Origin of the sequence: Acinetobacter sp. TUM15071 (assembly GCF_008980925.1) — a bacterium.
GTDB lineage: Bacteria > Pseudomonadota > Gammaproteobacteria > Pseudomonadales > Moraxellaceae > Acinetobacter > Acinetobacter dispersus.
In genome coordinates this window covers 57,672-173,014 of record NZ_BKGB01000008.1, presented here as the reverse complement: position 1 = coordinate 173,014, position 115,343 = coordinate 57,672, and the positions used below count along the sequence as shown (strand labels likewise).

Sequence of the window (115,343 nt, the reverse complement as noted above, 5' to 3'; positions counted from 1 at the left end):
GATAAAGTCACCATCATTACTTATGCCAGTGGTGAAAAATTGGTGTTAGAACCGACTGCTGGCGACCAAAAAGATAAGATATTGGCTGTGATTAATGCATTACAGGCAAGTGGGGCAACTGCAGGTGAACAAGCCATTCAACTGGCTTATAAGCAAGCTGAAAAAGCCTTTGTGAAAAATGGCATTAACCGTATTTTACTGGCGACGGACGGTGACTTTAATGTCGGTATTACTGATTTTAGTACCTTAAAAGGCATGGTGGCGGAGAAACGCAAAAGTGGTATTTCTTTAACGACATTAGGTTTTGGTACAGGAAACTACAATGAGCAGTTGATGGAACAACTGGCGGATGCAGGCGATGGCAATTACAGCTATATCGACAATAAAAATGAAGCGAAAAAAGTGGTACAACGTCAGCTTTCTTCAACGCTTGCAACCGTTGCTCAGGATGTCAAAATTCAGGTCGAATTTAATCCAGCGACAGTGAAAGAATATCGCTTAGTCGGTTATGAAAATCGGATGTTGAAACAAGAAGATTTTAATAATGACAAGGTTGATGCAGGAGATATTGGGGCAGGTCATAATGTCACAGCAATTTATGAAATCATTCCAGTCGGTCAGCAAGGTTGGCTCAATGATTCACGTTATCAGCAGTCTTCGAAAACAGATACAGCGAAAAAGTCTGAATATGCCTTTGTAAATTTACGCTATAAATTACCAAATCAAGAAAAAAGCATTCTTTTAAACCAAGCTGTAAGAGCTGAAAGTAAGCCCCTTGCTCAAGCCAATAATGATACACGTTTTGCGATCGCAGTTGCTTCTTATGCCCAGCAGTTAAAAGGCGGGCAGTACAATGGCGCAATGGGATGGGATCAAATTATCCAATTGGCACAACAATCAGCAAAACCAGATCCTTATCAAATGCGTGAGGAGTTCGTAGAGCTGGCGAAGATTGCCAAAAGCTTGAGTGCTAAAAAAGATTAAACATTGTTTTTGAGAAATGGTCGGAAAGCATAATGTTACCGACCATTAGATCAGACTGATTTCAATAATAGAAGAAATGATAATTAAGATGAAAACACCACTAATTCGATCAAGTCAGTTAAGTGAACTAAATAATTGCAATGTTTGGTTGAAAATGGAATCTGCTCAGCCTACAGGCTCATTTAAGCAGCGTAGTATTGGTAATGCCTGTTTAAAATATGCTGAAAAAGGCGCAAAGAAATTTGTGAGCTCTTCTGGTGGCAATGCTGGGATCTCTGTTGCGTATATGGGCAAGCTGTTAGGCATTGCAGTGACGGTCGTTGTCCCGAAAACAACGTCACAAAAAGCAATTGATTTAATGCGGCAGGAAGCTGCTGACGTGATTGTACATGGTGATTCTTGGATTGAAGCCAATGAACTCGCGCTCTCTTTTGTCAGTGAGGAAGCTATTTATATTCACCCTTTTGATGGTCAATATCTGTGGGATGGCGTCGCTTGTATTATTGATGAAGTGATTGCTGAGGGAGTATGGCCTTCAGCAGTAGTTTTATCTGTTGGTGGGGGGAGTTTACTTTCTGGTATTGCTCAAGGTTTGCTAACGCATCAGCTGGACATTCCTATTTATGCAATCGAAACAGAAGGCACAGCATCTTTAAATACCTCAATGCAACTTGGGCAGCATATTAGCTTAGACCGTGTCACAGGTATTGCAACCACACTTGCAGCAAAACGGGTCTGTGAGCAAGCATTTAAGATCGCTCAACAGCAAAATGTTCAGGGAATAACGGTTACTGATTCAGATACAGTAAGCGCATGTTTAAAATTCTTAGATGACCACCGTACCTTGGTCGAACCTGCCTGTGGGGCAACTTTGTCCATTTTATATGATCAAAAAGTTAACTTTAGTCCATCTGATGATGTATTGGTGATTGTTTGTGGTGGTGCATCGATCACTTATGAGCAGCTTTCCAAATATGCTCAGCAATTTGCTGAACCAGTAAGGATTTAGATCTATTGGTTATGCATCATAACCTTTCTCATAACTCATATTTAAAAGAGTGTAGAGGGGCTACTCATTTCTAAAAAGCGGTCGGAAAAACCGCTTTTTTTATGTCTTAATATCGTGATTTTGGTTGGATTATGTTATAAGCATGGCGTTTTATTGGCATATTATTTTTTTATGTTTGAAGATTTGCTCCTCCCCATGTTTGACGATGAATATTATCCCGATATTCTCGTTGCTGAAGTGAAACAACATATCCATCGATTTTCGAAAAAGGTGAGTCGTACCGATTTATCTGAAACGGAAATTTATCGTTATGCGAATCAGACCTTGATTGAAATCAACGAAATGAAACCACAATTTGAAGATCTGGACTCCAGTTTAGATGACACGGCCGCAGATTATATTGCCGAAGCCATGATGATGGTGGTGCAAGATGTCGGTTACTTCGACATTGAAATGGAAGAATTGATTGCCAATCGAGAGTGGTAAACTTCACTCTCATTGGCTTTTTATAATAAGAATAACTATTTCGCAGGGGTTTCATCCCAAAGTTTAGGCAAAACAATTTGCCCTGAAATCCATGCTTCAATTTTAGCTTGTTTTATTCGCTGATAATATTGGCTTTCACTCTTGATCAGCAGACCCAAAGTATCACCCACTTTGAGCTGTCCATAAACACTGGGTAGTTCGATGGTTTGTGCTTCTCCAATTTGATCATTTAAGCCCAATCGAATCTGGTCATAGCTTATTTTTTTGGTTGGGTTAAATGGGGCAGTTTGATCATTCAAAATTGCATATTTCCCTGTCGCTTTTGATTTCACTGCAACTGAGATAAATAAGGTCGCATCTGCATATTCAGGTGCTGTTTGCATGCTGAGGGTGAGTAGGGGCGCGCCTGTCATTGAGACCGATTGATGCGCTGTATGAATGGGGACAAATACCGCTTGAGCTTTAGTCGGAGCAATCCAAGTTTTATTCAGGTTATATGCTGTTACTGGCTTAAGATCAGTAAGCTGATTCACTGGACTCTGATCTATACATAATTCAGGTAAAGATTCGCTTAGTGTTTGGTCTTTTAACTTTTGATTAAACCAAGCCAAAATGGTTTTTTGTAGATCATAGTGCTGTTGATTACCGCAGCGAACAGATTTACCAATATACCAAAACGGCGTACTTCCTAATGGAGAATGTTGAGTAAAGGGTTGTAAATGACCACCCTGTACGCCAATCAAATGTACCTCGCGTTGAGCTTGTTGGATACATTGAGCAGCTTTGACACCCTCATTAAAAGGGAATAACACATCCCTGAATCCTTGAATAATTAAGGCATCTGCCTGTGGAGTTTGGTTGTTGCTACAAAACCAGCTGGCCTGATGTGTTTTAAGAAAATCGTAGGTAGATTGCTTTAGTTGTCCATGTTGTGTATCCAGATAAGCCTGTTTGAGTTCAGGATCAAACTTATTCCAGTTCCACCAGTCGCCAATCAGATTGAGGAAACCAATCCAGTTACTTTTAGGGATGCCATTCGGTGCGAGACTATGCACAATGTCATACCATGTGGTAATCGGTACAATCGCCTGTAAGCGTGGATCTAATGCTGAAGCCAGATATTGCACCCCGCCTGCATAAGATTCACCAATCATACCCGTACGCACACCATGCTGATTTTTTGCCAGTTGCGGCAAGTTTTTTTCAGCCCAGTTCATGATGGTGATGACATCCTGAGCCTCCTTTTCAGGATCTGTTAGCCGAATTTTCCCCTGACTGTCGCCATGTCCGCGTTGATCGTAGCTGATTACCCAATAGCCATTCTGCCAAGCTGTTTTTGCAACCTGTCCTGTGGGCAACAGAAATCCATACAAGCTGAGTTCAGGCCGTTTCATTCGAGAAAGACCAAAGCCATGCGTATGTAAAAGTAATGGAGCAGTTTGACTGGATGTTAAATGGGGTTGATAAACCGTAAAGGCGAGAACAGTTCCATCTTGAGCTGTTGTTTTCGCTTGATAATAGCGTTGTTTTAGTTCAATTGTTTTAGCTGTGATTGATATCGGTTGTGTTGTGGCGTGTACACAACCTTGCAAAACAAACATCAGACTGAAGCAGAGCCATAAGACGTAAGAACGCATAGATTATTTCATCCTTGAACAAATCTTTGAGAAGTCACGCGGTGCGTTGCTACAGTTTACTTGAGCTAATTGCTAGATACTATCACTGATAGATCATGTTGTTTGACCTATCAGTTTTTATTGTTATAACAGACGCGGTTTTTTGCGGTAGGCATATAAGAATAGGCCTAAACATAGGAACATTAGCCCAAAAACCAGCTGTGAACTTAGAGGTTCATGGTTGAGCCATACTCCCCAAAATGTAGCCAGTACTGGAGTTAGAATAGTAATCAGCATTACCGTTGTTGGGTTCAATTTCTGAATCAGGTGAAAATAAAAAATCATCGCTAGTACAGATGAGAATAATGCGCTATAGAGCAGTGCCAAACTGGTTTGTAGGTTGGGTAATTGATTAGGCATTTCAGATAAGAAAAAAGGCAGCAAGCACAGATAACCTATCCATGAAACCATAGTTGAGCCTGTGGTTTGAATGATTGGATGAATTTCTGCGCCTACTTTTGCAACGACAAACATTGAAACTACGTAAAGTAAAACAGCAATGATTTCATAACCCACACCAAGCAAATCGAGTTGGATATGTTCAGCGCCTATACCGAGTGTGAGGGATAAACCAAAAATAGCCAGTCCGAGTCCATACCATTGGCGTTTTAAAAAGTGTTCTCGCTTTAGGAGAAATACTGCAATCAGACCAGACCACAACGGCGCAGTGCCATAAATAATGGAAATCATGCCAGATGAAACACGGGTCGCTCCCATATAACAAAAGGTCATTGAACCAAATAAGCCAATCGCACCTGCCGCATAGCTGATGAAGGCTGTATAAGTGAAGTCGAGTTTGAGCCGAAAATAAAGCAAGCACATACAAGCCAAAGGAATGGCCAAACTGAACCGAAAAAATAATCCCCACGCCCAATGAATTTCATGCACCGTCAAGACTGCGGCCAATGGAGTCAATGACCAAATCAGCACGACTGCAATGAACTGACCGACTGTAGCAAGGCGAGGGTGATGAGGGGCTACAGTCGGTTGGATCTGTGTGTTGGGTATAAAATTCTTTTCTGGAAACTGTGTCATGGCAATGCTCCTGTTATAAAAACGGTAGAAGTTTAAAATCTATAAATTTAGGCAATAAAAAAGGTCGCTGTTGAGGCGACCTTTGTTTTCATATGATGTTTTTTTTAATTTATCATCGGATGAAGTTGTTTAAAGTCTCCTCGCATAAAGATGCAGACACGTCGCCATGCAGCATTGACAGAAATGCAATGCGAAATGGTAATCAGACGTGTAGAAGGAGCTTTTTGGATCAACATATCAAAAATTCTAAATGGGATTGGATTTTTATAGCATAAGGCCTGAGTGAAAAATAGTCGTTTTCTCAAATAAAGATAAAAATATAAGCCAGCTAAATAAATAATTTGGCATTGCTTAAATTGCAGATTTTTCCATAATGTTGCCATCAAATCTTAAAAGAAGTTTGCTCTTGTCTGCTTTAGAAATCGTTGCAGTGATTATTAGTCTTATTGGTGTGACCTTAACCATCCGACGCAATATGTGGTGTTGGTGGTTTAATTTTCTTGCTTGTGGATTATATGCCTATTTTTTCTTTACCATAAAATTGTATGGTGAAACGATTTTGCAATTTTTCTTTATCCTGATGAATGTTTATGGATTTTATTATTGGCTGAAAGGTAAACGCCAAGACCATGAGATCCGAATTGAGCCAATTGCCAAGACTGTTGTACTCGCACAAATGTGTTTGGCTATAGTTTTTGGTTTGATCTTTGGCATGATTCTTAAACACTTTACCGATGCTGCTGTACCCATGCTGGACTCACAGTTGGTGGCATTTAGTCTACTTGCGACTTATTGGACCAGCCGTAAGCATATTGCGACATGGATCCTCTGGATTTTTGTCAATATTATCTATGTGGGGATGTTCAGTTATAAAGAGGTTTTCCTTACAGCTGGCTTATATGCTGCTTTTGTGGGATTGGCAGCATATGGTTGGTGGCAATGGGAACAGGTCAAGCAGAAGCAAATGACACATTCATAAACAAGGGCAGCTGAGCTGCCCTTGTTTTTTACGCCTCAATGATCATTTAGTTGTGGCTTGATAGCTTTGTACGGCTTGACGGCCTAAAGCGGGATCATCGGTAAACAGACCATCAATTCCAGCTTTGAGATAGAGCTGCATTTCTTTGAGCGATCCTGTAGGGCAACGTTCAGCTGCTTTAGCTGGATCAATGCTACATTTAAAGTTGGTTGGTAGATGGTTATTTTCAGGGCGGAAAGTATAAGGATGTACTTTTAAATTGACCTTATGTGCATCAGCAACAAAAGTCGTTGTCTCACCCGATGCTACATCTTTGAAAATATAAGTCTTTGATGGGCCGACGCCGTTGGCGTAAGTAGCAACATCTTTAAGGCCCTGTGCAGTCGCTAGATCAGCATAGGTTTTAGGATTGTTTTGATCGACATAGTCCGCTGGTTTTGCACCTGGAGCATCATAGAGCTGAATTAATTGTGCGTGTTTAACACTCTTATGTAAATCCAGTTGGTTTTTCAAATATTTTAAATTGCCAACTTCGAAAGATTGTAGATAAATTGGTGCAATATCGCGAGTGTATTGATATTTAGACAGCGTTTTAAGTAGTGTGTCTTCCATCGCCAAATTTTGTTTTTGGAAATAGGTCGGATGTTTAGTTTCAATATATAAGCCAATAATCTTGCCTGTTTTTTTATAATGTGCATCAGCAAGTTCAATGATCTGCTCTAAAGTCGGAACAGGATAGAGATCATTGTATTTTTGATTGTCTGGTCGAAATTGCGGAATACGTTCACGTGCTTTCAGTTGTTGTAATTCGTTTAAAGTAAAGTCTTCCGTAAACCAACCGTTATCAAAACGTGTCCCATCAATCACTTTGTTTTTTTTACGATCCGCAAATTGAGATAGGGTCGAAACATTGGTGGTGCCGCCAATTTCATTTTCATGACGAGCGACCAAAACACCATCTTTAGTTGAAACTAAATCTGGTTCGATGAAGTCAGCACCATCATCAATGGCTTTTTGATAAGACGCAAGCGTATGTTCTGGTCGAAGTGCACTGGCACCGCGATGTCCAATCACTAAAATTTTTGGCAGTTGATATTCAGGTTGCGTGGTATTACTTTGATTATTATTGTCATCATTACAGCCTGCAAGACTGATCAGGCAGAGACAAAGCGCAGCTTTTTTAAACATGAATAAACTCATCAGTTTTTATCTAAGCGGCTAGTTTGAAATCTAAAGTTATCAAATCAATGACAGTTGTATGATGCTTTTATGAAAATATGAAGAACTCTAAAGTTGCACCCAGATAAGCAAAAACTCCAGTTTAGATGAAGGAACTAAACTGGAGTTTTTTATTGGTTCTGATTAAGACTTATGCTTCCAATATGGCCAATTGATTTCTGGTGTGAATTGATAATTTTCATCTTGCCAATAGGATCGTTTTGGCGATGATTTATCTTTAAGCCCCATGATATACATGAGATTGTTATCGAGTTCGGCAGTATTTAAGGTCTTGTCTTTGTTTACCCCAGTCGCCAGCATTTTATCAGACCACATAATTACAGGAACTTGATAGCCAGCTTTGGTATTGGGACTATGGCCTGCATAATCGATTTCATGTCCAACTTCATTGCCATGATCAGATACAACGGTGAACGATCTAAAGTCTGGTACTGCATCCGCTCTTAAATCATCTAGAAACTTAGCCAGTAAGGAGTCTTCGTATAAAACTGCATTATCATAATCATTGCGTAGCGAGCGAATCCATGGGTCAATATCTCGACTTTTAAGTTCGAGTTCGACCTGATCATTACTGGTGCTAGTAAATTTATTGAATGTATCTGGGTAACGTTCTTTATAATTTGGATGCGCACCAATTAGATGAAGAATGATTAACTTTTTCGGATCTGGATCTGCAAGTGCTTGCTGATAATCAGGAATTAAGCTTTCATCCAAAGAGGTACTACTGCGCCCAGAACGGGTATTTTTATATACGGCTTTATCGGCATAGGAACCAAACAGAGAGGACAAATAGGTATCATCTTGGTTGCTGAGCCAATAAATTTTATATCCGGCAGCGCGCGCGTAAGCGAGTACACTTTCGGATGAATACTTATCATGTTCTGCGGCAGGACTTTCGGTCAATAAAACACGCAGTGCATTGATAGTAGACGGTGCAGGAGAAAAGGCGTTACAGAAGACTTTAATCTCAGCGAGTCGCTTTGTCATTTCAGGTGTGGTATCTCGTGGATAATCGCATACGCCTAAGTTTAGACTGGTGAGACTTTCTGAAAGGACCAAGACATGGGTCTGTTTTCCTTTGGCTTGGTCAGTCAGTACTAAATTATTTTTTGCACTGAGATCCCACTGATGATGCACATCTTTATGCTGCTTAATTCTATTTTTAAAATCTTGAATTTTAGTTTGGAACTCAGACCAAAAGATAACAGGATGTACCTTCCGAGAAGGTTTCATTAAATAGCTGGTAGCGGCTAACAAGATCAGTAGAATAATGCAACCACGATATACACGACTCTGCCAAAGTTGACTGAAATGAAGCGGTTTAACCAGTTTGAATACCGCAAAACTATAGAGCGTGAGCGCGCTGAGTAAACTAAATACTACCGCTGCAATAGTAACGAGGTGAAGCTGGATAAATCCCCAGATCTCTTGCTGATTGGTATTGGCAATTGCTTCAATAATAAAATAGGCTTCATTATCACTGTTGAATAAAAACCATGTACTGGAACGAAGTAGGGCATCGAGCCATGCGATGAACCACCAAGCAATTGTGAGAACATACCAATAGATTTTTTGTCGCGTGATTGCCAGATAGATAAAAAAAACGCCCGGTAAAGATAAAAAGCCAAGCCTTAAACCATCAGACAAATTACCTGCACTAATCAGCAAACCTCCAGTAATGAATGCTGGAAGCAGGATAAGCAACAGGATATTAAAGTTTTTTAAGCTGGCCTTCATATACGACTAATAAAATGGGGGAGAGTTACCGAGCGTGCTAATATCGGTTTAAGTGGGGAGTGTGTCAATTCTAAATTAAGAAGTATTTGATTGCACAGTAAATTAAATTAATTACACAGCTAAACTGTTGAGTTGTTAACAAGGGCTAGCTCCTTCGGTTATTGATACAGCGCAAAATCCATTATTTCTCCTCAATTCTCGCTTTTTGAAATGATATGTTAATAGGGATGGTGTTTGCTTTAAAGCTCGGTAATGATCGTAGATTGAAAGTGCTAAAATTCTCTATCTTTTTGAAAAATTGACTGTTTCAACAATGGAATGAACAGCCATGTTATCTAAGTTTTTTATTCATCGTCCCATTTTTGCTGGTGTACTGGCAATCATTGTCATGGCTGTTGGTCTCTTCTCCATTTTGAATTTACCGGTAGAGCGTTATCCCGATATTGCACCACCGCGAATTACGGTTGCGGCAAACTATAGTGGTGCAGATGCTCAAGCGGTTGAAGATAGCGTTACCCAAGTTTTAGAACAACAAATTAAAGGCATTGACCACCTGTTGTATTTCAGCTCCAGTAGTGATGCCAGCGGGAATAGCCGAATTAGTTTGTTCTTTGACCAAGGGACGGATCCTGATCAAGCACAAGTGCAGGTACAAAATGCCGTAAATGGTGCGATCAACCGTCTCCCAGAAGATGTACAGCGCCAAGGTGTCAATGTCCGTAAATCTTTGAGTGATTCCTTTATGGTCATCGGGCTTGGAGACAAGTCAGGGCGTTCAAGCAATCTCGATATTTCAGACTATCTAACTAATAATTTTGAGTTGAACCTGAGCCGAATTGAAGGTGTCGGTGAGGTCAGTGTATTTGGATCACAATATGCCATGCGTATATGGTTGGATCCACAGCGCTTGGAACGCTATCAATTACAAGTCAGTGATGTACGTTCCGCGATTGAAAATCAAAACACCCAAGTAGCTGCTGGTGCAATTGGTGATTTACCCGCAGCCGACAATCAGTATTTAAATGCCAAGGTCACTTCTGGCTCACTGCTGCGTACGCCTGAACAGTTTGAAAATATCATTGTTAAAGCCAACAGTGATGGCAGCTTTGTCTATTTAAAAGATGTGGCAAGAGTTGAGGTTGGTGCGGAAAACTATCAGGTGTTTAACCGTCTGAATGGCTATCCTGCTTCAGGGCTTTCACTGTCATTAACTGTCGGCGCCAATGTCATGCAGGTGGCCGATGCTGTTTATAAAGAAGTCGCTCGTTTAGAAAAAACCTTACCTGATGGTTATTTTGTGGTTTATCCACGCGATGATACGCCGTTTGTAAAAGAGTCGATGTCGCAAGTGGTTTCGACCCTGATCGAAGCGATTGGACTGGTTGTGCTGGTGATGTTTATCTTCCTGCAAAACTGGCGTGCGACACTCATTCCAGCAGTTACAGTCCCTGTGGTGATCCTCGGCACCTTTGCTGTTTTAGCGGTTCTCGGGATGAGCATTAATACACTGACCTTATTTGCGATGGTATTGGCGATTGGACTGTTGGTTGATGATGCGATTGTCGTGGTTGAGAACGTTGAACGACTGATGCATGAGCAGCAACTCAGTGCCAAGCAAGCGTCAATCCAATCCATGCAGGAGATCAGTGGGGCTTTGGTCGGGATTACTTTGGTCCTGACAGCAGTTTTTATTCCCATGTCTTTCTTTAGTGGTGCAACAGGGATTATTTATCGACAGTTCTCGATTACCTTGGTTGTGGCAATGGGGCTTTCGTTGTTAGTGGCTTTGATTCTGACACCAGCCTTATGTGCAATTTTATTGAAACCTCAACAGAAGCAGGCACGTTGGGCAGTCTGGTTTAATCAATGTTTGGATGCAATTAAAACACGTTATCTCAATGTTTCCAAAAAAGTGATTGCAGTAAAAGCGGTGTCCTTGATTGGTATTGTCGTACTGATTGCGAGTTTTATCTGGGTGTATCGTGATTTGCCGACTAGTTTCTTACCGCAAGAAGATCAAGGGATTTTGGGTGTTCAATTTCGGTTACCAGAAGGTACGCCGATGAGTAAGACCGAAGAAGTCGGCAAACAGATCTCTGATTACTTCCTTGAGCATGAAAAAGCCAATTTGAATGGTGTGATGGTGATTCATGGGCGTAATTTTTCAGGGACAGGACAGAATTTGGGTCAAGCCTTTGTATCGTTAAAACATTGGGATGATCGTAAAGGCACAGAAAACAGTGCACAAGAAATTCGTGCACGTGCAATGAAGTATTTTTCAAAAAATAATCAGGCACGCATTATGGTGTTGATGCCTTCGGTGATTCGTGGCTTAGGTAACTCCGATAAAATGGAGTTTTGGCTGCAAGATACCCAAGGCTTGGGCAGACAAAGCTTGGTGAATTCTTTCCAGCAGTTGCAACAGCAAGGTAATGCACTTGATTCTGTCGAAAATGTCGATAAGAAGAGTAATGATGATCAGGCGGTATTAAATATCAAGATTGATCATAAGGCCGCCATGATCCATGGGCTGAATGTCAGTGAAATTAATCGCACCTTATCGACTGCGTGGAGCGGAAGTTATATCAATGACTTTATCGACCGTGGCCGAATTAAGCGAGTGTATTTACAAGGCGATGCACCGTATCGTTCCAAACCTGAAGATTTAAACTATTGGTATGTCAAAAATGCCAATGGTCAAATGGTGCCATTTTCACAGTTTAGTCAGATTACTTGGCAAGGTGCTCCACCGATGCTTGAGCGTTTTATGGGCTATCCTTCCATGAGTATGGAAGCGGATGCGTCAAAAGGCTTTAGTAGTGGACAAGGTATGCAAGCAATTGCTGGTTTGGTTGATCAAATGCCAAATGTGGGTCTTGCGTGGAGTGGTTTGTCTTATCAGGAACAGCAATCCAGTAATCAGGCGATTTGGTTATATCTGATTTCTGTTGCCTTTATTTTCCTCTGTCTTGCTGCACTTTATGAAAGCTGGTCAATTCCAACAGTGGTGATGGCAGCCATTCCACTCGGCATTGGGGGAACTATTTTATTCAGTTACTGGTTTGGTTTCGCCAATGATATTTATTTCCAGATTGCACTACTAACGACAATTGGTTTGTCCTGTAAGAATGCGATTTTGATGGTCGAGTTCGCTGCGAGTTTGCAGCAACAAGGCCGTAGCGCATTAGAAGCCGCTCTAGAGGCAGCTGGACTTCGCCTCAGACCGATTCTGATGACTTCAATTGCATTTGGTGCAGGCGTGATTCCGTTGATGTTCTCAAGTGGTGCAGGGGCCTTAAGTCGGCAGGCGATTGGTTATAGTGTGTTTGGTGGTGTCGTTTTCGGCACGATTCTGGTTCTGATCTTTATTCCATTTATGTATGTATTGGTAAGAAGCACCTTTAAACCCAAAACAAAAGTTGAAGCTGCTTAAGGTCAGTTAAAATGACGAGCAGAAATGAACAATTCATTAAACAGAATAGGACTCGAATTGTTCATTTTTGTTGTCTAAGTTGAGAATATAAAAAAATATTTGTAGTATTGCCGTGCCGTATAAGCGGCCTAATGAGGTTTGATTCCCTAAATGGACACGCAGAGTTGTAGTTTATTTCAAATTACACATTTTTATATTAATCAAAATCTGAATGAAGTTTTCTATTCGATCGTAAAATAATACGCTGCGTTTAGTCCTTCATTGCAGATACTTTGTAGTGAAGAGGCGATTATGAGCTACAACAACTTTTTATATTTATTAAGCGACGCACTTAAAAATAATCATATTGAACTAGCACTTGCATCAGTTGAAACATTTCAAGCGGTCGATATTGCCGATGTTTTGACACAGCTTTCGGCTGAACAAAGCCAATTGCTGCTCACGCATTTACCTGATCGTGCCTATGTCTTTTCATATCTTCCACCCAATGAACAAGTCAAACTCGCCCAAGCGATGCCCAGAAATGTTCTAGCAGAGATTATCGGGGAAATGTCATCGGATAAACGCGCTGACGTCTTTAAGTGTTTAGATGAAGAACAACAAAATGCGTTATTACCAGCCCTAGCACAGGCAGAGAGAGAAGATATCCGTCAACTGTCATCCTATTTAGAGGGAACCGCAGGTGCGATCATGAGCTCGGAATATGCGACTTTAAAACCGAATATGACGGTCAATGATGCGATTAAAATGCTGCGTCTCGAAGCTCCTGATACCGAAATGATTTATTTCGCTTATGTATTGGATGAAGCACGCAAAATTCTCGGGGTTTTATCTTTAAAGCAACTGATACTTGCGCCTGAAGAGCAAAATATTAATGAGCTCATGGAAACCAATGTCTTAACCGCTTTTGTAGATACCGACCAAGATGAAGTGGCAAAAACCATTGCACGTTATGATTTATTAGCGCTGCCGATTATCGATCATCAAAACATGATGGTCGGGATTGTGACCTATGATGATGCGATGGACGTGGCCAGCGAAGAAGCAACAGAAGACTTCTTAAAAGTCGGTGCGGTCAATGCATCATCTAAACTGAGTATTAAGTCGGCACCCATTTTGCAGCTTTATCAGAAGCGTGTTTTTTGGCTGGTTTTCTTGGTGTTTGGTAGCTTGTTGTCAGGGATTGGTATTGCCCACTATGAAGATGTAATTGCGAAAAATCTGGTATTGGTTTTCTTTTTGCCATTATTGGTGGGAAGTGGCGGCAATGCAGGTTCTCAGTCTTCAACATTGATGGTCCGTGCTTTAGCAACGGGTGATGTGCAATTTAAAGACTGGTTTTATTTACTCGGGCGTGAAAGTTTAGTTGCACTGTGCTTAGGTGGCACTATGGCGGTTGCTGTGTCATTACTGGGTTATTTCCGTGGTGATGAAATGGTGGCTTTGGTACTGGCGCTGAGCATGATGGGCATTGTATTGATGGGCTGTTTGATCGGAATGAGTTTACCGTTTATTTTAAACAAAGCTGGACTTGATCCTGCCAGTGCTTCCGCGCCGTTGGTCACTTCGATTTGTGATGCGACAGGTGTATTGGTGTATTTATTCATCGCCTCGATGATTTTATTCTAATTGGTAATAATAATCGTACCGACAAAACGGAAAATCTGCTTTATTCTCAAGCATAAACATGGTTTTTAGGTTGCGTGAATGACGTCTCCAACACAACAAAAAAAATTAACTCAGCAGCAAGCGATTGCTGTCGAACGTGATTTAGCAAAATTTGCCAACACCATGGACAGTTTGGTTCGAATTCCTTTCACCAAACAAGGTGTCGGAGCCGATGCTGCACTGAGTACCATTCCTTTTGCAGGTGATATCGCAGGCTTTATTTTAACCCTGTATGCATTTAAAAAGGCGAGGGAGGTCGGTGTACCACAGCATAAACTGAAGGATGTAGTCAAACTGGCAATTATGGATATGTTGGTCGGTTTTGTACCGATTGTCGGCACCTTATTTGATGTATTTATTCGTCCGAGTCGCAAGACGCTTGAAATTGTACATGAGCATATCCGTGAGGAATATCAAGTGCATAGTGATATTCATGTGGTTCATCCATTCTTACATGAATCACTTGAGCAGAAGCAAAAAAGCTCGGCATTTTGGCGTAATCCGATCGTGAGCTGGATTTGGTTACGTATCCCAGATTTATTGGGAATTGCAGTCCTTATCTTATTGGTTGTCGCGGTTTGGGCAGGTTTCAGTTATCTGTGGCAGTTCTATCAATCTTTCCAAGCACATTAGATTTTAAGCAAAAATAAAGCCTCCGTGATGGAGGCTTTATCGTTTATCTGATACTGATTATTGAACATTTAATTGCTGTAATGCAGCAACACGTTGTTCAATGGTTGGGTGAGTTTGGAATAAAGCAGCTAAGCTAAAGCCTTGTTCCTTACCTTCCGCAATCGCAAATGCTTTCATTTCTTTCGGCATTTGATCTGGCATTTCTGATTCTGCTTGTAGACGAAGTAAAGCAGAGATCATCGCTTGTTTACCTGCTAAACGTGCGCCGGCTTCGTCTGCGCGATATTCACGTTGACGAGAGAACCACATCACGATGGCAGAAGCCATAATACCGAATACGATATCGAGTACGATCGTAATGGCAAAATAAGCAAGGCCTGGTGCTTCACCTTCTTCACGACCAAATACATTACGGTCGATGAAATCACCAGCAATACGTGCAAAGAACATGACAAAGGCGTTAACCACACCTTGAATCAGCGCAAGGGTAACCATGTCACCATTTGCAACGTGACCGATTTCGTGCGCGAGTACTGCACGAAGTTCATCTTTGTTCATACGCTCTAATAGCCCTGTTGAAACAGCTACTAATGCGTCATTTTTATTCCAACCTGTCGCAAATGCATTGGATTGGTAAGAAGGGAAAATACCCACTTCAGGCATGTTAATACCTGCACGTTGAGATAATTGCGCCACTTCTTGTAATAACCAAGCTTCTGCTTGACTACGGGGTGCATTTGGGTCAATTAATTCAGTCCCAGTGGTTTTTTTAGCCATCCACTTCGACATGAACAGGGAAATAATAGAACCCACCATACCAAAGACAAAACAGACGACTAAAAGGTTGCCTAGATTCAAGCCCCCTGCGCCATGGTAACTACCGACACCGAAGAGTGACAAGATAATGCCAGCTACAACCAGTACCGCGAGGTTGGTTAGCAAGAACAAACCAATCCGCATCATTGAGAAAACCCTCTTATAGAGAAAAAGTGATCTGATTTATAAATTATAAATCATAACGCTAATATGCAGGGCGAATTGTAAAAATTCAAGCAAAAAATAGGCATAGATACATTTAGCCTATAAAACGATGAACTGGCTGATAAACAGTGACTTAAAACAATTTTTGTATGAAAACAATCAGCTAAAATCACGCTGTGAGAATAGCATTCTTAAATTGTTAATCACTTAGACGGATTCGAGCAGATGCTGTGGCATTTGTGGTGGTATAGGTACCTGATGGTGCATCGGTAAAGGTGCCGTCTGCAAGGGTAATGATCTGACGATTATATTGTTTCGGGGCTGGTGCAACTTCTACAGCTTCGGTTGATGGCGTGGTGTAATTGGTCGATTGTGCAATCACCTGTGCATTTGAGCTCGATGATGAACCGATGCTTGATGCATATAGGTTTTGATAACGGCTAGTGACACGACGGACATAATCTTGGGTTTCACGAAACGGGGGAATGCCTCCATATTTATCGACATTACCTTCACCTGCGTTATATGCCGCGATTGCAAGTCGGGTATCACCATTAAATCGCTTAAGTAACCAACTTAAATATTTTGCACCAGCAAAAATATTTTGTTGTGGGTCGTAGGCATTATTCACATTAAAGCGGCGTGCAGTTGCTGGCATCAGTTGCATTAAGCCTTGGGCACCAACTGGAGAGCGGGCATTGATATTAAAGCCTGATTCAGTGTGCATGACCGCTTTAATTAATCCCTCAGAGACGCCATGTTGCTGTGCTGCTTGGCGAATCAAAGAGTCAAATGCATTTTTATTACGGCTATAGCTTGGAAGCACTGAAGCCTCGCTCGCACCCCAGTTACTATAACTATGGATATTACTGTCTGGATAATAGGTCGCTTTCACTACTTTTAAATGACTATATTCTGCTTTTTTCTTATTGGTCAGCAGCGTTGTACCATTGTTGTCTTTAAATTGATAAATCGTCTGCCCAGCATAGCTTGGAGCTACGCCATTAAAAAAACCGATTGTCCCCAAGCAAAGGGTAAAAAAATATGTTGTTTTGTTCATCATTATAATATTCACGAAAGGATGAGCATAAGTTCTTCACAGCAGTGTAACAAAAAAAAGTAAAAAAAGAACTTTCGCTACAATTTTTTTATTTTCGACTGTTAGACAAAAATCAAGTCATTTTGTTCGAATGTTCAGCAAAAAAAATTAAAATATTTTTTTTAAAAACTAAGTCTTGACTTATCTAAGTCATTGATTTTGTTTTCATAAAATCATTGGTTAAAAAATGATCAATCTAATCGGAAGCCTTATTTTAAGATAAAAAGAGTTTGTCAATAGCGAAGAAATCCACAAATTTATCCACAGCTTTTGTGGACAACTGTGGAAAAGTTTGAAATATAAGCAATCCAGCCGAATCTAAATTTTTTTGATCAGAATTTTACCAGTATGAAACTCAAATATGACGATTGGAAGAAATTGAAAAATTCTTTAGATGCGCATTTTTTCTGAATGAGATAAAATCTTGCGGGTATTTTTGTTTATGAGTAAATCACGTCTATGTACGCGCCAGTGGAATCCAACCAAGGATTTAATTTCAAGCCAGAACTTCCGACAAGTTCAGCGTATTATCGCTTGTTGAAAAAGCTTCGTCGTCAGGTTGGGCATGCAATTCGTGATTACAATATGATCGAAGATGGTGATAAGGTCATGGTTTGTGTGTCTGGTGGTAAAGACAGCTATACCTTATTGGATATCTTGTTGCAGTTTAAACGGATTGCACCCATCAATTTTGATGTTGTGGCTGTGAATCTGGATCAAAAGCAACCTGGCTTCCCCGAAGATATCTTGCCGCGCTATATGGAAGAGAACAATATTCCATATTACATCCTTGAAAAAGATACTTACACCATTACCAAGCGTTTAACACCTGAAGGCAAAACCTACTGCGCAGTATGCTCTCGTTTACGCCGTGGTTCGCTGTATGGCTTCGCTCAAGAAATTGGTGCAACTAAGGTTGCATTAGGTCATCACCGTGATGACATCATGGCAACATTCTTCTTGAACTTGTTCCATGGTGGTAGTTTAAAGGCGATGCCACCAAAACTACTTTCATCGGATAAAAAGAATATCCTGATTCGTCCTTTGGCTTATGTCGAAGAGAAAGACATTATCAAATATGCGGATTTACGCCAGTTCCCGATTATTCCGTGTAACTTGTGTGGCTCACAAGAAAACTTACAACGTGCCATTATTAATGACATGTTGCGTGAATGGGATAAGCAGCATCCAAAGCGTTTACACAGTATTTTTGGTGCCTTACAAAATGTGTCTCCATCACAATTGGCGGACCGTGAGCTATTCGATTTTGAAGCGTTGGATGCTCAACGTGAGTTTGATATGAAAGACCCAGAAGAGTTGAAAAATCGCTTAGATGTGGTCAATCTCAGTTTTGCTGCTGAGTAAAGTGTAAAAGTTTTTGAAAAGGTACTTGTTAAGTACCTTTTTTTTATCAAAATTTTAAAAATTGAATCACGCGTACAAAAAATCATAGCCTAAAATAAAAATTACATGCTATAACAGGGCACGAGCAAATTGCTTCATGAGATGTCGTCTGGATAGATGGCACAAGAAATTGAACAAATACATTTGAGGAATAATCATGGCTGCATTTTTAACTGATGATTGGTTTGCAACTGTTGAAAAACTTACTGCTGAAGCAGGTGATTTAAACTTGCCACCAGCACTTGCGAATTTAGCGATTAACTTGGTTGTAACAGATGCAGCTGGTAATACAGAGTTGGCTTTAGATGCGGGTAAAATCCAAAAGGGTTTATCTTCAAATGCTAAAACAACTTTGAACATGGATGCTGAAACTTTACGTAAAGTATTCTTGGAATTTGATATGGCTGCTGCGATGCAAGCATTCATGACTGGTAAAATCAAAGTTCAAGGCGATATGTCTCAGCTTATGGCTTTACAAACAGCTAAGCCAAGCCAAGAGCAAAAAGATTTATTCAAGAAAGTACTTGAGCTTACTGCTTAATTCTTTCTGAATAAAAAAAGCTTACCCAAAGGTAAGCTTTTTTTATGTCTATTCAGTTATACATCAATACGGCTATTGGTTTTAAGATGTTCTAAATAGGTACGAATACGCGTCACATATTGTACAGCTTGTTTATATCGACCATTTCGTGCTTGGTTACGCTGTAAATAGTCATATAAATTGACCCACTGATTCGGATCTTTGCCTTGTGCACGGATACGTTTCTGAATCTGGCTGACTGCACCAGGACCCATATTGTATGCAACCAAAGCATACCAGTTACGGTCTGGATAAGGCACATTGCCAAATTGATCTAACATCAGATCAAAGTACTTTGCACCACCTTGAATACTTTGCAGTGGATCTGAGCGATTGCTTACGCCCATCGCTTTGGCTGTGCTGTTGGTCAACATCATTAAACCACGTACGCCAGTGGGAGAAACTGAGCTCGGTTTAAGATAAGACTCTTGATAGCCAATTGCTGCGAGTAAGTGCCAATCTAAATTGTATTTAGATGCGCTTTGTTTAAAACTTGCCTTATAAATCGGTAAGCGTTGATTCAAATCTCTTTGAATCGTAGACCAAGACTCTGGTTTAACCACATTGCGGTTATAGAATGAAGCCAATTGCTGGGTTGTACCCGACTGCTTACTTTGACAGATATAACCACTCGCCGTGAGGGTGAGGGGATCATCAGCTTGTTTAAACACCCAGTTTAACTGAGGATTTAAACCATTTTTGCTTAAGCTTGCTTGATCACCACAACTTGCTGAAAATGAAACCAGTTGTTTATTTTCAATCGCAGCCAGATTGGCTGTGGTCATGGCAATGTTTGCTTTACCTTGAGCAACCCATTTCAATGCCGTGGCATTGTCAGGAACGGTTTTGAAATCAAGCTTTACGTTTAAGCTTTGTGCGTAATTACGCACTAGGTCATAACCAAAACCATGTTGGAATTGACCGTCTTTAAAGACCGTAGTTGGACTTTCAACTGCAACGACAGTTAAAACGTTGGTATTCACAACCGTATTGTATTGATGTGATTTTTCAGCATTCAAGCTATTGAACGGAAGGATTGCGGCTCCTAACGCTAAAACTTGAAAAGGTCGTTTGGAAGATAAAGAGTTAAGGCTAGGCCTCGACCCAGAACTTGAATTACTGTGCATGTTGTCTCCGCTACAGGTAATTTATGCCCAAAAAGTTCAGCAAAACACTGCCTTAACTTTTAAAAGTTGATAAATTCAATAAGGGTGGGCAAGTCATGAACGTCATTCAGTAATGACATTGAGTTAAAGGAAAACATGGTGCAAATGTTTCACAACATTTACAAAGTGTATAAAAAATAAACAAAAACAAACTTAGGGGCGCATATTAAGCGGCAAAAACAAGAATGTCAAATTTTGCACAATAAAAAATTGAGAATTACATCACAAACCTATGATTTGGAAAAGAATAAAATTTATACACTTTAGTGGTGGTGAAATAAGGAATACAATGCAAAAACTTGTAAATGGACTGTTGTATTAACGTATTTGGGCTTATGAAATCGAATTTAATTACACGTACTGGACATGACCTTTTGGTTGCTGAGCTAAAAAAGCTTTGGCATGACGAACGCCCTGAAATCACTAAAAAAGTAAATTGGGCGGCAAGCCTTGGTGATCGTTCGGAAAATGCTGATTATCAATACAATAAACAAATACTTAGGAAGATAGATCGTCGAGTTCGCTATTTAGGAAAACGGTTAGAAGAATTAAAAATTGTCGATTATGTGCCTGAGCAAGAGGGAAAGGTCTACTTTGGTGCTTGGGTTGAAATCGAAAATGATGCAGGGGAGCTAAAAAAATTGCGTCTCGTGGGTGTCGATGAAATCTATGATCACCATCCGCAACATATTTCGATTGAGTCACCTATGGCGCGAGCTTTACTGGGTAAACAAGTGGATGATGAAGTTGAGGTGCATACACCGTTGGGCAAAAAACTGTGGTATATCAACTCAATTCGCTATGAAAAACCTGAAAATGCTTAAAATTACAGGGTGTTGATTTTATTTTGAGCGGTTGATGCATTATTTTGAATAAAAGATTTGCCAAGTTGAACTTTTATTTATATGATAGCCGCCATTGGAAGCGTGGCAGAGCGGTTTAATGCACCGGTCTTGAAAACCGACGAGGGTGTGAGTCCTCCGTGAGTTCGAATCTCACCGCTTCCGCCAAATACAAAAAAGCCCTTATGAAAATAAGGGCTTTTTTATTTCTCTGTGTTTTAGATTAACAACTTTGTTGCAATCGCCCACATCATCAGTCCAACAACAACATCTAGAATTCTCCATGAACTGGCCTTTTTAAACCAAGGCAATAAAACTCTTGCGCCATAGCCTAAAGCGAAAAAGAAGATCCATGAAGAAAGTATGGTCCCAGCTGCAAATAAATACAGATGATCTGCAAACTGAACTGAAATCGAACCAACCAGAATCACGGTGTCTAGATAGACATGTGGATTCAGCCAGGTGAAGGCCAAGCACATACCAATAATTTTAAATAGCGAGTCTTTTTCAATTTCACTGGGGTTGAGTGATGAGCTATTGTTAATAGCGGAGTAAAAATTTCTAAGCCCGTATAAAAATAAAAAAGCAGCACCAAAGTATTTGGCAATGGTGACGATCAAGGGGAAGTCAATCACGATTTTTGAAAAGCCCATGACCCCTAAATAAATCAAGATAGAATCCGAAAGTGCACAGATCAAACACACCCAAAAAACATGCTGTTGCTTTAAGCCTTGTTTTAGAACAAAAGCATTCTGCGCGCCAATGGCTAAAATTAAAGAAAAGCCAATACCAAGCCCATAGAAAAATGCAGTCATATTTTGGTTCCTCGATTATATAGGGTGGTCTGTGCTGGTTTTGGCTGGAAAACAACGTGCATATGCTTAGGCAAAGGCAGTTCGTCTAACGCTTAGATCAAGTGTTAGATGCTTTTTTCCATTAAAAATTTACTATTTGCTATTATCTTTTTTTATTTATAAAAGTCAGTAAAATTAAGATTGTTTTGGTTTAGCTAAATTTTTTTAAGGTTTAATCTTGGACACTAAATAAGGTGAAGCATTTTTTGCTGTCGCTGAAAAGGGGCATTTTGAATAGACTGCTATGAGGCATTCAGAGTAAAAGCCAATGGGGTATACCTTAGATTTTAGCGATAGCTTTATTTATCTGAGATGGATATGACTGAATAAGTGTTTAGCGGTCGGGTGATGTAACAAAGCTGCTTAATCTTGTTGTCCGAATTACCCCCCTTATTTTTGAATTTATTGCCCTTATTTTCAGAATTGTTTCAGATCAAAATTAAAAACAATCGACACAGGAAGTGTTCGAGGCAATATCTAAGCACATATTTAAAAATAATGAAGTGAGTCAGGCATGGACCTCAATCATAATATTCAAAGTGTAAACAACCTGATGCTCAGCAAAACCAGAAAAGTGATTGCGCTGGGGTTTGCCACACAAGGCCTTGGCTACGCGACCGTGATGACGGCACTCCCGACAATAAAAGGTCGATTCAGACTTTCAGATGATCAGTTGTCGCTAATTATTCTAGGGGTATGCATTGCAGCGGCACTCGGTTCAATTTTAGCTGATCGTATCGCAGTCAAGCTTGGTTCACGACTTGCCGTTGTGACTGGTTTTATTTTTGAAGCGATAGGAATAGCAATTGCTGCATTTAGTCCAAATGTGATTCTTATGATTGCGAGTTTTTTGCTTTATGGGCTTGGACTAGGTTGTTTAGATGCAGCACTGAATATGCAAGCGGTTATTATGGAGCAACGGCTTGGTAAAAGTGTATTTGGTGGTTTCTTTGCTTGTTACACCGCGGCTGCATTTTTAGGGGCATTGATTATGTCAGCTACTGTTTCAACTGCACTCGGAGCAACGACAGCATTATGCATTGCAGTGGCGATTGCCTTTATCACCTCGCAATTCTCTAGACACTGGTTATTTCAGCAAAAACAATGCTCAGAAATACTTTCGCAAGAGAAAGCAGCGATTCCATATCAACAGCTTCTCATCTTTGGACTGATTATTTTAATTGTGTTTACTGTCGATTCTGCAATCAGTACATGGAGTTCAATTTATCTCAAAGATGTTTTGGCAAGCTCGGCAACCATTGCTCCTTTGGGTTATGCAGCCTATCAAATTGGAATTTTACTCACACGCTTAAGTCTTGATTATTTAATGCAATTTAAAACAGCGACATGGATTGCTTTAGTCACGCTCCTGATCGGGGCATTCGGATGTGTATTGTCTGGAATCAGCCATTCATTAGTGACCGTTATTTTGGGTTTTGCATTGGCTGGTGTTGCTGTAGGTGCTTTGGTGCCACTTACATATTCTGCTGTAGGTCGTTTGGATGAAAGCCGACGAGATGAAATTATTGCTCGTGTTAATATTTTTAATTATGGCGGCGCAGTAGCGGGTGCGGTCATCGTTGGGCTGTTGGCAACACCTTTTGGTTATGCACCGTCCTTTATCGGTTTGGCTTTTGCTTTACTCAGTATCATTTATTTGAGAAAAAGACTGGTTTAATCTTTATCAATCAGGACAAAGCTATTTTGTGCGGGTTATGATCATCTTTTTTTATTTTTAAAATTTAGTAAGATTAAGGTTGTTTGGATTTTGCTAAAATTTTTTAAGGTTTTTATGCTGGACAATAAACAATGTGAAGCCTTCTTTGCAGTTGCGGAACATGGAAGCTTCGAACAAGCAGGTGCCAAGCTCTGTATTACTGCATCAGCGGTGACATTGAGAGTCCAAGCACTTGAAAAAGAATTAGGGCAACTACTGCTGATTCGGGGGCGTCCTTGTGTCTTAACCCAAGTAGGTCAGCAGATCTTCGAACACATACAGCACATTCGACGTTTAGAACAAAACTTACTTCATGGTTTGACTGGTGGAGGAGAATCACATTTTTTCAAGACTGTGATTGGTTCAAATGAAGACTCTTTAGCGACATGGTTGCTTCCTGCATTAAAGGATGTGTTACTCAAAGAAAAGATTGTGATTGAGCTGAGAACAGATGACCAATCTCATACCTATTCATTATTAGAAAAGGGTACGGTAAGTGCCTGTATTTCAATTGAAGATCAACCCATGCGCGGTTGCCGTGCGCAATATTTAGGTTTGATGCGTTATCAAATGATGGCGACAGCGCAATTTAGACGGAAATGGTTTTCAGAAGGCATTCATCGAGAAACTTTACGTGCTGCACCTGCGATTATTTTTAATGAAAAAGACCGTATGCATTTTGATCTTCTGGAAAAACACTATGGATTGATGAAAGGTACTTATCCTTGTCATTTAATTCCATCATCAGAGTCTTTTGTGTCCGCCATTAAATTGGGGTTAGGCTATGGCATGGTGCCCGAGCTGCAACTGAATATTGAAAATAAAGCAGAAGTATTGGTTGGGTTATTGCCTGATATTAGCGTTGATATTCCACTGTATTGGCATCATTGGGATCAACAATCAAAGCCATTGCAGCTTTTGACTGAGCATATTGTAAATCATGCTCGATTAATTTTGGCCTAAGATGAGAAAATAACAATAAAAAATTATTATATCGGGTATAGCATCAGCATTTTAACTACATGTAGTGAACACTGCTTCTAAATCATTTTATTAGCATAATGAAAACTAATAAACTTTTAGAAGCAATGTCAAAGCTAAATCAAGTCTGAATATTTTATTGGACGACAGTGATTAGAAAATCCTAGAACTTCCAATATATTGTTTAGAGACATTATTTAAGGCAGTTAATATACGGTTAGCATTTTTCGTGCTTAATGCTTCATTGAGCTCATGCATATAAGCGACAATTTGTGCTTTTACTTTGTCTGCGAAAACTGGCGTGACAGCTTGATCTTCATAGAGTAGGACATAGTTTTTTGCAAAACCATAAATAAGAAATAAGGCGTTGTGTTCAAGCGGGTGTTCAGCAGTAACAATGGCTTGTTCACATTGATGTTTTAATTGTTGATAGGCATCCGTTCCATTTGGAAGAGTTTGAAACGTTTCAAATATAGATTGGAAATTCATTTGAATTACTCACTCAAAAAGAAAATCTACAGATGATTGAACTAAAAATCAAGAAAAATTTATTATTTTTGATGATGAATTATTTATGCAATGATTCAGATTATTTTTCTTTAAAGAATTAAATATTTATTGGCAGATTTAGTTTTATCCCTGTACAAAAGTTGAATATAGCAGTTGGGTCAAAAAATTATTTAAAGTTTTTTACATTTCCGATACTAGTCATATACATGCTGTACAAATCAAAAAAGGCCTTAATATGGGAAAATAGTAACAATTATTTGATTTTGATCGTTTTAGGTGATGGTTGTGAAGAATATTTTATTACCCGCTATTTTGGTATTTGGTTTGGTTGGCTGTACTTCGATCACAACTATGTCTCCTGCTCAATTTAACCAACTCAGTACAACACAGATTCCATTTTCAGGAAGTTGGACAGGTGAGGTAGGGGCTGCATCAGTCGCATTAAGTCTGAACCGCCAAGGTAATGGGGTGCTGTGTATGGACGACCGTAAGGAAGTCATGTCTTATCAGGTAAAGTTGGTTGATAACACTTTATACAGTGATAAAGGGGTCAAGTTTAAAGTCAAAGCGTTGAATAACAGCAAGGCCAACATTCACATGAGTTTATTGGGATTAGGGGTTAATCTTGATCTGAATAAAGATGATGCGTTAAAGAATGCCACTGTAGGTTGTAAGCAAGCCCTAAATTAATTTTGTATTGTGATTCTAAACCTTGCCTGTGATCGCAGGCATTTAAAATTTTCCGCAGATTAAAGAGACCGTTATGTTTTCTCCTTATATTCATGCGTTTGCATTATTTTTCTCATTGCTCAATCCCTTTCTGATGAGTGTCTACATGGTCGGGATGATCCGTAATACCGATGCAAAGGTATTTAGTAAAGCCTTGATACAGGGCAGTTTGATTGCCTTCGGGGTATTTATTCTATTTGCTTGGGGCGGTGAGAATATTTTTAGTCGCTATTTAAATGTTCGTTTCGAATCTTTTCAAATTTTTGGTGGCTTAATTTTCTTGGTGATTGGTTACCGTTATGTCTTTCAGGGTGCGGAAACGATCGGAGAAATGCGGGGGGCGCCTGAGCATCTGGCGGGTACCATCGCGATGCCATTTATGATCGGTCCAGGCACAATTAGTGCGGCGGTGGTCACTGGGGTGAGTGTACCTTTTACTGGGGCAATAGCTGTTATTGCAATTACTTTGATTTTAACCTGTAGCATTTTGATCCTAATGAAATTTGGTCATGATCATTTACGCTATAAACATGCAAAATATATCGATCGCTATTTTGATATTGTCGGGCGTCTATCTGCTTTGCTGATTGGTACGATCGCAATTGATATGATTGTAAACGGTATCATTGGGCTGATTCGTTCAGCCCATCTGAGTTGAATTGTATAAAGCCCATATTTCTACATCTCAGGTATTTTTTCAAAGATTCTCTTTCTTTTGGGGACGCATTGAATCAAAAATACTTGGGATGTCATTATTTTGAATTAAACAATAACAAGATCATAAAAAGAATTGATGATGTTTTATCATTTTGCGCATATGTTTATACCCATGAATAAACGATAATAATCATGTTGTATTCTCTATGAGCTCTTCCCATGTATCAATTAGATCAAGCAAACCAAGCACCTGACGACCAGTCAGAGCTTACAATGACCGTTTTGATGACACCTGATATGGCCAACTTTTCAGGTAATGTTCATGGTGGAACGATTTTAAAGCTACTTGATCAGGTTGCTTATGCTTGTGCAAGCCGATACTCAGGCAGCTATGTTGTGACTTTATCTGTTGATCGCGTTAATTTCAAAGAACCAATTTATGTTGGTGAGCTAGTGACATTTTTAGCTAGCGTAAATCATGTTGGGCGCACTTCGATGGAAATTGGCATTCGTGTTGAAGCGCAAAATATTCAGAAGCGTACCATTCGTCATACCAATACTTGTTATTTCACTATGGTTGCAGTGGATGAGCAGCGTAAGCCGAAAGAAGTACCACAATTAAATCTAGATACTGAATGGAAGCGTTGTCGCTTTGAGGCCGCAGAGCAGCGTAAGGCGACACGTTTACAAGAAGTTCATCAGCCTTCATGCAGTATGTTTAAGAAAACCACTCAATGCTAATTTTTTAATGCAGAGCTTATTCAAAAAATAAAAGATCGAACCGCAGCATGGTTCGATCTTTTTACATTTGTAATGAAATAAATTTTAAATCATTACAAATGTTGGCCTAAGGGTCTGGAGGAACCTTAAGATCTAATTAGTTTGTTGGTGCAGGTGTAGACGCAGGTGCTTCAGTTGCTGTTGCATCAGTTGCAGCTTGACCTTGAGTTTCAGGTTGCTCTTGAGTTGAAACAACAACTTTATCTTCAGTTTGTTGTTCTACTGGTGCTGCAAATGTAGAAGCTGCAGCAAGAGTAAGTGTAGTCGCAAGAACAGTTTTGATAAATTTCATGTTTGGCATCCTTATTTCATTTAAAATAACAACCGCAATAGGAGGATTCGGTTAATCCCAATCTCTCAATTTCGGCATGAGGTCCATGCTATGTGCCAAACGTATTTGCGGCAATGTTCTTAACAATCTATTACGTCTATCTTAACAATATGAAATATTGAATCGCTTTATGTAGTTGCTGTGTAAAACATCATGGAGAAATTAAGGATTAAAATGTATGGAAATATGTTTTTGTGATTAAAAAGTGATCTATTGTTTTACGTGTTTTAAACACTAGTGTTCTTTTTCTAAAAAGTTATTAATTGAATAAACCATTTATATCTTATTTTTAAATAAGATTTTTAGATTTAATGTGTGATGAAAATCTCTTTATTTTTGTTTAATCGCTTGTAAGTCTAATTATAGGGAAAATCCTTCTTTATTTTATTTCATCAATTTTTCGCTTTAGAATGAAATAAATTTTCAATGCGAGTCGATCGTGAAGGTTATTGCTCCCAAAACAGTTCCCACTCATATTATTTCTGGCTTTTTAGGGGCAGGTAAGACCACATTATTGCAGCATTTGCTCACTCAAAAGCCTGAGCATGAAGTTTGGGCGATTCTGATGAATGAGTTTGGGCAAATTGGGGTTGACCAACAATTAATTACCCAGCAACAAGGTTATGCGGTGAAAGAGTTGCTCGGTGGTTGTTTGTGCTGTAGCAGTCAATTACCGATGCAGATTGCGCTTTCTCGCTTACTCAGTGAAAGCAAACCTGATCGTTTATTTATCGAACCAACGGGTTTAGGGCATCCCGCACAGTTATTAGAGCAACTGACTGAACCGCATTGGCAAACGAGTTTGGCAATGCGTGCTTTAGTGATTGTTGTAGATGGAAGTCGCCTACATGATCAGGATTGGGTCAAACAGAATTTATATACTGATCAATTAAAATCGGCACAAATTGTGGTGTTGTCGCATATCGACTGTATGACCGCAGCAGATCATCAAGCCTATGCGGCTTTAAAACAAGAATATGAAACCTATGTCCAGTATTGGATTGAAGCTGAACATGGGCAGGTGGATATTCAACACTTGGATATTCAGCAGCAACCTGTACAACGTAAGATTCAACCCTTATTAAGGTTGCAGCAAACACAAGCTATTGAACACACGCCAGAAATCAAGCAGCTCCCTTATCATTATGTTGAAACGGCTCAGGGCTATACAGTCGCGGGTTGGAAATTGCCGAAACGCTGGCAATTTAATTTTCATGATTTATTAGATGTGTTGTGTGCGCAACAAGACTGGGTACGAATTAAAGGAATTTTTAATACCGATCAAGGTTGGAAAAGTTTTAATTTTAATCCGCAGCAATTTAACTATAAGTCGGTGGAGGAGAGCATTGATAATCGAATTGAAATCATTTGTCAGTCAACACGTGATTGGTTGGCTTTTGAAACACAATTATTGCAGTGCCGTATCGATCCGATTGATGATCAACTTGATCAAATCGCACATGCTTCTCGGTAAAATAGAGTATGCTTAGCGCCAAATTTGAGAACACTGTATTTAAGAGTTTAGTTTATGGCGTTAAAAGCAACAATATATAAGGCAGACCTCAATATTGCCAATATGGATGAGCATATCTATGCAGATTATCAGCTCACGCTTGCTCAGCATCCTTCTGAAACCATTGAACGTTTAATGGTTCGTATTTTGGCTTATGCACGTTTTGCCGATGAACGGTTAGAGTTCACCAAAGATTTATTTGAAACTGATGAGCCAGCGTTATGGCAAAAAGATCTGACTGGACTGTTAGAGAAATGGATCGAAGTCGGTTGCCCATCTGAAGATAAAGTGAAAAAGGCGAGTGCACGTTGTAAGAATGTTGCAGTTGTGACGTATGGTTCTCAGTCAGATGATTGGTGGCAGAAAAACACCAAGATTAAAACCTTAAGCAATGTGCAAGTGTGGCAATTGGCCCCACAGACTACGCAGGCACTTGAGGGCTTATGCGAACGTACCATGCAATTGCAGCTGAATATTATGGATGGCGAATGGACATTGTTAAGCGACAAAGGTCAGGTCGACATTCAGTGGCAACAATTGCAATAATTTAGCTTGAGTGATTTGGAGAGATAGAAATGAGCGCAGAATTAGAAATTATTGATTTAAAAGTTGGCGAAGGTAAAGAAGCAGTTCGTGGTGCCTTGATTACGACTCACTATACTGGTTGGTTGGAAGATGGAACCAAGTTTGATTCATCATTGGATCGTGGTAACTACTTTGAAACGGTGATTGGTACTGGACGTGTGATTAAAGGCTGGGATCAAGGCATTATGGGTATGCGTGTAGGTGGAAAGCGTAAATTGATTGTCCCTGCACACTTGGCTTATGGCTCACGTAAAATGGGCAAGATCATTCCAGCCAATGCCAATCTGACTTTTGAAATCGAATTGTTTGATGTGAAAACACGCGACGAATAACGATTTTGCTATTCAAAAAAATAAAGCGATTTGGTCTACTTTTAGACGAAATCGCTTTAAAATCATAAGCATAAAATAATATTTATAATCATATAATAAGGTTTTGATTTTTAAAAATATTTCTTTTATCTGAATTTTATTGCAGCCCAAGAAAAAAATATTGATTCTCAATATACAGTCCTGTATATCTTTGAGTTAAAAGAGCAATTTTTCCATTGGCCTTAATTTTTTGAATAACAAGTGTTTATTCTAAGGTCATGAAAGTTTGCTTTTCAGGTGGCTATCAGGTGATCGGGGAATATGTCACTTATAGTTTATCCATTATAAAAATGCGGCAATAAGCAACGATAAAAATTTGAGTGAATAGAGGTCGATATGAATGATTATTTGGATATCACGGCATCGGAATTATTAAAAGAGTTAGATCATTTTTTTTTGATTGATACCCATGATGGTGCACAGACAGGCTTTTGGGTGAATGAAAAAGCGCTGATCGATAAGCATTACTGGATTGATGGTGATTATAAGATTGAAATCCTCAGATCATTACAACCTTCACATCAGTATGCACCGCATGACTATAAAATAACGCGATTAGCAGCCAGTGAAGATGATAGTAATGTTGTACTACTGGAATATGATGGTGTGCATAAAAAGATACTGACTTTCCGCCGTGGTGAATGGGTGAATCGCCTAAATAAATATTTTTATCAAAAAGAGCGTCACTATTTACAGCAGCTTGCAGATCATCCGAATTTCCAGTCAATTGAATACTAATTCTTTTTATTATGATTTAACGCTCCTTATATAGATGTATATGAGGAGCTATTGTTATTAAAAAATATTCAATCAAAGTGTGATTGATTTCATAAAAATTACATTTAAGTTTATTTTCAGCTTTTAAAATTATAAATACAATCCGTACTTCCAGCTGAACATCAAAAACATCTTATTTTTCCATAAAGTTGTAAGATGATGCAGGCATGATCTGCGATCAGTGAATTTCTAATCTTGAGACGATATCTCTATGACAACACGTTTAGTGTCCCCGACGTTAAAAACTTTTTTAGGTCTTGTGTTTGGGGTGGTTGCCAGTACCACAACTTTTGCGGCAAATCCAAAAATCGATGCGACCACATTGACCGTCATTGGGTATCACGAAATTACAGATCGAAAAGATGCACTGATTCCAAGCTATGCGGTCACCGCAAAGCAGTTTGGTGAGCACATCGACTGGCTGAAAAAGAATGGCTATCATTTTATTAATGTTGATCAATTGATCAAAGCACACCAAGGCAAATATAAATTACCAAGTAAACCTATTTTGCTGACGGTTGATGATGGCTATCAGTCATTTTATCAAAATGCCTATCCGATTATTCGTGCGAAAAAGATTCCAGTGGTTTTGGCTGTCGTTGGTTCATGGTTGGAGCCTAAAGCAGGGCAGAAAGTTGATTTTGGTGGTGAGCCAATTGAACGTAATAAAATCTTAAGCTGGGATGAGCTGAAGGAAATGCAAAGCAGTGGTTTGGTTGAAATCGCCAGCCACAGTTATCATTTACATCAAGGGATTAATGGTAATCCACAAGGGAATTTAGAACCTGCTGCGATTACGCGGATTTATGATCCTAAAACCAAGAGTTATGAAAGTGATGCGGTGTATCAAGCCCGTGTTTATCAAGATTTAAAAACCAATAATGATCTTTTAAAAGCACATGGTTTACGTTCACCACGCGTGATGGTCTGGCCTTATGGTCGTTATAATATGCAATTGGTACAAACGGCTAAGCAGCTGGGTATGCCGATTACCATCACTTTGGATGATGGGGCCGATCATGCCAAACAATCGCTACAAAATATGAGTCGTATTTTGATTCAGGGCAATATGTCGACCAGTGCTTTGGCGCAAGAAATCAAAAATCGTGAACTGAATCTAAATGATAACAATCGACCGCAAAAAATTATGCATGTCGATTTAGATTATATTTACGATCAAGATACCAAACAGCAAGAACGTAATCTCGATCATTTGATTGATCGTATTAATGGCATGGGCGTAAATACGGTGTATTTACAGGCCTTTTCTGATCCTGATGCCAATGGTTCTGCCGATATGGTGTATTTCCCAAATCGTCATATCCCAATGCGTGCAGATTTGTTCAATCGCGTGGCTTGGCAGATTCAAACTCGTACTCCAGTGCAGCGTTTATACGCTTGGATGCCACTCTTGGCTTGGGAACTGCCTAAGACTGATCCTGTATCGAAAGATCTAGTGGAAACCCAACAAGCAAAAGCAGGCGAGCATTTGAATATGGGTTATATTCGTCTTAGCCCATTCTCGCCAGAAGCCCGTCAGACCATTAAAGAGATTTATCAAGATCTTGCTAAATCAACACCGTTTGATGGACTGTTGTTCCATGATGATGTGACTTTGTCTGATTATGAAGATGCCAGTCCAGATGCATTGGCGGCTTATGCAAAACAAGGCTTACCAACAGACCTTGCTAAAATTCGTGACAATGATGCTGACTTGCAAAAATGGACGGCTTATAAAACCAATTATTTAGATGACTTTGCGATGGAACTGGCAGGGGAAGTTCGTCAATATCAACCATTTCTGGTGACTGCTCGTAATCTTTACGCACAAGTGGCTTTAAATGCGTATGCAGAAAACTGGTATGCTCAATCCTTAGAACAATCCCTGAATCGTTATGACTTTACAGCGATTATGGCGATGCCTTATATGGAACAATCGGACAATCCAGCCAAGTTCTATTCAGACATTATGAACCGCGTGAAGCAGTACCCAAATGGCATTAAAAAGACGGTGATGGAGTTGCAGGCGGTTAATTGGCGCAATGACCAAAAAGTGCCGTCTGAAGAAATGGCAGCGACGATTAAGTCTTTATATGAGCAAGGTGCAATGCACGTGGCGTATTATCCAGATGATCCGATCAAAGGGCATCCAGATGTAGAAACCATGCATAAGGCTTTTAGTCTAAAATCATCTCAATTAGTACCATAGTCGAGTAATGTAGATGAGTTGGATTGCTTTATTGTGGTCATATGCCATTAAGTTTGTTTTTTACTATCCACTTTTTATGTCGTATTTATGGATGGTTGGGGCAATTATTTTTTACTGGAAAGAGCGTCAAGATCCTCCCTATCAGCAACCCGCAGCTTTGCCAGAATATCCTAAAGTCGCGGTCTTAGTGCCGTGCTTTAATGAGGGGGATAATGCTGAAGAAACGATTAGTCATGCACTCAAATTGGATTATCCGAATTTTGAGGTGATTGCGATTAATGATGGTAGTTCTGACAATACGGGTGAAGTACTAGATCGATTAGCCACGCAGTATGAAAAATTACGTGTAGTGCATTTGGCACAAAACCAAGGCAAAGCCATGGGGTTACAAGCGGGTAGTTTGATGACCGATGCAGAATTTCTGATCGGGATTGATGGCGATGCTCTGCTTGATCCACACGCGGCGAAATGGATGATGCGACATTTCTTGGAAGATCCAACTGTTGCCGCAGTGACGGGTAATCCACGTATCCGGACACGTTCGACCTTACTAGGGCGAATTCAAGTGGGTGAGTTCTCTTCGATTGTTGGTATGATCAAGCGCGCACAACGTACTTTTGGCCGTTTATTTACCGTATCGGGCGTGATTACTGCCTTTCGTAAAAGCGCAGTACATCAAGTTGATTATTGGTCTCCGAATATGTTGACTGAAGATATTGATATCACTTGGAAATTACAACGTGCAGGTTGGGATGTGCGCTTTGAACCAAATGCCTTGGTTTGGATTTTGATGCCTGAAACTTTAAATGGTTTATGGAAGCAACGTTTACGTTGGGCCATGGGTGGGGCACAGGTTCTGGTTAAAAATATTGATGTGTTTTTAAAGCCTAAACTTAATTTTTTATGGCCTTTGATGTTTGAGCTGTGTTTGACACTCATTTGGTCATATTTGATGCTTATTATGGCGGTGATCTGGTTGTTGCACTTTATCTTTGCAATCCCAGCTCTGGCTGTGGTGAGTTCACCATTTTTACCATACGGTAGTGGAATTTTATTGGGTGCGACCTGCTTAATTCAGTTTGCTTTAAGCAAATGGATGGATAGTCGTTATGAGCCAAGCCTAGGGAAAAATTATTATTGGATGATTTGGTACCCGTTTGTGTTTTGGTTGATCACGATTACTGCTACAATCGTCGCCTTTCCAAAGGTGCTGTTGCGTAATGATGAGAAACGTGCCCGTTGGATTAGCCCAGATCGTGGAATTCGTTGAATCGGAAAGATTCATTTTGCTGAGTAATAAGCAATGAAAGCTGACAGTTTAATTATTGATGTACGTCGCCAACTCCCATGGCATAAACGTTATTTTTCAACAACAACCACCGCAATGATGTGGGCGTGCTGGTTGTTGTTATGGCGTCCGTTTATTTTGGTATGGGTGCTGGTTGAATTGCAAAAAACGCATATCGCACAACGTTTAATGTCCGCATTTAGCGACGGCATTGAGCATGGTGTAACCGCATTATTTATGTGTGCAGTTGCATTGTTGTTGTGGAGTTTTTTGCCAGCGAAACGTGTGCATCAAAAGCATGCTGTTGAAAAGACCTTACCTGATTATGCGCGTTATTTCGAATTACCTGAGCAAGAAATTCAGGTTGGGCGTCAGCAGAAGGTTAGCATCGTACATCACGATGAGAACGGTAAAATTATTCGCGTAGAATAATACTTATTGTTCTAAATCAAGAATATCAAATGCCTTAATTAAAAATTAAGGCATTTTTTTATGATCTGGTCTTAAACTTCAGACATAAAAAAACCAGCTTGCGCTGGATTTTTATTTGCACCATATTTCATTAGCTGAAAGATGGTGCCCGAGGCCAGACTCGAACTGGCACGCTTTGTGGGCGGGGGATTTTAAATCCCCTGTGTCTACCGATTTCACCACTCGGGCATGTGCGCAATAATAGAGGACACTTTAAAACTTGGCAAGAGCAAAACTTGCTATTTGCTTTCTTTTCAATCAATTCATGTGCTTATCTGATGAAAATTAAGCACTGTCATATAACTTTCATGATTCTTTCATCAAATTGAGATCAAAGCTTCATCTAAGCCCATTAATTTCAATCATTTACTTAGTAGTGATAAAATTAAGGTAGCTATCCAAATGACAGCAAAAATTTCACGACGGGAACTCATTCAAAAAAGTCTATTCGGTTTCGGGGCATTGTCTTTATCTACGGGGTTTACAGGGTGTAACGACAGTTCGGATCAAGAGACAGCAGTATTACAAGTCAATTTTGAACATGGGGTGGCCAGTGGCGATCCTTTACAAGATCGCGTGATTTTATGGACGCGTTTGACTCCCAATGACAGTAGTGCACGTCTGCAATTAACGTGGGAAATCGCTTTAGATCAGCAATTCAAGCAAATCATTAAAACTGATAAAGTCACGACAACAGCTTCACAAGATTTTACTGTGAAAGTGGATGCTACTGGCTTAAAACCAGATCAGTCTTATTTCTACCGTTTTATCTTCGGGGATAAGACCTCACCTGTCGGGCAAACCAAAACTTTGCCAAGCAGTGCGACAAAAGTCAGCTTTGCAGTGTGTTCATGTTCAAACTATCCAGCAGGTTATTTCTATGTATATCGCGAAATGGCCAAGCAAAATGTCGATGTGGTGATCCATTTAGGTGACTATATTTATGAATATGGCGCGGATGGTTATGCAGCAGAAGATGCAGCTAAATTAGGTCGTACGCTTGCTGCAGACAATAATAAAGAAATTATTAAGTTGGATGATTATCGCAAGCGTTATGCGCTGTATCGTAAAGACAAAGACTTACAGGCCTTGCATCATCGTCATCCATTTATTGTGATTTGGGATGATCATGAGTTAGCCAATGATACATGGCGAGAAGGGGCCGAAAATCATCAACCAAATGAAGGGCCATTCCTTGACCGCAAACTAGCGGCTTTACAGGCCTACTTTGAGTGGATGCCAATTCGTCCTGTCGATGATCAACATACCAAAATTTACCGCCAATTCGATTTTGGCAATCTGGTTCAATTGACGATGTTAGATACGCGAATTATTGCGCGTGATGAACAGTTGGACTATGCAAATTATATGACAGCGAATGGTTTGGATATTGCAAAATTCCAAGCAGATCTCACTAATCCAGCGCGTACTTTAATGGGCTATACCCAACGTGATTGGCTGATTGGAAAACTGCAACAGTCTACAGCAAACTGGAATGTGCTTGGTCAACAAATCCTAATGACCAAAATGTTAGTTCCTGCTGAGCTGCTGCTTGCCTTAGCTGAAATTACCTCAGGGAATCCAAGTACAGATACCTTAAATAAAATGAATGCCCAAATCACTGAATTAGTAAAATTGAAAATTCGATTATTACAAGGTGATCCTAGTTTAACTGCACAAGAAAAAGCGCGTGTTTTGACTGTTGCACCTTATAACCTGGATGCATGGGATGGTTATTTTGCTGAGCGTGAGATTGTGTATGGTGCATTGGCACAGTTAAAGAAAAAAGTAGTGGTACTGGCAGGGGATACTCATAATGCGTGGTCATCGAATTTATACAGTAAAGATGGTGCTTTTGTCGGGGTGGAGTTAGCAACCAGTTCGGTGTCTTCGCCAGGTTTGGAAAAATACTTAAATATTCCATTGGCGCAGTTGCAACAATTTGAATTTGCATTCACAACCTTGATTGATGAGCTGAATTATTGCAATTTAAATCAGCGAGGTTATTTGGTCGTGCAATTTGACGCTGCACAGGTTCAATCACAGTGGATTTATGTCGATTCGATCAAAAAGCCTGTATATGTGATTGATCAAACACGGGGCTATCAATTGAGTTTGGATAAAAATTTATTGCCCGTGAAAACAGGGCAGCAAGTGGCATAAATTTAAAAAGTGAGACAAAAGCCAAGTCGATGTACTTGGCTTTTTTATGATTTTCTAAATTTCAGGCATAAAAAAACCAGCTTACGCTGGGTTTTTATTTGCACCATCTTTCATTAGTTGGAAGATGGTGCCCGAGGCCAGACTCGAACTGGCACGCTTTGTGGGCGGGGGATTTTAAATCCCCTGTGTCTACCGATTTCACCACTCGGGCTTTACCAATGGAGGCGGAGGTCGGAATCGAACCGGCGTACACGGAGTTGCAGTCCGCTGCATGACCACTCTGCCACCCCGCCATCTCTTGGTGATGCACATATTAGCAATCTTTAAAAAAAAAACAATAGTGTTTATAGCGAATATGCACATAAAAACAACATCTAAAAGAATATTGCTCAAATTATCATGTATTATTTACGCAATTGATTCATACCCACTTTGGAGATGCGCTGTGGCATTGGTTTTAGACGGTCGTGCATTAGCAAAACAAATTGAAACGGATTTGTTGGTACGTGTAGAAGCATTAAAAGCAAAATCGGGGCGTACCCCAATCTTGGCAACCATCTTGGTTGGTGATGATGGTGCATCTGCAACTTATGTGCGTATGAAAGGGAATGCTTGCCGCCGTGTTGGCATGGACTCATTGAAAGTTGAACTTCCAAAAGAAACCACAACTGAACAATTATTGGCTGAAATTGAAAAATTAAATGCCAATCCAGATGTACACGGCATCTTGTTGCAACATCCAGTGCCAGAACAAATTGATGAAAGAGCGTGTTTTGATGCAATTTCGTTGGCAAAAGATGTTGATGGCGTGACTTGTTTAGGTTTTGGCCGTATGGCAATGGGTGAGGCTGCGTATGGTTCAGCAACTCCAGCTGGCATCATGACCATTTTGCAAGAAAACAAGATTGAAATCGCGGGTAAGCATGCAGTTGTCGTGGGGCGTTCTGCTATTTTGGGTAAACCAATGGCGATGATGTTATTACAAGCCAATGCAACTGTGACGATTTGCCATTCACGCACTCAAAACTTGCCAGAATTGGTTAAACAAGCAGATATTATTGTCGGTGCAGTCGGTAAAGCTGAATTGATTCAAAAAGACTGGATCAAACAGGGTGCCGTTGTAGTTGATGCAGGTTTCCATCCACGTGATGGTGGTGGTGTTGGTGATATCCAATTGGTTGGTATCGAAGAAATTGCATCTGCTTATACCCCAGTTCCAGGCGGTGTGGGGCCGATGACGATCACGACTTTGATTCGTCAAACTGTAGAAGCTGCTGAAAAAGCATTAGCGTAAAGATTATTGATAACCCCTCGCGAAGAGGGGTTTTTTAGAATTAAACAAATATGAGTTGTACATTTCAATTTGCCAAAGCACCTGAACATTTGTTGCAGGCCTTGCATCAGGTGATTCCCAATACAGATTTGTTGGCACAACAATTACCTGAAACGCCGATTTCACTTTGGTTAATTCCTCCGGTATTTCCGACCGACCGTTTAGATGATGAAGTAATTCGACGGATTTGGAATGAAACGCCATATTGGATCTTTTGCTGGGCATCTGGCCTAGCGATGGCACAATGGTTGTTAGCAGAACCACATCATGTCAAAGATAAGGTGGTGCTGGACTTTGGTGCAGGTTCGGGTGTGGTCGCAATTGCAGCGAAAATGGCAGGCGCTAAACGTGTCATTTGTTGTGATATTGATCCCGTGAGTCTGGCATCATGTCGTGAAAATGCGTTGCTAAATGATGTTGAGCTGGAATATCTAGACGATTTGTATCAGTCCGAACAAGTTGATGTGTTATTGGCAGCAGATGTGTTGTATGACCAATCTAATCGCTTCTTTTTGGATGAATTCCTTAAGTTTGCACCTGAAGTATGGGTAGCAGATAGTCGAGTTAAAAACTTTAGTCATCCTCAATATCTAAAAATTGATGAACGTAGCGCAAGCACTTGGCCAGATTTGGATGAAGCCAAAGAATTTAGAAATGTCAGTTTTTACCGTACCAAATAAAATAAACAGTCTCTAACAAAAACACTCCGTGTTGAGATTATCAAATCTCAACACAATATCCTTACGGCGCGTGCTAAAACATTCAAAATGAAATAAACAGATGGCCTTTGGCTATTCTCTACAATATTGTTTTGATGAAAAGAAGGAAAGTGTATGGGTATTCAGCAGTCTGATGATGGCAAACATGGTGCATTTAAGCTTTTTGAAGGCGAGGTGCTTGCGGGTGAGATGGCCTATACATGGGCGGGTGATAGCATGCTTATTATTGACCATACTGATGTCAATGAAGCATTTCGTGGTCAAGGTGTAGGGCGCAAGCTGTTAGACGAGCTGATTGCGTTTGTCCGTGAGCGCCAAGTAAAGGTGATTCCTTTATGTCCTTTTGCAAAATCCGTATTTGATAAAGACGTATCTATTCACGATGTACTCAAGACCTAAGATCAGTTGGATGTATTCTAAATGATGGAATACATCCATTTTTATTGATTCAGTAAAGAACTTAAGAACAGGTATAACGAACCACTTTGAGTGTAGTCGGGCGAGTTTCAAGCGCCTGACGGGTTGCATAGCCTTCACTGTTATTTAAATCCGGTGAATTAGATAAGCCAAACGTTGCACGGCTATTGCCTAGTTTTACCCCATATTGCTCTTGTTGGGTTGGGTTCATGATTTCATTAACACTAAGTACTGAAAGTTTATAGGTTTTATCTGCACCTAAAATCTGCTTACATGCATGCTGTAATTTTTTCTCATCCAAATCGCTATTACTGCGTGCGGCGAGCGTATAAGCAACAGTTGCAGAAGTGGCGGTTTTATTTTCGATTTGATAACCCGTTGTGCCATTGTATTGATGTGGGCTGCTTTGACAGGCTGCAAGAACAAGAGTACCGCTCATAATTAACAATAAATTGGTTTTTTTCATATCAATGATCCTGTTATTTCTGGTTTCAGTATCGCATAAAATAAGTTTTTTATTGTGAGGAATCTTTAAAACACAGGCTATTCATCGATTTTTAGCTTCAATTTTAAAGAAAGAATTTTCGTTTTCGAACAATTTTGCATATAATCTGCCAAGTTTTTTATTTAATACAGAAGTCATTGCTTTTTTGCAGTATTGGAGCCCGTTTTTTAACGGGCGTTTAATTTATTGCACTATACATAAGCAAGTCTGGATAGGTATGTCATGATCTCTACAGATAGTCAAAAAAAATACGTGGTTGCATTTGACCAAGGTACAACGAGTTCACGTGCGATCGTATTGGATCACGATGCGAATGTCATCAGTATTGCTCAGCGTGAATTTACGCAAATTTACCCACAACCAGGTTGGGTTGAGCATGATCCAATGGAAATCTGGGCGACTCAAAGTGCAGTGTGGGTTGAAGCTTTAGCGCAAGCCAGTATTTCTAGCGAGCAAATCGCAGCGATTGGGATTACCAACCAACGTGAAACCACTGTCATCTGGGATAAAAAGACAGGTAAACCTATTTACAATGCAATTGTATGGCAAAGCCGCCAAAGCAATGAAATTTGTAATCAACTGCGCCAAGATGGCTGGCAAGATTACGTTCATAAAGTAACTGGTTTGGTCCTTGATCCATATTTCTCTGCAACTAAAATTAAGTGGATTCTGGATCGTGTTGAAGGCAGCCGTGAACGTGCGGAACGTGGCGAGCTTTTATTTGGTACCATCGATACGTGGTTGCTTTGGAAATTGACCAATGGTCAAGTTCATGTGACTGACTATACCAATGCATCACGCACCATGTTATTCAATATTGAAACGCTTGAATGGGATGATAAACTGCTTGAAGCGTTAAATATTCCTAAAGCGATGTTGCCTGAAGTTCGTGGTTCTTCTGAAGTTTATGGTTATACACATACCATTAGTGGTCAAGAAATTGGGATTCCAATTGCAGGTATTGCAGGGGATCAACAAGCCGCATTGTTTGGACAAATGTGTGTGGAAGCGGGTCAGGCAAAAAATACTTATGGTACTGGTTGCTTCTTGCTCATGAATACGGGCAAACGCATTGTGCAATCTGATCATGGTTTATTGACGACGATTGCATGTGGCCCACGTGGTGAAGTGAACTATGCCTTGGAAGGTGCAGTGTTCAATGGTGGCTCATGTGTGCAATGGTTGCGTGATGAACTGAAAGCGATTAATGATTCGCATGATTCTGAATACTATGCAACCAAGGTAAAAGACAGTAATGGTGTCTATGTAGTGCCAGCATTTACAGGTTTAGGTGCACCATATTGGGATCCAACAGCACGCGGTGCGATCTTGGGTATTACTCGCGGTGTAAGTATTGAACATATTATTCGTGCCACATTGGAATCGATTGCTTACCAAACGCGTGATGTATTGGATGCCATGCAGCAAGATTCAGGTGAGAAATTGCGTACCTTGCGTGTCGATGGTGGTGTAACCGCCAATAATTTCTTAATGCAATTCCAAGCCGATATCATGGGTACGTCAGTAGAACGTCCTGCAATGAAAGAAACCACAGGCATGGGCGCAGCGTTCTTGGCTGGTTTGGCTGTCGGTTTCTGGTCGGATTTAAACGAATTGAAGAGTAGAATGACCATCGAAAATACCTTTGTGCCAGAGTGCAGTCAGGATGTGACTGAAAAACTCTATAAAGGTTGGTTAAAAGCTGTCGGACGCACTCGTGATTGGGCGGAAGATTAAGCTAAAATAGACCGTTTAGTATGACTTAAAACAACACAGGATGGATGAGCATGAGCTTGATACTACGCCAACAAAAAACCCTCGAACTGGTGAGAGAGCGTGGCTATATCAGTATTGAAGAACTTGCTCAACATTTTGATGTCACCCCGCAAACTATCCGTCGTGATATTAATCAATTGGCGGATGAGGGCTTGCTGAGACGTTATCACGGCGGTGCAGCGCATGATTCAAGTGTGGAAAACACTGAATATACGATGCGTGTCGGCTATATGTTGGAAGAAAAGAGATTGATTGCTGCAGCAGTTGCTGCAGCCGTTCCAGATCATGCTTCTTTGTTTATTAATATTGGGACCACAACTGAAGCAATCGCGCATGCGTTATTGAACCATACGGGTTTGCGGATTATTACCAATAACCTCAATGTTGCCAAAATTCTGAGTACCAAAGAAGACTTTGAGGTACTGATTGCCAGCGGGCGTGTGCGTCCAGATGGTGGCGTGATTGGTCAGGCGACTGCGGATTTCTTTAAGCAGTTTAAGGCAGACTATGCACTGGTAGGCATCAGTGGTATCGAAGAAGACGGGACTTTACTGGATTTTGACTTCCAAGAAGTGTGCGTATCTCAAGAGATTGTTTCGAGTGCCCGTCAAGTTTTCCTTGCTGCGGATAGCAGTAAGTTTGGTCGTAATGCCATGATTCGTTTAGGTTCACTTAAGCAAGTGGATTGTATTTTTACCGATCAACAGCCGAATGATGAGTTTATGAAAACCATTCGCGATTTGGATGTTGGGTTGATTGTTGCCAAGTAAATCTTCATTTCCGAAAAATTGTTACTTTTCTTGAGCTGAGTATTTTGGACTCAAGAATATTTAAATAAGAATAATGCTGTAACCATGAGCAGTCTTTGTATTGCCAGATCATCCTCTTTTTAATCTACACATTTTCAATTTTGACCATTTATCTAAAAATGTCTATAAATTGGCATTTTTTTGACTGTTTTTTATTGTTTATTTTCATTTTGCATGTTTAAATGTTCGTTATTGAACAATAATGAATATTTGCGGTGATTTATGCAAACTTCTCCTCAGTCAAATGACAAAATCTATGACCTTGCTGTCATTGGTGGTGGTATCAACGGTGTTGGTATTGCGGCAGATGCTTCAGGTCGTGGTTTATCTGTATTTCTCTGTGAAAAAGATGATTTGGCCAGCCATACCTCTTCTGCAAGCAGTAAGTTGATCCATGGTGGTTTACGTTATCTTGAACACAAAGAGTTTCGCTTGGTACGTGAAGCCTTAGCTGAACGTGAGGTATTGCTAGCAAAAGCACCGCATATTATCCGTCCCATGCGTTTTATCATGCCGCATCGTCCACACTTACGCCCAGCATGGTTGATTCGTACAGGTTTGTTCTTTTACGATCACTTGGGTAAACGTGAAAAGTTATTAGGTTCGAATAACGTTTATTTTAAAGAAGACAGTCCATTAAATGCTGCAATTACTCGTGGTTTTGAATATTCAGACTGTGCGGTAGATGACTCTCGCTTGGTGGTGTTGAATGCCATGCATGCGCGTGAAAAAGGTGCGGATATTGTGACGCGTACCCGTTGTCTATCTGCACAACGTGAAGGGCAATACTGGATCGTTGATTTGGAAAATGAAAAAGGTCAATTCCAGATTAAGGCCAAGGCTTTGGTGAATGCCGCTGGCCCTTGGGTTGCACAATTCATTAAGCAAGATTTACAGCTTAAATCACCGTATGGCATTCGTTTGATTCAAGGCAGTCATATCATTGTGCCGAAGCTTTATGAAGGCGATAAAGCCTTTATCATGCAGAATGATGACCGTCGTATTGTGTTCGCGATTCCATACTTAGACCAATACACCATGATTGGAACCACGGATCGTGAGTATCAAGGTGATCCTGCGCAAGTGAAAATCACGCAAGAAGAAATTGATTACTTGATTGAGGTCAGTAATGCTCACTTCAAAAATCAGTTAACTCAAGCCGATATTATTTCGACTTTTGCGGGTGTACGTCCATTGTGTGATGATGAATCAGACAATCCATCTGCCATTACCCGTGACTATACTCTAGCTTTATCGCAAGAAGCAGAAGATCAGGCGCCATTACTGTCAGTCTTTGGCGGTAAGTTAACCACGTATCGTAAATTGGCAGAATCTGCAATGCAGCAGCTCAAAGCATTTTTCCCAGAAATGAAAGGCAGTTGGACAGCGACAGAAGCTTTGCCAGGTGGTGAAAATATGGCAACAGCTGAACAATTGGCGAAAGAAATTCGTGCACAAATCACTGATGCATCTGAGGCTTTGGCAAAACGTTGGGCATCTGCTTATGGTTCACGTATTTGGAATATCTTGGGTGAAGCAACTTCGGTTGAGCAGTTAGGTCAGCATTTTGGTCAAGGCTTGTATGCGAAAGAAGTGGATTATTTATGCCGCTTTGAGTGGGTAACGACCAGCCAAGATATTTTATGGAGACGTTCAAAGCTAGGTCTTAATTTTGCGCCAAGTGAAATCGAAAGCTTAGATGTGTATTTAGCAAATAAACCAAATAGCACGGTTGCTGCTTAAAAATTCCTAATAAAAAAGCCCCTTTGAATAAGGGGCTTTTTTATTAGTCTTAATTAGTACTTGAAGCGGAATGCAACGGTGTAATTGGCAGGTGCTCCGTAGAAGGCTTGTCCATCGGTAAAGCTGTTTAAATATTTTTTATCAGTTACGTTGTTAGCATTGGCCTGAATACTAAGATTTGGACTAATGTCATAGCTTGCCATTAAATTGAGCAGCGCATAATCACTTTGTTTAAGGTAAGTGCTATAGCTTGGGTCAAAACGTGTGATTTTACTCTGCCATTTTACACCTGCACCAACTTTTAGTTTGGGTAGTTGAGCAGGGGAATAAGTCGTCAATAGATTAAAGCTTTGTGTTGGGTTGTAAGTTCGTGCAGCCCCACCATTCTTTAGATCTTGCAGGCTAAACTGGGTATAGCCGAGAGAAACATTGACTTGATCTGTTAATTGTCCAGCCAAACCAACTTCTACGCCTTGCGAACGTAAATCACTGATTGCGACTTTGCGATTGATAGCTGGGTTGTCGGTTGAGCGAAGTGGGTAGTTATTTTCCTCGGTTCTAAATACAGCCAGTGTTCCAGTAAGCTTGTTATCTAACCAAGAACTCTTAAAGCCAGCTTCATAACTTTTACCTTCAATTGGATCTGCAACTTTACCTGTTGCTTGGTCAACCGAGGTTTGTGGGCGGAAAATTGAGGTATAACTCATATAACCTGTATATTCAGGGGTGAAGTTATAGGTAATGCCTGCATAAGGTGAAACTTTACTTTCATCATAGGCCATTGGTGCGTCATAGCTCGTACCTTCACTCTTGGCTTGAACGTAGTTTGCACCTAGGGTTAATTTTAAATCGTCATTGAAGTGTAGGCGAGTTGCTGCATAAACCGATTGGTTGCGTTGCGTATAGTCTGCTGTTTCTGCGAATGAACCCCAAGACACATTGTTTGGTGTCCAACTTGCCCAGTCAGTTGTACATTGGGCATCATAGGTATTTGGACTTGTACCACGAACACATGTTCCAATATTGCTGTCTTGAATATCACCGACAATTTGAGCATCATTTTGTTTGCTCTGAGTAAAACTATAGCCAACAATTGCTTCATGTTGCTGACCAAATAATTCAAACTTTCCGTTTAGGTTGAGGTCAACACTGTGTTGTTTATTTTTTTCACTAAAGCCTTTAGCAGTAAGATCGACATCAGCACCATTTGCCGTCGGATAGCCATAATAATATAGCAGTCGGCTGTCACGATTCTTTTCATTATAGTTGTAGCTTAGATTGGCAGACCATGTGTCAGAGAGTTTTTGTTTAAGCTCAAAAAATGCATTACGCGAAGTATTGTCCCAATAGGCCCAATCGGGATTTGGATTATAAGAGCGATCATAATTGATTTGTTTACCCGAAGAATCCATGAGAGGTAAAGCACCCCAGTTATTGGCATTGGGTTTGTTTTTCTCTTGGTTGGCACCAATGGTAAGTAATGTGCTATCTGTAAGGTCTGCCTCTAAGACACCTGCAATGCCATTTTTCTCAGAGCTATAGCGATCTAAGTGTGAATCACCTGTTTGTTGAAAACCAGAAACACGGCCGCGAAGACGACCATCTGATATGAGGCTGCCTGAGGCATCTGCTTCATAGCGTTGAGTATCCCATGAACCATAGCTTAGACCTGCATTGGCTTGGAACTCTTTAGTTGGACGTTTGCGGATGTAGTTAATGGTTGCGCTTGGATCACCAAAAGCATTGGTCAGTGCATCTGCACCTTTAATGACTTCAATGCGGTCATAGAAATAGCTGTCTGGATTGGTGTCATTATAATTCCATTCACCAGAAGGGAAGCCCACGCCATCAACGAGAATGTTTGAGATTTCAAAACCGCGTGCCATATACACCGAACGCTCAGTTTCCAGCGAATTTACGGTCACACCAGGCGTGTTATTTAACACATCTCTAGAGCTGGTAAGACCAAAGTCTTCAATTTGCTGGCGTGTTACCACATTGATGGTCTGTGGAATTTCTTTGGCTTCAATATTTAGTTTGCTTGCGCTTGAACTATTTTTAATACTATATGCTTTGGTTTTCTCACTGATGTCGCTGTCCTGAGTTGCTTGGACTTTGATGGTTGGCAGTTGTTGTGATCCCTCATCAAGTGCATAACTATAAGAACTGATACTGACTAATGTTGAGATAGCTAAAAAGAGTGGCGTGCGTTTAAACAGAGGGGAAGAACTCATACCTACAACCATGTAAATGAGAAATATTATTGTTACAATTATTGTTAATATTCGTTAATTTTGCAATTTATTTTGTCTAAAGCTTAATGGGAATACCTAGAGTGGGGTGGAGAGTTGATAGGAATTTTCGAAATTTGGGCAATAAAAAAGGCCGCCGAAGCGACCTTTTTTAATTTCCTTAAATCCCTCTTTAATAAAGAGGGAAACTAAGGTGATTAAGCAGATTTAACAGCTGCTAATAATTCATTTTGACGATCTTTAAGTGCTTGAGGTAAGCGAGCACCAAGTTTAGTGAATAACTCAGTGTGGCTTTCAAGTTCTTTGATCCATTGATCTTTGTCTTGAGCTGTAACAGTGTTGAATTGCTCTTTAGAGAAATCAATACCATTCCAGTTCAACTGCTCGTAAGTTGGAACATAACCGATTGGTGTTTCAGTCGCTTCAGCACGGCCTTCACAACGATCAATGATCCACTCAAGAACACGCATGTTTTGACCGAAACCAGGCCATACGAAGTTGCCTTCAGCATCACGACGGAACCAGTTTACGTTGAAGATTTTTGGTAATTTATTACCAGCTGCTTCAGCTTTTGCACCAACTTCTTGACCAAGTTGTAACCAGTGACCGAAGTAATCAGCCATGTTATAACCCGCAAATGGAAGCATTGCGAATGGGTCACGACGAACGATACCTTGTTGACCAACCGCTGCTGCAGTTGTTTCAGAACCCATCGTTGCTGCTTTATAAACGCCATCAACCCAGTCAAATGCTTCAGAAACTAAAGGCACTGTATCTGCACGACGACCACCGAAGATGAACGCAGAGATTGGTACGCCTGCTGGATTTTCCCAGTCAGCGTCAATCGAAGGGCATTGACCAGCAGAAACAGTAAAACGTGAGTTTGGATGTGCTGCTTTTTCGCCTTCAACGTATGGTTGGCCTTTCCAAGTGATTAGGTCAGCTGGAACTTCTTTAGTTAGACCTTCCCACCATACTTCGCCACCTTTGGTTACTGCAACGTTGGTGTAAATCACATCTTTATGCATCGTTGCGATACAGTTCGGGTTGGTTTTGGTATTTGTACCAGGCGCAACACCGAAGAAACCAGCTTCTGGATTGATTGCATATAAGCGACCATCTTCACCTGGTTTGATCCAAGCAATATCGTCACCTACAGTTTCAATTTTCCAGCCTTCGTAACCTGCTGGTGGAATTAACATCGCAAAGTTTGTTTTACCACATGCAGAAGGGAATGCTGCTGCGATGTAGTGTTTTTCACCTTGTGGGTTAGTTACACCTAAAATTAGCATGTGTTCAGCTAACCAACCTTGCTCGCGACCCATTGCAGAAGCAATACGTAATGCTAAGCATTTTTTACCAAGCAATGCATTACCGCCGTAACCAGAACCGTAAGACCAGATTTCACGAGTTTCTGGATAGTGAACGATATATTTTTCGTTGTTACATGGCCAAGCAACATCTTTTTGACCATCTTTTAATGGTGCAGCAACAGTGTGTACGCATGGGATAAATTCACCATCTGTACCTAACACGTCATAAACTGCTTTACCCATACGTGCCATTTTAGTCATGCTGACTGCAACGTAAGGTGAATCTGTTAACTCGATACCAATGTGAGCAATGTGGCTTCCTAAAGGACCCATCGAGAAGGGAACCACATACATGGTACGGCCTTCCATTGCACCGTCAAATAATCCATTTAATTTTGCGCGCATTTCTGCAGGAGCAACCCAGTTGTTTGTTGCGCCAGCATCTTCTTCATTTTGCGAGCAGATATAAGTACGGTCTTCAACACGAGCAACGTCAGAAGGATCAGAATTTGCAAGATAAGAACCAGGATGTTTTTCTTGGTTAAGTTTTTGCATGGTGCCGTTAGCGATCATCAAGTCCATGAGACGTTGATATTCTTCTTCGCTACCGTCACACCATTCGATTTTTGCTGGTTTGGTCAATTTTGCAATTTCTTCCACCCATGCAATCAGCTTAGGGTGACGAACGAATTCTGGTGCGTTCACTTGGGTCATGGTGATGCCTTTTTAAAGTGTGTACGACGTACAAATTCTATCCACTGGATGGCAGTGAGACAGATGAAGTAAAAAAAGTGGCTGTATTAAAGCATAAAATCATAAAAAATATAAGACTAAAGAATAGGTAGGTGGATAAGGGTGGAAATGTTGGTTTGTGTTTATATGACTGTTTTTTAATAAATTTATTATTCTATATTTTGTTATTTTGTTTTTTTATATGTAATATTTTTTTTATAAATTTCTTTTTTAATCAGTGGTTTAATTTATTTTTAATTTTTTGAGAATTGTTATTGATTATATGAATAATGTTCATTCAAAATTTACATAAACTTGCTTTTATTTGTTGATTTTGTAAACAAAAATAGGCTTATCTAAAGCCTCAAGGTTGATGCGAATGAGTCGAAATTTACAGCCTTTATCTATTATTTATAATCAAAAATCAGGCTTTCATGCCACGCAGCAAGATGATGAATATGAACGCCTCATGACGTATTGGACACAATATGGGTTTGAAATTCAGGTTTTTGAATTAAATCAGCAGGTTAATTTTGATGAAATGATGCAGGCTGTATTTGCTCGGCATCAACAGGCGGATTCACGTGGAGTGGTTGTTGCCGCTGGGGGAGATGGAACGCTGAATGCCGTTGCAAAGAAGTTGATTCATACCGATATTCCGATGGGAATTATACCGCTGGGTACGTTTAATTATGTCGCGCGGGCGTTGAATATCCCGATTGATGTTGCACAAGCGGCAGAAGTAATCGCAACGGGTAAGATACAGGCAGTACACGTTGCGGGAATAAATGATCAAATTTATCTCAATAATGCCAGTTTAGGGCTGTATCCTTTATTTATAAAAAAACGTGAATTATACAATCAGCGACTTGGACGTTTTCCTTTAAATGCCTATACATCGGGTTTGGATGTGTTACTACGGGAATCTAAATCTTTAAAGTTGGCGGTGACTGTGGATGGTCAAAAGTATCCAGTGGCTACACCGTTGATTTTTTTTGGCAATAATCAATTACAGCTCAGCGATATGAAATTAAGAATTGCCGAGTGTGCTGCCAATGGAAAGCTTGCAGGGGTCGTCGTCGCTAAAAGTGATCGTCTCAGTTTATTAAAAATGTTATGGAAGTTGATTCAGGGAAAAATTGATCAGGCTTCAGATGTGTATTCATTTTGTGCTGAACATATACAGGTCGATTGTAAAAAGCCAAAATTAACAGTTGCCGTAGATGGAGAGCTTATGGAGATGCAAACTCCATTGAAATTTTCAGTGAAAAAGTCAGCGTTAAAAGTGATGGTTCCGAATGTTATTACACCTGTCTGATCTGCATTTTGGAACGGAACGTGACGTCTGTATTGAAGCAATCAAGCAATTTTGCCAGCAACATCGTCCTGAAGCTGTTATCGTGAGTGGTGATCTGACACAACGCGCGCGCTTTAAGCAGTTTTATGCATGTCGACAATTTCTAGATGCGCTCGATCTTCCTTATCTGGTGGTACCAGGTAATCACGATATTCCGCTTTATCATGTATGGAACCGTTTCTTTTCTCCTTTTGTTCGTTATCAAGCATTCTTTGGTCGTTTGGAAACAACACTGGAAACGGAGCATTTTTATATTGTTGGGATGAATAGTATTCGTCGGCGATATCATACAAGAGGGCATATTTCTCTTGAGCAAATTCATGAGGCTTATGAGCAATTAAAAAAAGCGCCATCTCATAAAATCAAACTGGTGGTTTTTCATCAACCCTTTTACACCTTTCCGAATGAGCATGGTGATAAAGATTGTCCTGTGCTAGGGAAAATTGCTTTAGAGCGTTGGGGCGAAACTGGGTTGTTTGGTTTATTGCACGGACATTTACATAAAGTTGCTGTGCATGATTTAAATCAAATTTTTCAATTGGGATTTGATCATCAAATCTTGGATATTCATGCGGGTACAGCAACTTCAAACCGATTACGCTTTGGATTCTCGAATAGTTTTAATGTGATTTTGAATGATGGAACGATTGAGCATTATTGGTTTGATGAGTCGCTTAAAATATTTGTGGAATCCCAAACTGTTGTTTAATTCGGCACCTATAGATTTCGATGTTTAAAAAAACACCTATAAGTAGAATTTTTTTTCATTTTCCCCTTGAAGCTATTTTTTTTAACCCCACAAAAGTGGCATATCAAAATTTTATGTATTGCCATGAATTGGCGATACGAATTAATCAAAAAGACTAAGTCTGATGGAGTTAACTATGAGCAACATTCGTCCATTACATGATCGTGTTGTTATTCGTCGCGTAGAAGAAGAAACTAAAACGGCTGGTGGTATTTTACTTCCAGGTTCTGCTGCTGAAAAACCTTCTCAAGGTGAAGTAATTGCAGTAGGTAATGGTCAAATCACTGACAATGGCGTTCGCGCTTTAGACGTTAAAGTTGGCGATAAAGTATTGTTCGGTACTTATGCAGGTACAACAGTAAAAGTAAGCGGTGAAGAGCTCTTGATCATGAAAGAGTCAGATATCTTAGCTGTACTTGAAGGCTAATTGATCCATAACTCACAAATTAATCAGATACAGTATTTAAAAAGATTCGGAGTTTAACATGTCAGCTAAAGACGTAAAATTTGGTGATTCAGCTCGCTCAAAAATGATTGCAGGTGTAAACGTACTTGCAGATGCAGTAAAAGTTACTTTAGGTCCTAAAGGCCGTAACGTTGTGATCGACCGTTCTTTCGGTGCACCGCACATCACTAAAGATGGTGTAACCGTTGCGAAAGAAATTTCTTTAAAAGACAAGTTTGAAAACATGGGTGCTCAACTTGTTCGTGAAGTTTCTTCTAAAACAAATGACATCGCGGGTGACGGTACAACAACTGCAACTGTACTTGCTCAAGCAATCTTAAATGAAGGGATCAAATCTGTAACTGCGGGTATGAACCCAATGGATTTAAAACGTGGTATCGACATCGCAGTGAAAACTGTAGTTGAAAATATCCGTACCAATGCAAAGCCTGCTGATGATTTCAAAGCAATTGAACAAGTAGGTTCAATCTCTGCGAACTCTGATACGACTGTGGGTAAACTGATCGCTCAAGCGATGGAAAAAGTTGGTAAAGAAGGTGTTATCACTGTAGAAGAAGGTTCTGGCTTTGAAGACGCTTTAGACGTTGTAGAAGGTATGCAGTTCGACCGTGGTTATATCTCTCCATACTTCGCGAACAAGCAAGATACCTTAACTGCTGAACTTGAAAATCCATTCATTCTTCTTGTTGATAAAAAAATCGGCAATATCCGTGAATTGATCGCTGTATTAGAAGCTGTTGCTAAAACAGGTAAACCACTTCTTATCATCGCTGAAGATGTTGAAGGCGAAGCACTTGCAACACTTGTTGTGAACAACATGCGCGGTATTATCAAAGTATGTGCGGTTAAAGCGCCTGGTTTTGGTGATCGTCGTAAAGCAATGCTTCAAGACATCGCGATCTTGACTGGCGCGACCGTGATTTCAGAAGAAGTAGGCATGTCTTTAGAGCAAGCTTCTCTTCAAGATCTAGGTACTGCACACAAAATCACTGTTTCTAAAGAAAACACAGTAATTGTTGATGGTGCTGGTAATGCTGCACAAATCGCTGAACGTGTTCAACAGATCCGTGCTCAAATCGAAGAATCTACTTCTGAATATGACAAAGAAAAACTTCAAGAACGCGTTGCTAAATTAGCTGGCGGTGTTGCAGTTATTAAAATTGGTGCAGCAACTGAAGTTGAAATGAAAGAGAAGAAAGATCGTGTTGACGATGCTCTTCACGCAACTCGTGCAGCTGTAGAAGAAGGTGTTGTTGCTGGTGGTGGTGTTGCACTAGTACGTGCTGTAAACGTATTGGATGGCTTAAAAGGCGCGAACGAAGATCAAACTGCAGGTATCAACATTTTACGTCGTGCGATTGAAGCGCCGCTTCGTCAAATCGTTTCAAACGCAGGTGATGAGCCTTCAGTTGTGATCAATGCAGTTAAAGCGGGTGAAGGTAACTTCGGTTATAACGCTGCAACTGGCGAATATGGCGATATGTTAGAGATGGGTATTCTTGACCCTGCTAAAGTAACGCGTTCTGCACTTGAACATGCAGCTTCTGTTGCTGGTTTGATGTTGACAACTGAATGTATGATTACTGATATCCCAGAAGATAAACCAGCTGGTCCAGATATGGGCGGCATGGGTGGTATGGGCGGCATGATGTAAGCCACTCAATAAAATATTAAATAATTGTAATTAAAAGCAATTTAAATTTAATGTTTTAAGCTTACTCATTGTGTTACCCACATTTGAGTTTGTTAAAAAGGTCGCAAATTTTATTTGTGACCTTTTTAATTCATGGATCACTATTAATTCGATCATATAGTTGACCTTAATTAATTACAAAATCAGATGTGTTTGGAGTCGTTGGAGGATCTTATTGATCAGAGAGTGTAGGGGGCATTTGCATCTACAGTATTAAATGATATCGCTAATAATTGGTCTAGGAATATAGAAAAGATGGAAAAGAAAAAGCGGAGAAAAAAATAATGGGGTCTTATGAGTTAACGAAATATGATCATTTTATAAATCCAGCTTTTATTAAGGTTGTTAAGGGTGAACTTATTTTTTTAATTTTTTCATTGGTCTGTTTGTGGATACTGATACCTGCTGTTTTTGATTCTGATCGATGGGTTGTAATGATTTTTAATTTTAATATTTCATTGTATTATCTTTATCCTGTTTTTGTTGGGTTTCTCTGTTTATTATATGTATTTAGAAGGATTTTTAAATATTATAGTCGTACCGTATTTCATTTTTATTTTAAAGGTGATTTTCTGGTGCTTAATATCTTTGAGTTTAAAAGTGCCCAGCTTGATACATTTAATTTTGTTGTAGGTAAGAATCGTATTGGATACCAGAATGGTTTTAAGAAAGAATATTTTAATTGTGTAGGGATTGAAGGTAATAAAAAAATATATCTCCTTCCTGTTGCTGATGATAAACAAGATGAGCTTGTAAAGCTTTTGCTTGATCATGGTGGCAAGCAACTATAATTTTGAAGATGACAAGAGTAGTGATAGGAATAATATATGTTTGATCAATTGAATACGATTCAGGTTATAAGTATTTTTGTTACGCCTATCATTATTATCCTAGGAGCACTTTTGGGTCCAAAATCATTAAGACGACCTTTGTGGGTTGGGCTCATCATATTATTAACAACTTATTTTATTCGATTGTTTTAATGCAAATTAATTTACTAGTATGCATTGCTTTTTTAAATTTATTTAAAAAAATAAGAAATCTACAACAAAGTCACAAGTTAATAGAGTGGCTTGTGGTTTTTTAGTTATATTGGCAGTTGTACCACGGGAGTAATTTTTTGATTTGTGCTTATTTTTGGTGATTTTTTGCAGGATAGATAACTTATACGCCAATTAATGAATATTCATTGTTCCAAATCGACGTATTTACCTGTTTGTTGTACAGAGTGCTCTATCCAGTTTAAATTGATAAATTCAGAGAAATTTGAGAGGGATGTATTTGTTTGTTGAAACGTGAAATCTAAACTCATAAAAAATGAGCGTATTTATGTACACTCATTTTTACTACATTTTTTTAAGTTTTAGCCTTAACTGTTTAGCATTACTGCATATGCAGGGATTTTTTTATTGACCATTTTTGGGATTTAACGGAATAAAATAATCATCCACGTAAAAAAGATAATCGCCAAGGAAACAAATTGCGCAGCACTGCCCATATCTTTTGCATTCTTAGATAACGGATTCTTTTCCAGCGAAACGCGGTCCACTACAGCTTCAATGGCGGAATTAAACAGCTCTACAATAATTGCTAATAAACAGACAGCAACCATCAGCGCTTGTTCAACGGCTGATACATGTACCAAGAAGCTCATCGGGATCAAGATCACATTCAGTAATAGGATTTGTCGGAAGGCAGCTTCATGACTAAAAGCGGCTTTAAATCCTGCGATTGAATAGCCTGTAGCATTTAAAATCCGCTTAATGCCACTTTTGCCTTTATAGGGAGAGTATTGCGTCATTACGATAGAGGAATGAGAGAAAGGCTTATTATAAGAGCAAAGATGTTGCAGTAAATTGGCAATATGTCGCATGCGTGTACCATGAGCCACAGCTTTCTGCCATTAATCTCTGCAAAGCTTGCATTTATAAATTGTCAATTTGTGCTGTGCTAAGGATAATAAGCACAGAATTATTGAAGGAAAGCGCTGCATGAAAATTATCGCAGATGAAAATTTGGCATTTACCGATTATTTCTTTGCGGAATTTGCAGAAATACAGCACCGAGCAGGGCGTACCCTGACCCATGCGGATGTACAGGATTCCGATGCACTTTTAGTTCGTTCTGTGACCAAAGTAAACCATGCCTTAATTGATCAGAGTAAAATTAAGTTTGTAGGCAGTGCCACTATTGGAACCGATCATCTTGATATTCAAGCCTTAGAACAACAACATATTACCTGGAGTAATGCAGCGGGTTGTAATGCGCAAGCTGTTGCAGAATATGTGATTACCGCGTTATTACATTTAGACATCAATCTTTTAGAAAAAAATAAAGCCTTTACTTTAGCCATTGTTGGTTTAGGGAATGTCGGCAGTCGACTTGCTGTGATGGCACAACTCCTCGGTTGGAATGTAATTGGCTATGATCCTTATGTGCAATTAGACGGTATTGAAAATGTCTCTTTTACTGAGCTATTAAAACGTGCCGATGCAATTTCAATTCATGTGCCTTTGACCTTATCGGGTGATTTCCCGACGCAGCATTTATTTAATACGGCTGCTTTGGCTACAATGAAACCCTCTGCTGTTTTAATCAATAGTGCGCGTGGACCTGTCATTGAACAAGGTGCATTAATGGCAGATATTATCACCACGCAGCGTCAAGTCGTTCTCGATGTATTTGAGTTTGAACCAGAAATTTCTGAGCAACTGTTGGATTTATTGGCCTTAGCAACGCCACATATTGCGGGTTATAGTCTGGAAGGGAAGGCCAGAGGCACACAGATGATCTATCAAGCTTTTTGCGATAAATTCTCTTATGAAGCCTCGAAGCATTTTGAGAGTCAATTGCCTCAGGTGGAACAATATTTCGGGCAGCAGGATTTAAAAGCTGCGCTTCGACAACATCTGACTCAGATTTATGATATTGCTGCTGATGATCAGCAACTACGAGCTTGTGTACAAGCAGGTAAGGTAGAGCAAACAGCATTTGATTTACTCCGTAAAAATTATCCTTTACGCCGTGAATGGGCTGCCCACGGTGGACCAAAAGCATGAGTCAAGATATGAAAAGCTACCAACCGACCTGTTCACTTGAGGCCTTAAAAGCGCGTGCTGAGATGTACAGCAAGATTCGTCAATTCTTTGCACATCGGCAAGTGCTGGAAGTAGAAACACCAATTCTGTCTCAGGCAGGTGTGACCGATGTACATTTGGCTTCTGTGCAAGTACAGCGTCATATTCACGGCAAATTAAATACTCAATATTTACAGACCTCGCCTGAATTTCCAATGAAACGTTTATTGGCCAGTGGCAGTGGGGCAATCTATCAAATTTGCAAAGTGTTCCGTGATGATGAGCATGGGCGTAAGCACAATAGTGAATTTACGATGCTGGAATGGTATCGACCGGGATTAGACTTAAAGGGCTTGATGCATGAAACTGCAGATCTGTTAGAAAGCTGTTTGGCACATCGTTTTGGCGATATTCGTCCAGTTGTTCTCAGTTATAAGCATGCTTTTCAGGATCGTTTGGATATTAATCCTTTGCAAGCGAGTTTGAAAAAACTCAAAGATACAGCCAATCGTGTTGGGCTTAATCTTGATTTGGGTGATGATCGTCTAGCTTATATGGACCTGTTATTCTCGCACTTTGTCGAACCTAGTCTAGGCTTTGATGCACCTGTATTTTTGACCGATTTTCCACCTGAAATGGCATCACTGGCAAAAGTAAAACAGGATGAGGATGGTGAATCCGTTGCAGCTCGCTTTGAAGTTTATATTGAAGGTTTAGAGTTGGCTAATGCCTATGATGAGTTATTAGATGCTGAAATTCTAGCATCTCGTTTTGAGGCAGATAATGCAGAACGTGCAAAGCAAGGGTTGGCGGTGATTCCAACGGATCAGCATTTATTGGCAGCTTTACCCCATATGCCTGAATGTTCTGGTATTGCTTTGGGTATTGATCGTTTACTCATGGTTGCCATGAATCAGGTCAAAATTGATCAGGTCATTGCATTCCCAGCAGAGATTGCCTAGGGTTTTTATTTTCAATTTTTATAAAAGTTGCATTAATAGCTGTATCAACTCACTTTGGCGATGTGTTCGGGTTTTTTTGAAAATTGATTGCAGATGCTTCTTCACCGTATCTGCTTGAATTTCATGTGAAAGAGCAATTTCTTTGGTGGTTTTTCCTTCTAGAAGTTGCTCACATATTTTATGTTCAACAGGTGTAAACATAAACAGCTGGGTACAAATGTCTTTTTGATATTTTGGCTTCTGTTTTAATCCAGAGAAGGTTGCAAGTAAGACTGGGCGAAGGCCAAAAATCTTATGGCTTTTTTCTGGGCTGAGTAAATCTAGCGTTAAGAATAAGTGTTGATCGAGCAGCATGACTTTTGAACGTTTATGATTCGTCTGCTCTGGATTGTTTTTATAATGTCGTTCGAGTTCAATCAGATTCTGGTCAAATTGTTGCTGATGTTGTTCATTCAAAACAAAACGACGCTGTTGGATTTGAATCTGTTGGTGATCTTGTAGTAATTGCTGAGCTTCGGAATTGATCTCTAAAATATCGCCATTAAGGTTAATAATCGCAATGGGTTGGTTCATTTTTTGAATTAACTGTGACCCAAGCAGGGTCATGGTGGAATATTCAAAATGATGACGATATTGCTGAATCTTTTGTTGCACGATCGGCAAAATTTCATATATCGGCTGAAGTTCAGTACAGCTTAGTGCACCACGCTCAGGGCTAGTGAGAAAGGCAAGTAATACACAGACTTTATGATCATAAATGATTTGGATGGCTGAACAGAAGCGTAAATCCAGAGGCTGTAGCACCCGTTGGTATACTTGGGTTTGAATAATTTCATGTTCTTGAAAATGTTGAGTGCAATGCATCCATCCCTTCATTGGTCCCAAAAGCATTTTCTTTAAACGCGGATCATCATCTATGGCCAAGCGGATTTGGGTCAGTGCGGCTTGTTCAAGTTGATTGGAGTCAAAATTCACACCGTGATGGACGCTAAAGGAGAGTGCTTGGACTTCAAGGTCAACAGCCAACAATTGCGAAGCTTGCACATCAAAATAGTGATTCAGTTGCTCTAAGAAAATCATCCAATCATCAGCATGCTGAACTTTATTCAAGATATCCACGACTGGGCTGTGTTGGCTTAGAGTCATCTAAAATCCCATCGAAAAATAGAATATATTCCATATAGTTTATATGGATTTTAACTAAATGAAATTATTAAATTAAAAAAATGTGACTTCTTATGCAATTATCAGATGAAATGAGTATTTAAAGTTAAATCAGCTTTGAACGAAATATGCCTAAACGCAATAGCACGTTTAGGCATATTGGGGTTTAGCAGCGTCCTTTTTTGGCTTGTCCTGGAGGGCAGAAATCACCACGACCATCATGATGGTTGTCTGGATCAACAATTACGCTGCCATGTGGGGTATGTACGGCACAGGCTGATAAGCCGAATGTAAGTAAAGTGCTGAAGCAGAGCAGTATTATTTTCATCCTTGCATCCTATTGTTATTGCTTTCCCTTCTACTGTAAATCGATCAGTAGGTTTCAGCTAGCTGAAGGATGCAGGTTTTTAACATAGATTTGTATCATTCAGCTGTACGTAAAACCGTTCTAAATCCGACATGCGTTGCCGCCAAATCAAATTCTTGCGGATAGCGACTACTATTTCGATAACGGGCGCAAAAGTTAGAAGCACATAGAAAAGAACCGCCTTTAAGTACATATTGCGTTGCGGTGCTGTTTTGTTGACGTAGTTCTGCATAATTGCCCATGTGCTGATCATGTGCGCCGTGATAAACAGATGAGGTCCACTCCCAGACATTGCCAATCATATCGAACAGCTTAAAAGCATTTGCAGGATAACAGCCGACGGGTGCGACACTTTGAAAATGATCTTCAACCGTATTATTGAAAGGAAATTCACCTTGCCAATAATTGGCTTGTGGATGTTGATGGGCATCCTGTGGTGCTTGGTGTAAAGGGGTATCGGTTTTCGAACCAGCCTTGGCTGCGTATTCCCATTCTTGTTCTGTAGGTAAATCCCGTCCCAACCAAACGGCATAGTGTTCAGCATCATTTTGAGTGATATAGCGAACTGGTTCAGAGGGAAGAGGGGCTTGGCCTGCTATACCATTCGGTGTTTTCCATGTGTAATCTGCTTTTAGTTGCCACCATTGATTTGGGTTATTCACATCAGGAGAAAATACTGCAGCTTGTTTCTGTTTTTCCGCATCAGTGACATAGCCTGTTGCTTTAACAAAACTGGAAAACTGGGCAACCGTCACTTCGGTTTGATCGATCCAAAAACCTGCTACTTGGCGTTGTGGTTTGCCAAAATTCAGCTCATCAGGGTAGGCTAAGTTTGAACCCAATTGAAATGAACCTTTAGGAACCCATACCATCCCAGCGGTTTTACTGTTTTGCCATGCTTCGGGTAAACCAGAATACTGTTGGCATTGCTGCAATGAGCCCAGTTGAGTCTCGGTGCTGTTTTGTGTATGTGGATGAGTGGTTGTAGGTTTAACTTTGCTGCAGCCTGTCACAAGGGACAGGCTGCTCAGTGAAACTAAAAAGATAATCCACTTCATTTAAGGAAATATTCCTTAACACCATTTTGTTGGGTGTATTTGTTATAGACATCCACCAGCTCTTGTAACTTGGCAGGATTATCTTGAGCAAGGTTTTGTGTTTCACCTCGATCATTTTTCAAGTTGTATAGTTCCCAGGTTCTTGTACCTAGTTCAGGAGTACCTTGTAAAGCAATTTTCCAGTCTCCTTGACGTGCATATTTACTGCCATGTAATTCATCGGCAAAGCTAAAATTGACTGGGCGAATGGCTTGGGCTTTATTGTCGAGTACGGGTTTCCAAGAATATCCGCTTGGCGTATTGATTTGACGGCCTTTGTATTGACCTTGTGGGACGGCAATATTTGCGTAGTCGAGCACGGTTGGGAACACATCCAAGACTGAGGCAAAACCATGATGAGTTGCTTGGGCCTTGGTTTGGTATGGCAGTTTTACAATGGCAGGTGCGGTGGTTGCACCTTCACCCGCAGTATCTTTCCAGAGATGGAATGGTGCCGCGCTGACTTCCGCCCAACGTGGTCCAACATAGTGATAAGAGCTTGAAGTCCCGACGTTATTAACGCTGTTATCAAAACCTGCTTCGGCACCGTAATTGCCACGAATAAAACCTTCCGCACCATTATCGGAAACAAAGAAAATTAAAGTGTTGTCATATAAGTTATTACGTTTTAGATACTGAATCACTCGACCAATATTGGCATCCAGATTTTCGACCATACCTGCGTAGATTTCCATTCTGCGTGCTTCAAGCGCCTTTTGCTCGGTTGAAAGCTCATTCCACTTGCCATATTTTTGAGGTGCATTTTGCGTGGCGATTGGTTCTGCCGCTTTAAAATTTGCTGGAATTAATCCGAGTTGTTTTTGACGGGCTATGCGTGCATCGCGAATCACATCATAGCCAGCATCGTAAACACCACGATAACGATCACGATATTCAGCAGGTGCTTGTAAAGGCCAATGCGGTGCGGTGTAAGCGGCATAGGCAAAGAACGGTTTACCTGAATTTTTACCTGATTCTAGATAACTGATCAGTTTGTCGGTGAAATAGTTGGTGGAGAAGAAATCGTCAGGTAAGGATGAAATCGGAACTGGTTTACCATCTTCTGTATATGAGGCATTACGCTTGTAGGCGCTCGGTGCTTGTTTGAAATGTAGGTCTAAACCTTGCAATAGCGTAAATGAGTGATCGAATCCTTTGGCATGTGCGTTGGTTGCATCGGTCAAGCCTAAGTGCCATTTACCACTGATATAGGTTCGATAGCCGTTGTCTTTCAGCACTTCTGCAATCGAAAGCGAACGTTCATTTAAATAGCCCTCATAACCTGGTTGATTTTCGAGGTGAGGCTTATCACGTTTAAGCTCCGCCATTGCGCCAATACCTGCTAAATGGTGGTCAGTTCCCGAAATTAATTGTGAGCGGGTCGGTGAGCAGGTCGGGGCAGTATGGTAATCCGTTAAAATGCGACCTGCTCGGGTCAGTTCATCAATATTCGGGGTATGAATTTCCCCACCAAAAGCGCCTAAGTCTGAATAGCCTAAATCATCTGCCATGATGAATAAAATGTTGGGTTGTTTCTTGGTTTCAACCACAGTATTTGAATCATCGGAATCACTATTGCTGCAAGCTGAAATTGAAAGGCTAAAAAGTGCAATGGAGAGTGTGCTAAGAAGGCTATTACGAGACATTAGAATCGACTTAATTTTATAGAAGAATTATGGCGAGTTTAGAGAGATGATTTTTATGATAAAAATAATTAAAATTTAATTATTAATCTTAAAAAAAGAAAAGCCCCAATACAGGGGCTTATTTCCAAGATGATTTAAAATGGGATTTTGGTGAGTTGATTCAAGAAATGTGGAATGACCCGTGGCTCTAAAATGATAGTCACCACCACACCATAGGCAGCACCCCAGAGATGCGCACTATGATTGATATTGCTATTGCCGCGTTTACCTGACCAGATGCTATAAGCCACATATAAAATGGCAAAAATAATCGCAGGAACGGGAATGAAGAACACAAAAATCAAGTTCCAAGGCTGGAACAGGATATAGGCAAACAGTACCGCTGAAACTGCACCAGAAGCACCTAAGCTCGCCCATCGTGCATCATGACGATGTTTCAGATAGCTCGGTAGAATCGCAACAATGAGTCCGCCCAAATAGAACAAAACAAAGCCCATGTCATAGAAAAACTGACGATAGAAGCTTTCGATAATATTGCCGAAGAAAAACAGCGTGATCATATTAAACAATAGATGCGTCCCATCGGCATGAATGAAACCATGCGTGATAAAACGGTCATATTGCCCGCGTTGCATTGCAGGAGGCCAAAAGATCAAACGGTTCATCACCGCCTGATTGGAGAAGGCCAATAAGGAGATTGCAACAGTAATAATGATAAGAGTCACAGTGTGACCAAAGGGTAGATGTAACATATAGGTTTTAAATTGATCAGTGTCTAAGCAATAATGCCATTAAAAACTTAATAAACAATGTTCTTGCATAGAATTCCTACAAAAATGGTTGATTTTTTTTTATTACCCTCCATCTTCGGTTAATATAACGACATCAGCTTGAGGATTATTGTTATGTCGACTGAGAACACCAACACTGCTGTCGCAGAAGAAATTCCAAACCTTTTAATTACTCCATCTGCACAAGAGTATTTAGGTGATTTATTAGCAAAGCAAAATACCCCAGGAATTGGCGTTCGTGTTTTTGTAGAGCATCCAGGTACTCCACGTGCTGAATGTTGTATGGCATATAGCGCACCTGAAGAAGTGGTGCCGACAGACTATAAACAGGATTATCCTAATTTTCCTGCTTATGTTGATGCACCATCAATTCCGTATTTGGTTGACGCCGTAATTGACTACAACAAAGATCGTTTTGGTGGTCAATTAACATTCCGTGCACCAAACTCGAAAGTACCGCGTGTCGGCCCAGATGCTTCAATTGAAGAGCGTATTACTTATGTACTGCAATCTGAAATTAATCCAGGTCTAGAAGGACATGGCGGTAATTGTAGTTTGGTTGAAGTAAATAATGATCCAGAACATGGTTTAACTGCTGTATTGAAATTCGGTGGTGGTTGCCAAGGTTGTTCTGCGATTGATGTTACCTTGAAGCAAGGTGTAGAAACCACTTTAAGACAGCATGTGCCTGAATTACAGCGTGTAGTGGATCAAACCGATCATACACAAGCAGAAGGCGCTTATTTTAAATAATTGCTAGAAATTTACTGTATTTTTTAAAAGCCCTTTCGAGGGCTTTTTTATTTTTTAATCAAAACTGAGATGATTTTTCCTTATTCTATAAATAGATGTATGCAAAACAAAGTGAATTTATAAATAATAATAATTATCATTTTTATTGAGTTTTATTTGTTTTTTGTTAGAATTCTCATGAATTTTTAAGCAAATTTTAAGATTTTTTCTGAATCAGGTGGGAATATGTCCAATACAATCGTACGTCAATCACTACTCACAATTTCTGTGTTGAGCGGTATGATGACCGTTGCACATGCAGCAGAAACTCAAACCAATAAAGATGCAGTGCAATTAGACAAGATTGTTGTGACTGCAAGCGGCTTTGAACAAGATATTAAAAAAGCGGCAGCTTCGATTTCGGTACTGACACAAGAACAAATCAATAAAAAAGCGTATCGTGATGTGACGGATGCGCTTAAAGACGTGCCAGGAGTGGTGGTCACAGGTGGGGGCAGTTCAAGCGATATTAGTATCCGTGGTATGGGCAGTGCTTATACCGTGATTATGGTTGATGGTAAAAAAGTAAATACCCGCTCTGTACGACCAAATAGCGATAATTCGGGGATTGAGCAGGGTTGGTTGCCAAATATTGGTGCGATTGAACGTATTGAAGTGATTCGTGGTCCAATGTCTGGTTTATATGGCTCAGACGCAATGGGTGGTGTGATTAATATCATTACCAAGAAAAACGCTACTGAGTGGACTGGATCAATCAAGCTTGATACCACATTGCAGGAAAATTCTGAATCAGGTAATCAATATCAAACCAATGCGTATATTGCAGGCCCTTTGATCGCCAATCTCTTGTCTTTTAAAGCCAATGGCCTGTATTCGCAGCGTGATGAAGATGAAATCTATGGTGGCTATAGTAAGCAAAAAATTCGTGCGGGCGGGGCTGCATTTAGCCTAACACCGAACGATGATCACACTATTGATTTAGAATATCAACGTTCAATTCAAAATCGAGATGCAACGGTTGGAAAGAGCATTTCTCCAGTACAAACCGGACGAAACAAACCTGCTAATTCGCTTACTGATTATTATCGTACTGAATATAGCTTAACCCATCGTGGCAAGATTGGTGCTGTAGAGACGCATTCATATATTCAACGTGAGGAAAATGAAAATCCATCACGCAATATGGAAGCGACGAACACCACCTTTAATACCATCAATAAAATTAACTTTGATCGTCATAGCTTGAGCTTTGGTGGTATGTATTTAAAAGAAGAATTAGATGATAAAGGCAACCAGTTAAGCGTGGGTGGAGCGAAACCTGTTTCAAACCTTGATCGTTACAGTTGGGCATTATTTGCCGAAAATGCTTGGAACATTGTCGATGATTTCACCCTAACTACATCTCTTCGTTTAGATAAAGATGAAAAATTTGGTGATCACTGGAGTCCGAAAGTATATGGGGTTTGGGGACTCAATGATAATTGGGTGATTAAGGGGGGTGTTTCTACAGGTTATAAAACACCAGCACTTCGTGCCACAGTTGCAGAGTGGGGTCAAGCAACGGGTGGTGGTCAGAGTAAAGGCGTGATTGTAGGGAATCCTGATCTAAAACCTGAGAAAAGTGTTAACTATGAAGTTTCTTTCAACTGGGATGACTTGGATAGCCTGACAGTAGGATTGACGCTGTTTAATAGTGAGTTTAAAGACAAAATCACTGAGGTTAGAACCTGCCAGGGAGCATCTGGATCACTGAGTTGTGATTGGTTGGGTGAGAAGTTCGATTTTGTCAGCTTACGTGAGAACGTTGATAAGGCTAGTATGCGTGGTGCAGAGGCAACCTTTGGTTGGAAAGTCCTCCCTAATGTGAATTTGAGTGCGAACTATACCTTCACTGACACCGAACAAAAGAGTGGTGTGAATAAAGGCAAGCCTTTAAATGAAATGCCAAAACACATGTTTAACACTACGGCAGACTGGGAAATTAATGATCAGTTCTCAAGTTGGGGGCGTGTCAATTATCGTAGTAAAACCTCTGATTACTTGAGTCGTACTGCGATGGCGAAAGGTAAACCTGCGTATACCATGGTGGATGTAGGCGTAAATTATAAGCCAACACAAAATATCGCTGTTGCAGCGGGGATCTATAACTTATTTGATAAAGAGATTGATACAGCAACCTATAATTATGTACTAGATGGTCGCCGTTACAATCTTGGCGTGACGTATAGCTTCTAAATGACAGTAAAGGAAGGATAGGGCAGCAAATGCCTTATCCTTCCTTATTTAAGATTTGATTGACTGCTTCTGAATAATAAAACTTCTCTAAATACGCGCGCGCGCGTTGTCTTAAATAACCAGTTGTAATCACTTGCTGTAAAACAGGGCTAAGTAGATGACTCAGTTCATTTTCAATCAACTCTTCATCGATATTCAGATCACGCAATAACAGGTCAAAAGTTCGTTCCTGATTACGTGCATACCATGCATAGACGCCATCATGCACTTGCTGTTTCAGGTAAGGCGTTTGACGGATATATTCCCAAATTTCATGTCCCATGCCCACGGTCTTAGGCAAATCTTGTACTTCGACATAATTACGCAAAACTGATAAAGGCATGACTTTAATTTTATGCCAGAGATTGGCTTGAAAATGGTAGAGCTTATTGTCATTAAAATGCTGATTTAAGACTTTTTCACTCATTTGACTGATTTTTAAAATATTTTTTTGCAGGTAATGTCCAATTGTTTCATTTAGATTGGAATCAGTCACTGATTCTAAAACCGATTTCCCCATTTTCATAAAATGTCCAACACCTGGAACACGTTTAGACATCATAGAATTATCTAAATAATCTTGAATAGAATGCTGAATCAGTTGGGTAATCAATGCAGAAAAGGCCAGGTTGTTTACCACTGTTTTGATCAAGCGTTGGCGATGTCCACTCTTACTCGCTACATACTGGGCGATTGAGTCGATGGTCAGTACAGGAATAACATCTTCGATAGTGGTTTGATCATTAATGGGGTGAATCAAGGCAAAGCGAATGTGTTCCGCAATTTGTTCAATCAAGAATGCACTGGCAGGTGTGGCTAAAATTTGTTTTTCGATCAGCTCAAAGATTTGTTCAAATGACCAAATATGCTGTAGCTGTTGTAAACGCAACCAATGATAGAACTGTTTAAACTCAAGTTGAATGGTTTCTGCTTGTGCAAACTCAGCGTCAAGAAAATCAAGTTGAGCATCAATCAGTTGTTCTATCATGGGTTGTTTAGACATAAAATCTCAAATTATTCATCAAATTTATGGTGATGGCGCAGTTGCAGGTTTTTGCGCCTGAATCTTGCTTAAAAATGGTAAATATTGCTGAACCACCAATTGATCTGCTTCCAAGATTGGCATATGTCCAACATTATCCAAGATCACAGGTGCTTGCGCATTTTTCATCAGTGATTTTAACTCAGGTGCAACTTCAACATTGATAATTTTATCTTGTTTGCCCCATAAAATGAGCGTTGGCGCATCAATTGATCGCGCCAATAAGGCAAATGAGTCCGGTGTGTAGAGCTTATTCAAGGCAATGATTTGATCAACCATCTTTTGAGTTTGCTCAACCTGACCAATCATCATTTTCTCTTGGGCTTGAGCAATTTCCTTAGGAATGAAAGGTGGTGTATACATGGCTTGTTGCATTAAGAAATTAAAGTCACCTTTCTTACTCACAATCATGTTTTTCAACTGATTTGGATCTTTTAGGTAAGGGGTGGTGGCAGACTTATAAACACCAGCTGCATCAATCAAGAACAAACTTTTGGTTTCAAATGGATATTGACCTGCATACAGCATTGCAATTGAGCCACCCAATGAATGACCTGCAACATGCGCTGGTCCTGTGAGGTTAGCCGCTTCGACAAAACGACGCAATTTTTCTGTCACGTTTGGAACTGAATAATCAAAGTCTTTCGGAACTTGTGTTTCACCGCTGGCTGGCAGATCTGGAATAACCACGTGATAGTTTGCTGTGAGTGCACGTGCGACACGGTTCCAGTTGTCGCGACTCCCTGCTAAACCATGTATCAAAATGACGATAGGTTTTCCTGCTTGCCCACCTTCACTATACGACCATGTGATATCACCCACTTTTAAAGTCTTGGTTTGCAGACCAGCCCATGCACGTTCTTGTTGCAGAACATTCTGAAAGCTCATCTCAATTTCCGCAGCTTGCGTCGTGCTCATCGCAACTGTTGTGAAACTACATGCAAGTAACGCAGCGGTTAAGGTGTTACGAAAGGGGAAGGGAAATCGATTTCTCATGTTCATTGTTCTGTCCTTGATTTATTTTTAAACACATTGATTATTAGGGAAGACGCTACAGGAGTCATTTGCATAATTTACAGATGTATGGAAATTCTTGCCAATGAAATCATCAATTTTCTACGATTTTCTCAATGAAAAGAGTGCGAGTTTGATTGAGAGATTCTGTTTTTGTCAGTGACTTTCAAACAGGCGCACATTAAACTGTTTGCCTAGCTCAATCACAAATGGATACACGCATGCTCACCGCACAAGAAGCATTAGAACGTTTAAAAGCTGGTAATGCCCGTTTTGTAAAAGGAGAAGCAGTTCAACAAAAATTGTTGTCTCACCAAGAACGTGCCGAGATGGCAAGTGATCAAAATCCTTTTGCAATTGTTTTAGGCTGTTCTGATTCACGTGTACCCGCAGAAATGGTGTTTGACCAAGGTTTGGGTGACTTGTTCGTGATTCGTGTTGCAGGAAATATTGTTGCACCTTCACAGGTTGGAAGTGTTGAGTTCGCTGCAGAACGTTATGACTGTGCAGTTGTGGTGGTATTAGGACATAGTCATTGTGGTGCGATTCAGGCCACGATTGATACCTTGATGCACCCTGATCACCCGCCTTCATCTAATTTAATGTCGATTGTGAATCGTGTTCGCCCTTCAGTTGAAATTTTGATGCAAACTGAATTGAAAAATGATTTGAAAAAGCTTTCTGCACATGCAGTTCGTTCCAATGTATTTGCTTCAGTGAATCAACTTCGTCATGGTTCTGCCGTGCTGGAAAGCCTGATTGAAAAAGGTAAAATGATTGTCGTCGGTGCAGAATATTCGCTTGAAACGGGTGAAGTAACTTTTTTTGATTTTTAAAGCTGATGGCGAGTTGAGAAACTCGCCATTATTTTATCATTCATGCTTTATATCCATCGTTGATAAAATGTGGATGTTTCAATCAAAGAGCAGCTTTACTATGAATATTATGCCGATATCTGAATCACAATTATCAGATTGGCTAGCATTAAGAAGCTTACTCTGGCCTGATCATGACGATGTGCATTTATTAGAAATGCATCAGCTACTTAAACAAACCGATACTTTACAGTTATTGGCTTATACCGATAGCCAACAAGCAATTGCAATGTTGGAAGCATCGATTCGGCATGAATATGTGAATGGTACGCAAACCTCACCCGTGGCTTTTCTTGAAGGGATTTATGTATTACCTGAATATCGACGTTCAGGCATCGCGAGCCAGTTAGTTCAGTACGTAGAGGAGTGGGCGAAACAATTTGCGTGTACTGAGTTCGCTTCAGATGCAGCGATTGACAATACGATTAGCCATGCAATGCATCGAGCACTCGGTTTTCATGAAACTGAACGTGTGGTGTATTTTAAGAAAAATATCGGCTAAGCGGCATTAGCTTGTATACAGGCGCTTATAAAGCGCCTTTAATATAAGGATAGGCCACATTCAGCATAATTGGTTGTGCTTTGGCATTGGGGTGGATTTGATCATTCTGGATTAGATGTTTCTGCCCAGCCACACCTTCAAGGAAGAACGGCAACAGTTTCACTTTATATTGCTGGCTTACAATTTTGTAATTATTTTCAAAAGCTGTGCTATAGGCGGTCCCATAATTCGGTGGTATTTTCATACCAAACAGTAAAACATTGGCTTTCTGTTTTTGGCTTAGTTGTACCAATTGAGCGAGATTCTTTTGAATCATTTGTGGCGGTTGACCACGTAATCCATCATTACCGCCAAGCTCAATGACTACTACTTCAGGTTTATAAGTTTGTAATAACTTCGGAAGTCTTGCTAAGGCACCGCTGGTGGTTTCGCCACTGACACTTGCATTGACCACTTTGTGCTGTTTCGGATACTGTTGGTCTAGGCGTTGTTGTAATAATTGAACCCAGCCTTGCTTTACATCGATGCCATAACCTGCGCTCAGGCTATCACCTAAAATTAAAATAGTCTTTGCTGAAACCAGTGTTGGGAGCAATGCAATGGCAATGATTCCAACTGCTTTTGAAACTGACCAGATAACTTTAGATTTTTGCATCGTATTTCAAATTTGTCCTAAAGGATACGTGACATCATGCCACAACCGATTATCTCTGCCCAAAAAGTTACACAAAATATTCAAATCAATCAGCAAAGCCTCAGCATCTTAAAAGATATTAATTTAGACATCTATCAAGGTGAACAAATTGCCATTACAGGACGTTCAGGCTCAGGAAAATCAACCTTATTAGGTATCCTCGCGACATTGGATCGACCGAGTCTGGGCGAGTTATGGGTTTGTGGAGAAGCTGTTCATACGCTTACTGAAGAACAACGTGCCCGTGTCCGTTTAGAGAATATTGGCTTTGTATTTCAATCATTTCAGTTGTTGCCGCAGTTAAGTGCATTGGAAAATGTGATGTTGCCGTTACGTTTGCAACCAGACTTTAATTTCAAACAGGCAGAACAAAAAGCATTGGCATGGTTGGAACGGGTCGGACTGATTCGACAAGCGCAGCAAACGCCGAAAGTACTTTCAGGGGGAGAGCAGCAACGTGTTGCGATTGCACGCGCTTTGATTGCCGAGCCAAAAATCATTTTTGCAGATGAACCTACAGGGAATTTAGATGGACAAACTGCGGAAGAGGTTGAACAACTGTTATTTGATTTAAATAAAGAACTCGGTACAACATTAGTATTGGTCACGCATGATCAAAACTTGGCTGCACTTTGCCAACGCCATGTCAAACTCGCCGATGGTCAAATTCAGGAAATCGTCAAGTTGCAGGAGGGGGTATGAGTTCAGTCTTGAAACCCTTACTGTTACAAAGTTTTCGTACAGGGGGCTTATATCTGCTGATTATTGCATTGTCTTTGGCAATCAGTGCAACCACGGCGCTCAAGTTTAGTAATACTCAAGTCCAAAATGCGGTGGCATTACAAGCTGCCGAAATGCTGGGTGGTGATTTAGTCCTATCAGACAAGGACCCTATTCAGCCGAATTGGCTGCAACAGGCAGATGAACTGAAGTTAAAGCATGCTCCTGTGACTATATTTAGCTCAATGGCACATACCCAAGATCAATTTGTGATGGTGAATGTCAAAGCGGTAGATGCAAATTTTCCCTTGCGTGGTCAGTTGCTGATTCAACCCAAAGCACAGGCGATACAACCAGGAGAAGTCTGGTTAAGTCAGCGAGCGATGGATTTATTGCATGCAAAAATGGGGGAGCCACTCGCAATTGCCGATGGTCAGTTTAAGGTCACGGGCATTATTGAACGAGATTCTAACCAAGAGACAGGATTTTCAGGGTTCTCTCCGACGGTGATTATTCACCAAGCCGATATTGCTAAAACCAATGCGGTTCAGGTTGGAAGCCGAATTGAATATCGATTGCTGCTTGCAGCTGAACCTGAGCCAATCAAGGCCTATAAAAACATATTTAAACAATCTCAGAAAGATGAACAAGGTACTGATCAGGCCGCAGATCAACAGCTTGAAGGTGAGCAAAATTCACTGAAACTCAGAGATGCCAGTCAATCCAATACTCGTTTAATGAAGCCGATTGAAAATCTGGATACCTTCTTGCAGCTGGCTAATCTATTGACCATTTTACTTTGTGGTATCGCGATTGCCTTAACCAGTCAGCGTTATGTACAGCAGAATCAAGATCATATTGCATTGATGCGATGTTTGGGGGCGAGTAAGCGACAAATTTTATTGGCTTATACGGCCTTGCTTGGAATTGTCAGTGCCTTGTCGATTGTGTTAGGTAGTTTGATTGGGATTGCTTTGGGCTATGGTTTACTGCAATTGATGTTGCAACTGATTCCACAACTGCAATTAAGCTTCGCAGTCGTCGATCTACTTTACGCCTTACCGATTGCGATTTTTACCAGTGTAATGGTGTTGATTGGCTTTATTTTGCCAAGTATTTGGGAATTATTAAACACACCACCGATTCGAGTGATTCGCCAGCAAGAGCGTTCACGTAAGTCTTATGTGGCAATGTTTGCGATTGGTATTGTCAGTTTAATCATCTTTAGTTTGGTGCTCAGCGATAACTTACAATTAAGCCTGTTGGTGCTCACAGCAATCTTGTTGCTCTGTGTGATTTTGTATGCGGTGATTTGGTTGCTACTCAAAGCGATTAAACAACTGAAGCATCCTTTAGCGGCTTATGTACGGATTCCACACCAAACTGCTTTGCAGATCACCGCACTGGCTTTAGGCTTAAGCTTGATTACGGTATTGAGTGTATTAAGAACCGATTTACTGCAACGTTGGCAACAGCAATTGCCTGTGGGTACGCCGAACCAATTTGTTTATGGTTTACCACCGTTTGATATGCCTCAGTTTAAGCAACAGATTGAACAAAATGGTTGGCAATCAACGCCACTGTATCCAAATATTCGTGGACGTTTACTGAGTAAAAATGGACATGCCTTTTCGCCTGAGTTGGTCAAACAAAACAACTCATTACGTCGTGAGCTCAATCTGACTCAAGCCAGTCTTTATCCTAAAGACAATGTGATTACCAAAGGGGTTGCAAACTTTAGTAAAGCAGGACAAGTATCTGTAGAGGAAAAAACAGCGCATGAGCTTGGCATTCAAATTGGTGATCAGCTCAGTTTTAGTTTGCCTGAAGGGACCTTAGAAGCAACGGTGGTGAATTTACGGACGGTCGAATGGGAAAGTTTTAGTCCGAATTTTTTCTTCATCTTCTCACCCGAAACGATGGATGAAAATGCTGGCAGTTATTTAGGCAGCTTCTATTTACCACCTGCCGATCAGCCGAAAATGGTGCAATTGATTCAGCAATTCTCCAATACAGTCTTTATTGATGTTGGACGTATTCTTGAGGAAGTGAAGCGCTTGATGAATGTGCTCGTACAGATTATCACGGTACTCGCCGCATTGGTTGGCTTCTCTGGTGTATTGGTATTGATTGCCTGTTTGAATGTGCTGATGGATGAGCGTCGTAAAGAAGTCGCTTTATTACGTTCATTTGGTGTTGCCAAGAATAAGCTCAAACGTATGCTCAGTCTTGAGATTGGTTTTATTGGATTGTTGTCAGGTGTGGTGGCATGTTTGTTTGCAGAGGTGATTAGTGCAATCGCAAGTCACAGGATGCAAATGACAGTGCAATGGCATCCTGAAATTTGGTTGATCTTACCGCTGAGCATGATGATTATTTGTACTTTAATCGGTCGTTATCGCCTGAGCTACTTATGCGATATTCCACCGCTACAAAGTTTAAGAGAAATGAATCAGTCTTAAAATGTTGACTGATTCTGGCGCAGGATTTCATGCCATAATGGATTGATTCCTGTGCTTAAGGCCGTGCAATACCAATAAAATGAAGCAAGTAACAGCAATCCGACACTTAAAGCGATGATCTGGAATAAACCTTTGTTTTGTGTTTTTTGACTGAAATACCATGTTGCAGCTAATAAAGCTCCCATGATCATACCGCCGATATGTGCGGCATTATTAATGCCTGACACAGTAAAACCAAAGATCAGGTTAATGCCCATAATCATCAGTAAGGATTTCTTATCGAGCCAAAAACGCTGTTGTGGCAAAGGCGGAAATAATGAGACCATGGTCAACGCGGCACCAATGCCCATCACTGCGCCTGAGGCCCCAGCACTGATATGTGGAAGCAGTTTAGGATCAAACTGTTGCAACAGTTCATAACCATCACGAATGCTTAAATAACTTGAAAGTACACTTCCCATGAGGCCTGCAAGAAAATACAGACCAATATAGTAGCTTCGTCCAAAGAGTTGTTCGGCAACACTGCCAAAGATATACAGTGCCCACATATTCAGCATTAAATGGATCATGCCAAAGTGGAAAAACATGCTGCTGAATAAACGTTCAGGTTCACCTGTGAAGGTGAGTGGAGTAAAATCTGCACCCCAAGCAATTGCATCTACTGGGGCAGGGTCGGTAATATTCACACCTGAAAGAATTTGCCAGCCAAATAATCCGACATTGACTGCAATCAGTAGCGCAGTAAACCACCATGTTTGTATTTGCAATTTTTGATTGATTTGTGGTGGAGTCGTTTCAGTCATGTGTTTACGCTAGTTATTGATATAAAAAATAGCTTAGCATGAATTTGTTGCACGATGGAGTGATGCACTTTAATGAAAGCCTTTTTAGCACGCGCAGTAATGTTGATTATCGGCGTCATTCTACTGATCCAACTTTGGATCTTTAGTAGTTTGGTCTGGTGGCGGACACACCCTGTTGAAACCACGATGTTTATGCGTTGGGATTATTTAACCGACTTTAAGCCGATTAAACAGGAATGGCGTGACTACGATAATATTAGTGATAATTTCAAACGCGCTATTTTAGCGGGTGAGGATGCCAAATTTATTCATCACCATGGTTTTGATTGGGCTGGAATTCAATTTGCATTGGAACGGAATAGTGAAAAAGGCGAGCTGGTTGCAGGTGGTTCAACCGTTTCGCAACAACTGGCAAAAAACCTATTCTTATATAACAAACGCTCATTCATTCGTAAGGGCCAAGAGGCAGTTGCAACTTGGATGATGGAGCGAATGTGGTCAAAACGCCGCATTTTAGAAGTGTATATGAACTCGGTTGAGTTTGGTCAGAACATCTATGGTGTTGAAGCGGCAGCTCAATTTTATTATGGCAAAAGTTCGAAAAGTTTGACTCGGGAGCAGGCTGCATTTTTGGCTGCATTATTACCAAATCCTAAATATTACCAAGACAACCGCAATGATCGTAAGCTGCAATATCGCAAACGCGTCATCTTGAAATATATGAATGGTATACAACTTCCGCAATAATTCGATGAATTTTAAAAAAAGCCCAAAATTATTGGGCTTTTTTACCAAATTGACATAATTTTGCAGCATACTTAAATCATCACTTGATGAATGATAAAGCGACAAGGTTCGGTATGAATACTGCAGTGACGACAACAGCGCCCATAGAATACAGTTACAACGATCGTTATATTAATCGTGAAATTTCAATTCTCGATTTCCACCTTCGTGTACTTGAGCAGGCCGTCGACCCACTTCACCCCCTTTTAGAACGGATGAACTTCCTGCTGATTTTTTCACGCAATTTAGACGAATTTTTTGAAATTCGCGTTGCGGGAGTGATGGAGCAACTGACTTTAGGTAATGAAAGCCGCACGCCAGATGGTTTAACCCCTAAACAAGTTCTTGATCAAATTTCAAAAACCACGCATGCTGCGATTGAACGTCAATACCGTATTCTCAATGAACAAATCTTGCCAAAACTGCGTGAAGAAGACATTTGCTTCTTACGCCGTGGGGAATTAACGCCAGCACAATCGGCCTGGATTAAAAAGTATTTCCAAGAGCAAGTTGCCCCTGTACTGACTCCAATTAGTCTTGATCCAGCACACCCATTCCCACGCTTAGTCAACAAAAGCTTAAACTTCATTGTAACCTTGGAAGGGAAAGATGCGTTTGGCCGTCAGATTGATCTTGCGGTTGTACCAGCACCACGCTCATTGCCGCGTGTGGTACGTTTACCTGATGAGTTAACCGATGGCAAAGAACATCATGTAATGTTGTCTGCAATCATTCATGAACATGTCTCGGATTTGTTCCCTGGCATGACGGCAACGGGTTGTTATCAATTCCGTGTCACGCGGAATGCCGATTTAGCCTTGAATGAAGATGTAGAAGATTTAGCCAAAGCGCTCAAAGGTGAGTTAAGTTCACGTCGTTTTGGTCGTGCAGTTCGTCTTGAAGTGACACATAACTGTCCAAAGCATATTTATGAATACTTACTGGATGAGTTTGATCTAAACGAAGAGCAGCTCTATCGTGTTGATGGACCAGTGAACTTAGCGCGTTTATTGTCGAACTTTAAACGTCCACATTTACGCTATGACTCACATACCCCTGTCATTCCAAAAGCATTTAAAAAGTCTGAAAGTATTTTTGCTGCCATGCAGAAGCAGGACATTTTATTGCATCATCCGTTTGAATCATTTGCACCCGTGATTCAACTGTTGCGTGAAGCTGCGCGTGATCCGCAAGTACTGGCGATTAAGCAAACCCTTTACCGTAGCGGTGCAGATTCGGAAATCGTGCAAGTACTTGCCGAAGCAGCACGAAATGGGAAGGAAGTCACAGCAGTGATCGAACTGCGTGCCCGTTTTGATGAAGAGTCTAATATCGAAGTAGCCAACGTTCTGCAAGAAGCAGGTGCCGTGGTCGTATACGGTATTGTGGGTTATAAGACCCATGCCAAAATGATTTTGGTGGTGCGTCGTGAAAATAATAAACTGGTGCGCTATGTTCATTTGGGGACTGGGAATTACCATGCCACCAATGCCCGTATTTATACCGACTACGGTTTAATGACCACAGACAAAGACTTGTGTGAAGACGTACACCGTATTTTCCAAGAATTAACCGGTATGGGCAAAATGGCAAAGCCGAAAAAGCTATTGCATGCGCCATTCACTTTACATGCACAACTCATTAATTATATTGATGATGAAATTACCAATGCCAAAGAAGGCAAACCAGCGCAAATTATTATTAAAGTAAATGCCTTAACCGAAGTTCAATTGATCAATAAATTGTATGAAGCTTCGCAGGCAGGTGTGCAGGTTGATCTGATTATTCGTTCCATTTGTTGTTTACGTCCGGGCTTGCCAAATCTGTCGGAAAACATTCGTGTTCGTTCGATTGTTGGACGCTTTTTGGAACATACACGAGTTTATTATTTCAGTAATAATGGTAATCCACGTATTTATGGTTCGAGCGCGGACTGGATGGATCGTAACTTATTCAACCGTGTTGAAGCCTGTTTCCCGATTGAAGACCCTGCGTTGAAGAAGCGTATCTATCAACTCGGTTTATTGAACTATCTAAAAGATAATCAGCAAGCATGGTTGTTACAGGGGGACGGTGTTTGGGATCGTGCACGACCTGTAGAAGGTGAGGCTCCACACAATGCACAGCATACTTTGCTTGATGCGATTAAATAAGCCCAATAAAAAAACCGACCAGCATAGGTCGGTTTTTTTATTTAAAACATTCAGTTGGTTTTGATTTCTAACACCAGTTGATTCACCAGATCAGCTGCTTCCAGTTCTCTGATTTGTCCGACATTGCTACCTGCCCAAAATGCGCCATAACTAAAATCATGTTGTGCGCTTGCAACAGACATGAGTTGTTTCGCCAAATCATAGGTATATGGATAAGCAGGGACTTTGGGGCGATTAGGTGAATCAAGCTGTGTATGCCAAGTCCCCAGTAAGCCGCGGGCTGGTCGACCAGACAGGCTTGCACTGACTTGAGTAATGTTCTGGCTAAATAGAGCTTTACGGTAGGCTGCATTTGCACTTGAACTTTTACATTGTACGAAGGCGGTACCGAGTTGCACAGCGACAGCTCCTAATTTAAGTACGGCTTTCGCTTGATCACCATTCATGATTCCACCTGCTGCAATTACGGGCAATGTGCAATGTTGAGTGATAAGTTGTACTAGATCATAGGTTTTAATTGCAGCATCAAAATGTTGATTGAAAATACCACGATGCCCACCAGCCTCAATGCCTTGCGCAATAATGATATCAATGCCAGCGGCTTCAATGGCTTGAGCTTCAAGCAAATTGGTCGCAGAGACCATCGTAATAATCCCCGCATCTTTTAGTGCTTGAATTTGATGGGGATGTGGAATTCCAAAATGAAAACTCACCGCTTTAGGACGAGTTTCAAGTACCACATGCAGATAGTCATCATTGTCTAAAAAGCTAGGATAAATGCAATTCAGTTGTGTTGGGGGAGTTGCATCAAACTTCTCAAATTGAGGGCGAATATAATCAATCCATTGTTGTGCCGTTTCAGTATTCAATTCTTCTGATTGATGACAAAAGAAATTCACTTGAAAGGGCTGATCTGTCAGTTCTTGGGTTTTTAAAATCTGAGCTTTGGCTGCTTCTGGTGTATTGGCACCAAGACCTAAGGAACCTAATGCACCTTGATTAGAGACTTCTGCGGCAAGTTCTGGTGTCGAAACGCCTGCCATCGGTGCAAGTAAAATCGGATGTTTTATTTCTAATAATTGTAAAATTGACATGATGCTTTACTCATTCCATTTTTAACCACCTTAACGTAAAAACAAAAAGGCTGGCAAATAATAATCGCTATTTACTTATTGAATATAGAGGTTATTTTTATATTAAAAAATTCAGCTTTCTATATAGGTGTGACATTAAAGAGTGAGCCGACCCAACTAGAAAATGCCATAGCCAGCATGCCCCATAAAGTAATACGTAAACTTCCTTTGAGCATGGAGGTACGGGCAAAGTAGCTAGATAATGCACCCAGCAAGGCCAGTGAAATTACCCCAGTAATGAGTACTGAACGTGCTACCCAAGAACTTGGACTGAGTAAAATTGCCAACATCGGCAGAGCTGCTCCACAAGAGAACGACGCTGCTGAGGATAATGCGGCTTGGACTGGATTGGCTGCGGTGTTTTCATGAATACCGATCTCATCACGTGCATGTGCACCAAGTGCATCATGTTCAGTCAGTTGTTTAGCAACCTCATGTGCAAGTTCTGGATTTAGGCCTCGTGAGATATAAATTTGAGTCAATTCTTTGAGTTCAGCATGTGGATTTTTTTCTAGTTCTCTAGCTTCAAATCGGAGATCAGATTTTTCAATGTCTTCTTGAGATTTGACCGAAATGTATTCGCCTGCCGCCATTGAGGTAGCACCAGAAATAAGTCCTGCGATACAAGTAATTAATAAAGTATGTGAACTTGCGCCACTTGCAGCCATTCCCATAATTAGACTGGTGACAGAAATAATGCCATCATTGGCACCCAAAACAGCCGCGCGTAGCCAGCCAGAACGTTGTATCACATGCGGTTCAGCATGTTGAGAGTAGGACATAATGTGCTCTTTGAAATCGGTTGAACTCAATCATTTATAACGTAGTGAATCATCGGTTATTTGTAAAATTTTATTGATGATTCATAAACTTAATCTATTATAAAATAACTTATTTTAACGATAGCATAACGATGATTTGGTTATAATATGTGAATAATTTAACACTTTAACTTTGGGTTACATTGGCTTTTTATGGCCCATATTGTTGATATTTTTAGTTGAGATCTGCGATGAACAATTCGAAAAATAAGCTGCTGAGTCATACACTATTAATTTTAGGTCTTATCTTACCAGTTCAGCATGCATTCAGTGCTGACTCTGATTTTGTCAAAGAAGGGGATGCGGCATATAAACCAGGCAACCCAATTTATGACCGTTGGGACAAGTTTTATAAAATTGAACAAAGCCAGCCTGAACAGGCTGAGAAAATTTTGATTGAGTTAAGTCAACTCACACCACAAGATATCAAGGTTTGGAAAAGTCTGACTTATTTGCAGATTCGCTTAAATAAACAAAATGATGCCATTCAAAGTGTGCGTAAGGCTGAACAGCTTGCACCACAAGATGATCAACTGAAATTACAAGAAGCTTATTTACTGAATCAGCAGAAACGAAATAAAGAAGCTTTAGCACTTTTTAAAGGATTATCGACATCTTCAGATGCTGATATTGCTGAAAAAGCGCAACAAGCAGTGCAAAACTTAAGTGGCTCAACTGTACCCTCGACCTTTAAGGATATTTATTTTGCGCCGTCTTATGAATCACGTTATGACGACTTTATTTTCCCTTTAAAAATGCGTTATGGGAAGAATCTTGATAATGGTCGGGCACAGGTCTATGGCTTTGTAAATCTAAACCGGGACACCAAATCTAAGGGTGGGGTCCGTCCTGAAATTATTGATGAAAATGCAGTGACTGTCGGTATCGGCGCAAACTATCAGCCATGGCAGTCGATCCCTATCCGTGCCTATTTAGAAGTTGGTGGCAGTTATGATCTGATTGATCGTAATCGTGATAAATTCCGTGAAAGTATTGTTGGTGGGGTCACGGGCTACCAAGAGTGGTATGCCAATCCTACTGCAGAACAACGCACAGTATGGAATGATTATTTTACTGACTTGTATGGCAATGTCGCGAGCTATTCACGTGAAGATTATAATGTGATTGCTGATTTGAGATTGCGTTCAGGTTTTAATGTTTATCGTGGTGAAGCGGGAACAGTACAAGCCTATGGCAAGCTACATACCTTAGCGGATTCGGAAGGCGAAAATTACAATAATTTATTTGAATATGGTGCTGGCGTTGCTTGGCAACCATTTAACTATATTCCAGTGAAATTACGTGTTGAGCGTTTATATGGGCATTATTTCAAAGATGCTTTAGCCGATGGAACAGAAAACTATAACAACACCCGTACTGAACTGGTTTTTTATAAGAGCTTTTAACGAGCATTAATGGGTATTTGCTCCATACCTGAGCTTGTACCACAGTGCGACAGTATAAACAGTCATACGGTTCATATAATGTGGACCGTCAAAAATATATACTTTTTGCCCTTCATAGCTTTTAAGTTGTTCAATGATTTCCCAAGGATAGGCGGAACGGAATTTTCCACCTTTCGTTGGGCGGAAAGCTTCTAATACGATGATAATATTATCTTTTCCAAATTCTTTTTGAAGGTCTTCTAAAACGATACGCGCTTGTTGTGGTGAACGGGTTCCGACACCGACACCATCCTGAAAGAATACGCCTGTATGGCTAGGCAACCAGCTTTTTAACCAAGCATCTAAATGCTCTGGTGCTTGTTCACCACTATAGATACTGATCCAAAGTGGTTTTGGTAAAATTCGGATCGCTTTGGCAAGATCATTGACACAGATCCAAGTCGGGTCTGCTTCCACTGGAAAGTAATAACCTTTAAGTGGAATGGATTTAGTATTCTCGATGATTTTTTTAGAATTTTCGGCAAGCTGCAATACATTGGAGCGGGCTAACCTTTCATCATATTCTCCAGCCAAGCCTAAAAGGATATGTTGAGCCCATGGTTTTTGTTGAAGTTGTTTAAGGTTGATGTTTTTATCCCATCTTTGAAAACCCATTTCATGGTCAAACCACGACTTGGATTGCACTACAGACCATTGAGGAACAAAAGTAGAAACACCGAGCAGATTCCAATTCCCTGAAGGTGGTGTAGTGGCTAAGTCAGGTTGCCAAAACAAGCCTTCAATCTGTGGAGGTTGTACATCTGCCTTAAGCTGATGAGTACAACCTCCTAAAAACAATAAGGCTGAGAGGCTTAGCGTGATTAACGTTGTTGATTTAGTCAGCCTTATTTTTAGCATTAGGTCGTTTACGCCAGTACCAGAGCAAAATTGCAAGAATCATGATAGCAGAGATTGTAACGACCAAGATAAAGAATGATGATTGCTTAACGAGAGGTGCTTTTTGATTGCCCACCATAATTTTTTGCAAAACAAAAACTTGACCACTATCTGTGACCAAAATCTTACTGGCATTGTTTGGGATATTTTGTTGGATTTTCTCCCAAAGTTTAGTAAAGTTTTGAGCCCCTTGCATTGAATCAGTAATAATATCAAAACGTTGATCATGGAAACTGACCAGGAAACCATTGGCAGTCGCAGGTGCATAAAGCGTATTTTGATGCATTAACACTTGTTGCCGATAAATATTAGGATTCACTTGTACGTTTAAAAGTTCAGGTTTGTTTGGATCTAATTTCACTAGATTTAAGGGAATTGGATCGTTAGTCATCAGCATTTTCTTGGCGACTTGACTCATGATCATTGCAATTTCTAAACTGCCCGCATTGCCGTCAATGGCAATGGTAGGATGTGTTGCGAAGGTCATTGATAAAGATGCGACACCATTTTTTAATTTATGCGGCAATTTCACCGTCGATTTTTGCGTATCAATCCACAGTGAGCCTTTTGCTGTTGGTAAACACTGTGAATTTACAATCACCGAGTTTTCAAGCTTCAAATTGAAAGTTGTATTGTTTGAAATGGTTTTTGCAAAATAGTTGAATTGTCGATTCACTGGATCGGAATCTAAATTGGCTGTTTTTAAGCTTCCAGCAAAGCCGCCATCAATCCATGTGGTAATGTTGGAACCTTCCAATAAACCACTCTGCACACGGAGTGCAATTTGCCCTTGCAAAATATCAGTAGGTTGCCAAACCGCAGGGAAATTTAAGAATAGATTTTTTTCAGCTTGATTCAAACGGAAATCACTAATGCCTAAGTCCGAAAGAGTATGGATTTGCTTAATCTTGGCCCAGTTTGGTGTTTCCAGTTTATTTGGAAGAAAGGTTGCTGAGGTATTTAATTGTTGTAAATAATTGGGATTGAGTAATCCATTAATCGCAGAGACAAGTTTCTCTGGCTGATCATATTGAATTTGTAGGGTTGGAATATCATTTTCCGTACTGATCTGGACCAAAGTGCCTTTTGGTAACGGCGTTGCTGATTTCTTAATTTCAATATAGAAGTTAGGGGCTTGTTCTGCTGGGGCATTTTGTTCATACCACTGAATTGGTGTAACCGATCCCCATGCGCTGATCAGACGTCCTAGCATACTTGCTTCGTTTACATGGGTTGGATCGTATTTTAAGACACCGACAAAGGGCGTTGGACGGACAACCTGAGGATTAAATAAAGCGTCAGGCAAATCTTTTAAGCGATAAATTGGTCTGTGTCGAATGTAGTCAATTTTAGAATTACTTAAATAAGTGACTTGATCGACATCCTCACTACAGAAGGTAGTTCTGTCAGCGGCAGGTGAGGTATTGGGTGAGTACTGCTGTAAAATAAAGTCTAGGCGATGGAAACCACTTTGGGTTGCTGGTATATCAAAGCTTAATGAGCCATCTCCGTTTAAGGTGGTGTTATAAATCAGCTTGTCGTCAAACTTAACCAATAAAGTGGTGAAATGTTCGGTGGAATAATCACTGGTAAAGCGAATATTTTGCCATTCAGAACCTTTGCCTACATAAAAGAAATGCGGTTCAATCGTATATTTATTGGAGGTATTGATGTTATCAAACGTCCAAGTATTCAAGGTATCTGCCACAGCAAAGACGGGCAAGGAAAGAGCGACACTTGCAACTAATGCTTTTAGAAAATGATGATGTAATGGGTTATTTTTCATTTATTTTTTCTCCTTGCTACGCTCAGTCTTATACCACTGTAATGAATTGCCTTGGATCTTATTTTTAAGCATGTCATATGCAGCTTTAAACACGATAAATAAGAACACTTGTGAATACGTTACGTAAGATAAAACCGCGAAGAAATATAGTTGAGGTTTGGCTCTTTCTAAAGATAAGGTGAACCACATTTGTGCGACATATAAACAGAAGGATAGGCCCCAAAGTAGAGTAAATGGGCCCGGAACGGTAATCCCTGCAATACCCAATAAGCCTAAAGTTAAAGTGATGTGACTCCAGATCAGTGCGGGTACGAATAGCACATAACACATGATGTTGTTAAAAATTTCGATACCGATTGGGAAGGGTTTCCGTAGTGCAATTGGCAAATATTTACTGGTGACGTAGAAATTCCCTTGTGTCCAGCGTGAGCGTTGTTTTACAAACACACTTAGAGAGGGCGGGTCTTGTTGCCAGCCAACCGCGTACGGCACCCATTTAATCCGTCTTTGCCCGAGGAAAATTCTAAAGCTCATCTCGGTATCATCAACCAAAGATTTTTCATCAAAACCACCTAGCGTTTCTAGAGCATCGCGCCAGATTACGTAATTGGTGCCCATTAAGGTCGACAGTTCAAACCGTTGCCAGCGACCACCTTGGAAAATCCATTGGAAGAAAATAAATTCAATCGCAATAAAACGGGTCAAAATACTGTCACGCCAGTTACGGGTACGGACTTTCCCGTTTACCGCCACTAATTTTTTATCGGCCAGTAAGGTTTGGGCCAATAGACGTACACAGTCGGGTTCAGGCGTACTGTCAGCATCATAGACGACGATCAGTTCTCCCGTGGCATGCGGTAAACCGTTGTTGAGTGTACGAGACTTACCTTTACCACCCATGCCTTTCGGTACATTAACAATTTTAATGCAAGGATAAATAGCAGCCATGCGCTCCGCAATTTCTAAAGTATTGTCTTTAGAGCCATCATTAATCAGCAGAACTTCATAGGCATGTGCAGGATAATCCTGTTGTGCAATCGCATGTAAAGTATCTTCGATTACGACACCTTCGTTATAGGCTGGAATCAAGACACTTAATACGGGCCATCGTTCAGGAACAGGAAGGTTTTCCAGCTCCTTTGCTGCATTTTTAGAATATTTCCATGCCTGAAAGCTCAGCCATGCCCAAAAGGCTTGTGGAATCCAGATCCCAAGAAAACCAAATAAGAAAAGAATATCAATTGCGGGCATTTATTCTTCTCCTACGAATGATAGATATAATCAAAATAAGGAGTAATCCGCCGCCAAGTAATAAAGAAATCCAGGAAATAGAACTTCCGAACGTACTGAGTAAACTCGGATAATGCGCTGAATAGATATAGTCGAGCGGAATGACCACTGTACTCAGCCCGATTAAAATATAGCCGAATAAACTGGTTTCAACGCCGTCTGTAGTACTGGTAAATTGGGTGCGATTCAAATCCCATGAGATCCCCAGTTGAGGATATTCAATGGTATTTAAGGGCATACCCAATGGCGGGTTAATCACAACTTGGTAACCTGAACTTTGTGATGGGTCGGTAATTGCTTGATAGAAATAATGTTGATGATGCTGAATTTTGCGGGCAGGGATACGCAGTTCAGTTGGGCTGTCTGATTGGATAATGTAGCTGCCAGCAGGCTGAGCAATCAGGTTTTCATCCCAGCCTGTTTCAATCAATGCCGCTAAAGGACGTAAGCCAATGGCGGTGGAAAAAGTTGCTTTAGCCGCAAAATACTTTGCATGGGCCATTTGATAGAAGGCGACAGGAATTGCACCGTCATTGACGGCTTTTTTAATTTTATAATATTTAATTGCACTAAAATATTCGTTCGGCAGGATTACACCTGGTTTGATGCCTCGTTCAATCAGTTGCTTGAAACTTTCAGAATCTAGTTGGTCTGAAGTGAATACAGGCCACCATGTTGCAGGTTGTGGAAATAGTTGTGCAACGGTTTGAGGTGCTTCAGTCTGCGTAGTTAATTCTGTTTTTGCAGTTTCAATTTTGCAGTGATAATACTGCTGATAAAATTGCTGCAACGTCGTATCAGGAATATTACTGGTTGCGACTAGAACACCACAGATATTGAGTAATACTGACATCAGTGCACCTCTCGACTGGAAGGTGTTAAGTATTCAGTATGTTGCTCAATATGCAGTTTGAGTACAGTGAGTTCTTGAAGATCTTGAATGAAGTGTGGATAGATCTGATGTTCATCAACGCTCGGTTCGTGAATGACAATACTTTTAATTTCACTCAGTTCTTCGTTAATGAAATGGTAAATCACACTCTCTCTTTCATTTGAAAGAATCGCCATAATTTTATTCTGGGTTTCTTTCCAAATGTCTTCGCCCAGCATTTCACGAATCAGTACGGTATTATTGATATGAGTGCTAATAATTTTATAGTGATCTTTATGCGTGAGCTGCAATAGCTTTTTTAATTCGCCTTGGAAATGTTTTAAGGCGGTCAGCGGTAAGATATCGTGTTGATAATTACGATCATAACTTTGGATTGCACGAAAGCTTTTTAAGGCATTTTGAATATTATGACGTATTGCACTTAAAAAGATCGGGGTAATCGGTAGCACGAACAATAATAGCAGTTGACGTTCCACATAGGTTTGATTAGCCAAATCAAGAAAGAAATAGACTGCAACGCCCACAAATGTGATCAAGCCGAGGACTAATGCCATTCCGACATTTAAAAAAGCCCCAGAAATTAACAGAATGAGCAGAAACACCCAACTACCGCGATAACTGGCTGGAAGCCACTCATATGCGACGATGCCCATAAAAATTTGAGCGGAAATAATCCACAAGACGAGTGCTGGAGCTGGATTTTTTTGCATAATAATTTTAGTTTTAATAAATGTCTTTTGTGATCAAGGTAGCATTATTTTACGATTATTACGACAGTTTTTCTGTTGTTCGCTTTGTAAAATAATTTTATAAACAGTAACATACAGTATAGTCTGTATTTCAAAACAATAAAAATTGTCTTATTTTATAATTTTTTTAATTTATGTAAGCCATCCTAAGATGATTTGAATGCCTCGATTGCACGTAAGCGGCTGGCCTTTAAATCCACCATCGGCTCAGGATAATCCACTGTTGAAGGCTGATTTCTAGCATAAGGTTCATGAATCATTTTGTTATCAAGATGGGCCAGTTCTGGAACCCATTGACGGATATATTCACCTTCAGGATCAAACTTCTGTGATTGAGTCGTCGGATTAAACACACGGAAATAAGGAACAGCATCTGTCCCTGTAGAAGCACACCATTGCCATCCACCATTATTGGCAGCCAAGTCACCATCAATCAGGTGCTGCATAAACCATTGTTCACCTTTACGCCAGTCGATGAGTAGGTTCTTGCTTAAGAACATGGCACAGATCATGCGTACCCGATTATGCATCCAACCCGTGGCTAACATTTGCCGCATACCTGCATCTATAATCGGAATCCCTGTTTGCCCTTGTTGCCATTTTTTTAAAGCAATAGGATCTTCGCGCCAGCAGATCTTTTGAGTATGAGATTGAAAAGGATGATGTTTGGAGACTTTGGGGAAATCAAACAAGATGTGTTGATAAAACTCACGCCAAAGTAGTTCATCCAACCATGTTTGTTGGCCTTCGGACTGAATCTCAAAATGTCCATGTTGCTGTCTAAAGAGTGCTTGTATGCATTGGCGAGTCGAAATAATGCCAATATTTAAATAGGCTGAAAGCTGACTGGTGCCAGATAGCGCAGGTAAATCCCGTGCTGTTTTATAGTCAGTTAAGCGTTCATCAATAAATTGATCTAAGAGCATGAGTGCATGTGCTTCTCCAACTTGCCATTGGCTAAAGTTGGTATCTTGGATTTGTTTTATATAGTCGCGTTGTAATGTTTGGATGTCATCTTGTTGAAAGGCGGATATATCCAGCGACAGTGGTTGCTGCTTCGTTGGTGAAGGATAACATTGGGGTAAACCGTGTTGTAAACGTTGATAGCAGGTTTTCTTAAATGCACCAAAAACCTGATAGGGCAAGTTTGATTGATTGCGGATAGAGGCTACTGGAAATAAAGTTCGATCATGGAAAAGGATCAATTCTTTTTTATGTTGATTGAGTTGCTGCTGTACAGTCTGATCTCGTTTGAGTTCATTGATGCCAAGTTCGATATTGGCATATATATTTTCAATATTAAGTTTTTGAATTAAATGTAAAAAGAAGTCAGGAATATCTTTCCAAAACGGAATGGTTTGAACCAGCAGGGGAATATTTAGGTCTGCAAGTTGCTGTTTAAGTTGTTGTAATTGACGTAAATAAAATTCGATTTTAATCGCTGCATCGTCGTGTTGCTGCCACTGCGAAGGGGACAAAATGACAAGTGCAATTGTAGGACCTGCCTGAGTCGCATGCCAAAGCGCTGCATGATCATGGATTCTTAAATCTTGGCGAAACCAAATCAGTTGATAGGTCTGAGACATAGCTGTGGATTAAAATCGAAAGTTGAATAACGTTAAGCGATTTTCCGATTTTGGAAAAGTACTTGGCAATAAAAAAGCAAAGCCGAAGCTTTGCTTTTTCCATCTAATTCAAAAATGAATTAGTGGTGGTGACCACCTGCACCGTGAACGTGACCATGATCTAATTCTTCTTGAGAAGCATCACGGATTTCTACGATTTCTACTTCAAAAGTAAGATCTTGGCCAGCAAGTGGGAAGTTCGCATCAACGATGATGTTGTCGCCTTCAATCGCTTTAACAGTTACGATTTGAACGCCATCATCAGTTTGAGCTTGGAATTGCATACCAGGTTGGATGTTGTCCACACCTTGGAACATTTGAGCTGGAACTTCTTGAACGAGGTCAGGGTTGTATTCGCCATAACCTTCAGCAGCTGGAACGTTTACAGTGAATTTTTCGCCTACAGTTTTACCTGTAAGTGCATTTTCTAAACCAGGAATGATGTTGCCTGCGCCGTGCAAATATGCAAGTGGTTCACCTTGAGATTGATCAAGTGTTTCACCCTCAGCGTTTGTTAAAGTGTAGTGGAATGAAACCACGTGGTTAAGTGCAATAGCAGTCATGTTTTGAATCCATGTCATCAATAGTTTTAGCTGTATATCATAAAGTGAAAAATAGATTTTGTTGACTATTTTCCACTTTTTGAAACGATTTAGTTAAATATTGAGACGAAAAATCAAATTTCAACTCAATACAGTTTAATTTTTGGACGTACGCGACGTGTCAGAAAATCTTTCATGGTGAGCATACCTGCTTGGGTATAGCCATGAATATTGGCTTGATGCAATCGGTATAACGATACATACATGGTTTTTGCAATAAAGCCCTGTACGCTAACATCACCCAACAACTCGCCTACAGCTTGATTATGGCTTAATGACACCAGAGACCCTTTCTCATTAAAGCTAAACATTGGTTGTGGAGAACCTGACAGACGTGCTGCCATTGCATCGACCAGAAATGTTGCTTGCTGACTTGCCACTTGTGCACGTGGACCTAGAGGAGGCTGGCGCGCATCTAATTGACAGTTGGCGCAATCACCAAAGGCAAATACATTGGGGTCAGAATAAGTCTGTAGTGTTGCATACACCATTAAACGATTAATCTTGTCACGTTTGAAATCAGTAAATGACTCTAGAACTTTCGGTGCTTTGACGCCTGCTGCCCAAACCGTAATATCTGAGTGCAAGACACTGCCATTACTAAAATAGACATTTGATTCATCGACTTTTTGCACTTTATGTTGGGTCAGAATTTCAATGCCCATTTTCTTGAGTTGCTTGGCACTATGTGCAGCCGTTTTTTCAGTCAGTGCAGGGAGAATGCGATCAGAAGCTTCAATTAGGGTAATTTTGACCTGCTTCGGATCAATTTTCTTTAAACCGTAACGGTAAAAGTTTTTCGTGGTTTCAATCAGTTCTGCCGCCAGCTCTACACCTGTTGCACCAGCCCCAACGATACCAATATTTAGAGCGCGTTCGGTAGGTTGGTTTTGTGCTTCGATATAAAGATGAAATAAATCTTGTTGGAAGATGTCTGCTTGTTGACGGCTATCAAGGAAATGACAATGTTCGCGCACACCTTCTGTACCAAAGTCATTCGATACCGAACCTACGGCTAGCACAAGTGTATCGTAGCTGAGGTTCTGTGTGAGTGGGGTGTGTTCTTTAGAAAGTTGCGGGGGTGAAAGCGTAATTTGTTTTTGATCTTTGTTTACATCGATTAAGGTTCCAAGTACGAACTCAAAATGATGTTTTTCTGCGTGAGCAAAATAATTGGTTTGTTCTTCGTGAGGATTTAGCGAGCCTGCAGCAATTTCATGTAGGAGAGGCTTCCAAATGTGAGTGAGGTTTTGATCGACTAGCGTAATTCTTGCTTTCTGTCTTTTACCAAAACGTTCACCTAGTTGTGTCGCAAGTTCTAAACCACCTGCGCCACCGCCCACAATCACGATATGATGTAAGGTTTTGCTCATGATTAACCTAATTGTTTTTGTGAAAGGATGGCTGGATTATGCCATCCTTTTTTCAACAATGTATGTGTAATCTTGATAAAAATAGTTGGTTTTTTACCCTTGATTTAATGGATAAAGTTTGGCAGCTTTACTATCACTGGTAGAGAAAAAAGAGAACAAGTTAGAAAACCAAATCATAATTTTCTGGAAAATATTGGCTTCTTCAATTTGGACATCATTCTCAATTTGTAAACTACGAATCAACTGATTATTTTGATAAATCGATACCGTTGCCAAATTCATGACCTGTGTCAAAGGGGCAGTTAAATGTTGTTCATTGAGCTGAATATTGATATGTGTATTGGTGGTTTGTAGCGGTTCAACGGTCGTGATCTGTTGGTTTGCATCGATCAAATGAATACGTTGTGTCAATAAATCAAAGCTATTTAAATCAATTGGTGCTGCTTGGCCGTAAAGTGAGGTGGTCACAATCGTGGGCTGCTGTGTTTCCACTTTAAACATTTTCAAGGTTGATTTAATTACAGGAAGTTCCGCGATTAATCTTTGTTTTGGAATAACTTCTTCATCACGGGTATAGGTATAGGCTAAGTTCATAAGTTTATGCGCCACTTCAGCACGTTTTACTGCGCTAGGTGTACCTAATACCACAACAATCAAACGACGCTTTTCAACATGTGGATTAAACGTCGGACGCTCTGCTGTTAATGCAAGATTGTAGCCTGCTGCTTTGGTATAACCCGTTTTTAGGCCATCTGCTGTTGGATCCATTTTTAATGCAAGATTAGTTGCATGATGGAAGCGTTGGTTATAACTAAAACTTGGCATTTTTGAATAATATAAATATTCAGGCGTTTCCTTCACGATCGCTTTTGCAAGTAGGCTTAAATCTGCAGCTGTTGAATAGTGATCGGTCATGGTAATCCCAGCAGGGTTGCTGAAATGTGTATCTTTCATGCCAAGTGCTTGTGCTTCTTGGTTCATACGAGCAACGAACTGCGGCACACCGCCTGAAATTTTTTCAGCAAGGGTAACCGCCGCATCATTGGCAGACATCACAATTAAACCAGCCAACAGCTGATCCACAGAAATCTGTTCGCCAGCTTTCAGGTACATCTGTGACTCATCCCACATTACTGTGCTGACCACAGGTGTAGCAGTCAGTACTTCTTCTTTACGTAATTTACCAGCTTCGATCTCTTTTAATGCGATATAGGCAACCATCATTTTGGTTAAAGAAGCAGGTGCACGTTGAACGTGGCTATTGTGTTCAGCAATGATTTGTCCTGATTGAGCATCAATCACCGACCATGCTTGTGCTTCAACTGTTTCAGGGGCGATGTTGAGTAAATTTGCATGTGCAAGGTTTGCACAGACGAGACTAAACAACGTAAAGAGGGAGAGGAGAAATTTCACGTGAATACCTTGTATTGCCGATCCGATGGCCCAGAATGCGAGACAAGAATGCTATGACTTTTTTGTTGAAGAATCCAGCAACTTTTGCTGACAATTACGACATCTACGCATGACTTTGTAAAAAAATGCTAAGCTGTGTGAAATTGTTCCTATTTTCATGATTAAAAATTATGTTGCACTACCAAATTGAGTTCGACGATTATCGCCAGCACCTGATTCATGTCACACTTCGTTTTCTTGCAAATCCCAATCAAGAACTTTGGCTACCGACTTGGATTCCCGGTAGTTATTTGATTCGAGAATTTTCAAAACATATTGAATCGGTTAAAGCGTCTGATGAAGCTGGACGTTTACTGACCATTAAAAAAACAGAAAAAAATCGTTGGCGTTTATTCAATACCGATCACGAACTGATTACGGTTGAATACGATGTCTATGCCTATGATTTGTCTGTACGTGGCGCCTATGTCGATCAAACACGGTTATATGTTAATCCTGCATGTGTTTGTTTAGGGCTAATAGATCAAGAACAAGCAGCATGTGAGCTTGAACTATTCTTACCTGATGAATTAAAACATTTTCAAATCGCAACAGGTTTGCCTTCAAAAAGCTTGGTAAAGGGGCGTTTCACCTTAAAAGCAGAAAACTATGATCAACTGATTGATAGTCCATTTGAATTGGCAGAGCAAAGTCGTTTTAGTTTTGACGCAAACGGTATTCCACATGAGTTTGTAATCTCAGGGAAGCACACGACCAATTTGTCGCGTTTAGAGGCAGACATTCAAAAGATCTGCCAGACTGAAATCAATATGTTTGGTTCAGCACCATTCCAAAACTATACCTTTATGACCATGGCCACAGGCAATAGTTATGGCGGTTTGGAACACTGCAACAGTACCAGTTTAATTACACCACGTGATGATTTACCGAAGGCAGATGAAACAGAAGAGCCTTCTAAGGATTATCAACGCTTTTTAGGTCTTTGCAGCCATGAGTATTTTCATTCATGGTTAGTGAAATTTATTCGTCCTGAAAATTTTGCCAATTATGATTTGCATAAAGAAGCATATACCAGCTTACTTTGGATTTTTGAAGGTTTTACTTCTTATTACGATGATTTGATTTTATTGCGCAGTGGTGTGATTTCGCAGAAGTCTTATCTAGAATTACTGAAAGCGCAAATTGATCGTTACTTACAAAATCCAGGACGTTTGATTCAATCGGTTTCAGAGTCGAGTTTTGATGCATGGATTAAGTTCTATCGTCAGGATGAAAACTCAAATAATGCAGGCACCAGTTACTATAACAAAGGCAGTTTAGTGGCACTTTGTCTTGATTTGGGCTTACGTTTGCGTGGATCCAACTTAGATGCTTTGATGCGTCGTTTGTATGAAAATACCCAAAACGGCATTCAGGTCAATGATCGCACCATTTTTGAATTATGTCATGAATTGACAGGTGATAACTGGATCGAGCAAATCAATCATTTGATTAATACCACGGATGAATTACCACTCGATCAACTATTCCCTGAATTTGGTTTAAGTTATAGCGTCAAAGATGATAAGGCTTTGCCTTTTGGCTTAAAAGTCGTTGATAAAGCGGAAGGTGTGGTGGTGCAACAGCTTCGTCGTGACAGTGCCGCAGCTCAAGCGGGCTTGTCGGCGAATGATGTCATTATCGCGATTGATGGTATCAAAGCATCAGAAAAACTTTTAGCGAAGTATGCAAAGCAACAAGGCAGCTTTACGGTTTATGCATTCCGTCGCGATGAGTTATTACAACTGGAACTGCAAGCGGGTGAAAACACACTGACAACAGTTGAGCTCAAAGTTGCAGACCAGCAAAAAGTTGACCGTTGGTTGAAGGGTTAGAACTTGATAAAAAGGACGCTATGAGCGTCCTTTTTATTAGCTGCCTCGATAAGTCGAATAACCATAGGGGCTGAGCAGTAATGGAATGTGATAGTGCGGTAAGGTTCCATCAACTTCAAAAATAACAGGAATTTCAGGAAAAAAGCTGCTTTGCTTTTGCACTTTATACCAGTCACCTGTTTTAAACGTCACTTTATAAATACCCGACTTTAATTGCTGTTGCGTCGGATAAAGGGCAGTAATTCGTCCATTCTGATCAGTTTTGGCCTGATTGATTTCGATCCACTGGTTTTTTTGTTGTGCTTCGAGCACAACGGTGACATCAGCAGCAGGTAGACCATTTTGCTGATTGAGAACATGCACACTCAATGGATTGGGTGCTGCTGCAAACAAGCTGCTTGAAGCCGATAGTGCGGCGATGGCGAATAGATTTTTATACATAACAATATTCCACCTTTCTTGATCAATGTTTTCGTGTGTATTGCCATCAGTTGTGGTGAGGGCAATGCATGGGCATGAGATAGGAGCGCAAAAAAGCACTGTTGATCAGTGCTTTTTTAATGCTGTTTTAGAATGAATATCTTGCGCCTAGATAGAACTCGCTTGAATATAGATGTGCTTTCATTTGCTCATCTTGCAAACTACGCGCATTGGCAAAGTTATTTAACCCGCTATCGGCTTTACCCAAGTCTATATAACGGTAGCCCAAATCAAGCTTAAGGTTATCAATTGCTTTATAACTAGTCCCTGCACCAATGCTATACACCAGTTGGGTTTCGGTATTTGAAAGGTATTGGCGAGAGGAATTACCTTGCCAGCCAGAAGATTCGGTACGTGCAACACCTAATCCAAGATTTCCGTATACAGCGACATTTTGCATGACTTCAAAATCACGATAAGCATTTAACATTAAACGTTGTGTATCGACTTTATGATGATTGAGGCTGGTTGGAAAGTTGCTTGAACCACTGGTAAATTCAGCATTATTTTTAAAGGTATATTCACCTTCAGTACGCCAACCATTGCCAAAGTCATAGCCGAAACCCAATGAGGTATTGGTTAAATCTTTTTTATCTTTACCCGCGATAAATTGACCAATCCCTGGGCGTAAGCTGGTTTCCATATTGTCGGCTTGGAGCTTAGCAGCGGCAACTTTTGCAGAGATATAATAACCTGCATCATTGACGTCCTGAGCGTAACTCAGAGATACAGCAGTCAGTAAAACAGATGAAACCGCGAAACGGATGAGTAGCTTGTCCATATTCAATTTTCCAAAATCAGTAGAGGAATGTTTGGTGATAAAAATCTTTATTTCCTCAGAACATGGTAGGAAGAAAAAAATCTTGGCGTGATGACAATTGGATTACCGATTTGTAATCTTGGCAATGAATAAACAAGGTTAAGATGTGGGATGCATATTTTAATTGTCGAAGATGAATCTAAAATCGCGCAGTTTTTAGCGAAAGGATTAAATGAATCAGGTTATACCTGTGCTATTGCAAAAGATGGCATAGAGGCATTGTCACGTTTGCAACAAGAAGTCTTTGATTTACTGATTTTGGATGTGATGCTGCCACAATTGGACGGTTGGCAAGTTTTGCAAACATTACGCACTTTTTCGAAAATGCCAGTTTTAATGCTAACTGCAAAAGATCATGTTCTAGATCGAGTAAAAGGTTTGGAGCTTGGGGCCGATGATTATTTAATTAAACCATTTTCTTATGTGGAACTCTTGGCAAGGATCAAAAGCCTGTTACGCCGTGTACCGAATGTAGAAAAAGAAATTTATCAAATTTCAAACTTAAGCTTAAACCGACTCAGTCGGGAAGTGTATCGTGCTGATACTAAAATTGATTTAACTGCCAAAGAGTTTGTGTTGTTACAGTTGTTGATTCAACATCGTGGTGAAGTACTGACACGAACGCAAATTGCCTCAATGGTTTGGAATATTAATTTTGATACGGATACCAACGTGGTGGATGTTGCGATACGCCGATTAAGAGCAAAGATTGATGATCATTTTGTTCCCAAGTTAATTTATACCGTCAGGGGCATGGGCTATAAGGTTGATTTAAAAGATGGCAATAATGAATAGACTGTCATTGGCTTCCCGCTTAAGTATTGCCTTTAGCTTAATTTCCTGCGTCGTTTTTATCAGTATTGGCGGTTTGTCTTATCAAAATTTTCGTGAAATGGTCTATACCCAGCAAGATAAGGCCTTGGCTGCTCGGATCAAACGAATGGAAGTTTTTTTGACCGATGCACATACTGTTCAGATATTGGGGAAATATCCTAAGCTTTATGAAAATATGGTGGGGCATGAGGATAGTATTTTTATTGTCAAAGAATCAGCACAGGATCTCATTAGGATTAATCCATTACAGATCAAAATCCCTGAACTGAATTATTCTAATAAAATTCAGTATCGCAATAATACAGTTGAGCATCCTAGTACACGCTTTGCATTTCAATCCATCCAATATGGTCATAAGCAGTATCAATTGATTGCAGGACAACAATGGGATGGGGCGAACCAGATCCTGAGTCAATATTTTTGGAAAGTCTTGTTTTATAGCGGGCTAGGTATTCTATTGTCCAGTCTTCTGGGATTTATGGTGGGACATTATTTATTCCGTTCCATGCGTAGTTTGATTGCCGAGACCAGTAAAATTAATGTGCAAAAACTGAATCATCGTATTGAAGTTGAATCCACCAATATTGAAGTTCAGCAACTGAGTCAGGCGATGAATGAAATGCTGGATAAAATTCAGCAGGATTATCAGAAACTGGCGCAATTTTCAGAAGATATTGCACATGAACTGAGAACACCACTGAATAATTTAATGGGACAAACTCAGATTCTATTGTCACAACCTCGTAAAACAGAAGAATTAGAAAATTTACTATATTCGCATTTGGAAGAGTATGAACGACTCACCAAAATGATCGAAAGCATGCTGTTTATTGCACGTTCTGAACATGATGAACAGGTGCTTGAGAAAAAGTCAGTCAATGTCAAACAGCTGATGAGGAATGTTATTGATTATTTTGATTGTTTGATTGAAGAACATCAGATGACGCTCCAACTGGATGTCATGGATGATTTCAATATTATGGCGAATGAGGCATTAATTCAGCGTGCGATTGCGAATTTAATCAGTAATGCCATTTTACATGGGCGAGAGCACGGTGTGATTGCAGTAGCGGTAAATCAACGTGATTTAAACTGTGTCATGACGATTGTGACAGAAGGCGTTTTTATTGATGAAAAGCATTTGCCTTATTTATTCGACCGGTTTTATCAGGTCGATGAAAGTCGACATCAAAAAGCACAAACAGGTGGTCTGGGTTTGGCTATTGTGAGCTCAATTATGCAGTTACATGCAGGTTCAACTGAGGTCGAAAATCGATTTGAAGGGGTGGCGTTTAAATTAATCTTACCACTAAAGAATTAACGTAATCTTCATCAAGCTCTGTCAAAATAGGGCTCATGCTTAAGCAATTGCATATTTGTTTGCTAAATGATCAATTCAGTGCGTTCATTTAAAGTTGGCAGTGGTTTGTATTTGAAAAGACATAACTTGGCCTCATATATACATACCAGAACGCTACTATTATATCATTTTGTAGTATTTTTTATCGAAATGTCGTTATCACAGGATATTGCGTTGACTAGCATGTGATGAACGCTGATACTCTCAAGTTTGTTCAAGCAAATCGGTTCTAGGAGCTGGGCCACAAGCGCAGTTTTCCATAACTCAATCCAACACAAGGGGCTATATATGGCTGGTGGAAAGTCAAAAATCATTTACACACTGACTGATGAGGCGCCTTTATTAGCGACTTATTCATTACTACCGATCATTGAGACCTTTACAAAACCTGCTGGCATTGAGATTGTTAAAAGTGACATCTCAGTTGCGGTTCGTGTGCTCGCAGAATTTTCAGATTACCTCAAAGATGAGCAAAAGGTAAACAATAACCTTGCGGAGTTAGGTCGTCTTACGCAAGATCCAGATACCAATATCATTAAACTTCCGAACATCAGTGCTTCTGTTGCTCAGTTAGTTTCATGTATTAAAGAGCTCCAGTCGAAGGGCTATGCAATTCCTGATTATCCAGAAAACCCAACCACTGAAGAAGAAAAAGAAATCAAGGCGCGTTATGGTAAATGCCTTGGTTCAGCTGTAAACCCAGTATTGCGTGAAGGTAACTCTGACCGTCGTGCACCAGCTGCGGTAAAAAATTATGCGAAAAAACACCCGCACTCAATGAGCGAGTGGAAGCAGTGGTCACAGACTCACGTTTCTCACATGGATGAAGGCGACTTCTACCATGGCGAAAAATCAATGACTTTAGACCGTGCACGTAATGTGAAAATGGAACTCATCACTAAGTCTGGTGAAACCATTGTGCTTAAGCCAAAAGTTGCACTTCAAGATGGCGAAATCATTGACTCAATGTTTATGAGCAAGAAAGCGCTTTGCGATTTCTATGAAAAAGAACTTGAAGATTGTCGTGAAGCGGGTATTTTGTTCTCATTACACGTGAAAGCAACAATGATGAAAGTGTCACACCCGATCGTATTCGGTCACTGTGTGAAAATCTATTACAAAGATGCTTTTGAAAAACACGGCAAATTGTTTGATGAACTTGGTATTAACGTAAACAACGGTATGGCTGGTCTTTATGAAAAGATCGCAACTTTACCGACGTCTTTACGTGAAGAAATCATTGAGGATTTACATGCTTGCCAAGAACACCGTCCTGCGCTTGCAATGGTTGATTCTGCAAAAGGTATTACCAACTTCCATTCACCAAACGATGTGATTGTCGATGCTTCTATGCCTGCAATGATTCGTGGTGGCGGTAAAATGTGGGGTGCTGACGGCAAACCTTACGACTGTAAGGCAGTCATGCCTGAATCAACTTTCGCACGTATCTACCAAGAAATGATCAATTTCTGTAAGTGGAATGGTAACTTTGACCCACGTACTATGGGGACTGTGCCTAACGTTGGTTTGATGGCGCAAAAAGCAGAAGAATACGGTTCACACGACAAGACTTTCGAAATTTCTGAAGCAGGCGTTGCCAACATTACTGATCTAGACACTGGTGAAGTGTTGATGAGCCAAAATGTGGAAGAAGGCGACATCTGGCGTATGTGTCAGGTGAAAGACGCACCGATTCGTGACTGGGTGAAACTTGCAGTAACACGTGCACGTAACTCAGGTATGCCTGCGATTTTCTGGTTAGACCCATACCGTCCACACGAGAATGAATTGATCAAGAAAGTTGAAAAATACTTGAAAGATCATGACACTACTGGTCTTGATATCCAAATCATGTCACAAGTACGTGCAATGCGTTATACGCTTGAACGTGTAGCACGTGGTTTAGATACGATTTCGGTAACGGGTAACATCTTACGTGATTACTTAACTGACTTGTTCCCAATTATGGAATTGGGTACTTCAGCGAAAATGTTGTCAATCGTGCCGTTAATGGCTGGCGGTGGCATGTACGAAACAGGTGCGGGCGGTTCAGCACCGAAACATGTACAGCAATTAGTTGAAGAAAACCACTTACGTTGGGATTCTCTTGGTGAGTTCCTTGCATTGGCTGTGTCTTTAGAAGAGCTTGGTATTAAAGAAGACAATAACCGTGCGAAATTACTTGCTAAGACACTTGATCAAGCGACAGGAAAATTGTTGGATAACGACAAATCGCCATCACGTCGTACAGGTGAGTTAGATAACCGTGGTAGTCACTACTACTTGGCATTGTATTGGGCTGAAGCATTGGCTGCTCAAGACGAAGATGCTGAGTTAAAAACGAAATTTGCTCCGCTTGCAAAATCACTTGCTGAAAACGAACAGAAGATTGTTGCAGAGCTTGCTCAAGTACAAGGTCAAGCTGCTGATATCGGTGGTTACTATGCAATCGATCCAGCGAAAGTAAATGCGGTAATGCGTCCAAGTGCGACATTTAATACGACACTTGCGTCACTGTAATTGTTGATATATCACCGACAACATTGTCGGTGATATAAAAAAGCCGATATGAAAATATCGGCTTTTTTATGCGCTCAATTTAGATTTTAACGACCGTTACGACTACGTCCGCGTGGTGCTTTGGTATTTGGACGCGTTGTACCATTGGTCTTACGACGTGGTTTATCTGTATCATCAGTTTGCCAAATACGGGTTGTACCACCGCCAGCTTTTTTCTTACCTTTAAATGGTTTTTCACCTCTTTCTTCACGTGCTTTATCTTTGGCACGAGAAAAATGCGGTTTATTATTCGATTTTTTCGCGAAAGAACGACCTTCATAAGGCTTGTCTGCCGGAACGTCTTTAAAGTCTGGATAAAGTAAAGGTTCGATTTCGAGTTGTTCACCTGGCTGTAAACCCAGTTTGACGAGATCAATGCTACCAATTTGCGTACGAATCAGACGTAAAGTCGGGAAACCCACAGCCGCTGTCATACGACGTACTTGACGATTACGACCTTCGCAGATTTGTAGTTCGATCCAAGTCGTTGGAATATTTGCACGATAACGTACTGGTGGGTTACGTTCCCATAGCCATTCAGGTTGTTCAACTTTACGCGCTTTGGCAGGCAAAGTCATACCATCTGCAAGTTCAACGCCCTTTTGCAGTTTTTCAATTGCTTCTTCTGTGACATCACCATCAACTTGAGCAAGATAAGTTTTATATTTCTTATTATCAGGATGGGTGATGAATTGATTTAAACCACCATGATCAGTAAGAAACATTAAACCTTCAGAGTCTAAATCTAGACGTCCTGCAATACGAAGTTCAGGATCTTTAATAAAACTTGAAACTGTTAAATGTTTTTCATCTTCGCGAAACTGTGACAAAACGTCAAAAGGTTTGTTAAATACGACTACTTTCATATGGATATACTACTTTGGCTATGGGCGGCATCATAACAATAAAGGTTTCTATTTAATGGAGAAATGTTGTTATTTCCCGTATAAATCTCAAAAAAAACCTGTTTTGAACTAAACTGTTTCATGCAATAAAAAACGAAAGTATGCCATAGAAGGCATAGAGATAATCGCTAAATACATGAGGGAGAACCTACAAAATGGGTTATCAGAAGATTGTGGTTCCTGCTGATGGAGACAAAATCACAGTAAATGCAGACCTGTCATTGAATGTTCCAAATCGTCCAATCATCCCTTTTATTGAAGGTGATGGTATTGGTGTGGATATTACACCAGCAATGAAGGCAGTAGTAGATGCCGCCGTGCTAAAAGCTTACGGTGGCAAACGTTCAATCGAATGGATGGAAGTCTACTGCGGCGAAAAAGCAGATAAAATTTATGGCAATTATATGCCAGAAGAAACTTTTGATGCTTTACGCGAGTTTATTATATCAATAAAAGGCCCTTTGACTACACCTGTTGGAGGCGGTATTCGTTCTTTGAATGTTGCATTGCGCCAAGAACTCGATCTATATGTCTGTGTGCGTCCAGTACGTTGGTTTGAAGGTGTGCCTTCACCTGTGCAACATCCAGAACTCACGGATATGGTGATTTTCCGTGAAAACTCAGAAGATATCTATGCGGGGATTGAATGGAAGGCCGATTCTCCAGAAGCGAAAAAAGTCATTAAATTTTTGCAAGAAGAAATGGGGGTGACCAAAATCCGATTCCCTAAAGATTGTGGTATCGGCATTAAGCCTGTTTCTAAAGAAGGAACCCAACGTCTGGTGCGTAAAGCCATTCAGTTTGCGATTGATAATGATAAACCTTCTGTGACGCTAGTACACAAAGGCAACATCATGAAATACACCGAAGGTGCATTTAAAGAGTGGGGCTATGAACTTGCGATGGAGCGTTTTGGTGGGCAACTGCTGGATGGTGGGCCTTGGGTAAAAATTAAAAATCCGAAAACGGGTAAAGACATTATTATTAAAGATGTGATTGCCGATGCATTCTTACAGCAAATTTTAATGCGTCCAGCCGATTATTCCGTGATTGCGACACTGAACTTAAATGGTGACTATATTTCTGATGCACTTGCAGCAGAAGTGGGCGGCATAGGGATTGCGCCGGGTGCGAATATTGGTGGTGCAATAGCAGTTTATGAAGCAACACATGGCACTGCACCGAAGTATGCGGGGCAAGATAAGGTCAATCCAGGCTCGATTATTCTCTCTGCCGAAATGATGTTGCGTGATATGGGCTGGGTTGAAGCTGCGGATCTAATTATTCAAGGTGTTTCGGGTGCAATTTCAGCCAAGACCGTGACGTACGACTTTGAGCGTTTAATGCCAAATGCAACCTTATTACGTTGTTCTGAATTCGGACAAGCGATTATTGAACATATGGAATAAGTAAGCTTTATATCTTTATTAAAAGAGTAGCAAAGCTGCTCTTTTAATATTTAAAATTGAGATAAATAGGTCATGAGAAAAATATGTACAAAATTGAATGTATGACATATTTTGATGTGTTCGAAAATAAAAATTGAACATCATGGCGGAAAGAAAATATGGTGCAGCAGCACCGAAAACAACAGAAACCATTACTAGCTTGGATTGGTACGGACAAGTACTCAATAATCAAAAATATGAGCGGACGCTATTTGTAGACTTAGATCTGTCAGAAGCTCAAAGTACAGGTGCGATTTTTAATGAATGTACTTTTCGACGAGCACGTTTTAATGCATCGGTTCATCAGCATAGTGCGTTTTTAAATTGTACTTTCTATTTCTGCAATTTCTTTGATAGCAAATTTACCGACTGCAAGTTGGTTGGTAGCATGTTTAGCGATTGTCAGTTTCACCATATGCGGGTTGAGGACAGTGATTGGGCTTTTGTTGGATTACCAGGCGCGGATTTAGAGAAAGCTTCTTTTTTGAGAACCCGTTTAAGAGAAGCTGATTTGACTGGAGCGCGTTGCCATGGAAGTTCGATTAGAGAGAGTGATCTCTCTGGTGCATGGCTACACCGCGCAGATTTTACCGAGTGTGATTTAAGAGGTAGTGATTTGAGTAATTTAGATCCGAAAGAGACTCAAATTAAAGAGGCGATTATTAATCTTGATCAAACGCTGATGATTGCAGAAAATCTAGGCTTCGATGTCAGAATTGATTGAGTCTGTGAAAAGAGTTTGATCAAAATGAGTGGTTTTAGGCCACTCATTTTTATGGGAGATGGAATAAAGCTTATCTTGTTAAGAAAGATAGAGTCGAATAAAAGGGAGTAATTGTTCACCAATCACGATGCCCAATAAACCCAGTAATGCCACAATGGGCGGTGCAGGAGCTTTAACATCCAGTAGGTAATACAGCACACCGACCAATACGCCAACCGCGAGCGATAATAAATAAATCTTCATATTCAGCCGTTAATCAGCCTGCTTTTACTTTACAAAAGGGATCAATGTTTGGATTGCTATTCCAGATATATTCGGCCTCTTCGGCACAAAGCTGGGCAACTTTTTCACTCTGTGTGTCATGGATGAAGGCAAGGGTCATATCCATACCAGCACTTACACCTGATGAAGTATAGAATTTCCCATCAATTACCCAACGGGCTTGGGCTTGCCACAACACTTGGTCATTGAGTTTTTGTACAAATTCAAATGCCATTTTATTCGATGTTGCCTTAACACCATTTAAAAGACCTGTCGCTGCAAGCAATGAACTGCCTGTACAAATGGTAAGCACGTGTTTACTTTGAGCCGCTAAAGTTTTGAGTTGATCAAGAAACTGTTGATTTTTGATTAATTCAAAAGTCACGATACCGCCTGGAACGAGCAGAATACTTTGGTCATTCACGTGCATTTCGCTAAAGGATTTGGTCTGGATACAAACACCATGTTTATTGGAAACCAGACCGCCATTCAGGCTATAAAACTGGACTTGATAATGTTCGTGCAGCAAGCCAAACAATTCAACAGGACCCATAATGTCGAGGGTTTCAAAATCTTCAAATACGATAGCATTCACAGGAATACGCATGGTTTTTCTCGCTTGTTTAATCTGCGTCATACCATAGTGAGCTTCAGATTTTTTATTGTGAATATTCTGTATGGCTTATTTTGAATTATGCTAAATCATTGGACTTTTAGGCTGATCTGTTAGCAAGCGAAACACATTTTGGGCTTAAATTTTATACATTTAGGCAAGTTAAACAACAAATGCTGTGGTGTATCGTAAATTTAGAAAAATCTGTATCTATACTTTATAGACCAAATGTTCAAAATAATTGAAAAATAGAGAGAGTGCTGTGACATGAAGATGTACCAAGTTGATGCTTTTACAAAAGAATTATTTAAAGGAAATCCCGCGGCTGTAATTGTCGTCGATGAATGGTTAGATGATCGTTTGATGCAGAATATTGCCATGGAAAATAATCTGTCTGAAACGGCTTTTGTAAAAACGATTGATGAAACCAATTATGAGATTCGTTGGTTTTCTCCACTCAATGAGGTTGCGTTTTGTGGGCATGCGACTTTAGCCAGTGCATTTGTTTTATTTAAAGACTTTACCACGGTAGGAACGATCCAGTTCCATGTACGCGATCTGGGTATTTTTATTGTCAGCCAAGATGCTGATGGCAAAATTAAAATGAATTTCCCGATTCGAAAAGCAGAGTTAGTTACTGATTATCCTCAAGTATTACGTGCAGGACTTACCAAGCCATTTAAAGCGGTCTATCGCAATGTCCAAGCCTATATTATTGAATATGAAACGGTGCAAGATGTATTGGATGAACAACCTGATCTGGAAAAGCTAAAACAACTTGGACAAGTTCGTACAGCGATTACTGCTTCTCAACCCGATGTTGCAATTACCGCCAGAGGTGAAGGGCAGTTTGATTGTGTTTCTCGTTATTTTGCACCAGCAATTGGTATTGATGAAGATCCAGTAACAGGTTCAATCCATACTGCAATCGTTCCACTTTGGGCTGAAAAATTGAATCAGACTCGATTAACAGCCTTTCAGGCATCTAAACGCGGTGGGATTTTAGAATGTGTGATTGCATCTAAAGATCGTATTGAAATTTCAGGCTATGCCAAATTGTATATGCAAGCCGAACTGACAATCTGATTTTTAGCTTAAACTGTGCAAAAATAAAGATAAAAGCTGTTTAAATAAACAGCTTTTTTCAAAACATAACTATTAAAAATGCGAATCGTTCTCTACTATAGCTTGACGTTTTTATTTAAATCACCAAAAACACTTGGATAAATTATGTTAATGCGGTTTAAGCAACTTACTCTCTCTCTTTGTTTGATTGGGTTGAGTGCAACGTCTTGGTCTCAGACGGTACTCGTAAAAAGTGAAAAAAATATCGAAGAATATAAATTAGATAACGGTTTCAGAGTTATTCTTGCGCCAAATGATAAAGAAAACAAAGTCTATGTAAATACAGTTTATTTAACTGGTTCTTTGAATGATCCTAAGGGTAAAGGCGGACTTGCACATCTATTAGAACATTTGGCCTTTAAAGGTACTCAAAATGTGAAGGGGGATGAATTTCAACGTCGTCTAGATCAATATACGTTGATGACCAATGCCAGCACAGATTATTATGCGACCAAATATTTAAATATTGTTCGTCCTGAAAAAAATGCACTCAATGAAATTCTGTACCTTGAATCAGAACGTATGGATAAATTGGTGCTGCAAGAAAAATTTGTTCCTTCTGAAATTGAAATCGTAAAACGTGAACGAGAAATCCGTATGGATCAGCCGTTTGCTGTACTGATGGATCAAATGTGGAAAGCGGCTTATGGCAATCAATATTTAGGTCGCTTACCAATTGGCGATTTACCTGAATTAAAGTCGATTCAGCTAAATGAATTGAACCAGTTCTATAGAACTTGGTATGCGCCAAATAATGCAGTGATGGTGATTTCAGGTAAATTTGATAAGACTGAGGTCTTATCTAAAATTGATCAGTATTTTAGTCCAATTCCAGCACGTCCAGTACCTGCGCAAGTTCAAGTGCCTGTTCTCGATTCAAGTAAAATTGAACAGCGTCAGTTTACGGTACAAAAGGGTAGTGATTTAGCTAAATTCCATGTCTATATGAATGGAAAAAATACCCCATTACAACCGACTTTAGCACTTGCGCCAGCGTTATATACCATGCAGCCAAGTGGTACTTTGTATAAGAGTATGGTAGAAACGGGAATCAGCACTGCAGTGCAATCAACAACATGGTTAGATCAAGACTTTAACGTGGTCTTTATGGGCGCAATTTATGCCCCAAATCATGATGCGAAAAAGGTTGATGACGCATTAAAAACAGGTGTTGAAAATAGCCAGCCATTCACCGAGGCTGAATTACAGCGGATTAAAAATATTACGCAAAATACCGCAGATACCATTGCCAATGACGCTGTCGCTTTAGGTTCACGCCTGAGCGATTACGCAGTTTCATCACATGGTCAATGGGATCAATATTTTAAGGACTTACAAGCCGTTCAAGACTTAAAGCTGAATGATGCGAATAAAACCTTAAAAGAATTTTTAGTCTCTTCACATCGTATTTCAGGCGATATTTTACCGACGCCTGAAGATCAAAAGAAAGCGATGACCATGAAAGCTGAAGAGAAGCCAAAAACTTTAGATCAAAGCGATGAAAAGCCTGAGCCATTAAAAGATGCAAATGTTTATAAGCAGGAAGTGACCCAATTTATGGCACAGTCTGCTCAGCAATTGCAAAAAAATGAGCAGAAAATTCAACGTGGTGAATTAAAGAATGGTATTCGCTATGCACTCTTCCCAACGCCTACACGTGATGATAAAACTTATGCCACGATTAGCTTAGATTTTGGTGATGAAAAAGCATTATTTGGTAAAGGGGTTACTTTAGATTTAGCCAGCTATTTAATGCTGCGTGGTTCTGAAAAGCATACCTTGCAGGAAATTACTGATAAGGCGATTGCGGCTAGCGGTGGTGCTTCGGTCAGTTCAAATGGCAATGGTTTTACCATCGTTGTTCAAGCGAAGAAAGACAAGTTCGAAGAGTTCTTTAACTTTATTGTTGATGTCCTTAAGCAGCCAAAATTCTCGCAAACTGAGTTTGATCTGGCAAAAAATCAAAGCCTGTCTGTATTGGATCGTCCATATACGGAACCCGCGGTTGTCTCATCGATGACCTTGTCTAAGATTCTGGAAATCTATCAACCAGGCGATATCCGTTATCACTTTGAACCAGAACTGGCGAAGAAACAGATTAGTGAAGTAACCCAGCCGCAAGTGAAACAATTCTATGATCAGTTCTTTGTGACAGACCATGCGCAAATTGCTGTGACGGGTGATTTTGATGCCAAGAAAATGCAGAAAACTTTGCAAAAAGCCTTTGGTTCTTGGAAAGCAAAACAACCATTCACGAAAGTGACAGGCCAATACACGGTGTATAAAGCACAGAAAGTTCATGCCTTATCGGAACAACGTGAATTTGGTAGTTACCAAAGCGTGTTAGCACTGCCAGTCGGTTCTTATCATAAAGATGCGCCAGCTTTAATTATTTTGAGCCATGTTTTAGGTAACTCACAACTTTCATCGCGTTTGGCTCAAGAGTTACGTGAAAAGAATGCTTTGGTCTATGGTTTTGGCAGTGGCTTAGATCTTGATCCAGATATTGATGATGGTACTTTAAGCATTACTGCAAATTATACCTCTGGACGTTCTGAGCAAGTTTCACAATCGGTACACAAGGTATTGAATGAGTTGCTGAGCAAAGGTGTGACTGAGCAGGAAGTGGAAGCAGCCAAAGCAGATATCATGAAAAAACGTGTAACAGCTTTGGAAGATGAACGCAACATTCATGGCATGCTAACAGGTCAGTTAGAGCGTAACAAAACGCTGTTGGATCGTGCAGAGCGCGATCAGGAGCTTGCGAAATTGACCAAAGAAGATGTGAATGCGGTCATCAAAAAATACATCAAGCTTGATCAGTTTGTAGAAGTCATGGCGGATCAATATGGTCAGCCTCAGAACTTGAAATAAGCAATCAAAAATAAAGCCACCGATCAGGTGGCTTTGTTTTAACAATCAATCATTAATGATCGTGTTTATGTGTATGAAAATCTTCGTTCTTACGGAAACGTAAGTAGTTTTCAAACTGTTCACAATATTCGTCAAAATTATCTTCTAACATCATTTGGAATTGTTGCAGTAGATAAGACATGACTTGTTCTTTGGCATCACGCATTTCATTGCCATCTTTAAAGTTATTGGCTGCGACCCATGTATTAAAACGGGCAGTGGCAAATAACATGGCTGCACTTACTTGGCCACGTAACTCTTCTGGTTTGGCTTGCTGCCCTTTTGGTGGTCGGCAGAAATCATTGGCAAGTTTAATAAATTCATCTGCACGCTCAAAAAATACCGCATTTAAAGCTTCTTCATCCGTCACATCGGTGGCGTTAATTTTTTGAGACATGATATTTTCCAGCGACAAGTTAAGACACTTCATTATAGACAAAGCCTTGTCGAAACTAAACCTTTGCCTTAATCTAAAATAGCCTAAGCAATTAGAATAATCACTATGCAAGATGCAATCGCGATTCAAAGCTTAAAAACAGATATAGCCTTACTGCGCCAACATATTTATCCACCTCAGTATTTGGAAAATGTTGAAGGCTTGCCTATTTATTATGGGCTGCAACAAGATGTGGATGAATATTATCGGCAATGGCAACCCTTGATTGAGCGGGCACAACAGTTATGTCAGCCCTTTATGGAAGATGATGCGCTAGATGCGATTCATTTACCAAGTCATTTAAATCTGCCGCTGTTTTTCTTTCATGTCGATCGGATTCGGATTAATAAAACACGCGCTAAAGAGTCGAAAACTTTTCGTGGCGTCGCTGCCTTGTTAGAAAAATGTGGGCCGTTTGAGACGGATCAGATTTTTGCAATGCAGGAATGGTTGGGCAGTGATGATACGGCTGCCTTAGTTGCGCATCGTGAGTTTATTGATTTACGAACTTATGTTTTCCAACACGGACAAAGTGAATATACGCGAACTCGGTTTTATATGAATGGCATGATTCTCAGTGTTGAACCGCATTTTAAATTGGTCGATGCACGGGATAAGCCGCGGAAGCAGCGTAATGATAGTTATAGTGATCCGATTGCAGATAATGGAACGTGGAAGATTTTTGGGAAATATCGGTAAATGATTTAAGTAGAATAAATAGTTTAACACTCTAATTTTCATTAAAAAATAATAGCACAGCCACAAGTGCTATATAAAGTTTGAATGTTTTCGCGTAGGCGATTTCCTACTTTGTTTTCGGACAAAGTAGGCAAAGCCATTGTCATCAGCAAAACCTGTTTATTTCTTGGATTTATTAAAATGTATCGCAGAAACATTACTTTGCTTATATCACGCAGGTTGCTGATGACGTTTCCGAGTATCCGCTTTTTGTTAAGATTTAGATTATTTGTGGCGGCATCCATGCCGCCAAGCGCGATAGCGATTTAAGGAAATGGAGCTATCGCTTTTCATCCCAAAAAGCGTCCTGAGCAGATAAGCCTTGTAACTTTTTCGCCGCTTTTTTTGCCACATGTGGTTGCTGAGCCTTAACCCAACCTAATGCAAATAAAAACTGCGGGTATTCAGCAGTTTGTTGCTCAAAGATTTGCTCAGCAACAAACAGGTCATTATAAAAGCCTAAATATTCCTGAATTGGCTGTAACTTATTTAAGAATTGTTGAACCTCTTTTTCAGGAAAAATCCCTGCAATAAAGTCGATGCAATAACGCAATTGTTTGACACGCTTACGAGTACGATGTTGTTGCTCAACTTCTAAAGTTGAAAACTGAGCTGCATCTTTTAGAATCTGTTGGTAAAGCTTGGTTAAGCTTTTAGCTGCTTGTTTAGAAAGTTTAGACTTAGACTCATGCTCACTATAGGTGAAGCTGAGTAATGCTAAAAATAGCTGCGTGGTTTTAGTGTGACTTAATAATTGAGAAACACGACTGTCAACATTCTCAGGGAATGGGAAATCAAAATCACAGACTTCTTTTACTAAAGGAATAATAGAATCTTGAATCGCATCATTATCGCGTGATTGACCTAATGCTCTAAAAATATCAGCCAATTGGCTTTCCCAAGTAGGATCAATTTGCGCAGACCAGTTAGAAAAATGCTTTAAAGCTGAACGCAAACGGCGTAAACCGACACGAGCTTGGTGAATATGATCCGCTTCTGCTACACCATCAGCGATTGCAGCGGCATTGGGGAGGATATGATTGAGCGTATTTTCGATAATTTGTTTGATGGCCTGTTCAGCACTGACATCTTTATCCAAATTCAGTGATTTCGCTTTGGTAGCAGCAGAGACGACTTTGCCTTGGGCCAGTAAATTGCCGCGTTCAGCTTTACTGCGCACATCAAGCCAGAGTTGATATTTATCTACCCATGTTTTGGTAAAATTAATCAGAGACTGTGCTGACCCTTGTTTTAACTCAAATTCAACTTCGCAGATTTTAGCTTGATCGGTTGGCGTACGGATTTCGCCATCGTCCAAGCAGACTTCAATTTGAGCCCCCTCAAACTCGAATACATGGAAGGTACGCTGTACGTCAGTTTGAAATTGCAACTGTAGCTCAGCAGGTTCTTCACCTAAAACATCACGTAGTACAGTTTGGACTGTTTGATTATGTTTGTATAAAGATAAATCCAGTTCAGGTTCTTCAGCGCATTTGCCTAAATAGATATCTTCTTCGATGCGTTGTAAATGGTTTTTACTAGCAGCTTTAAAGGTTTGTACCCAATGCTCACCTTCTTGACGCAGGCGAATAGCCACATAATTTTTAGCAAGCAAACGGTCAGCAGTGTCATAATATTTTGCTTGTAGCTGAATTTTTTGTGCTTTTTGTTTGCTTAAAAGCTGCAACACACTTTTTTTCTTAGATTCAGGGAGTTGAAATTTTAGCTCTATTTCCATGATGTTATGACTCCTGACCATCGAGAATGATATAGACAAAACTTAGTATAACTTGTTGATCTCAAAAATCATTGTAAAGTTGTTTTAAGCTTGGAAAGGATGGCACGCAATGACTTTATTTTGTACAGAAAATGCATTAACGTGTGGAGAGTCTTGCACGATTAGGATGATCTAAAAATGAATGCACCAGCGAATATTACCAAGCCAGTGGAATTTTCATTACCTATTAAAAACTATGATGAATTTTATCACTTTTATTTAACAGAACATCGCAGTATTGCCAGCCGTCGTTTGCACGTCGTAGGTAGCTCTGTCGGTTTATATTTCTTTAGTAAAGCGATTCGTAAACGTCAGGCAAAATATGCTTTGTATGGTTTGGTATCAGGCTATGCTTGTGCTTGGGTTGGGCATTTTTTCTTTGAACATAATAAGCCTGCCAGCTTTAAACAGCCGCTGTATAGCTTTATCTCAGATTGGCGCATGTTGTCAGATGTTGCACGTGGTCGTTTAAGTCTGATCGATCGTCAGTTTGATAAAATTGATTCTTAAAATTGGTTTAATACTTCAAAAGCTGCTTTGGCAGCTTTTTTATTTGTTCTGATTTACAGCGGTTAATGATGTAAATACACTCGCTATCTTTAATTTTCAAACAAGAAAATATACTCTGAGGCTAATGTAATTATAGTGAATAGTGAAACGTTCATGCGCGGTCTTTATCTCATCACCAATGATGACTCAATCCAATTATTATTAGAAAAACTAGATGTGGCTCTAGCAACAGGACAGATTGCGATTCTGCAATATCGTCGTAAGAAAGTAGCAAAAGCAGATCAGCCAAGTGAAGTCGAGCAGATCAAAGCACTCTGTGAAAAGCATCAAGTCCCGTTTGTGATTAATGATGATTTGGCACTGGCAGAACAATTTGGATTAGGGGTACATCTTGGACAATCTGATGGCGAAATAAGTGATGCGGCTGCACGCTTACCCCAAGGTGTGATTGTTGGTCGGACTTGCCTAAATTCATTGGAGCTGGCGGAGAAGGCCATTGCAGACGGTGCAACATATGTCGCGTTTGGTGCAGTCTATGCAACCTCAACTAAACCTGAAGCGGGTAATGTTGGGATCGAAGTCATCAAACAGGCGAAACAAAAGTTTGCTGTACCGATTTGTGCAATTGGTGGTTTGACCGTTGAAAATTCTCAAGTCGTGATTGAGGCTGGGGCAAGCCTTTGTGCGGTAATTAGTGATATATTAGGACGATCAACATCCGAAATTCCAGCTCGTGTTGATGCGTGGGCAAAGTTATTTGCCTAATTTTATGCATCCATATTGCGGAACTTTCATGGTTTCTCGGAACTTCAAACATTCCTTGTCCTCGATTCTAGGTTGAGCCTTATATGAGTTTATCTCCAAAGCAAGAACAGTTATTTAAACAAGCAAATAAACATATTCCAGGTGGCGTAAATTCACCTGTACGTGCATTTAACGGTGTTGGTGGTACGCCTGTCTTTATTGAAAAGGCAAAGGGGGCGTACTTATGGGATGTCGATGGCAAACGCTATGTTGACTATGTGGGTTCATGGGGACCAATGATTTTAGGTCATGCACATCCTGATATTATCCACGCGGTACAAACTGCAGCGGAAGATGGCCTAAGTTTTGGTGCGCCAACGGTCTATGAAACCACTTTGGCAGACACCATTTGCGAGATTATGCCTTCAATTGAATTGGTACGTATGACCAGCTCGGGTACTGAAGCAACCATGACTGCGATTCGTTTGGCACGTGGTTATACTGGGCGTGACAAGATTGTTAAATTTGAAGGCTGCTACCACGGTCATTCAGACTCATTATTGGTAAAAGCTGGGTCAGGCTTATTAACACTTGGTGAAGGTGAGCCAACCTCAAAAGGTGTACCAGCTGATTTTGCTAAACATACTTTAACGCTACCGTATAATAATATCGAAGCGTTAAAAGAATGCTTTAGCAAATTTGGTCATGAGATTGCGGGTGTGATCATTGAACCTGTTGCGGGTAATATGAACTTGGTGACACCAATCGATGGTTTCTTACAAGCGATTCGTGATGTGTGTGATGAATACAAATCTGTATTTATCATTGATGAAGTGATGACTGGTTTCCGTGTTGCTTTAGGTGGTGCTCAATCGGTCTATAAGGTTAAACCTGACTTGACCACGTTGGGTAAAATCATTGGTGCTGGTTTACCTGTTGGTGCTTTTGGTGGTAAACGTGAAATCATGGAATGCATTGCACCTTTAGGTGGTGTTTATCAAGCAGGTACATTGTCAGGGAATCCATTGGCAATGCGTGCTGGTATTGCGATGTTCAAGCATCTTCGTGAACCAGAGTTTTATGACAAGCTGGCTGCACAGCTCGCAAAATTACTTGCAGGTTTACAGGCTGCGGCAGACGAAGCGGGTATTCCATTTAAAACCCAACAAGTGGGTGGCATGTTCGGCTTGTATTTCACCGATCAAGAGGACATCACCAGCTTTGATTCAATGTTAGCTTGTGATGTTGAAGCATTTAAGAAATTCTTCCATGGCATGTTAAAGCGTGGTGTCTATCTTGCTCCATCTGCATTTGAAGCCGGATTTATCTCGTCTATGCATTCAGATCAAGATATTGCAGAGACCATTCAGGCAGCAAAAGAAACATTTGCAGAAATGAAATAACCCTGTGATGTATACAGAAGCCCGATTTGTTCGGGCTTTTTTTATAGACGCATTTTAGCTTGAGTTGAATAGAGAATTTAACGGGTTTAAAAATAATAGATGATCGTAACGGAATCTTAATGAGTTCCCATCTATTTGTATGATAAACCTCAGCGACGAAGCGCAAAGATAAACAATCTTTACTGTACGGCAAGGTGGAATAATGCTTGAATAGTAAACTATATTTGCGTTGGTCTTAGGCTGTGCTTTGGGCTTGCGTAGGCTGTAGATTGCAGCTGTATCATATCTAAAAGCTTTTTATAAGAAACCCATAGGAATGGAGTAAAACATGAAAACTAAACATTATTTAACGTCTGCTGATGTGGAAATTTTAGTTGAAGCAGCATTGCAATATGCAACAGCGCACAGCTTTAATGTCAGCATTGCAGTTGTCGATGACGGTGGAACCTTATTAATGATGAAGCGTATGGATGGCGCATCGGTATTATCGACACAGATTTGCCAAGAAAAAGCACAATCTGCTGCGGTCAGCCGAAGAACCACCAAGGCATCCGAAGATATGATCCGTGAAGGTAAGATCGGCTTTTTAACGATCAATGCAGCAAAAGGCATGTTAGAAGGTGGTGAGCCGATTGTATATCAAGGGCAGGTTGTCGGGGCTGTTGGTATTTCGGGCGTGCAATCTTTTCAAGATGCGGAAATTGCCCAACATGCAATTCAACAATTTCTAGAGCAACAGACCTAAATCATCCTTTAAATGCGATTCTGGATGAAATATCGAGAGAAACACGAAAAAAATTAGTAAAAATACGTGTCATGCATTGTAATTCAGCGCCAAGCTTTTTATGATTGCCCGCTTGTTTTCATCCAGTCGTTGGAAGGCTACCTTGAATGATTTTCTAACTGAACATTTGATTCATCGTGATGAAGATTTTATGGTCATCCATAAACCTGCAGGCTTACTCACTGTGCCGGGGAAAACACCTGATTTACAAGATTGTTTAATCAATCGTTTATTAGAATTAGAACCAAAAACTTTACTGATTCATCGTTTAGATCGCGATACTTCTGGCATCTTGGTGTTTGGTTTATCCAAATTTGGACAAAGCAATATTTCACGCCAGTTTCAAGATCGTCAAACCTCAAAAATTTATCAGGCTTTGGTTGCAGGGCATTTAGAAGGTCAGAGTACCGTCGATATCCCAGTGATTTATGATCCAAGCCGTCCACCATTGCATATTGTGGATGCTTCCTATCACAAGCCTGCATTAACAGAATGGCAGGCGATCGAGCATCTAGAAATTCAAGGACAATCTGTAACTCGAGTTAAATTGATTCCGATTACAGGGCGTTCACATCAGCTTCGTGTGCATATGCAATATTTAGGTCATCCGATTCTAGGTGATACCTTATATGCCACTTCAGAACAGCAACAGCTTTATCCGCGTTTGTGCTTACATGCAACGCAATTAAGCTTTGCGCATCCTAAAACAGGCGCACAACTCACATTTGATTGTGCAGTACCGTTTTAGTCTAAAAACTTTTTTATGAAACACGATGTGATGCACGCTATTTGATTGCGCTTTGTGTCAAAATACATCGTTGAAAACTACATAAAATGCCTTAACTTTTATTTGGGTCAGGGCATAAAATATGTAGGCTAACTTGAGATAAAGGTGGAAAAATTGCAGCAGTTTGCTATTGGTCAACGTTGGTTATCAGATACTGAAACTGAACTCGGTTTAGGGGTTCTTATTGATGTAGATGAACGTTCTATCAGCATTTTATTCCCTAAAAGTGATGAAACTCGTGTTTATGCACGAAACAACGCGCCTTTAACTCGTATCATCTTTAATGTAAAAGATGAAGTACAAGATCAAGAAGGGATTAAATGGATTGTTGAATCCATTGAAGATCGCCATGGTGTACTTCGTTATGATGTTGTTCGCACCTTAGAAAATGGTGAGCAAGAGCGTAAGGCACTGAATGAAACCCGTATCGGTGCGCAAATCCAGCTGTCAAAACCTTTAGAGCGTCTGTTAGCAAGCCAAGTCGATTATAAAGAGTGGTATGACCTCCGTATTGAAGCGATGTTGTTGCAAGCACAAATGCACACCAGTCCTTTACGCGGTTTTCTTGGTGCGCGTGTGGGTTTGATTCCACATCAACTTTATATCGCGCATGAAGTCGGTAAACGTTTTGCACCACGTGTCTTGTTAGCGGATGAAGTGGGTTTAGGTAAAACCATTGAAGCAGGTTTGATTATCCATCAACAACTGAAAACAGGCCGTTCAGAACGTATCCTGATTTTAGTACCTGATTCATTACAATATCAGTGGATGATTGAAATGCGTCGCCGTTTCAATCTGCAATTCTCTCTGTTTGATTTAACTCGTACAGCATCGATCAAAGAACATGATCCTGATCTCAATCCATTCCTGACTGAACAATGCATTATTGCCAGTGTCGATTTGATGGTTGACCATGATGATTTGCGTGAGCAAGCCATTGAAGCAGGTTTTGATTTACTTGTGGTTGATGAAGCACATCATTTGATGTGGAGTGAAGAAGAAGGCGGTAATGATCGCTACGATTTGGTTGAAGAATTGTCTGAACAAACGGCGGGTGTGTTACTTCTGACCGCAACACCTGAGCAATTAGGGGTTGAAAGCCATTTTGCACGTTTACGTTTGCTTGATCCGCAACGTTTTAGCAGTCTTGACCGTTTCCTTGATGAAGAAGAACAATATCAACAAACTGCAAAAATTGCAGAAGTGTTGATGTCAGATGAAGCATTAACAGAAGAGCATTTAGCTGCGCTTGAAGGCTTATTGGGTCATCGTATCGATGATCAGCCTGAGCATCGCATGCGCGCGATTCATGAATTATTAGATCGTCATGGTACAGGTCGTATTCTGTTCCGTAACACCCGTGAAGCGATTCAAGGTTTCCCAGGTCGTGATTGCCAACCTGCGCCACTGCCAGCACCAGAAGATTGGTCTTTTGATGGCAAAATGCGCGAGCAAATGTGGCCAGAAGAAGGTCAACTTGATGGCGCATGGATGGAAAATGATCCGCGTGTGCCGTGGTTAATGGAAGTACTGCGTAAAGATTTAAAACATAAAAAAGTGTTATTGATCGCACGCAGTGGGCCAGTGGTTGAAGCACTGGAAAATGTATTGCGTCTACATGCAGGTATCCGTACTGCAATGTTCCATGAAGGCATGAGTCTATTAGAGCGTGACCAAGCAGCGGCTTATTTTGCTGAAGAAAGTTATGGCGCTCAGATTCTGCTTTGTTCAGAAATTGGTTCAGAAGGGCGTAACTTCCAGTTTGCCAGCGATTTAATTTTATTTGATCTGCCAGCAAACCCAGATGTACTTGAACAACGTATTGGTCGTTTGGACCGTATTGGTCAAGAGAACCGTATTCAGATTCATGTACCGTATTTAATTGGCACAGCGCAAGAGCGTATGTTCCGTTGGTACAACGAAGCGCTTAATATTTTCAGCAGTATTTCTCCGACAGCGCAAACGCTACAAGAAAATTTTATTGTTGAATTAAAAGATTGCTTATTGGCAGACCAAGGTCAGACTTTTGAAGATTTACTTGAAGAAGTGAATGTACAGCGTCAAGCCTTGGAAGCTGAATTACAAGCAGGTCGTGACCGTTTGCTCGAGTACAACTCTTGCCGTCCAGTGGTTGCGCAAGGCATTGTACAAGCACTTGAAGATTATGATGACAACACCACTTTGCCAATGTTCGTGAAGCGTTTCATGTCATCAACCAATATCGATTTTGATGAGCAAAGTAACGGTACGGTGATCATTAAGCCGACTGATCAAATGCAAGTTCAAGGAA

101 protein-coding genes and 4 tRNA genes (2 of these 105 cut by a window edge) are annotated in these 115,343 nt (G+C 40.3%); 61 read left to right on the top strand and 44 right to left on the bottom strand.

Going from position 1 to position 115,343, the window contains the following annotated elements; all coding sequences use genetic code 11:
- From GBI66_RS09965 to GBI66_RS09955, 3 genes are all read left to right on the top strand, one after another.
- A protein-coding gene (locus tag GBI66_RS09965) for a VWA domain-containing protein (RefSeq protein WP_151715968.1) crosses the window boundary here: on the top strand, window positions 1-984 show its 3' portion. Its footprint begins 657 nt before the window's first position; the window shows 984 of its 1,641 coding nt (coding positions 658-1,641); its start codon lies off the left edge, out of view; it ends in the stop codon at window positions 982-984.
- Between the two features lie 88 nt (window positions 985-1,072).
- A complete protein-coding gene (locus tag GBI66_RS09960) occupies window positions 1,073-1,993 on the top strand; it encodes a pyridoxal-phosphate dependent enzyme (protein ID WP_228267292.1) in 921 nt (306 codons plus the stop codon).
- Between the two features lie 171 nt (window positions 1,994-2,164).
- The gene (locus GBI66_RS09955; protein WP_005184414.1) at window positions 2,165-2,479 is read left to right on the top strand and encodes a DUF5713 family protein; all 315 of its coding nucleotides are present in this window, start codon (window positions 2,165-2,167) and stop codon (window positions 2,477-2,479) included.
- 35 nt (window positions 2,480-2,514) lie between these two features.
- Here the strand turns inward: GBI66_RS09955 and GBI66_RS09950 are convergent, their stop codons facing one another.
- Both GBI66_RS09950 and GBI66_RS09945 read right to left on the bottom strand, forming a co-directional pair.
- Complete coding sequence (locus GBI66_RS09950; protein ID WP_151715966.1) at window positions 2,515-4,116, bottom strand: S9 family peptidase; 1,602 nt, start codon at window positions 4,114-4,116, stop codon at window positions 2,515-2,517.
- A 123-nt stretch (window positions 4,117-4,239) separates the two neighbouring features.
- The gene (locus GBI66_RS09945; protein WP_151715965.1) at window positions 4,240-5,190 is read right to left on the bottom strand and encodes a DMT family transporter; all 951 of its coding nucleotides are present in this window, start codon (window positions 5,188-5,190) and stop codon (window positions 4,240-4,242) included.
- Between the two features lie 406 nt (window positions 5,191-5,596).
- Here GBI66_RS09945 and pnuC point away from each other — a divergent pair, with 406 nt between their 5' ends.
- Complete coding sequence (pnuC, locus tag GBI66_RS09940) at window positions 5,597-6,169, top strand: nicotinamide riboside transporter PnuC (protein WP_171494294.1); 573 nt, start codon at window positions 5,597-5,599, stop codon at window positions 6,167-6,169.
- Window positions 6,170-6,211: 42 nt separating this feature from the next.
- Here pnuC and GBI66_RS09935 read toward each other — a convergent pair whose 3' ends face one another.
- Window positions 6,212-7,357, bottom strand: coding sequence for a glycerophosphodiester phosphodiesterase (locus tag GBI66_RS09935; RefSeq protein WP_151715963.1), 1,146 nt, complete (start codon window positions 7,355-7,357; stop codon window positions 6,212-6,214).
- A gap of 174 nt (window positions 7,358-7,531) precedes the next feature.
- Window positions 7,532-9,145 (bottom strand): phosphoethanolamine transferase, encoded by a 1,614-nt coding sequence (locus GBI66_RS09930; RefSeq protein WP_151715962.1) that lies wholly within the window; start codon window positions 9,143-9,145, stop codon window positions 7,532-7,534.
- A 328-nt stretch (window positions 9,146-9,473) separates the two neighbouring features.
- Between GBI66_RS09930 and GBI66_RS09925 the strand changes: the two genes are divergently transcribed.
- The 3 genes from GBI66_RS09925 to GBI66_RS09915 all read left to right on the top strand — a co-directional run bounded on the left by GBI66_RS09925 (window position 9,474) and on the right by GBI66_RS09915 (window position 14,879).
- On the top strand, window positions 9,474-12,578 hold the full coding sequence (locus GBI66_RS09925; RefSeq protein ID WP_151715961.1) for an efflux RND transporter permease subunit: 3,105 nt from the start codon (window positions 9,474-9,476) through the stop codon (window positions 12,576-12,578).
- 291 nt (window positions 12,579-12,869) lie between these two features.
- Entirely contained in the window at window positions 12,870-14,207 is a 1,338-nt protein-coding gene (gene mgtE / locus GBI66_RS09920; protein ID WP_151715960.1) for a magnesium transporter, read from the top strand.
- Window positions 14,208-14,285: 78 nt separating this feature from the next.
- Window positions 14,286-14,879 carry a DUF4112 domain-containing protein gene (locus GBI66_RS09915; RefSeq protein WP_151715959.1) on the top strand — a complete coding sequence of 198 codons (594 nt, stop codon included), beginning with the start codon at window positions 14,286-14,288 and terminating at the stop codon, window positions 14,877-14,879.
- Window positions 14,880-14,936: 57 nt separating this feature from the next.
- Here GBI66_RS09915 and htpX read toward each other — a convergent pair whose 3' ends face one another.
- Together htpX and GBI66_RS09905 are read right to left on the bottom strand one after the other, a co-directional pair.
- The gene (htpX, locus tag GBI66_RS09910; RefSeq protein WP_005184378.1) at window positions 14,937-15,842 is read right to left on the bottom strand and encodes a protease HtpX; all 906 of its coding nucleotides are present in this window, start codon (window positions 15,840-15,842) and stop codon (window positions 14,937-14,939) included.
- Window positions 15,843-16,059: 217 nt separating this feature from the next.
- Window positions 16,060-16,920, bottom strand: coding sequence for a lytic transglycosylase domain-containing protein (locus GBI66_RS09905; protein ID WP_212749399.1), 861 nt, complete (start codon window positions 16,918-16,920; stop codon window positions 16,060-16,062).
- A 498-nt stretch (window positions 16,921-17,418) separates the two neighbouring features.
- On the opposite strand from GBI66_RS09905, the gene ttcA reads away from it, so the two are divergent.
- The gene (ttcA, locus tag GBI66_RS09900; RefSeq protein WP_004801563.1) at window positions 17,419-18,324 is read left to right on the top strand and encodes a tRNA 2-thiocytidine(32) synthetase TtcA; all 906 of its coding nucleotides are present in this window, start codon (window positions 17,419-17,421) and stop codon (window positions 18,322-18,324) included.
- 196 nt (window positions 18,325-18,520) lie between these two features.
- Window positions 18,521-18,904, top strand: a complete 384-nt coding sequence (locus tag GBI66_RS09895; RefSeq protein ID WP_004801562.1) for an SCP2 sterol-binding domain-containing protein — start codon at window positions 18,521-18,523, stop codon at window positions 18,902-18,904.
- 56 nt (window positions 18,905-18,960) lie between these two features.
- Here the strand turns inward: GBI66_RS09895 and GBI66_RS09890 are convergent, their stop codons facing one another.
- Window positions 18,961-20,070, bottom strand: a complete 1,110-nt coding sequence (locus tag GBI66_RS09890) for a transglycosylase SLT domain-containing protein (protein WP_005184375.1) — start codon at window positions 20,068-20,070, stop codon at window positions 18,961-18,963.
- Between the two features lie 374 nt (window positions 20,071-20,444).
- Between GBI66_RS09890 and greB the strand changes: the two genes are divergently transcribed.
- On the top strand, window positions 20,445-20,933 hold the full coding sequence (gene greB, locus GBI66_RS09885; RefSeq protein ID WP_151715958.1) for a transcription elongation factor GreB: 489 nt from the start codon (window positions 20,445-20,447) through the stop codon (window positions 20,931-20,933).
- A 96-nt stretch (window positions 20,934-21,029) separates the two neighbouring features.
- Window positions 21,030-21,119, top strand: a tRNA-Ser gene (locus GBI66_RS09880).
- A 50-nt stretch (window positions 21,120-21,169) separates the two neighbouring features.
- Here GBI66_RS09880 and GBI66_RS09875 read toward each other — a convergent pair.
- A complete protein-coding gene (locus GBI66_RS09875; protein WP_005184309.1) occupies window positions 21,170-21,766 on the bottom strand; it encodes a LysE/ArgO family amino acid transporter in 597 nt (198 codons plus the stop codon).
- A 553-nt stretch (window positions 21,767-22,319) separates the two neighbouring features.
- Between GBI66_RS09875 and GBI66_RS09870 the strand changes: the two genes are divergently transcribed.
- Complete coding sequence (locus tag GBI66_RS09870) at window positions 22,320-23,483, top strand: MFS transporter (protein ID WP_151715957.1); 1,164 nt, start codon at window positions 22,320-22,322, stop codon at window positions 23,481-23,483.
- Window positions 23,484-23,597: 114 nt separating this feature from the next.
- The gene (locus GBI66_RS09865; RefSeq protein ID WP_151715956.1) at window positions 23,598-24,485 is read left to right on the top strand and encodes an ArgP/LysG family DNA-binding transcriptional regulator; all 888 of its coding nucleotides are present in this window, start codon (window positions 23,598-23,600) and stop codon (window positions 24,483-24,485) included.
- A gap of 171 nt (window positions 24,486-24,656) precedes the next feature.
- On the opposite strand, the gene GBI66_RS09860 is transcribed toward GBI66_RS09865, so the two are convergent.
- Window positions 24,657-24,992, bottom strand: a complete 336-nt coding sequence (locus tag GBI66_RS09860; protein ID WP_151715955.1) for a hypothetical protein — start codon at window positions 24,990-24,992, stop codon at window positions 24,657-24,659.
- Between the two features lie 300 nt (window positions 24,993-25,292).
- Between GBI66_RS09860 and GBI66_RS09855 the strand changes: the two genes are divergently transcribed.
- The 3 genes from GBI66_RS09855 (at window position 25,293) to GBI66_RS09845 (ending at window position 27,140) form a co-directional block, all read left to right on the top strand.
- Window positions 25,293-25,703, top strand: a complete 411-nt coding sequence (locus GBI66_RS09855; protein WP_151715983.1) for a J517_1871 family lipoprotein — start codon at window positions 25,293-25,295, stop codon at window positions 25,701-25,703.
- A 73-nt stretch (window positions 25,704-25,776) separates the two neighbouring features.
- Window positions 25,777-26,400, top strand: a complete 624-nt coding sequence (locus GBI66_RS09850) for a MarC family protein (protein WP_151715954.1) — start codon at window positions 25,777-25,779, stop codon at window positions 26,398-26,400.
- A gap of 218 nt (window positions 26,401-26,618) precedes the next feature.
- Complete coding sequence (locus GBI66_RS09845; RefSeq protein ID WP_004801507.1) at window positions 26,619-27,140, top strand: acyl-CoA thioesterase; 522 nt, start codon at window positions 26,619-26,621, stop codon at window positions 27,138-27,140.
- A gap of 136 nt (window positions 27,141-27,276) precedes the next feature.
- Here GBI66_RS09845 and GBI66_RS09840 read toward each other — a convergent pair whose 3' ends face one another.
- Entirely contained in the window at window positions 27,277-27,471 is a 195-nt protein-coding gene (locus GBI66_RS09840) for a hypothetical protein (RefSeq protein WP_005184293.1), read from the bottom strand.
- Window positions 27,472-27,949: 478 nt separating this feature from the next.
- On the opposite strand from GBI66_RS09840, the gene GBI66_RS09835 reads away from it, so the two are divergent.
- From GBI66_RS09835 to pgaD, 7 genes are all read left to right on the top strand, one after another.
- Window positions 27,950-28,984, top strand: coding sequence for a GTP-binding protein (locus tag GBI66_RS09835; protein WP_151715953.1), 1,035 nt, complete (start codon window positions 27,950-27,952; stop codon window positions 28,982-28,984).
- A gap of 54 nt (window positions 28,985-29,038) precedes the next feature.
- Window positions 29,039-29,569 carry a YaeQ family protein gene (locus GBI66_RS09830; protein WP_151715952.1) on the top strand — a complete coding sequence of 177 codons (531 nt, stop codon included), beginning with the start codon at window positions 29,039-29,041 and terminating at the stop codon, window positions 29,567-29,569.
- Window positions 29,570-29,598: 29 nt separating this feature from the next.
- On the top strand, window positions 29,599-29,940 hold the full coding sequence (locus GBI66_RS09825) for an FKBP-type peptidyl-prolyl cis-trans isomerase (RefSeq protein WP_004652009.1): 342 nt from the start codon (window positions 29,599-29,601) through the stop codon (window positions 29,938-29,940).
- A gap of 375 nt (window positions 29,941-30,315) precedes the next feature.
- A complete protein-coding gene (locus GBI66_RS09820) occupies window positions 30,316-30,717 on the top strand; it encodes a hypothetical protein (RefSeq protein WP_005208123.1) in 402 nt (133 codons plus the stop codon).
- Window positions 30,718-30,967: 250 nt separating this feature from the next.
- Window positions 30,968-32,965, top strand: coding sequence for a poly-beta-1,6-N-acetyl-D-glucosamine N-deacetylase PgaB (gene pgaB, locus GBI66_RS09815; RefSeq protein WP_151715951.1), 1,998 nt, complete (start codon window positions 30,968-30,970; stop codon window positions 32,963-32,965).
- A gap of 13 nt (window positions 32,966-32,978) precedes the next feature.
- Window positions 32,979-34,235: a poly-beta-1,6-N-acetyl-D-glucosamine synthase gene (gene pgaC / locus GBI66_RS09810; protein WP_005184274.1), complete on the top strand. Its 1,257-nt coding sequence runs from the start codon at window positions 32,979-32,981 to the stop codon at window positions 34,233-34,235.
- Window positions 34,236-34,268: 33 nt separating this feature from the next.
- Window positions 34,269-34,685 (top strand): poly-beta-1,6-N-acetyl-D-glucosamine biosynthesis protein PgaD, encoded by a 417-nt coding sequence (pgaD, locus tag GBI66_RS09805; RefSeq protein ID WP_005184270.1) that lies wholly within the window; start codon window positions 34,269-34,271, stop codon window positions 34,683-34,685.
- Window positions 34,686-34,827: 142 nt separating this feature from the next.
- On the opposite strand, the gene GBI66_RS09800 is transcribed toward pgaD, so the two are convergent.
- Window positions 34,828-34,913: transfer RNA gene (locus tag GBI66_RS09800), tRNA-Leu, on the bottom strand.
- 213 nt (window positions 34,914-35,126) lie between these two features.
- Between GBI66_RS09800 and GBI66_RS09795 the strand changes: the two genes are divergently transcribed.
- Entirely contained in the window at window positions 35,127-36,887 is a 1,761-nt protein-coding gene (locus tag GBI66_RS09795) for an alkaline phosphatase (protein ID WP_151715950.1), read from the top strand.
- A 125-nt stretch (window positions 36,888-37,012) separates the two neighbouring features.
- Here GBI66_RS09795 and GBI66_RS09790 read toward each other — a convergent pair.
- Together GBI66_RS09790 and GBI66_RS09785 are read right to left on the bottom strand one after the other, a co-directional pair.
- Window positions 37,013-37,098 (bottom strand) — tRNA-Leu (locus GBI66_RS09790).
- Window positions 37,099-37,106: 8 nt separating this feature from the next.
- A tRNA-Cys gene (locus GBI66_RS09785) sits at window positions 37,107-37,180 on the bottom strand.
- A 152-nt stretch (window positions 37,181-37,332) separates the two neighbouring features.
- Here GBI66_RS09785 and folD point away from each other — a divergent pair.
- The 3 genes from folD (at window position 37,333) to GBI66_RS09770 (ending at window position 39,338) form a co-directional block, all read left to right on the top strand.
- Window positions 37,333-38,181, top strand: a complete 849-nt coding sequence (gene folD, locus GBI66_RS09780; RefSeq protein WP_004652016.1) for a bifunctional methylenetetrahydrofolate dehydrogenase/methenyltetrahydrofolate cyclohydrolase FolD — start codon at window positions 37,333-37,335, stop codon at window positions 38,179-38,181.
- A gap of 50 nt (window positions 38,182-38,231) precedes the next feature.
- Window positions 38,232-38,900, top strand: a complete 669-nt coding sequence (locus GBI66_RS09775; RefSeq protein WP_004801487.1) for a methyltransferase — start codon at window positions 38,232-38,234, stop codon at window positions 38,898-38,900.
- Between the two features lie 153 nt (window positions 38,901-39,053).
- Window positions 39,054-39,338, top strand: a complete 285-nt coding sequence (locus GBI66_RS09770; RefSeq protein ID WP_151715949.1) for a GNAT family N-acetyltransferase — start codon at window positions 39,054-39,056, stop codon at window positions 39,336-39,338.
- A gap of 61 nt (window positions 39,339-39,399) precedes the next feature.
- On the opposite strand, the gene GBI66_RS09765 is transcribed toward GBI66_RS09770, so the two are convergent.
- The gene (locus tag GBI66_RS09765) at window positions 39,400-39,822 is read right to left on the bottom strand and encodes a hypothetical protein (RefSeq protein WP_151715948.1); all 423 of its coding nucleotides are present in this window, start codon (window positions 39,820-39,822) and stop codon (window positions 39,400-39,402) included.
- A 261-nt stretch (window positions 39,823-40,083) separates the two neighbouring features.
- Here GBI66_RS09765 and glpK point away from each other — a divergent pair, with 261 nt between their 5' ends.
- The 3 genes from glpK (at window position 40,084) to glpD (ending at window position 44,189) form a co-directional block, all read left to right on the top strand.
- Entirely contained in the window at window positions 40,084-41,598 is a 1,515-nt protein-coding gene (glpK, locus tag GBI66_RS09760; protein ID WP_005144845.1) for a glycerol kinase GlpK, read from the top strand.
- A 50-nt stretch (window positions 41,599-41,648) separates the two neighbouring features.
- Complete coding sequence (locus GBI66_RS09755) at window positions 41,649-42,407, top strand: DeoR family transcriptional regulator (protein ID WP_005184250.1); 759 nt, start codon at window positions 41,649-41,651, stop codon at window positions 42,405-42,407.
- Window positions 42,408-42,668: 261 nt separating this feature from the next.
- Entirely contained in the window at window positions 42,669-44,189 is a 1,521-nt protein-coding gene (gene glpD, locus GBI66_RS09750; protein WP_151715947.1) for a glycerol-3-phosphate dehydrogenase, read from the top strand.
- Window positions 44,190-44,242: 53 nt separating this feature from the next.
- On the opposite strand, the gene GBI66_RS09745 is transcribed toward glpD, so the two are convergent.
- Window positions 44,243-46,435, bottom strand: a complete 2,193-nt coding sequence (locus GBI66_RS09745) for a TonB-dependent siderophore receptor (RefSeq protein ID WP_151715946.1) — start codon at window positions 46,433-46,435, stop codon at window positions 44,243-44,245.
- Window positions 46,436-46,638: 203 nt separating this feature from the next.
- Window positions 46,639-48,468 carry a phosphoenolpyruvate carboxykinase (GTP) gene (locus GBI66_RS09740; protein WP_151715945.1) on the bottom strand — a complete coding sequence of 610 codons (1,830 nt, stop codon included), beginning with the start codon at window positions 48,466-48,468 and terminating at the stop codon, window positions 46,639-46,641.
- A gap of 397 nt (window positions 48,469-48,865) precedes the next feature.
- Between GBI66_RS09740 and GBI66_RS09735 the strand changes: the two genes are divergently transcribed.
- From GBI66_RS09735 to GBI66_RS09715, 5 genes are all read left to right on the top strand, one after another.
- Window positions 48,866-49,804: a diacylglycerol kinase family protein gene (locus GBI66_RS09735; protein WP_151715944.1), complete on the top strand. Its 939-nt coding sequence runs from the start codon at window positions 48,866-48,868 to the stop codon at window positions 49,802-49,804.
- Window positions 49,785-50,552, top strand: coding sequence for a metallophosphoesterase (locus GBI66_RS09730; protein WP_005184230.1), 768 nt, complete (start codon window positions 49,785-49,787; stop codon window positions 50,550-50,552). The genes GBI66_RS09735 and GBI66_RS09730 overlap by 20 nt, the downstream gene beginning before the upstream one ends.
- Before the next feature lie 175 nt (window positions 50,553-50,727).
- The gene (gene groES / locus GBI66_RS09725; RefSeq protein ID WP_004652030.1) at window positions 50,728-51,018 is read left to right on the top strand and encodes a co-chaperone GroES; all 291 of its coding nucleotides are present in this window, start codon (window positions 50,728-50,730) and stop codon (window positions 51,016-51,018) included.
- Between the two features lie 58 nt (window positions 51,019-51,076).
- Window positions 51,077-52,711 (top strand): chaperonin GroEL, encoded by a 1,635-nt coding sequence (gene groL, locus GBI66_RS09720; protein WP_005184228.1) that lies wholly within the window; start codon window positions 51,077-51,079, stop codon window positions 52,709-52,711.
- Window positions 52,712-53,034: 323 nt separating this feature from the next.
- Window positions 53,035-53,541, top strand: a complete 507-nt coding sequence (locus tag GBI66_RS09715) for a hypothetical protein (RefSeq protein WP_151715943.1) — start codon at window positions 53,035-53,037, stop codon at window positions 53,539-53,541.
- Window positions 53,542-54,176: 635 nt separating this feature from the next.
- Here the strand turns inward: GBI66_RS09715 and GBI66_RS09710 are convergent.
- Entirely contained in the window at window positions 54,177-54,551 is a 375-nt protein-coding gene (locus tag GBI66_RS09710; RefSeq protein ID WP_005208172.1) for a diacylglycerol kinase, read from the bottom strand.
- A 190-nt stretch (window positions 54,552-54,741) separates the two neighbouring features.
- Here GBI66_RS09710 and GBI66_RS09705 point away from each other — a divergent pair, with 190 nt between their 5' ends.
- Both GBI66_RS09705 and epmA read left to right on the top strand, forming a co-directional pair.
- Window positions 54,742-55,809, top strand: a complete 1,068-nt coding sequence (locus GBI66_RS09705) for a 4-phosphoerythronate dehydrogenase (RefSeq protein ID WP_151715942.1) — start codon at window positions 54,742-54,744, stop codon at window positions 55,807-55,809.
- Entirely contained in the window at window positions 55,806-56,789 is a 984-nt protein-coding gene (gene epmA / locus GBI66_RS09700) for an EF-P lysine aminoacylase EpmA (protein WP_151715941.1), read from the top strand. Before GBI66_RS09705 ends, epmA begins: the two co-directional genes overlap by 4 nt.
- An 18-nt stretch (window positions 56,790-56,807) precedes the next feature.
- On the opposite strand, the gene GBI66_RS09695 is transcribed toward epmA, so the two are convergent.
- From GBI66_RS09695 to GBI66_RS09680, 5 genes are all read right to left on the bottom strand, one after another.
- Window positions 56,808-57,935, bottom strand: a complete 1,128-nt coding sequence (locus tag GBI66_RS09695; RefSeq protein ID WP_151715940.1) for a helix-turn-helix transcriptional regulator — start codon at window positions 57,933-57,935, stop codon at window positions 56,808-56,810.
- Window positions 57,936-58,119: 184 nt separating this feature from the next.
- Window positions 58,120-58,281 carry a hypothetical protein gene (locus GBI66_RS19455; protein WP_005184220.1) on the bottom strand — a complete coding sequence of 54 codons (162 nt, stop codon included), beginning with the start codon at window positions 58,279-58,281 and terminating at the stop codon, window positions 58,120-58,122.
- Window positions 58,282-58,376: 95 nt separating this feature from the next.
- Window positions 58,377-59,378: an SUMF1/EgtB/PvdO family nonheme iron enzyme gene (locus tag GBI66_RS09690; RefSeq protein WP_151715939.1), complete on the bottom strand. Its 1,002-nt coding sequence runs from the start codon at window positions 59,376-59,378 to the stop codon at window positions 58,377-58,379.
- Window positions 59,375-61,063 (bottom strand): arylsulfatase, encoded by a 1,689-nt coding sequence (locus tag GBI66_RS09685; protein WP_151715938.1) that lies wholly within the window; start codon window positions 61,061-61,063, stop codon window positions 59,375-59,377. Before GBI66_RS09685 ends, GBI66_RS09690 begins: the two co-directional genes overlap by 4 nt.
- Before the next feature lie 134 nt (window positions 61,064-61,197).
- The gene (locus GBI66_RS09680) at window positions 61,198-61,815 is read right to left on the bottom strand and encodes a rhomboid family intramembrane serine protease (RefSeq protein ID WP_004652042.1); all 618 of its coding nucleotides are present in this window, start codon (window positions 61,813-61,815) and stop codon (window positions 61,198-61,200) included.
- Window positions 61,816-61,968: 153 nt separating this feature from the next.
- On the opposite strand from GBI66_RS09680, the gene nfuA reads away from it, so the two are divergent.
- Window positions 61,969-62,607 (top strand): Fe-S biogenesis protein NfuA, encoded by a 639-nt coding sequence (gene nfuA, locus GBI66_RS09675; protein WP_004652044.1) that lies wholly within the window; start codon window positions 61,969-61,971, stop codon window positions 62,605-62,607.
- 225 nt (window positions 62,608-62,832) lie between these two features.
- Complete coding sequence (locus tag GBI66_RS09670) at window positions 62,833-64,842, top strand: ligand-gated channel protein (RefSeq protein ID WP_151715937.1); 2,010 nt, start codon at window positions 62,833-62,835, stop codon at window positions 64,840-64,842.
- 34 nt (window positions 64,843-64,876) lie between these two features.
- Here GBI66_RS09670 and GBI66_RS09665 read toward each other — a convergent pair whose 3' ends face one another.
- The gene (locus GBI66_RS09665) at window positions 64,877-65,884 is read right to left on the bottom strand and encodes a hypothetical protein (protein ID WP_151715936.1); all 1,008 of its coding nucleotides are present in this window, start codon (window positions 65,882-65,884) and stop codon (window positions 64,877-64,879) included.
- A 24-nt stretch (window positions 65,885-65,908) separates the two neighbouring features.
- On the bottom strand, window positions 65,909-66,925 hold the full coding sequence (locus GBI66_RS09660) for an alpha/beta fold hydrolase (RefSeq protein ID WP_005184202.1): 1,017 nt from the start codon (window positions 66,923-66,925) through the stop codon (window positions 65,909-65,911).
- Window positions 66,926-67,158: 233 nt separating this feature from the next.
- On the opposite strand from GBI66_RS09660, the gene GBI66_RS09655 reads away from it, so the two are divergent.
- Window positions 67,159-67,773, top strand: coding sequence for a carbonic anhydrase (locus tag GBI66_RS09655; protein ID WP_005145019.1), 615 nt, complete (start codon window positions 67,159-67,161; stop codon window positions 67,771-67,773).
- A 100-nt stretch (window positions 67,774-67,873) separates the two neighbouring features.
- Window positions 67,874-68,314, top strand: a complete 441-nt coding sequence (gene aac(6')-I / locus GBI66_RS09650; protein ID WP_151715935.1) for an AAC(6')-Ighjkrstuvwx family aminoglycoside N-acetyltransferase — start codon at window positions 67,874-67,876, stop codon at window positions 68,312-68,314.
- Between the two features lie 25 nt (window positions 68,315-68,339).
- On the opposite strand, the gene GBI66_RS09645 is transcribed toward aac(6')-I, so the two are convergent.
- Window positions 68,340-68,969: an arylesterase gene (locus tag GBI66_RS09645; RefSeq protein ID WP_005184194.1), complete on the bottom strand. Its 630-nt coding sequence runs from the start codon at window positions 68,967-68,969 to the stop codon at window positions 68,340-68,342.
- A gap of 36 nt (window positions 68,970-69,005) precedes the next feature.
- On the opposite strand from GBI66_RS09645, the gene GBI66_RS09640 reads away from it, so the two are divergent.
- Together GBI66_RS09640 and GBI66_RS09635 are read left to right on the top strand one after the other, a co-directional pair.
- Window positions 69,006-69,710, top strand: coding sequence for an ABC transporter ATP-binding protein (locus tag GBI66_RS09640; protein ID WP_004801429.1), 705 nt, complete (start codon window positions 69,006-69,008; stop codon window positions 69,708-69,710).
- A complete protein-coding gene (locus tag GBI66_RS09635) occupies window positions 69,707-72,190 on the top strand; it encodes an ABC transporter permease (protein WP_151715934.1) in 2,484 nt (827 codons plus the stop codon). The genes GBI66_RS09640 and GBI66_RS09635 overlap by 4 nt, the downstream gene beginning before the upstream one ends.
- Here GBI66_RS09635 and GBI66_RS09630 read toward each other — a convergent pair.
- Window positions 72,187-72,993, bottom strand: a complete 807-nt coding sequence (locus tag GBI66_RS09630) for a rhomboid family intramembrane serine protease (RefSeq protein ID WP_151715933.1) — start codon at window positions 72,991-72,993, stop codon at window positions 72,187-72,189. The two genes, GBI66_RS09635 and GBI66_RS09630, sit on opposite strands and share 4 nt — an antisense overlap.
- 72 nt (window positions 72,994-73,065) lie before the next feature.
- On the opposite strand from GBI66_RS09630, the gene mtgA reads away from it, so the two are divergent.
- Both mtgA and ppk1 read left to right on the top strand, forming a co-directional pair.
- Window positions 73,066-73,740 (top strand): monofunctional biosynthetic peptidoglycan transglycosylase, encoded by a 675-nt coding sequence (gene mtgA / locus GBI66_RS09625; protein ID WP_005184188.1) that lies wholly within the window; start codon window positions 73,066-73,068, stop codon window positions 73,738-73,740.
- 113 nt (window positions 73,741-73,853) lie between these two features.
- Window positions 73,854-75,932: a polyphosphate kinase 1 gene (gene ppk1, locus GBI66_RS09620; protein WP_151715932.1), complete on the top strand. Its 2,079-nt coding sequence runs from the start codon at window positions 73,854-73,856 to the stop codon at window positions 75,930-75,932.
- A 50-nt stretch (window positions 75,933-75,982) separates the two neighbouring features.
- Here the strand turns inward: ppk1 and GBI66_RS09615 are convergent, their stop codons facing one another.
- Both GBI66_RS09615 and GBI66_RS09610 read right to left on the bottom strand, forming a co-directional pair.
- Complete coding sequence (locus tag GBI66_RS09615) at window positions 75,983-77,026, bottom strand: nitronate monooxygenase family protein (protein WP_151715931.1); 1,044 nt, start codon at window positions 77,024-77,026, stop codon at window positions 75,983-75,985.
- A 119-nt stretch (window positions 77,027-77,145) separates the two neighbouring features.
- Window positions 77,146-77,847: a VIT family protein gene (locus GBI66_RS09610; RefSeq protein ID WP_005184177.1), complete on the bottom strand. Its 702-nt coding sequence runs from the start codon at window positions 77,845-77,847 to the stop codon at window positions 77,146-77,148.
- A gap of 230 nt (window positions 77,848-78,077) precedes the next feature.
- On the opposite strand from GBI66_RS09610, the gene GBI66_RS09605 reads away from it, so the two are divergent.
- Window positions 78,078-79,292 carry a M48 family metallopeptidase gene (locus tag GBI66_RS09605; RefSeq protein ID WP_151715930.1) on the top strand — a complete coding sequence of 405 codons (1,215 nt, stop codon included), beginning with the start codon at window positions 78,078-78,080 and terminating at the stop codon, window positions 79,290-79,292.
- A gap of 6 nt (window positions 79,293-79,298) precedes the next feature.
- Here GBI66_RS09605 and GBI66_RS09600 read toward each other — a convergent pair whose 3' ends face one another.
- From GBI66_RS09600 to GBI66_RS09560, 9 genes are all read right to left on the bottom strand, one after another.
- Complete coding sequence (locus GBI66_RS09600) at window positions 79,299-80,189, bottom strand: hypothetical protein (protein ID WP_151715929.1); 891 nt, start codon at window positions 80,187-80,189, stop codon at window positions 79,299-79,301.
- Complete coding sequence (locus GBI66_RS09595) at window positions 80,167-82,014, bottom strand: hypothetical protein (RefSeq protein WP_151715928.1); 1,848 nt, start codon at window positions 82,012-82,014, stop codon at window positions 80,167-80,169. Before GBI66_RS09595 ends, GBI66_RS09600 begins: the two co-directional genes overlap by 23 nt.
- Complete coding sequence (locus tag GBI66_RS09590) at window positions 82,015-83,265, bottom strand: glycosyltransferase family 2 protein (RefSeq protein WP_005184164.1); 1,251 nt, start codon at window positions 83,263-83,265, stop codon at window positions 82,015-82,017.
- Entirely contained in the window at window positions 83,252-84,157 is a 906-nt protein-coding gene (locus tag GBI66_RS09585) for a hypothetical protein (protein WP_005184158.1), read from the bottom strand. The genes GBI66_RS09590 and GBI66_RS09585 overlap by 14 nt, the downstream gene beginning before the upstream one ends.
- Window positions 84,157-84,906 (bottom strand): hypothetical protein, encoded by a 750-nt coding sequence (locus tag GBI66_RS09580; RefSeq protein ID WP_151715927.1) that lies wholly within the window; start codon window positions 84,904-84,906, stop codon window positions 84,157-84,159. The genes GBI66_RS09585 and GBI66_RS09580 overlap by 1 nt, the downstream gene beginning before the upstream one ends.
- Before the next feature lie 185 nt (window positions 84,907-85,091).
- The gene (locus GBI66_RS09575; protein ID WP_151715926.1) at window positions 85,092-86,531 is read right to left on the bottom strand and encodes a deoxyribodipyrimidine photo-lyase; all 1,440 of its coding nucleotides are present in this window, start codon (window positions 86,529-86,531) and stop codon (window positions 85,092-85,094) included.
- Window positions 86,532-86,650: 119 nt separating this feature from the next.
- The gene (locus tag GBI66_RS09570; protein ID WP_004801387.1) at window positions 86,651-87,133 is read right to left on the bottom strand and encodes a peptidylprolyl isomerase; all 483 of its coding nucleotides are present in this window, start codon (window positions 87,131-87,133) and stop codon (window positions 86,651-86,653) included.
- Between the two features lie 125 nt (window positions 87,134-87,258).
- Complete coding sequence (locus tag GBI66_RS09565) at window positions 87,259-88,545, bottom strand: NAD(P)/FAD-dependent oxidoreductase (RefSeq protein WP_005184144.1); 1,287 nt, start codon at window positions 88,543-88,545, stop codon at window positions 87,259-87,261.
- Between the two features lie 93 nt (window positions 88,546-88,638).
- Window positions 88,639-89,958 carry a D-alanyl-D-alanine carboxypeptidase PBP6B gene (locus tag GBI66_RS09560; RefSeq protein ID WP_151715925.1) on the bottom strand — a complete coding sequence of 440 codons (1,320 nt, stop codon included), beginning with the start codon at window positions 89,956-89,958 and terminating at the stop codon, window positions 88,639-88,641.
- A gap of 170 nt (window positions 89,959-90,128) precedes the next feature.
- On the opposite strand from GBI66_RS09560, the gene GBI66_RS09555 reads away from it, so the two are divergent.
- A complete protein-coding gene (locus GBI66_RS09555) occupies window positions 90,129-91,832 on the top strand; it encodes a M61 family metallopeptidase (protein ID WP_151715924.1) in 1,704 nt (567 codons plus the stop codon).
- Between the two features lie 36 nt (window positions 91,833-91,868).
- On the opposite strand, the gene uraH is transcribed toward GBI66_RS09555, so the two are convergent.
- Window positions 91,869-92,273 (bottom strand): hydroxyisourate hydrolase, encoded by a 405-nt coding sequence (gene uraH, locus GBI66_RS09550; RefSeq protein WP_151715923.1) that lies wholly within the window; start codon window positions 92,271-92,273, stop codon window positions 91,869-91,871.
- 127 nt (window positions 92,274-92,400) lie between these two features.
- Window positions 92,401-93,093, bottom strand: a complete 693-nt coding sequence (locus GBI66_RS09545; RefSeq protein ID WP_151715922.1) for an outer membrane protein — start codon at window positions 93,091-93,093, stop codon at window positions 92,401-92,403.
- A gap of 150 nt (window positions 93,094-93,243) precedes the next feature.
- Here GBI66_RS09545 and GBI66_RS09540 point away from each other — a divergent pair, with 150 nt between their 5' ends.
- From GBI66_RS09540 to GBI66_RS09530, 3 genes are all read left to right on the top strand, one after another.
- Entirely contained in the window at window positions 93,244-93,927 is a 684-nt protein-coding gene (locus GBI66_RS09540; RefSeq protein WP_004801376.1) for a heavy metal response regulator transcription factor, read from the top strand.
- The gene (locus tag GBI66_RS09535) at window positions 93,911-95,287 is read left to right on the top strand and encodes a heavy metal sensor histidine kinase (protein WP_151715921.1); all 1,377 of its coding nucleotides are present in this window, start codon (window positions 93,911-93,913) and stop codon (window positions 95,285-95,287) included. Before GBI66_RS09540 ends, GBI66_RS09535 begins: the two co-directional genes overlap by 17 nt.
- Before the next feature lie 327 nt (window positions 95,288-95,614).
- Entirely contained in the window at window positions 95,615-97,846 is a 2,232-nt protein-coding gene (locus GBI66_RS09530; protein WP_151715920.1) for an NADP-dependent isocitrate dehydrogenase, read from the top strand.
- An 86-nt stretch (window positions 97,847-97,932) separates the two neighbouring features.
- On the opposite strand, the gene GBI66_RS09525 is transcribed toward GBI66_RS09530, so the two are convergent.
- Window positions 97,933-98,751, bottom strand: a complete 819-nt coding sequence (locus tag GBI66_RS09525) for an rRNA large subunit pseudouridine synthase E (protein ID WP_151715919.1) — start codon at window positions 98,749-98,751, stop codon at window positions 97,933-97,935.
- A gap of 194 nt (window positions 98,752-98,945) precedes the next feature.
- On the opposite strand from GBI66_RS09525, the gene icd reads away from it, so the two are divergent.
- Together icd and GBI66_RS09515 are read left to right on the top strand one after the other, a co-directional pair.
- Window positions 98,946-100,199 carry an NADP-dependent isocitrate dehydrogenase gene (gene icd, locus GBI66_RS09520; protein WP_005184117.1) on the top strand — a complete coding sequence of 418 codons (1,254 nt, stop codon included), beginning with the start codon at window positions 98,946-98,948 and terminating at the stop codon, window positions 100,197-100,199.
- Between the two features lie 142 nt (window positions 100,200-100,341).
- Window positions 100,342-100,962 carry a pentapeptide repeat-containing protein gene (locus tag GBI66_RS09515; protein WP_151715918.1) on the top strand — a complete coding sequence of 207 codons (621 nt, stop codon included), beginning with the start codon at window positions 100,342-100,344 and terminating at the stop codon, window positions 100,960-100,962.
- A gap of 78 nt (window positions 100,963-101,040) precedes the next feature.
- Here GBI66_RS09515 and GBI66_RS09510 read toward each other — a convergent pair whose 3' ends face one another.
- Both GBI66_RS09510 and GBI66_RS09505 read right to left on the bottom strand, forming a co-directional pair.
- Window positions 101,041-101,205, bottom strand: coding sequence for a DUF1427 family protein (locus GBI66_RS09510; RefSeq protein WP_005184112.1), 165 nt, complete (start codon window positions 101,203-101,205; stop codon window positions 101,041-101,043).
- Window positions 101,206-101,218: 13 nt separating this feature from the next.
- On the bottom strand, window positions 101,219-101,830 hold the full coding sequence (locus GBI66_RS09505; protein ID WP_151715982.1) for a DJ-1/PfpI family protein: 612 nt from the start codon (window positions 101,828-101,830) through the stop codon (window positions 101,219-101,221).
- Between the two features lie 273 nt (window positions 101,831-102,103).
- Here GBI66_RS09505 and GBI66_RS09500 point away from each other — a divergent pair, with 273 nt between their 5' ends.
- Both GBI66_RS09500 and GBI66_RS09495 read left to right on the top strand, forming a co-directional pair.
- A complete protein-coding gene (locus tag GBI66_RS09500) occupies window positions 102,104-102,922 on the top strand; it encodes a PhzF family phenazine biosynthesis protein (RefSeq protein WP_151715917.1) in 819 nt (272 codons plus the stop codon).
- A gap of 144 nt (window positions 102,923-103,066) precedes the next feature.
- Window positions 103,067-105,835: a pitrilysin family protein gene (locus tag GBI66_RS09495; protein WP_151715916.1), complete on the top strand. Its 2,769-nt coding sequence runs from the start codon at window positions 103,067-103,069 to the stop codon at window positions 105,833-105,835.
- 52 nt (window positions 105,836-105,887) lie between these two features.
- On the opposite strand, the gene GBI66_RS09490 is transcribed toward GBI66_RS09495, so the two are convergent.
- Entirely contained in the window at window positions 105,888-106,271 is a 384-nt protein-coding gene (locus GBI66_RS09490) for a DUF3144 domain-containing protein (protein ID WP_005202289.1), read from the bottom strand.
- A gap of 105 nt (window positions 106,272-106,376) precedes the next feature.
- Here GBI66_RS09490 and GBI66_RS09485 point away from each other — a divergent pair, with 105 nt between their 5' ends.
- Entirely contained in the window at window positions 106,377-107,009 is a 633-nt protein-coding gene (locus GBI66_RS09485) for a hypothetical protein (RefSeq protein WP_151715915.1), read from the top strand.
- A 319-nt stretch (window positions 107,010-107,328) separates the two neighbouring features.
- On the opposite strand, the gene GBI66_RS09475 is transcribed toward GBI66_RS09485, so the two are convergent.
- Complete coding sequence (locus GBI66_RS09475; RefSeq protein WP_151715914.1) at window positions 107,329-108,786, bottom strand: CYTH and CHAD domain-containing protein; 1,458 nt, start codon at window positions 108,784-108,786, stop codon at window positions 107,329-107,331.
- A gap of 177 nt (window positions 108,787-108,963) precedes the next feature.
- Here GBI66_RS09475 and GBI66_RS09470 point away from each other — a divergent pair, with 177 nt between their 5' ends.
- The 6 genes from GBI66_RS09470 to rapA all read left to right on the top strand — a co-directional run.
- Window positions 108,964-109,335 carry a DUF962 domain-containing protein gene (locus tag GBI66_RS09470; RefSeq protein WP_151715913.1) on the top strand — a complete coding sequence of 124 codons (372 nt, stop codon included), beginning with the start codon at window positions 108,964-108,966 and terminating at the stop codon, window positions 109,333-109,335.
- Between the two features lie 153 nt (window positions 109,336-109,488).
- Complete coding sequence (thiE, locus tag GBI66_RS09465) at window positions 109,489-110,100, top strand: thiamine phosphate synthase (protein ID WP_151715981.1); 612 nt, start codon at window positions 109,489-109,491, stop codon at window positions 110,098-110,100.
- 83 nt (window positions 110,101-110,183) lie between these two features.
- Window positions 110,184-111,482 carry a glutamate-1-semialdehyde 2,1-aminomutase gene (gene hemL / locus GBI66_RS09460; protein WP_151715912.1) on the top strand — a complete coding sequence of 433 codons (1,299 nt, stop codon included), beginning with the start codon at window positions 110,184-110,186 and terminating at the stop codon, window positions 111,480-111,482.
- Between the two features lie 328 nt (window positions 111,483-111,810).
- On the top strand, window positions 111,811-112,227 hold the full coding sequence (locus GBI66_RS09455) for a heme-binding protein (RefSeq protein WP_151715911.1): 417 nt from the start codon (window positions 111,811-111,813) through the stop codon (window positions 112,225-112,227).
- Between the two features lie 142 nt (window positions 112,228-112,369).
- Entirely contained in the window at window positions 112,370-113,014 is a 645-nt protein-coding gene (locus tag GBI66_RS09450) for an RluA family pseudouridine synthase (RefSeq protein WP_171494293.1), read from the top strand.
- A 144-nt stretch (window positions 113,015-113,158) separates the two neighbouring features.
- Window positions 113,159-115,343: the 5' portion of an RNA polymerase-associated protein RapA gene (gene rapA / locus GBI66_RS09445; RefSeq protein WP_151715909.1), read on the top strand. Its footprint extends 653 nt past the window's final position; the window shows 2,185 of its 2,838 coding nt (coding positions 1-2,185); its start codon is at window positions 113,159-113,161; its stop codon lies off the right edge, out of view.

Coding starts and splice junctions, on each gene's coding strand:
- GBI66_RS19455 (WP_005184220.1), bottom strand. CDS start 58,281: ATGAAAATAATACTGCTCTGCTTCAGCACTTTACTTACATTCGGCTTA.
- mgtE (WP_151715960.1), top strand. CDS start 12,870: ATGAGCTACAACAACTTTTTATATTTATTAAGCGACGCACTTAAAAAT.
- glpD (WP_151715947.1), top strand. CDS start 42,669: ATGCAAACTTCTCCTCAGTCAAATGACAAAATCTATGACCTTGCTGTC.
- GBI66_RS09685 (WP_151715938.1), bottom strand. CDS start 61,063: ATGTCTCGTAATAGCCTTCTTAGCACACTCTCCATTGCACTTTTTAGC.
- GBI66_RS09615 (WP_151715931.1), bottom strand. CDS start 77,026: ATGTCAATTTTACAATTATTAGAAATAAAACATCCGATTTTACTTGCA.
- GBI66_RS09545 (WP_151715922.1), bottom strand. CDS start 93,093: ATGGACAAGCTACTCATCCGTTTCGCGGTTTCATCTGTTTTACTGACT.
- hemL (WP_151715912.1), top strand. CDS start 110,184: ATGAGTTTATCTCCAAAGCAAGAACAGTTATTTAAACAAGCAAATAAA.
- GBI66_RS09665 (WP_151715936.1), bottom strand. CDS start 65,884: ATGTCTAAACAACCCATGATAGAACAACTGATTGATGCTCAACTTGAT.
- groES (WP_004652030.1), top strand. CDS start 50,728: ATGAGCAACATTCGTCCATTACATGATCGTGTTGTTATTCGTCGCGTA.
- icd (WP_005184117.1), top strand. CDS start 98,946: ATGGGTTATCAGAAGATTGTGGTTCCTGCTGATGGAGACAAAATCACA.
- GBI66_RS09640 (WP_004801429.1), top strand. CDS start 69,006: ATGCCACAACCGATTATCTCTGCCCAAAAAGTTACACAAAATATTCAA.
- GBI66_RS09740 (WP_151715945.1), bottom strand. CDS start 48,468: ATGACCCAAGTGAACGCACCAGAATTCGTTCGTCACCCTAAGCTGATT.
- GBI66_RS09905 (WP_212749399.1), bottom strand. CDS start 16,920: ATGAACAAAACAACATATTTTTTTACCCTTTGCTTGGGGACAATCGGT.
- GBI66_RS09540 (WP_004801376.1), top strand. CDS start 93,244: ATGCATATTTTAATTGTCGAAGATGAATCTAAAATCGCGCAGTTTTTA.
- GBI66_RS09495 (WP_151715916.1), top strand. CDS start 103,067: ATGTTAATGCGGTTTAAGCAACTTACTCTCTCTCTTTGTTTGATTGGG.
- GBI66_RS09585 (WP_005184158.1), bottom strand. CDS start 84,157: ATGTCAGTATTACTCAATATCTGTGGTGTTCTAGTCGCAACCAGTAAT.
- epmA (WP_151715941.1), top strand. CDS start 55,806: ATGAGTCAAGATATGAAAAGCTACCAACCGACCTGTTCACTTGAGGCC.
- GBI66_RS09555 (WP_151715924.1), top strand. CDS start 90,129: ATGTTGCACTACCAAATTGAGTTCGACGATTATCGCCAGCACCTGATT.
- GBI66_RS09925 (WP_151715961.1), top strand. CDS start 9,474: ATGTTATCTAAGTTTTTTATTCATCGTCCCATTTTTGCTGGTGTACTG.
- nfuA (WP_004652044.1), top strand. CDS start 61,969: ATGTCGACTGAGAACACCAACACTGCTGTCGCAGAAGAAATTCCAAAC.
- GBI66_RS09895 (WP_004801562.1), top strand. CDS start 18,521: ATGGCTGCATTTTTAACTGATGATTGGTTTGCAACTGTTGAAAAACTT.
- thiE (WP_151715981.1), top strand. CDS start 109,489: ATGCGCGGTCTTTATCTCATCACCAATGATGACTCAATCCAATTATTA.
- groL (WP_005184228.1), top strand. CDS start 51,077: ATGTCAGCTAAAGACGTAAAATTTGGTGATTCAGCTCGCTCAAAAATG.
- GBI66_RS09500 (WP_151715917.1), top strand. CDS start 102,104: ATGAAGATGTACCAAGTTGATGCTTTTACAAAAGAATTATTTAAAGGA.
- GBI66_RS09510 (WP_005184112.1), bottom strand. CDS start 101,205: ATGAAGATTTATTTATTATCGCTCGCGGTTGGCGTATTGGTCGGTGTG.
- GBI66_RS09855 (WP_151715983.1), top strand. CDS start 25,293: ATGGTTGTGAAGAATATTTTATTACCCGCTATTTTGGTATTTGGTTTG.
- GBI66_RS09710 (WP_005208172.1), bottom strand. CDS start 54,551: ATGACGCAATACTCTCCCTATAAAGGCAAAAGTGGCATTAAGCGGATT.
- GBI66_RS09580 (WP_151715927.1), bottom strand. CDS start 84,906: ATGCAAAAAAATCCAGCTCCAGCACTCGTCTTGTGGATTATTTCCGCT.
- glpK (WP_005144845.1), top strand. CDS start 40,084: ATGATCTCTACAGATAGTCAAAAAAAATACGTGGTTGCATTTGACCAA.
- GBI66_RS09680 (WP_004652042.1), bottom strand. CDS start 61,815: ATGTTACATCTACCCTTTGGTCACACTGTGACTCTTATCATTATTACT.
- GBI66_RS09690 (WP_151715939.1), bottom strand. CDS start 59,378: ATGAAGTGGATTATCTTTTTAGTTTCACTGAGCAGCCTGTCCCTTGTG.
- GBI66_RS09775 (WP_004801487.1), top strand. CDS start 38,232: ATGAGTTGTACATTTCAATTTGCCAAAGCACCTGAACATTTGTTGCAG.
- GBI66_RS09735 (WP_151715944.1), top strand. CDS start 48,866: ATGAGTCGAAATTTACAGCCTTTATCTATTATTTATAATCAAAAATCA.
- GBI66_RS09655 (WP_005145019.1), top strand. CDS start 67,159: ATGCTCACCGCACAAGAAGCATTAGAACGTTTAAAAGCTGGTAATGCC.
- GBI66_RS09605 (WP_151715930.1), top strand. CDS start 78,078: ATGAACAATTCGAAAAATAAGCTGCTGAGTCATACACTATTAATTTTA.
- GBI66_RS09945 (WP_151715965.1), bottom strand. CDS start 5,190: ATGACACAGTTTCCAGAAAAGAATTTTATACCCAACACACAGATCCAA.
- GBI66_RS09570 (WP_004801387.1), bottom strand. CDS start 87,133: ATGACTGCTATTGCACTTAACCACGTGGTTTCATTCCACTACACTTTA.
- GBI66_RS09830 (WP_151715952.1), top strand. CDS start 29,039: ATGGCGTTAAAAGCAACAATATATAAGGCAGACCTCAATATTGCCAAT.
- GBI66_RS09845 (WP_004801507.1), top strand. CDS start 26,619: ATGTATCAATTAGATCAAGCAAACCAAGCACCTGACGACCAGTCAGAG.
- pgaB (WP_151715951.1), top strand. CDS start 30,968: ATGACAACACGTTTAGTGTCCCCGACGTTAAAAACTTTTTTAGGTCTT.
- GBI66_RS09875 (WP_005184309.1), bottom strand. CDS start 21,766: ATGACTGCATTTTTCTATGGGCTTGGTATTGGCTTTTCTTTAATTTTA.
- GBI66_RS09730 (WP_005184230.1), top strand. CDS start 49,785: ATGTTATTACACCTGTCTGATCTGCATTTTGGAACGGAACGTGACGTC.
- GBI66_RS09850 (WP_151715954.1), top strand. CDS start 25,777: ATGTTTTCTCCTTATATTCATGCGTTTGCATTATTTTTCTCATTGCTC.
- GBI66_RS09535 (WP_151715921.1), top strand. CDS start 93,911: ATGGCAATAATGAATAGACTGTCATTGGCTTCCCGCTTAAGTATTGCC.
- GBI66_RS09595 (WP_151715928.1), bottom strand. CDS start 82,014: ATGAAAAATAACCCATTACATCATCATTTTCTAAAAGCATTAGTTGCA.
- GBI66_RS09765 (WP_151715948.1), bottom strand. CDS start 39,822: ATGAAAAAAACCAATTTATTGTTAATTATGAGCGGTACTCTTGTTCTT.
- GBI66_RS09795 (WP_151715950.1), top strand. CDS start 35,127: ATGACAGCAAAAATTTCACGACGGGAACTCATTCAAAAAAGTCTATTC.
- GBI66_RS09660 (WP_005184202.1), bottom strand. CDS start 66,925: ATGAACATGAGAAATCGATTTCCCTTCCCCTTTCGTAACACCTTAACC.
- GBI66_RS09600 (WP_151715929.1), bottom strand. CDS start 80,189: ATGCTAAAAATAAGGCTGACTAAATCAACAACGTTAATCACGCTAAGC.
- GBI66_RS09565 (WP_005184144.1), bottom strand. CDS start 88,545: ATGAGCAAAACCTTACATCATATCGTGATTGTGGGCGGTGGCGCAGGT.
- GBI66_RS09670 (WP_151715937.1), top strand. CDS start 62,833: ATGTCCAATACAATCGTACGTCAATCACTACTCACAATTTCTGTGTTG.
- GBI66_RS09950 (WP_151715966.1), bottom strand. CDS start 4,116: ATGCGTTCTTACGTCTTATGGCTCTGCTTCAGTCTGATGTTTGTTTTG.
- uraH (WP_151715923.1), bottom strand. CDS start 92,273: ATGTATAAAAATCTATTCGCCATCGCCGCACTATCGGCTTCAAGCAGC.
- GBI66_RS09860 (WP_151715955.1), bottom strand. CDS start 24,992: ATGAATTTCCAATCTATATTTGAAACGTTTCAAACTCTTCCAAATGGA.
- GBI66_RS09935 (WP_151715963.1), bottom strand. CDS start 7,357: ATGTTTAAAAAAGCTGCGCTTTGTCTCTGCCTGATCAGTCTTGCAGGC.
- GBI66_RS09610 (WP_005184177.1), bottom strand. CDS start 77,847: ATGTCCTACTCTCAACATGCTGAACCGCATGTGATACAACGTTCTGGC.
- pgaD (WP_005184270.1), top strand. CDS start 34,269: ATGAAAGCTGACAGTTTAATTATTGATGTACGTCGCCAACTCCCATGG.
- mtgA (WP_005184188.1), top strand. CDS start 73,066: ATGAAAGCCTTTTTAGCACGCGCAGTAATGTTGATTATCGGCGTCATT.
- greB (WP_151715958.1), top strand. CDS start 20,445: ATGAAATCGAATTTAATTACACGTACTGGACATGACCTTTTGGTTGCT.
- GBI66_RS09820 (WP_005208123.1), top strand. CDS start 30,316: ATGAATGATTATTTGGATATCACGGCATCGGAATTATTAAAAGAGTTA.
- GBI66_RS09825 (WP_004652009.1), top strand. CDS start 29,599: ATGAGCGCAGAATTAGAAATTATTGATTTAAAAGTTGGCGAAGGTAAA.
- pgaC (WP_005184274.1), top strand. CDS start 32,979: ATGAGTTGGATTGCTTTATTGTGGTCATATGCCATTAAGTTTGTTTTT.
- GBI66_RS09915 (WP_151715959.1), top strand. CDS start 14,286: ATGACGTCTCCAACACAACAAAAAAAATTAACTCAGCAGCAAGCGATT.
- GBI66_RS09705 (WP_151715942.1), top strand. CDS start 54,742: ATGAAAATTATCGCAGATGAAAATTTGGCATTTACCGATTATTTCTTT.
- ttcA (WP_004801563.1), top strand. CDS start 17,419: ATGTACGCGCCAGTGGAATCCAACCAAGGATTTAATTTCAAGCCAGAA.
- GBI66_RS09485 (WP_151715915.1), top strand. CDS start 106,377: ATGCAAGATGCAATCGCGATTCAAAGCTTAAAAACAGATATAGCCTTA.
- GBI66_RS09530 (WP_151715920.1), top strand. CDS start 95,615: ATGGCTGGTGGAAAGTCAAAAATCATTTACACACTGACTGATGAGGCG.
- GBI66_RS09840 (WP_005184293.1), bottom strand. CDS start 27,471: ATGAAATTTATCAAAACTGTTCTTGCGACTACACTTACTCTTGCTGCA.
- GBI66_RS09455 (WP_151715911.1), top strand. CDS start 111,811: ATGAAAACTAAACATTATTTAACGTCTGCTGATGTGGAAATTTTAGTT.
- GBI66_RS09960 (WP_228267292.1), top strand. CDS start 1,073: ATGAAAACACCACTAATTCGATCAAGTCAGTTAAGTGAACTAAATAAT.
- GBI66_RS09870 (WP_151715957.1), top strand. CDS start 22,320: ATGGACCTCAATCATAATATTCAAAGTGTAAACAACCTGATGCTCAGC.
- GBI66_RS09890 (WP_005184375.1), bottom strand. CDS start 20,070: ATGCACAGTAATTCAAGTTCTGGGTCGAGGCCTAGCCTTAACTCTTTA.
- GBI66_RS09715 (WP_151715943.1), top strand. CDS start 53,035: ATGGGGTCTTATGAGTTAACGAAATATGATCATTTTATAAATCCAGCT.
- GBI66_RS09490 (WP_005202289.1), bottom strand. CDS start 106,271: ATGTCTCAAAAAATTAACGCCACCGATGTGACGGATGAAGAAGCTTTA.
- GBI66_RS09635 (WP_151715934.1), top strand. CDS start 69,707: ATGAGTTCAGTCTTGAAACCCTTACTGTTACAAAGTTTTCGTACAGGG.
- GBI66_RS09470 (WP_151715913.1), top strand. CDS start 108,964: ATGAATGCACCAGCGAATATTACCAAGCCAGTGGAATTTTCATTACCT.
- htpX (WP_005184378.1), bottom strand. CDS start 15,842: ATGATGCGGATTGGTTTGTTCTTGCTAACCAACCTCGCGGTACTGGTT.
- ppk1 (WP_151715932.1), top strand. CDS start 73,854: ATGAATACTGCAGTGACGACAACAGCGCCCATAGAATACAGTTACAAC.
- GBI66_RS09955 (WP_005184414.1), top strand. CDS start 2,165: ATGTTTGAAGATTTGCTCCTCCCCATGTTTGACGATGAATATTATCCC.
- GBI66_RS09630 (WP_151715933.1), bottom strand. CDS start 72,993: ATGACTGAAACGACTCCACCACAAATCAATCAAAAATTGCAAATACAA.
- GBI66_RS09505 (WP_151715982.1), bottom strand. CDS start 101,830: ATGCGTATTCCTGTGAATGCTATCGTATTTGAAGATTTTGAAACCCTC.
- GBI66_RS09515 (WP_151715918.1), top strand. CDS start 100,342: ATGGCGGAAAGAAAATATGGTGCAGCAGCACCGAAAACAACAGAAACC.
- GBI66_RS09865 (WP_151715956.1), top strand. CDS start 23,598: ATGCTGGACAATAAACAATGTGAAGCCTTCTTTGCAGTTGCGGAACAT.
- GBI66_RS09590 (WP_005184164.1), bottom strand. CDS start 83,265: ATGCCCGCAATTGATATTCTTTTCTTATTTGGTTTTCTTGGGATCTGG.
- GBI66_RS09645 (WP_005184194.1), bottom strand. CDS start 68,969: ATGCAAAAATCTAAAGTTATCTGGTCAGTTTCAAAAGCAGTTGGAATC.
- GBI66_RS09930 (WP_151715962.1), bottom strand. CDS start 9,145: ATGAAGGCCAGCTTAAAAAACTTTAATATCCTGTTGCTTATCCTGCTT.
- GBI66_RS09695 (WP_151715940.1), bottom strand. CDS start 57,935: ATGACTCTAAGCCAACACAGCCCAGTCGTGGATATCTTGAATAAAGTT.
- GBI66_RS09575 (WP_151715926.1), bottom strand. CDS start 86,531: ATGTCTCAGACCTATCAACTGATTTGGTTTCGCCAAGATTTAAGAATC.
- GBI66_RS09525 (WP_151715919.1), bottom strand. CDS start 98,751: ATGAAAGTAGTCGTATTTAACAAACCTTTTGACGTTTTGTCACAGTTT.
- GBI66_RS09475 (WP_151715914.1), bottom strand. CDS start 108,786: ATGGAAATAGAGCTAAAATTTCAACTCCCTGAATCTAAGAAAAAAAGT.
- GBI66_RS09755 (WP_005184250.1), top strand. CDS start 41,649: ATGAGCTTGATACTACGCCAACAAAAAACCCTCGAACTGGTGAGAGAG.
- GBI66_RS09770 (WP_151715949.1), top strand. CDS start 39,054: ATGGGTATTCAGCAGTCTGATGATGGCAAACATGGTGCATTTAAGCTT.
- GBI66_RS09745 (WP_151715946.1), bottom strand. CDS start 46,435: ATGGTTGTAGGTATGAGTTCTTCCCCTCTGTTTAAACGCACGCCACTC.